Annotated in this window: 82 protein-coding genes, 2 tRNA genes, 2 rRNA genes, 1 other RNA gene and 1 pseudogene (2 of these 88 cut by a window edge); 35 read left to right on the plus strand and 53 right to left on the minus strand. The window is 61.0% G+C overall.

All coding sequences use genetic code 11. The features are described from left to right. Together LT40_RS12775 and LT40_RS12780 are read left to right on the plus strand one after the other, a co-directional pair. A protein-coding gene (locus LT40_RS12775) for a bifunctional aminoglycoside phosphotransferase/ATP-binding protein (protein ID WP_043190712.1) crosses the window boundary here: on the plus strand, positions 1 to 1,495 show its 3' portion. The gene continues 50 nt to the left of window position 1, outside the view; only the last 1,495 of its 1,545 coding nucleotides appear in the window; its start codon lies beyond the left edge, outside the window; the stop codon is at positions 1,493 to 1,495. Positions 1,496 to 1,618: 123 nt separating this feature from the next. Then, positions 1,619 to 1,891, plus strand: coding sequence for a TfoX/Sxy family protein (locus LT40_RS12780; RefSeq protein ID WP_043190714.1), 273 nt, complete (start codon positions 1,619 to 1,621; stop codon positions 1,889 to 1,891). Positions 1,892 to 2,113: 222 nt separating this feature from the next. On the opposite strand, the gene sfsA is transcribed toward LT40_RS12780, so the two are convergent. Together sfsA and LT40_RS12790 are read right to left on the minus strand one after the other, a co-directional pair. Then, a complete protein-coding gene (sfsA, locus tag LT40_RS12785) occupies positions 2,114 to 2,821 on the minus strand; it encodes a DNA/RNA nuclease SfsA (protein WP_043190716.1) in 708 nt (235 codons plus the stop codon). Beyond that, on the minus strand, positions 2,818 to 3,993 hold the full coding sequence (locus LT40_RS12790) for a pyridoxal phosphate-dependent aminotransferase (protein ID WP_043190720.1): 1,176 nt from the start codon (positions 3,991 to 3,993) through the stop codon (positions 2,818 to 2,820). The genes sfsA and LT40_RS12790 overlap by 4 nt, the downstream gene beginning before the upstream one ends. Positions 3,994 to 4,236: 243 nt before the next feature. On the opposite strand from LT40_RS12790, the gene dksA reads away from it, so the two are divergent. The 13 genes from dksA to LT40_RS12855 all read left to right on the plus strand — a co-directional run bounded on the left by dksA (position 4,237) and on the right by LT40_RS12855 (position 21,062). Continuing rightward, the gene (dksA, locus tag LT40_RS12795) at positions 4,237 to 4,680 is read left to right on the plus strand and encodes an RNA polymerase-binding protein DksA (RefSeq protein WP_043190723.1); all 444 of its coding nucleotides are present in this window, start codon (positions 4,237 to 4,239) and stop codon (positions 4,678 to 4,680) included. Positions 4,681 to 4,744: 64 nt separating this feature from the next. Next, positions 4,745 to 5,638: a tRNA glutamyl-Q(34) synthetase GluQRS gene (gene gluQRS / locus LT40_RS12800; protein WP_043190727.1), complete on the plus strand. Its 894-nt coding sequence runs from the start codon at positions 4,745 to 4,747 to the stop codon at positions 5,636 to 5,638. A 78-nt stretch (positions 5,639 to 5,716) separates the two neighbouring features. Further along, positions 5,717 to 5,893: a hypothetical protein gene (locus tag LT40_RS21600; protein ID WP_003250005.1), complete on the plus strand. Its 177-nt coding sequence runs from the start codon at positions 5,717 to 5,719 to the stop codon at positions 5,891 to 5,893. After that, positions 5,877 to 8,831: a sensor histidine kinase gene (locus tag LT40_RS12810; protein WP_162473359.1), complete on the plus strand. Its 2,955-nt coding sequence runs from the start codon at positions 5,877 to 5,879 to the stop codon at positions 8,829 to 8,831. The genes LT40_RS21600 and LT40_RS12810 overlap by 17 nt, the downstream gene beginning before the upstream one ends. A 22-nt stretch (positions 8,832 to 8,853) precedes the next feature. After that, positions 8,854 to 10,290, plus strand: coding sequence for a sigma-54-dependent transcriptional regulator (locus LT40_RS12815; RefSeq protein WP_043190730.1), 1,437 nt, complete (start codon positions 8,854 to 8,856; stop codon positions 10,288 to 10,290). 707 nt (positions 10,291 to 10,997) lie between these two features. Next, a complete protein-coding gene (locus LT40_RS12820) occupies positions 10,998 to 12,380 on the plus strand; it encodes a polynucleotide adenylyltransferase PcnB (protein ID WP_043190733.1) in 1,383 nt (460 codons plus the stop codon). Between the two features lie 2 nt (positions 12,381 to 12,382). Continuing rightward, positions 12,383 to 12,859, plus strand: a complete 477-nt coding sequence (gene folK / locus LT40_RS12825; RefSeq protein ID WP_043190735.1) for a 2-amino-4-hydroxy-6-hydroxymethyldihydropteridine diphosphokinase — start codon at positions 12,383 to 12,385, stop codon at positions 12,857 to 12,859. A gap of 214 nt (positions 12,860 to 13,073) precedes the next feature. Beyond that, a complete protein-coding gene (gene panB / locus LT40_RS12830; RefSeq protein WP_043190738.1) occupies positions 13,074 to 13,874 on the plus strand; it encodes a 3-methyl-2-oxobutanoate hydroxymethyltransferase in 801 nt (266 codons plus the stop codon). Then, positions 13,871 to 14,740: a pantoate--beta-alanine ligase gene (gene panC, locus LT40_RS12835; RefSeq protein WP_043190740.1), complete on the plus strand. Its 870-nt coding sequence runs from the start codon at positions 13,871 to 13,873 to the stop codon at positions 14,738 to 14,740. The genes panB and panC overlap by 4 nt, the downstream gene beginning before the upstream one ends. Positions 14,741 to 14,959: 219 nt before the next feature. Further along, the gene (gene pgi, locus LT40_RS12840) at positions 14,960 to 16,624 is read left to right on the plus strand and encodes a glucose-6-phosphate isomerase (RefSeq protein ID WP_043190743.1); all 1,665 of its coding nucleotides are present in this window, start codon (positions 14,960 to 14,962) and stop codon (positions 16,622 to 16,624) included. Positions 16,625 to 16,735: 111 nt separating this feature from the next. Then, a complete protein-coding gene (locus tag LT40_RS12845; RefSeq protein ID WP_043190746.1) occupies positions 16,736 to 17,752 on the plus strand; it encodes a class I SAM-dependent rRNA methyltransferase in 1,017 nt (338 codons plus the stop codon). A gap of 113 nt (positions 17,753 to 17,865) precedes the next feature. Next, positions 17,866 to 20,760: a DUF748 domain-containing protein gene (locus LT40_RS12850; protein WP_043190749.1), complete on the plus strand. Its 2,895-nt coding sequence runs from the start codon at positions 17,866 to 17,868 to the stop codon at positions 20,758 to 20,760. After that, positions 20,757 to 21,062 (plus strand): DUF2845 domain-containing protein, encoded by a 306-nt coding sequence (locus tag LT40_RS12855; protein WP_043190752.1) that lies wholly within the window; start codon positions 20,757 to 20,759, stop codon positions 21,060 to 21,062. Before LT40_RS12850 ends, LT40_RS12855 begins: the two co-directional genes overlap by 4 nt. Positions 21,063 to 21,158: 96 nt before the next feature. Here the strand turns inward: LT40_RS12855 and LT40_RS12860 are convergent, their stop codons facing one another. The 16 genes from LT40_RS12860 to rlmE all read right to left on the minus strand — a co-directional run bounded on the left by LT40_RS12860 (position 21,159) and on the right by rlmE (position 37,230). Continuing rightward, positions 21,159 to 21,509 (minus strand): BON domain-containing protein, encoded by a 351-nt coding sequence (locus LT40_RS12860; protein WP_043190755.1) that lies wholly within the window; start codon positions 21,507 to 21,509, stop codon positions 21,159 to 21,161. Between the two features lie 322 nt (positions 21,510 to 21,831). Next, a complete protein-coding gene (pnp, locus tag LT40_RS12865; protein WP_043190757.1) occupies positions 21,832 to 23,937 on the minus strand; it encodes a polyribonucleotide nucleotidyltransferase in 2,106 nt (701 codons plus the stop codon). A 251-nt stretch (positions 23,938 to 24,188) separates the two neighbouring features. After that, positions 24,189 to 24,458: a 30S ribosomal protein S15 gene (gene rpsO, locus LT40_RS12870; RefSeq protein WP_043190760.1), complete on the minus strand. Its 270-nt coding sequence runs from the start codon at positions 24,456 to 24,458 to the stop codon at positions 24,189 to 24,191. Between the two features lie 143 nt (positions 24,459 to 24,601). After that, the gene (truB, locus tag LT40_RS12875) at positions 24,602 to 25,519 is read right to left on the minus strand and encodes a tRNA pseudouridine(55) synthase TruB (protein WP_043190764.1); all 918 of its coding nucleotides are present in this window, start codon (positions 25,517 to 25,519) and stop codon (positions 24,602 to 24,604) included. Positions 25,520 to 25,524: 5 nt separating this feature from the next. Further along, entirely contained in the window at positions 25,525 to 25,926 is a 402-nt protein-coding gene (gene rbfA, locus LT40_RS12880; protein ID WP_043190766.1) for a 30S ribosome-binding factor RbfA, read from the minus strand. A gap of 111 nt (positions 25,927 to 26,037) precedes the next feature. Continuing rightward, complete coding sequence (infB, locus tag LT40_RS12885; protein ID WP_043190768.1) at positions 26,038 to 28,548, minus strand: translation initiation factor IF-2; 2,511 nt, start codon at positions 28,546 to 28,548, stop codon at positions 26,038 to 26,040. Between the two features lie 26 nt (positions 28,549 to 28,574). Beyond that, a complete protein-coding gene (nusA, locus tag LT40_RS12890; protein ID WP_043190771.1) occupies positions 28,575 to 30,056 on the minus strand; it encodes a transcription termination factor NusA in 1,482 nt (493 codons plus the stop codon). 59 nt (positions 30,057 to 30,115) lie between these two features. After that, on the minus strand, positions 30,116 to 30,574 hold the full coding sequence (rimP, locus tag LT40_RS12895; protein WP_043193662.1) for a ribosome maturation factor RimP: 459 nt from the start codon (positions 30,572 to 30,574) through the stop codon (positions 30,116 to 30,118). 129 nt (positions 30,575 to 30,703) lie between these two features. Next, positions 30,704 to 30,780: transfer RNA gene (locus LT40_RS12900), tRNA-Met, on the minus strand. Positions 30,781 to 30,880: 100 nt separating this feature from the next. Continuing rightward, positions 30,881 to 30,966: transfer RNA gene (locus tag LT40_RS12905), tRNA-Leu, on the minus strand. Positions 30,967 to 31,020: 54 nt separating this feature from the next. After that, positions 31,021 to 31,407: a preprotein translocase subunit SecG gene (gene secG, locus LT40_RS21280; protein WP_043190774.1), complete on the minus strand. Its 387-nt coding sequence runs from the start codon at positions 31,405 to 31,407 to the stop codon at positions 31,021 to 31,023. A gap of 4 nt (positions 31,408 to 31,411) precedes the next feature. Beyond that, entirely contained in the window at positions 31,412 to 32,167 is a 756-nt protein-coding gene (tpiA, locus tag LT40_RS12915; protein WP_043190776.1) for a triose-phosphate isomerase, read from the minus strand. 66 nt (positions 32,168 to 32,233) lie between these two features. Next, positions 32,234 to 33,574 (minus strand): phosphoglucosamine mutase, encoded by a 1,341-nt coding sequence (glmM, locus tag LT40_RS12920; RefSeq protein WP_043190778.1) that lies wholly within the window; start codon positions 33,572 to 33,574, stop codon positions 32,234 to 32,236. Between the two features lie 16 nt (positions 33,575 to 33,590). After that, positions 33,591 to 34,442, minus strand: a complete 852-nt coding sequence (folP, locus tag LT40_RS12925) for a dihydropteroate synthase (RefSeq protein ID WP_043190779.1) — start codon at positions 34,440 to 34,442, stop codon at positions 33,591 to 33,593. A 35-nt stretch (positions 34,443 to 34,477) separates the two neighbouring features. Next, positions 34,478 to 36,388, minus strand: a complete 1,911-nt coding sequence (gene ftsH, locus LT40_RS12930; RefSeq protein ID WP_043190781.1) for an ATP-dependent zinc metalloprotease FtsH — start codon at positions 36,386 to 36,388, stop codon at positions 34,478 to 34,480. A 197-nt stretch (positions 36,389 to 36,585) separates the two neighbouring features. Further along, entirely contained in the window at positions 36,586 to 37,230 is a 645-nt protein-coding gene (gene rlmE / locus LT40_RS12935; protein ID WP_043190784.1) for a 23S rRNA (uridine(2552)-2'-O)-methyltransferase RlmE, read from the minus strand. A 100-nt stretch (positions 37,231 to 37,330) separates the two neighbouring features. Between rlmE and LT40_RS12940 the strand changes: the two genes are divergently transcribed. After that, positions 37,331 to 37,639 (plus strand): YhbY family RNA-binding protein, encoded by a 309-nt coding sequence (locus LT40_RS12940; protein ID WP_043193663.1) that lies wholly within the window; start codon positions 37,331 to 37,333, stop codon positions 37,637 to 37,639. 15 nt (positions 37,640 to 37,654) lie between these two features. Here the strand turns inward: LT40_RS12940 and LT40_RS12945 are convergent, their stop codons facing one another. The 8 genes from LT40_RS12945 to grpE all read right to left on the minus strand — a co-directional run bounded on the left by LT40_RS12945 (position 37,655) and on the right by grpE (position 48,072). After that, the gene (locus LT40_RS12945; protein ID WP_052393425.1) at positions 37,655 to 38,005 is read right to left on the minus strand and encodes a hypothetical protein; all 351 of its coding nucleotides are present in this window, start codon (positions 38,003 to 38,005) and stop codon (positions 37,655 to 37,657) included. Positions 38,006 to 38,078: 73 nt separating this feature from the next. Continuing rightward, positions 38,079 to 38,555, minus strand: coding sequence for a transcription elongation factor GreA (gene greA, locus LT40_RS12950; protein WP_043190787.1), 477 nt, complete (start codon positions 38,553 to 38,555; stop codon positions 38,079 to 38,081). After that, positions 38,552 to 41,773, minus strand: coding sequence for a carbamoyl-phosphate synthase large subunit (carB, locus tag LT40_RS12955; RefSeq protein ID WP_043190789.1), 3,222 nt, complete (start codon positions 41,771 to 41,773; stop codon positions 38,552 to 38,554). The genes greA and carB overlap by 4 nt, the downstream gene beginning before the upstream one ends. A gap of 125 nt (positions 41,774 to 41,898) precedes the next feature. Further along, the gene (gene carA, locus LT40_RS12960) at positions 41,899 to 43,035 is read right to left on the minus strand and encodes a glutamine-hydrolyzing carbamoyl-phosphate synthase small subunit (RefSeq protein ID WP_043190791.1); all 1,137 of its coding nucleotides are present in this window, start codon (positions 43,033 to 43,035) and stop codon (positions 41,899 to 41,901) included. A gap of 296 nt (positions 43,036 to 43,331) precedes the next feature. Then, on the minus strand, positions 43,332 to 44,135 hold the full coding sequence (dapB, locus tag LT40_RS12965; RefSeq protein WP_043190793.1) for a 4-hydroxy-tetrahydrodipicolinate reductase: 804 nt from the start codon (positions 44,133 to 44,135) through the stop codon (positions 43,332 to 43,334). Between the two features lie 17 nt (positions 44,136 to 44,152). After that, positions 44,153 to 45,280 carry a molecular chaperone DnaJ gene (gene dnaJ, locus LT40_RS12970; RefSeq protein ID WP_043190795.1) on the minus strand — a complete coding sequence of 376 codons (1,128 nt, stop codon included), beginning with the start codon at positions 45,278 to 45,280 and terminating at the stop codon, positions 44,153 to 44,155. Positions 45,281 to 45,466: 186 nt separating this feature from the next. Further along, on the minus strand, positions 45,467 to 47,389 hold the full coding sequence (dnaK, locus tag LT40_RS12975; RefSeq protein ID WP_043190797.1) for a molecular chaperone DnaK: 1,923 nt from the start codon (positions 47,387 to 47,389) through the stop codon (positions 45,467 to 45,469). A gap of 116 nt (positions 47,390 to 47,505) precedes the next feature. Further along, positions 47,506 to 48,072, minus strand: coding sequence for a nucleotide exchange factor GrpE (grpE, locus tag LT40_RS12980; protein WP_043190799.1), 567 nt, complete (start codon positions 48,070 to 48,072; stop codon positions 47,506 to 47,508). 228 nt (positions 48,073 to 48,300) lie between these two features. Here grpE and recN point away from each other — a divergent pair, with 228 nt between their 5' ends. After that, positions 48,301 to 49,974 carry a DNA repair protein RecN gene (gene recN, locus LT40_RS12985; protein WP_043190800.1) on the plus strand — a complete coding sequence of 558 codons (1,674 nt, stop codon included), beginning with the start codon at positions 48,301 to 48,303 and terminating at the stop codon, positions 49,972 to 49,974. Positions 49,975 to 50,137: 163 nt separating this feature from the next. On the opposite strand, the gene fur is transcribed toward recN, so the two are convergent. Then, complete coding sequence (gene fur, locus LT40_RS12990; RefSeq protein ID WP_043190803.1) at positions 50,138 to 50,542, minus strand: ferric iron uptake transcriptional regulator; 405 nt, start codon at positions 50,540 to 50,542, stop codon at positions 50,138 to 50,140. Positions 50,543 to 50,640: 98 nt separating this feature from the next. Between fur and LT40_RS12995 the strand changes: the two genes are divergently transcribed. After that, a complete protein-coding gene (locus tag LT40_RS12995) occupies positions 50,641 to 51,162 on the plus strand; it encodes an outer membrane protein assembly factor BamE (RefSeq protein ID WP_043190805.1) in 522 nt (173 codons plus the stop codon). 59 nt (positions 51,163 to 51,221) lie between these two features. On the opposite strand, the gene LT40_RS13000 is transcribed toward LT40_RS12995, so the two are convergent. Together LT40_RS13000 and LT40_RS13005 are read right to left on the minus strand one after the other, a co-directional pair. Then, positions 51,222 to 51,533 (minus strand): RnfH family protein, encoded by a 312-nt coding sequence (locus tag LT40_RS13000; protein WP_043190807.1) that lies wholly within the window; start codon positions 51,531 to 51,533, stop codon positions 51,222 to 51,224. Next, a complete protein-coding gene (locus tag LT40_RS13005; RefSeq protein ID WP_043190809.1) occupies positions 51,526 to 51,960 on the minus strand; it encodes a type II toxin-antitoxin system RatA family toxin in 435 nt (144 codons plus the stop codon). Before LT40_RS13005 ends, LT40_RS13000 begins: the two co-directional genes overlap by 8 nt. A gap of 258 nt (positions 51,961 to 52,218) precedes the next feature. Here LT40_RS13005 and smpB point away from each other — a divergent pair, with 258 nt between their 5' ends. Next, on the plus strand, positions 52,219 to 52,701 hold the full coding sequence (smpB, locus tag LT40_RS13010; protein ID WP_043190812.1) for an SsrA-binding protein SmpB: 483 nt from the start codon (positions 52,219 to 52,221) through the stop codon (positions 52,699 to 52,701). Between the two features lie 49 nt (positions 52,702 to 52,750). On the opposite strand, the gene LT40_RS13015 is transcribed toward smpB, so the two are convergent. Beyond that, positions 52,751 to 53,518: a GntR family transcriptional regulator gene (locus tag LT40_RS13015; RefSeq protein ID WP_043190816.1), complete on the minus strand. Its 768-nt coding sequence runs from the start codon at positions 53,516 to 53,518 to the stop codon at positions 52,751 to 52,753. A 185-nt stretch (positions 53,519 to 53,703) separates the two neighbouring features. On the opposite strand from LT40_RS13015, the gene LT40_RS13020 reads away from it, so the two are divergent. From LT40_RS13020 to LT40_RS13035, 4 genes are all read left to right on the plus strand, one after another. Then, positions 53,704 to 55,404 (plus strand): lactate permease LctP family transporter, encoded by a 1,701-nt coding sequence (locus tag LT40_RS13020; RefSeq protein ID WP_043190819.1) that lies wholly within the window; start codon positions 53,704 to 53,706, stop codon positions 55,402 to 55,404. Between the two features lie 216 nt (positions 55,405 to 55,620). After that, positions 55,621 to 55,893, plus strand: coding sequence for a hypothetical protein (locus tag LT40_RS13025; RefSeq protein ID WP_043190822.1), 273 nt, complete (start codon positions 55,621 to 55,623; stop codon positions 55,891 to 55,893). A gap of 78 nt (positions 55,894 to 55,971) precedes the next feature. Continuing rightward, positions 55,972 to 56,364, plus strand: a transfer-messenger RNA (tmRNA) gene (gene ssrA / locus LT40_RS21285). A 292-nt stretch (positions 56,365 to 56,656) separates the two neighbouring features. Then, positions 56,657 to 58,528, plus strand: coding sequence for a DUF2075 domain-containing protein (locus LT40_RS13035; protein WP_043190823.1), 1,872 nt, complete (start codon positions 56,657 to 56,659; stop codon positions 58,526 to 58,528). A 370-nt stretch (positions 58,529 to 58,898) separates the two neighbouring features. Here the strand turns inward: LT40_RS13035 and LT40_RS13040 are convergent, their stop codons facing one another. Further along, positions 58,899 to 60,302, minus strand: coding sequence for a hypothetical protein (locus tag LT40_RS13040; RefSeq protein WP_148308560.1), 1,404 nt, complete (start codon positions 60,300 to 60,302; stop codon positions 58,899 to 58,901). Positions 60,303 to 60,700: 398 nt separating this feature from the next. On the opposite strand from LT40_RS13040, the gene LT40_RS13045 reads away from it, so the two are divergent. After that, the gene (locus LT40_RS13045; RefSeq protein WP_043190826.1) at positions 60,701 to 61,222 is read left to right on the plus strand and encodes a GAF domain-containing protein; all 522 of its coding nucleotides are present in this window, start codon (positions 60,701 to 60,703) and stop codon (positions 61,220 to 61,222) included. 21 nt (positions 61,223 to 61,243) lie between these two features. Here the strand turns inward: LT40_RS13045 and LT40_RS13050 are convergent, their stop codons facing one another. Further along, positions 61,244 to 63,346, minus strand: a complete 2,103-nt coding sequence (locus tag LT40_RS13050; protein ID WP_043190828.1) for an ATP-binding protein — start codon at positions 63,344 to 63,346, stop codon at positions 61,244 to 61,246. A 450-nt stretch (positions 63,347 to 63,796) separates the two neighbouring features. Here LT40_RS13050 and LT40_RS21705 point away from each other — a divergent pair, with 450 nt between their 5' ends. The 3 genes from LT40_RS21705 (at position 63,797) to LT40_RS13070 (ending at position 67,770) form a co-directional block, all read left to right on the plus strand. Beyond that, on the plus strand, positions 63,797 to 64,012 hold the full coding sequence (locus LT40_RS21705) for a hypothetical protein (protein ID WP_043190830.1): 216 nt from the start codon (positions 63,797 to 63,799) through the stop codon (positions 64,010 to 64,012). Positions 64,013 to 65,024: 1,012 nt separating this feature from the next. Continuing rightward, complete coding sequence (locus tag LT40_RS13065; RefSeq protein WP_043190832.1) at positions 65,025 to 67,220, plus strand: TonB-dependent receptor; 2,196 nt, start codon at positions 65,025 to 65,027, stop codon at positions 67,218 to 67,220. Positions 67,221 to 67,326: 106 nt separating this feature from the next. Beyond that, entirely contained in the window at positions 67,327 to 67,770 is a 444-nt protein-coding gene (locus LT40_RS13070) for a globin domain-containing protein (RefSeq protein WP_043190835.1), read from the plus strand. Here LT40_RS13070 and LT40_RS13075 read toward each other — a convergent pair. Next, on the minus strand, positions 67,765 to 69,366 hold the full coding sequence (locus tag LT40_RS13075; protein WP_043190838.1) for an ATP-binding cassette domain-containing protein: 1,602 nt from the start codon (positions 69,364 to 69,366) through the stop codon (positions 67,765 to 67,767). The two genes, LT40_RS13070 and LT40_RS13075, sit on opposite strands and share 6 nt — an antisense overlap. Positions 69,367 to 69,613: 247 nt before the next feature. Between LT40_RS13075 and LT40_RS13080 the strand changes: the two genes are divergently transcribed. Together LT40_RS13080 and LT40_RS13085 are read left to right on the plus strand one after the other, a co-directional pair. Then, positions 69,614 to 70,507, plus strand: a complete 894-nt coding sequence (locus LT40_RS13080) for a hypothetical protein (RefSeq protein WP_052393428.1) — start codon at positions 69,614 to 69,616, stop codon at positions 70,505 to 70,507. 196 nt (positions 70,508 to 70,703) lie between these two features. Further along, positions 70,704 to 71,273 carry an isochorismatase family protein gene (locus LT40_RS13085; RefSeq protein ID WP_043190841.1) on the plus strand — a complete coding sequence of 190 codons (570 nt, stop codon included), beginning with the start codon at positions 70,704 to 70,706 and terminating at the stop codon, positions 71,271 to 71,273. On the opposite strand, the gene LT40_RS13090 is transcribed toward LT40_RS13085, so the two are convergent. The 6 genes from LT40_RS13090 to LT40_RS13115 all read right to left on the minus strand — a co-directional run bounded on the left by LT40_RS13090 (position 71,186) and on the right by LT40_RS13115 (position 78,347). After that, on the minus strand, positions 71,186 to 72,283 hold the full coding sequence (locus LT40_RS13090; protein WP_084139810.1) for an ABC transporter ATP-binding protein: 1,098 nt from the start codon (positions 72,281 to 72,283) through the stop codon (positions 71,186 to 71,188). The genes LT40_RS13085 and LT40_RS13090 overlap by 88 nt on opposite strands. Beyond that, complete coding sequence (locus LT40_RS13095; protein WP_043190844.1) at positions 72,280 to 73,308, minus strand: ABC transporter ATP-binding protein; 1,029 nt, start codon at positions 73,306 to 73,308, stop codon at positions 72,280 to 72,282. Before LT40_RS13095 ends, LT40_RS13090 begins: the two co-directional genes overlap by 4 nt. Next, positions 73,305 to 74,192, minus strand: a complete 888-nt coding sequence (locus LT40_RS13100) for an ABC transporter permease (protein WP_043190847.1) — start codon at positions 74,190 to 74,192, stop codon at positions 73,305 to 73,307. The genes LT40_RS13095 and LT40_RS13100 overlap by 4 nt, the downstream gene beginning before the upstream one ends. A gap of 13 nt (positions 74,193 to 74,205) precedes the next feature. After that, positions 74,206 to 75,156: an ABC transporter permease gene (locus LT40_RS13105; protein ID WP_043190850.1), complete on the minus strand. Its 951-nt coding sequence runs from the start codon at positions 75,154 to 75,156 to the stop codon at positions 74,206 to 74,208. Between the two features lie 57 nt (positions 75,157 to 75,213). After that, the gene (locus LT40_RS13110; protein ID WP_043190853.1) at positions 75,214 to 76,890 is read right to left on the minus strand and encodes a peptide ABC transporter substrate-binding protein; all 1,677 of its coding nucleotides are present in this window, start codon (positions 76,888 to 76,890) and stop codon (positions 75,214 to 75,216) included. A 122-nt stretch (positions 76,891 to 77,012) separates the two neighbouring features. Beyond that, positions 77,013 to 78,347, minus strand: coding sequence for an NAD(P)/FAD-dependent oxidoreductase (locus tag LT40_RS13115; protein WP_043190856.1), 1,335 nt, complete (start codon positions 78,345 to 78,347; stop codon positions 77,013 to 77,015). Between the two features lie 131 nt (positions 78,348 to 78,478). Between LT40_RS13115 and LT40_RS13120 the strand changes: the two genes are divergently transcribed. After that, the gene (locus tag LT40_RS13120; protein WP_052393429.1) at positions 78,479 to 79,282 is read left to right on the plus strand and encodes an IclR family transcriptional regulator; all 804 of its coding nucleotides are present in this window, start codon (positions 78,479 to 78,481) and stop codon (positions 79,280 to 79,282) included. An 11-nt stretch (positions 79,283 to 79,293) separates the two neighbouring features. Here the strand turns inward: LT40_RS13120 and LT40_RS13125 are convergent, their stop codons facing one another. Then, positions 79,294 to 80,595 (minus strand): NAD(P)/FAD-dependent oxidoreductase, encoded by a 1,302-nt coding sequence (locus tag LT40_RS13125; RefSeq protein WP_043190858.1) that lies wholly within the window; start codon positions 80,593 to 80,595, stop codon positions 79,294 to 79,296. Between the two features lie 469 nt (positions 80,596 to 81,064). On the opposite strand from LT40_RS13125, the gene LT40_RS13130 reads away from it, so the two are divergent. Beyond that, positions 81,065 to 82,408: an MFS transporter gene (locus tag LT40_RS13130; protein ID WP_043190860.1), complete on the plus strand. Its 1,344-nt coding sequence runs from the start codon at positions 81,065 to 81,067 to the stop codon at positions 82,406 to 82,408. A gap of 9 nt (positions 82,409 to 82,417) precedes the next feature. On the opposite strand, the gene LT40_RS13135 is transcribed toward LT40_RS13130, so the two are convergent. Then, positions 82,418 to 83,377, minus strand: coding sequence for a sensor domain-containing diguanylate cyclase (locus LT40_RS13135; RefSeq protein WP_043190861.1), 960 nt, complete (start codon positions 83,375 to 83,377; stop codon positions 82,418 to 82,420). A gap of 3 nt (positions 83,378 to 83,380) precedes the next feature. Continuing rightward, entirely contained in the window at positions 83,381 to 84,379 is a 999-nt protein-coding gene (locus LT40_RS13140; RefSeq protein ID WP_043190862.1) for a response regulator, read from the minus strand. Positions 84,380 to 84,881: 502 nt separating this feature from the next. On the opposite strand from LT40_RS13140, the gene LT40_RS13145 reads away from it, so the two are divergent. The 3 genes and pseudogenes from LT40_RS13145 (at position 84,882) to LT40_RS22055 (ending at position 88,575) form a co-directional block, all read left to right on the plus strand. Beyond that, positions 84,882 to 86,468 carry an aldehyde dehydrogenase (NADP(+)) gene (locus LT40_RS13145; protein ID WP_043190864.1) on the plus strand — a complete coding sequence of 529 codons (1,587 nt, stop codon included), beginning with the start codon at positions 84,882 to 84,884 and terminating at the stop codon, positions 86,466 to 86,468. Between the two features lie 325 nt (positions 86,469 to 86,793). Next, a pseudogene (locus LT40_RS22050) lies at positions 86,794 to 87,672 on the plus strand (methyl-accepting chemotaxis protein); the annotation flags it as partial. Between the two features lie 198 nt (positions 87,673 to 87,870). Further along, positions 87,871 to 88,575: a methyl-accepting chemotaxis protein gene (locus LT40_RS22055; protein WP_420329690.1), complete on the plus strand. Its 705-nt coding sequence runs from the start codon at positions 87,871 to 87,873 to the stop codon at positions 88,573 to 88,575. Positions 88,576 to 88,751: 176 nt separating this feature from the next. Here LT40_RS22055 and LT40_RS13155 read toward each other — a convergent pair whose 3' ends face one another. The 6 genes from LT40_RS13155 to LT40_RS13180 form a co-directional block, all read right to left on the minus strand. Continuing rightward, positions 88,752 to 90,167: a hypothetical protein gene (locus LT40_RS13155; protein WP_043190866.1), complete on the minus strand. Its 1,416-nt coding sequence runs from the start codon at positions 90,165 to 90,167 to the stop codon at positions 88,752 to 88,754. Between the two features lie 76 nt (positions 90,168 to 90,243). Then, on the minus strand, positions 90,244 to 91,140 hold the full coding sequence (locus LT40_RS13160) for a LysR family transcriptional regulator (RefSeq protein ID WP_043190867.1): 897 nt from the start codon (positions 91,138 to 91,140) through the stop codon (positions 90,244 to 90,246). A gap of 69 nt (positions 91,141 to 91,209) precedes the next feature. Next, positions 91,210 to 91,791 carry an NADPH:quinone oxidoreductase MdaB gene (mdaB, locus tag LT40_RS13165; protein ID WP_043190868.1) on the minus strand — a complete coding sequence of 194 codons (582 nt, stop codon included), beginning with the start codon at positions 91,789 to 91,791 and terminating at the stop codon, positions 91,210 to 91,212. Positions 91,792 to 91,975: 184 nt separating this feature from the next. Next, positions 91,976 to 93,190, minus strand: coding sequence for an aldose 1-epimerase family protein (locus tag LT40_RS13170; protein ID WP_043190870.1), 1,215 nt, complete (start codon positions 93,188 to 93,190; stop codon positions 91,976 to 91,978). Between the two features lie 158 nt (positions 93,191 to 93,348). After that, positions 93,349 to 94,239, minus strand: a complete 891-nt coding sequence (mmsB, locus tag LT40_RS13175; RefSeq protein ID WP_043190872.1) for a 3-hydroxyisobutyrate dehydrogenase — start codon at positions 94,237 to 94,239, stop codon at positions 93,349 to 93,351. Positions 94,240 to 94,249: 10 nt separating this feature from the next. Then, the gene (locus LT40_RS13180) at positions 94,250 to 95,776 is read right to left on the minus strand and encodes a CoA-acylating methylmalonate-semialdehyde dehydrogenase (protein WP_043190876.1); all 1,527 of its coding nucleotides are present in this window, start codon (positions 95,774 to 95,776) and stop codon (positions 94,250 to 94,252) included. A gap of 100 nt (positions 95,777 to 95,876) precedes the next feature. On the opposite strand from LT40_RS13180, the gene LT40_RS13185 reads away from it, so the two are divergent. Beyond that, on the plus strand, positions 95,877 to 96,803 hold the full coding sequence (locus LT40_RS13185) for a LysR family transcriptional regulator (protein ID WP_043190879.1): 927 nt from the start codon (positions 95,877 to 95,879) through the stop codon (positions 96,801 to 96,803). A gap of 51 nt (positions 96,804 to 96,854) precedes the next feature. Here the strand turns inward: LT40_RS13185 and recD are convergent, their stop codons facing one another. The 5 genes from recD to LT40_RS13210 form a co-directional block, all read right to left on the minus strand. After that, the gene (gene recD / locus LT40_RS13190) at positions 96,855 to 98,936 is read right to left on the minus strand and encodes an exodeoxyribonuclease V subunit alpha (RefSeq protein ID WP_043190882.1); all 2,082 of its coding nucleotides are present in this window, start codon (positions 98,934 to 98,936) and stop codon (positions 96,855 to 96,857) included. Further along, the gene (gene recB, locus LT40_RS13195) at positions 98,933 to 102,628 is read right to left on the minus strand and encodes an exodeoxyribonuclease V subunit beta (protein ID WP_043190885.1); all 3,696 of its coding nucleotides are present in this window, start codon (positions 102,626 to 102,628) and stop codon (positions 98,933 to 98,935) included. The genes recD and recB overlap by 4 nt, the downstream gene beginning before the upstream one ends. After that, a complete protein-coding gene (gene recC / locus LT40_RS13200; protein WP_043190888.1) occupies positions 102,625 to 106,104 on the minus strand; it encodes an exodeoxyribonuclease V subunit gamma in 3,480 nt (1,159 codons plus the stop codon). The genes recB and recC overlap by 4 nt, the downstream gene beginning before the upstream one ends. Positions 106,105 to 106,304: 200 nt before the next feature. Beyond that, positions 106,305 to 106,420 (minus strand): 5S ribosomal RNA (gene rrf, locus LT40_RS13205). 148 nt (positions 106,421 to 106,568) lie between these two features. Beyond that, positions 106,569 to 108,089: ribosomal RNA gene (locus tag LT40_RS13210) — 23S ribosomal RNA — on the minus strand (it continues 1,373 nt past the right edge of the window).

Genomic DNA, 108,089 nt, shown 5'->3' on the forward strand with positions numbered 1-108,089 from the left:
TCCGGTGGAAGGGTTCCAGGTCATCGAGACGCATATCTCCTGGGTGATACTGACCGGGCCTTACGCCTACAAGATCAAGAAGCCGATGAACTTCGGCTTTCTGGACTTCTCGCAACTGTCCGACCGCGCGCATTTCTGCGCAGAAGAGCTGCGCCTCAACCAGCGCCTGACCCGCGACCTGTATCTGCAGGTGTTGCCGATCACCGGCAGCGCACAAGCGCCGCAGCTGGGCGGCGAAGGCGTGCCGATCGAGTACGCGCTGCAGATGCGTCAGTTCGAGGGCGGCAACCTGTTGAGCACGCTGCAGGCCAACGGCGAACTGACCCAGGCGCATGTGGATTCGCTGGCGAGGCAAATCGCCGACTTCCACCGTGCCGCACCCGTGGTACCGGATGCGCACGAAGCCGGTACGCCAAAGGCGGCGATGGCGCCGGTGGAGCAGAATTTCGAACAGATTCGTCCATTTCTCACCGACAAGGACGACCTGACTCAATTGGATGCGTTGCAGGCCTGGGCGCAGAGCAGCTATGTGCGCCTGGAACCGCTGCTGGCGCTGCGCAAGGAAGAAGGGTTCATCCGCGAGTGCCACGGCGACATTCACCTGGGCAACGCCACCGTCATCGATGGTGAAGTGGTGATCTTCGACTGCATCGAGTTCAACGAGCCGTTCCGCTTCACCGATGTCTATGCTGACGTCGGCTTCCTGGCCATGGACCTGGAAGACCGCGGACTCAAGAGCCTGGCGCGGCGCTTCATCAGCCAGTACCTGGAATTGACCGGGGACTACCAGGGCCTCGAGCTGCTGAACTTCTACAAGGCCTACCGTGCGCTGGTGCGGGCCAAGGTAGCGTTGTTCAGCATGGCGCCCGATGCCAGCGGCGTGGAGCGTGCGGCAACACTGCGCCAGTACCGCAACTACGCCAATCTGGCAGAAAGCTACAGTGCCATTCCTTCGCGTTTCCTGGCCGTGACCAGCGGCGTGTCCGCAGTAGGCAAGAGCCACGTTGCCCTGCGCCTGGTCGAGGCGCTGGGCGCCATACGCCTGCGCTCGGACGTGGAACGCAAGCGCCTGTTCGGTACCCAGACCGCTGAAACAGGCTTGTATGACGCCAGCACCAGCGAAGCGACCTACTTGCACCTGCATGCGCTGGCGGCGCATGTGCTGCGTGCTGGCCTGCCGGTGGTGATCGATGCCACCTACCTGAAAGCCGACCAACGCGCAGCTGCGGCCCAGGTTGCCGAATCGACCGGGGTGCCGTTCCTGATCCTGGATTGCAATGCGCCAGCAGCGGTGATTTCAAGCTGGCTACAGCAGCGTCAGGCGCACTCCGACGATCCTTCGGATGCCACCCAGGCGGTGATCGACGCCCAGCAAGCCAGCCGCGAACCCTTGAGCGAAACCGAGCTGCTGCAGACCCGCCGTGTGGAAACCCATGAAAGCGGCAGCCTGGACACCTTGGTGCAGCAGATTCGCCAACGCTTGCCGGGCCTGTGATGCCCCGCTGAGCCGGGCTTTGGGCAGATCGGTGATTTTGCGCCGGTCTGCCGCCGCTACACTGTTCGCTGCACGCATGTTCCATCGCCCCCTCTCATGCCTTGGCCGATGCCAGGAGGTTTGATGACCGATGAACTTCTGGCCCTGAAGAACCTGGGCAAGACCTCCGCTCAATGGCTCCATGCTATCGGCATCCACAACGCTTCCGATCTTCGCCGGGCAGGCGCCGTGCAGGCGTACTGCGCGGTGCGCAATCGCGGCTTTCGCGCGTCGAAAGTGTTGTTGTATGCCATCGAAGGCGCTCTGCGGGACGTGCACTGGAGCGAACTGTCGTGCGAACGCAAACAGACCTTGAACCGCCAGGTCGCTGCCCTGCTGCCTTCCGGCAGATTTTAAAGCCTTGTGCGCGCGGTCACAGGAAATAAATGCGCAGAGCGCTTGACTCTTAAATGAGAATCGTTATGATTATCACATCCAGTCGCGAGACTGGTGATCTCTGAAAGGCCCTTGGTTCGGACTTTCAGATGTCTCCTCATCAGGCTAATCACGGTTATTGACCCGGCACTTTGCCGGGTCTTTTTTTTGCCCAGATTTCGCCCGCGCGCCTGGTGTCCTGAATTACAGGATCACAGGCAGGCGCCGGTCAATGAAGATTTCTCGTGCATCCAGATGCACACCATAGGCCAGCACTTCGACACCGGCATCGACTGCCTGGCGCAACGCCAGCGCGTAGCCTGCGTCGATCTCGGAGGCCGGGCGCACGGCGTCCACACCGTCGATATTGACGCAATACAATTGCACGGCGCGCACTCCGCTGCGGGCCAGCACCGCCAACTCACGCAGGTGCTTGGCGCCGCGTTGAGTGACGGCATCGGGAAACGCTGCTATGCGGCTGTCGGCAAAGCCCAGGGTTACGCTCTTCACTTCGACCCATGCGGGGCCATCCGGGTAATCCAGACGGAAGTCGATACGACTGCGCTCCTGGCCATAGGGCACTTCGCGCTTGAGTGCAGTGAACCCTGCCAGCTCCGGTATCCGGCCGGCAGTCAACGCCTCCTCGACCAGTGCATTGGCGCGTGCGGTATTGATGCACGCCAGGCGGCCTTGCGGTGTCTCACCGATTTCCCAGGTGCCAGGCAGCTTGCGCCTGGGGTCGCTGGAGCGAGTGAACCAGACGCGCCCGCCGGGCATCATGCAATTGAGCATCGAGCCGGTGTTAGGGCAGTGAATGGTCAGGCGCTCGCCGTCTTCAAGCTCGATGTCGGCGAGAAACCGCTTGTAGCGCTGGATCAGGCGCCCTTGTTCCAGGATCGGCGAGAAGATCATCTTGCCTGCCAGCTTTGCAGGCCACGGGCGATCCGCGCCACGGCCTGTTCCAGACGCGGAAGGCTTTGGGTGTAGGCGAAGCGGACATGGTGGCCGGCCTTGTGACGGCCAAAATCCAGCCCGGGCGTGAAGGCCACGTGTTCGGTTTCCAGGAAGTGCTGGCAGAAGGCGAAGGCATCGTCGCTGAAGGCACTGATGTCCGCGTACAGGTAGAAGGCACCTTCGGGCTCGACCGCGATGGCGAAGCCCAAGGCACGCAGGGCGGGCAGCAGATAGTCGCGGCGATGCCCGAACGCTGCTCGGCGCTGCTCGAAGATTTCCAGCGTGGCCGGTTCGAAGCACGCCAACGCCGCATGCTGAGCCATGCTCGGGGCGCTGATGTACAGATTCTGCGCCAGTTTTTCCAGTTCCGGAATGGCTTGGGGTGGCGCCACCAGCCAGCCGAGCCGCCAGCCGGTCATTCCGAAATACTTGGAAAAACTATTTAGGACGAAGGCGTCGTTGTCCACTTCCAGCACACTGGCGGCCGTCGTGCCGTACGTTAGTCCATGGTAGATCTCGTCGACCACCAGATGCCCTTGCCGATCCTTGACGGCCCGGCTCAAGGCGCTTAGCTCATCCTTGTTCAGCAGCGTGCCGGTGGGGTTGGCCGGCGATGCCACCAGGGCCCCGACGCTGTGCTCGTCCCAGTGTTGCTCGACGAGCTGGGCATTGAGCTGGTAGCGCTGTTCGGGCCCCACCGGCACCAGATGTGCCGCGCCTTCGACCAGGCGCAGGAAGTGCCGATTGCACGGGTAGCCGGGGTCTGCCAGAAGCCAGTGCTTGCCCGGATCGACCAGCAGGCTGGCCGCCAGCAGCAGGGCTCCCGAGCCGCCGGGCGTGATCATGATCCGCTGCGGATCGATGTCCAGGCCGTAGCGCTGCCGGTAGAATCCGGCAATCGCCTCGCGTAGCGCCGGCAGCCCCCGTGCCGCGGTGTAGCGGGTGTGGCCGGCGGCCAATGCGGCCTGCCCGGCGGCGACGATGGGGGCTGCGGTGGTGAAGTCCGGCTCACCGATTTCCAGGTGAATGACGTCGTGGCCCTGGCTCTGCAGTTCGTTGGCCCTGGCCAGCAGCGCCATCACGTGAAACGGTTCGATGGCGCGACTTCGTGCGCTGTAGAGCGGAGCCATAGGTATTCCTTGCAACGAAGAAAAAGCCGATTCTACCCAACCTTTGCATCGAACGTTTCACGCATCGCGCGATCGAAACCCACCACATCGTGCCTGCGACGCAGGCGTTCCAGGCACGACAACCGGGAGTAGCGCGTGCTGGTTCGATCTGGTAAGTTCGCCGGCTTGCAGTCGCAGGGCCGGCGGGTGTCGGAGAAGGATCATCCTGCGCAATGGATTAGTAGAGCGAGAGGCGGTCGATTCATGCCCACCAATGAAAAGCAAAAAAGCAATGACAGCACTGCCGGCGTCGAACCCTACGTTCAAACCAAAGGCGAGGAGTACATGGGCGCGCCAATGCGTGCTCACTTCACCAAGGTTCTGAACAAGTGGAAACAGGACTTGATGCAGGAAGTGGATCGCACCGTCGACCACATGAAGGATGAAGCCGCTAACTTTCCGGACCCGGCCGATCGCGCCAGCCAGGAAGAGGAATTCAGCCTCGAACTGCGCGCACGCGATCGCGAACGCAAGTTGATCAAGAAGATCGACAAGACGCTGCAATTGATCGAAGACGAAGAGTACGGCTGGTGCGAATCCTGCGGCATCGAGATCGGCATTCGCCGCCTCGAAGCGCGCCCAACCGCCGATCTGTGCATCGACTGCAAGACCTTGGCGGAAATCAAGGAAAAACAGGTCGGCAAATGACCTGTCGACAAAGGGGCGCCACGGCGCCCCTTTGTATGTGTATTGCCCGTAGAATCCTGCGCCCATGACTACCTCTCCTTATATAGGTCGCTTCGCCCCGACCCCGAGCGGCTACCTGCATTTCGGCTCCCTGGTGGCCGCGTTGGCATCGTGGCTGGATGCGCGTGCTGCGGGCGGTCGCTGGCTGGTGCGCATGGAGGACCTGGATCCTCCACGGGAAGTCGCCGGCGCACAGGCAGCCATCCTCAAGACCCTGGAGAGCTATGGCTTGCAGTGGGACGGTGAGGTGGTCCACCAAAGCCTGCGCCATGACGCCTACCAGCAGGTGATCGATCGCTTGCTCGCGCAGGGGCTGGCCTATGCCTGTACCTGCTCGCGCAAACAGCTGGAACCCTATCAGGGCATCTATCCCGGTACCTGCCGCAATGCCGGGCACGCCACGCAGGATGCCGCCATCCGCCTGCGCGTCCCGGAATTGCTGTATCGATTCCAAGACCGCGTGCAGGGAGCGTATTCACAGCACCTGGGGCGTGAGTCAGGGGATTTCGTCATTCGCCGTCGCGACGGCTTGTACGCCTATCAGTTGGCAGTGGTCCTAGACGATGCGTGGCAGGGAGTGACCGACATCGTGCGCGGCGCCGATCTGCTCGATTCGACCCCACGGCATTTGTATCTGCAGGAGCTGTTGGGGCTGTCGCAACCACGGTACCTGCATGTCCCGCTGATCATCCAGCCAGACGGCCACAAATTGGGCAAAAGCTACCGCTCCCCGCCACTGGATCCGGATCAGGCGGCTGCGCTGTTGGTGCGTGCCTTGTGCGCCCTGGGCCAGCGACCCGAAGCCGATCTGGCCGATGGCAGCGTGGAAGATGTGCTGCGCTGGGGCATGGCGCATTGGGACAGTGGCGCGATTGCCCCGGTTCCTACCCTCCCGGAGGCCGGCCTGGGAGAGCGGTGATCGGCTCTTCGCAGCGACACGCCGATCCGCTACCATCGGCGCACTGTTTTTGCACAGCTCCCCTGCCCTGAGGCCAGCATGTATATCTATCGTTTGGTCCTGCTTCTGGTGGTGGGGATATACCTGTTCTCCCCTGCCATCATGGACTGGTGGATCGAGCCCACCGGCGCGTGGTACCGGCCCTACCTGCTATGGCTGATTCTGATCGTGGTGACCTTTATCCTGCAGAGCCAGCGTGATGCCGATGAGCTTTAGCCTTACCCAGATGCTGCTGGTCAGCGCCGCCTACCTGCTGGTGCTGTTCGCCGTGGCCTGGGTCAGCGAGCGAGGCATGATCGCGCGGGCAATCATTCGTCATCCGCTGACCTACACCCTGTCCCTGGGGGTCTATGCCAGTGCCTGGGCGTTCTACGGCACCGTCGGCTTGGCCTATCAGTATGGCTATGGGTTTCTGGCCTGCTACCTGGGGGTGTCCGGCGCGTTTCTGCTGGCGCCGGTGCTGTTGTATCCGATACTCAAGGTCACCCGGACCTACCAGCTGTCGTCACTGGCGGACCTCTTCGCGTTTCGCTTTCGCAGCACCTGGGCCGGCGCGCTGACCACTGTGTTCATGCTGGTCGGCGTGCTTCCACTGCTTGCGCTGCAAATTCAAGCGGTGGCCGACTCCATCGGCATCATGACCCGCGAACCGGTGCAGAATCGCGTGGCCTTGAGCTTCTGCGTACTCATCACCCTGTTTACGATCTTCTTCGGCTCGCGTCATATCGCGACCCGCGAAAAGCACGAAGGGCTGGTATTCGCCATCGCTTTCGAGTCGGTGATCAAACTGGTCGCGCTGGGCGGTATCGGCCTCTACGCCCTGTACGGCGTATTCGACGGACCGCACGATCTGGAGCAGTGGCTGTTGCAGAACCAGACTGCCCTGGCCTCGCTGCACGCCCCTCTGCAGGAGGGCCCGTGGCGGACGCTGCTGCTGGTGTTCTTCGCCTCGGCGATCGTCATGCCGCACATGTACCACATGGTTTTTACCGAAAACCTCAACCCGCGTGCGCTGGTCAGCGCCAGTTGGGGGCTGCCGCTGTTCCTGCTGTTGATGAGCCTGGCAGTACCCCTGATCCTGTGGGCCGGGCTGCGCCTGGGCGCGACCACCAGCCCGGAGTTCTTCACCCTGGGCATCGGCATCGCCGCCAACAGCAAGTCGCTGGCACTGCTGGCCTACATTGGTGGGCTCTCGGCGTCCTGCGGGCTGATCATCGTCACCACCCTGGCGCTGTCGGGCATGATGCTCAACCACCTGGTGCTGCCGCTGTACCAGCCGCCGGCCGAAGGCAATATCTACCGTTGGCTGAAGTGGACACGCCGGGCACTGATCGTCGCCATCATCATGGCCGGTTATGCCTTCTACCTGCTGCTGGGCGCCAAGCAGGACCTTGCGCACTTGGGGATCGTCGCCTTCGTCGCGACCTTGCAGTTTTTACCGGGCGTGCTGTCGGTACTGTACTGGCCGACCGCCAACCGGCGCGGGTTCATTGCCGGCCTGCTGGCCGGGGTGACGGTCTGGATGGTGACCATGCTGCTGCCGTTGATCGGCAACTTTCAGGGCTTCTACATCCCGCTGCTGAACATGATCTACGTGCTCGACGACACCAGCTGGCACATGGCAGCCATCGCTTCGCTGGCTGCCAACGTATTGCTGTTCACGCTGATCTCGCTGTTCACGGCCGCCAGCACCGAAGAAGTCAGTGCTGCCGAGGCCTGTGCGGTGGATAACGTGCGCCGTCCGCAGCGCCGCGAATTGCATGCCGCCTCGCCTCAGGAGTTCGCCACGCAACTGGCCAAACCGCTGGGTGCCAAGGCCGCCCAGCGCGAAGTGGAACAGGCACTGCGCGACCTCTACCTGCCCTTCGACGAGCGTCGGCCGTACGCCTTGCGGCGCCTGCGTGACCGGATCGAAGCGAACCTGTCCGGGCTCATGGGCCCCAGCGTGGCCCAGGACATGGTCGAGACGTTCCTGCCGTACAAGTCGGGCAGCGAGAACTATGTCACCGAGGATATCCATTTCATCGAAAGCCGCCTGGAAGACTACCACTCGCGGCTGACCGGCCTGGCCGCCGAGCTCGATGCGCTGCGTCGCTACCATCGCCAGACCCTGCAGGAGCTGCCCATGGGCGTCTGCTCGCTGGCCAAGGATCAGGAGATCCTGATGTGGAACAAGGCCATGGAGGACCTGACCGGCGTGCCTGCCCAGCATGTGGTCGGCTCGCGCCTGGTGACCATCAGCCAACCGTGGCGCAGCCTGTTGATCGACTTCATCAACGTGCCCGACGAACACTTGCACAAGCAACGCCTGGCCCTGGATGGGCAGACGCGCTGGTTGAACCTGCACAAGGCGGCCATCGACGAGCCGCTGGCACCGGGTAACAGCGGGCTGGTCGTGCTGGTCGAGGACCTTACCGAAACGCAGATGCTCGAAGACAAGCTGGTGCACTCCGAACGCCTGGCCAGCATTGGCAGGCTGGCGGCAGGGGTCGCCCACGAAATCGGCAATCCGATCACCGGCATCGCCTGCCTGGCGCAGAATCTGCGCGAGGAGCGCGAGGAAGATAGCGAGATCACCGAGCTGAGCAGCCAGATTCTCGAGCAGACCAAGCGCGTGTCGCGCATCGTCCAGTCGCTGATGAGCTTTGCCCATGCCGGCGGCCATCAGCACAGCGACGAGCCGGTGAACCTGGCCCAGGTGGCCCAGGATGCCATCGGCCTGCTGGCGCTGAACCGGCGCAACTTCGAAATCCAGTTCTACAACCTGTGTGACCCCGAGCACTGGGCCGTGGGCGATCCGCAACGCCTGGCGCAGGTGCTGATCAACCTGCTGTCCAACGCCCGCGACGCATCGGTCGCCGGTGGCGCGGTGCGCGTCAAGACCGAGGCATGCGAGCACACCGTCGACCTCATCGTCGAGGACGAGGGCAGCGGCATTCCCAAGAACATCATGGATCGGTTATTCGAACCGTTCTTCACCACCAAGGATCCGGGCGAAGGAACCGGACTGGGGCTCGCTCTGGTCTATTCCATCGTTGAAGAGCATTATGGACAGATCACCATCGACAGCCCGGCTGATGCCCAGAGCCAGCGCGGTACCCGAATTCGGGTGACATTGCCGCGTCATGTCGAAGCGACGTCCGCTGTGAACTGAGACCGTCGAGAGAATAGAATCAATGCCGCATATTTTGATCGTCGAAGACGAAACCATCATTCGATCTGCCCTGCGTCGCCTGCTCGAACGAAACCAGTACCAGGTCAGTGAGGCCGGCTCGGTGCAGGAAGCACAGGAACGGTTCAGCATTTCATCGTTCGACCTGATCATCAGCGACCTGCGCCTGCCAGGTGCCCCAGGCACCGAACTGATCAAACTGGGCGAAGGCACACCGGTGCTCATCATGACCAGCTACGCCAGCCTGCGTTCGGCTGTGGACTCGATGAAGATGGGTGCGGTCGACTACATCGCCAAGCCCTTCGATCACGATGAAATGCTGCAGGCCGCCGCGCGTATCCTGCGCGATCGCCAGAACACGCCAGCAGCAGCTGCAGCCGAGCGGCCGGCGAACAAACCAGGCGCGGACAAACCTGCGGCACAGAACGCCAATGGCGATATCGGCATCATCGGCTCCTGCCCGCCCATGCAGGATCTCTACAGCAAGATCCGCAAGGTGGCGCCGACCGATTCCAACGTGCTGATCCAGGGCGAGTCCGGCACCGGCAAGGAACTGGTCGCGCGGGCACTGCACAATCTGTCCAAGCGGGCCAAGGCACCGATGATCTCGGTGAACTGTGCGGCGATCCCGGAAACACTGATCGAGTCCGAACTGTTCGGCCACGAGAAAGGCGCCTTTACCGGCGCCAGTGCCGGACGCGCGGGGTTGGTCGAAGCCGCCGATGGCGGAACGCTGTTTCTCGACGAGATCGGCGAGCTGCCCCTGGAGGCTCAGGCACGTCTGCTCAGAGTCTTGCAGGAAGGCGAGATTCGCCGCGTGGGCTCGGTACAGTCGCAAAAAGTCGACGTGCGCCTGATTGCCGCGACTCACCGTGACCTGAAAAGCCTGGCCAAGCTGGGCCAGTTCCGTGAGGACCTCTACTACCGCCTGCACGTGATCGCGCTGAAGCTGCCGCCATTGCGCGAGCGTGGTGCCGATGTCGGCGAGATCGCCAAGGCGTTCCTGATTCGCCAGAGCGCTCGGATCGGCCGCACCGACCTGCGTTTCGCCGCCGATGCCGAGCAGGCGATTCGTCAGTATTCATGGCCGGGCAACGTGCGCGAACTGGAAAACGCCGTCGAGCGTTCGGTGATCCTCAGCGAGAGCACCGAGATATCGGCCGAGCTGCTGGGCATCGACATCGAACTGGCCGACCTGCAGGACACCGATGACTTCCTCGGCCTGCCAGCTCAACAGGGCGGGGCGAACAATACTGCCCACGATCCGACCGAAGATCTGTCCCTGGAAGACTATTTCCAGCACTTCGTGCTGGAGCATCAGGATCACATGACCGAGACCGAACTGGCGCGCAAATTGGGCGTCAGTCGCAAGTGCCTGTGGGAGCGTCGTCAGCGCCTGGGCATTCCGCGCCGCAAGTCGAGCGTGGCCAGCGAAAGCTGATACGTTTCAGCTCTAGCCCGCGGGTTTGCGCGGGTTGACGGGTAGCCGTGACAAACTGTTACCCTAGGCCTGCGACGTAACAAAACACGGTTCCATCGGTAACGCATTCGGGTTCAATTCCGACCCTCAATGACCACCCAATCGCGTGCAAGGCCCCGTTCCACAGGGGTTTGTGAAAGTTGGCATGGGACCTGCTATATCTCTGGTACAAGAACAACAACAAGCAAGCAAACCCATAACAAGAACAAGACGAATCGACTCACGCATAACAAGAACAACACGGCGGAGGCGCAGCTAACTGATTCTTTTGGAGAGGCGTTGTTTTTGGGGAAACCCGCAGCCAGGCAGAGAACTACAACAACTGCTTTGAAGCAGAAGCCAGAACTGGTTGGATCACAGCGATCATCACAGCACAGCGACCAAAGCAATCCGTTTGCTCTTGCTCCCGAATAGGGAGACATCCCCGAACCAAGGTTCGGCGGACAGGGCACTCAACAAAAACAAAAAGCCCGACAAAAAATAAAAACAGAGCATGCAACTACTTCTTGGGGAGCTTCGGCTCCCCTTGTAGTTTCCAGCTTTCGTCCTGCCCCAGTGCGCCAACCGCGCTGCCTCCTACACCATCCCTCGACTAAATGCTAGAATCCCCGACCATCATGCGGTCGTTCTTCGTATATGGCCGAAAATCCCTTCAAACAGTGCATCCCATGCTGAAGAAGCTGTTCAAGTCTTTGAATACTCCCGCGCGTCATCCGCAGCACCGGCGCACCACGCCCGAAGTGCTCAATGCTGGCCAACACTCGCTGCAGCGCAGCCAGTTCAGCCGCCACGCCGTGGGCATCGTCGAACGCCTGCAGACCGCCGGTTACCAGGCCTACCTGGTAGGCGGTTGCGTACGAGACCTCATGCTGGGCATCGTGCCCAAGGATTTCGACGTGGCCACCAGCGCCACGCCCGAGCAGGTCCGTGCTGAATTTCGCAACGCGCGAGTGATTGGCCGGCGCTTCAAGCTGGTCCACATCCATTTCGGCCGCGAAATCATCGAGGTCGCGACCTTCCGTGCCAACCATCCGGAAGAAGATGACGAACAGGATGTGCATCGCTCCTCGAGCAGCGAAAGCGGACGCATTCTGCGCGACAACGTTTATGGCACTCTGGAAGACGACGCCCAGCGCCGCGACCTGACCATCAATGCGCTGTACTACGATCCGGTCAGCGAACGTATCCTAGACTATGCCAACGGTGTGCACGATGTGCGCAACCGTCTGATCCGCTTGATTGGCGATCCGACCCAGCGCTACCAGGAAGACCCGGTGCGGATGCTGCGCGCCGTGCGCTTCGCCGCCAAGCTGGATTTCGGCATCGAAAAGCACACCGCTGCACCGATTCGCGAGCTGGCGCCAATGCTGCGCGAGATACCGTCGGCACGCTTGTTCGAAGAAGTGCTCAAGCTGTTCCTGTCCGGCCATGCGGCCGACACTTTCGAGATGCTGGTCGACCTGCACCTGTTCGACTCGTTGTTTCCGGCCACCACGCAGGCCTTGGAAGACACGCCGACCTACACCCATACGTTGATCAGCGAAGCGCTGCGCAACACCGACCTGCGCATCAAGCAGGGCAAGCCGGTCACCCCCGCCTTCCTGTTCGCAGCCCTGCTCTGGCCAGCGCTGCCAGCACGCGTATTACGCCTGCAAAGCCGTGGCATGCCACCAATCCCTGCCATGCAGGAAGCGGCCCACGAGCTGATTGCCGAGCAGTGCCAACGCGTCGCCATTCCCAAGCGTTTCACCATTCCGATCCGCGAGATCTGGGACATGCAGGAACGCCTGCCGCGCCGCAGTGGCAAGCGTGCCGACCTGTTGCTCGACAACCCGCGTTTCCGCGCTGGCTACGACTTCCTGCTGCTGCGCGAAAAGGCCGGCGAAGAGACCGACGGCCTGGGCGAATGGTGGACCGACTATCAGGACTGCAACGACAGTGAACGCCGTGAAATGATCGCGGACCTGGGCGGCAAGGATGAATCGGGCGCACCACGCAAGCGTCGTCGTACCGGTGCCAAGCGCAGCAAGCGTGGCGAGGCCGACGAATAAGCATGGTGTGCGTGCATGTTGGGCTAGGCAGCAATCTGGACAGCCCGCAACGGCAGCTGCGCGATGCGCTGCAGGCCCTGGCTGCGCTGCCGGGCACCCGTCTGGTTGAAGCCTCCTCGTTCTATACCAGCGATTCCCTGCTGCCTGGCCAGCCGCGCTATACCAATGCCGTGGCGGCCCTGGACACCGAGCTGGCCCCGCTGGCGCTGCTCGATGCGCTGCAGACGATCGAGAACGATCAGGGCCGTGAGCGTGGCGAGCGCTGGGGGCCGCGGACTCTGGATCTGGATGTCATCACCTACGCCGATCAAGTCATAGACGAGCCTCGCCTGAAGGTGCCGCACTACCATCTGCAGGCACGCGCCTTCGTGCTGTATCCGTTGGCCGAGCTGGTGGACGAGGCATTCGTACTGGCCGATGGCCGCAGCCTGCGCGCGCTTTTGGCTGCCTGCCCGTTCGTGGGGCTGGAGAAGCTGTAGCGCCGGTGAGGCCTCTTCGCGGACCTGTGGGAGTGGGCTCTGCCCACGAAGAGGCCCTCAACCCAATTGACTTCCCGGGTCGTGCTCACGACTATAGGCGGCCCGTTGCACCCCTGAGGTGCCAAACGGCGCGAAACCACCTTTATGCGTAGGTTTCCAAACATCACGACAGATGATGTTGTGTCGACACAGCGCCAGTCCGAGGATATTTTTCATGCCGCAAATCACCCTGACCACTCTGCAGAGCCTCAAGCTCAAGGGTGAAAAGATCACCATGCTGACCTGCTACGACGCGACATTCGCGCATGCCGCCTGCACGGCTGGCGTCGAAGTGCTGCTGGTAGGCGATTCGCTGGGCATGGTGTTGCAGGGGCATGACAGTACATTGCCCGTGACCGTCGCCGACATGGCTTACCATGTTGCCAGCGTGAAACGTGGCAACCAGGGCGCTTTCATCGTTGCCGATCTTCCTTTCATGGCCTATTCGACCTGTGAGCAAACCCTGGCCAACTGCGCGCTGCTAATGCAGGCGGGAGCGCACATGGTCAAGCTCGAAGGCGCCGCCTGGCTGGCCGAGTCCGTCCGCCTGCTCGCCGAGCGCGGTATTCCAGCCTGTGTTCACCTGGGGTTGACCCCACAATCGGTGAACATTCTGGGCGGCTACAAGGTACAGGGCCGCCAGGATATCCAGGCACGCCAGATGCGTGCCGATGCCATCGCCCTGGAGCAAGCTGGCGCGGCCATGCTGTTGCTTGAATGCGTGCCCGTGGAACTGGCGGCCGACATTGCCCAGGCCGTGAAGATTCCGGTTATCGGCATCGGCGCCGGCAGCGCCGTAGATGGCCAGGTGCTGGTGCTGCACGACATGCTCGGGCTTTCGTTGAGCGGCCGCATGCCGCGGTTCGTGAAGAACTTCATGACCGGGCAGCCTGATATCCAGGGCGCCCTGGGCGCCTATGTCACCGCCGTCAAGGCGGTGGAGTTTCCTGCACCTGAACATGGATTCGCCTCATGAACACCGTCAAGACCGTACGAGAACTGCGCGCCGCCGTGGCCCGTGCCCGCGGCGAAGGCAAGCGGATCGGCCTGGTGCCGACCATGGGCAACCTGCACAGCGGCCACGCCGCGCTGGTGGCCAAGGCCACCCAGCGTGTGGATTTCGTGGTGGCGAGCATCTTCGTCAACCCGTTGCAGTTCGGTCCCAGCGAAGACCTGGACAAATACCCGCGCACCCTGGCTGCCGATCAGGAGCGGCTGGTGCAAGCGGGCTGCAGCCTGCTTTTCGCGCCTTCGGCTGCAGAAATGTACCCCGATGGCATGGCTGGGCAGACCCGAGTGAGCGTGCCCCAGCTGTCCGAAGGCTTGTGTGGTACCAGTCGTCCCGGCCATTTCGAAGGCGTGGCAACGGTGGTGAGCAAACTGTTCAACATGGTCCAGCCGGACCTGGCCGTCTTCGGCCAGAAGGACTACCAGCAACTGGCCGTCATTCGCGCCCTGGTTCGCGATCTCAATATGCCGATCCAGATCATCGGCGAGCCGACGGTGCGCGCCGAAGACGGGCTGGCCCTGTCGTCGCGCAATGGTTATCTGAGCCAGGAGCAACGCGCCCTGGCACCCCTGCTGTACCAGGTACTCAGCCAGGTGGCTGCACAGGTCAGCCAGGGCCGTCGCGACTATCCGGCGCTGTTGGAGCAGGCCAAACAGGTTATCGCCCAGGCAGGCTTCGTGCCGGAGTACCTGGAGATTCGACACGCCCTGACCCTGCGTCCGGCGACCGCCGATGACCGTGACCTGGTGATTCTGGTCGCGGCGAACCTGGGCACCACGCGACTGATCGACAACCTGCACCTGGACCTCGATCACGACCCTCAACACAGCTGAATCGCGGCGGCCCAAAAGTCCCTCGCGCATCGTCAACAAGGCGCAGACAGAACGCGCGTGGCGGTTTAAGGTGGTGCAGCGTCCGAACCGTGCATTGGCAGCCGATCAGCGGCCCGAAACCACCCTGGCCACCTGCTTGATCTTTTGATGCAGCAGGCACGCAACCGGCCGAGCGTTCCAATGTCCAAAGGCAGTTCAAGAAAAAGGAAATTTGCAGCGATGGCGTACTACCGAACCCCGCACGACGTGACTACCCTGCCCGCCTGGCAGGCGCTGACCCAGCATCGCGCTGCCATGAAAGACTTCAGCATGCGCGATGCCTTCAATGCCGACCCTGAGCGTTTCGAGCATTTCTCCCTGAGCGCCTGCGGCCTGTTTCTCGACTATTCGAAGAACCTGATCGACGCTCAGACCCGCGACCTGCTGGTGCAGCTGGCCAACGAAGTGGACCTGCAAGGCGCTATCAAGGCGATGTTCGCCGGCGAGCTGCTCAACGCCTCCGAAGGCCGCCCAGCGTTGCACACGGCGCTGCGTCGGCCGGTGGGCGATAAGCTCAACGTCAATGGCGTCAACGTGATGCCAGACGTGCACAAGGTACTGAACCAGATCACCGAGTTGGTCACGCGCATCCATGATGGCCTGTGGCGCGGCTATACCGAAAAGCCGATCACCGACGTGGTGAACATCGGTATCGGCGGCTCGTTCCTGGGCCCCGAGCTTGTGTCCGAGGCCTTGCTGCCGTATGCGCAGAAAGGCGTGCGTTGCCATTACCTGGCCAACATCGATGGCAGCGAGTTCCACGAGCTGTCGGCCAAGCTGCGCGCAGAGACCACGCTGTTCATCGTTTCCTCCAAGTCGTTCAGCACTCTGGAAACCTTGAAGAACGCCCAGGCTGCGCGAGGCTGGTACCTGGCCCAGGGTGGGTCGGAAGCCGAGCTGTACCGTCACTTCATCGCCGTGTCGAGCAACAATGCTGCTGCGGTCGAGTTCGGTATCCGCGAAGAAAACATCTTCCCGATGTGGGACTGGGTGGGTGGTCGGTATTCGCTGTGGTCGGCCATCGGCTTGCCGATTGCCATGTCGATCGGCATGGCCAACTTCAAGGAGCTGCTGTCGGGCGCCTACACCATGGATCAGCATTTCCAGTCAGCGCCGTTCGAACAGAACATGCCGGTGCTGCTGGCCCTGCTGGGGGTGTGGTACGGCAACTTCTGGGACGCCAAGAGCCATGCGATCCTGCCGTATGACCACTACCTGCGCAACATCACCAAACACTTGCAGCAGTTGGACATGGAATCCAACGGCAAGAGCGTGCGCCAGGACGGCACACCGGTGAACATCGATACCGGCCCGGTCATCTGGGGCGGCGTCGGCTGCAACGGCCAGCATGCCTATCACCAGTTGCTGCACCAAGGCACTCATATGATTCCGGCTGACTTCATCGTCCCGGTGGTGAGCTTCAACCCGGTTGCCGACCATCATCAGTGGCTGTTCGCCAACTGCCTGTCGCAGAGCCAGGCACTGATGCTGGGCAAGAGCCGCAGCGAGTCGGAAGCCGAGCTGCGCGAACGCGGCATGGCCGAGGAAGACGTGCAGAAACTGGCGCCGCACAAGGTCATCCCCGGCAACCGCCCGAGCAACACCTTGGTGGTCGAGCGCATCAGCCCGCGCCGCCTGGGCGCACTGGTCGCGATGTATGAGCACAAGGTGTTCGTGCAGAGCGTACTATGGGGCATCAATGCCTTCGACCAGTGGGGCGTGGAGCTGGGCAAGGAGCTTGGCAAGGGCGTGTACCAGCGCCTGATCGGTGAAAACGAAGCCGTCGCCGAAGATGCTTCGACTCAAGGCTTGATCAACTACTTCCGCGGTCGTCACCGCGGCTGACCCCTCGCGCCGCCGCGATGCTGCACGCCAGCGTTGCGGCGGTTCGATACCTCGTGGTACCGGGCAATTGATGTAGAATTGCCTCCCTCCTTTTTTCGTCAGGCACCGTGCATGTCCGCTTTGACCCAGGCGCTGCGCGCCGCCCTCGACGCCCGCTCTTCACTGCTCGACCAACTGCATGAGCAGGGCACCGATTGCTATCGCCTGTTCCATGGCAGCCAGGAAGGTGCCGGCGGCTTGACCGTCGACCGCTACGGCCCGCAATTGCTGGTACAAAGCTTTCACCAGACATTGGCACATGAAGACCTGCTCGCTCTGCACCATGCAGTCGAGCAGCATCTACAAGCACCGTTGCTGCTGGTGTACAACGACCGCTCAAAGGGCAATTCGCGGATCGATCGGGAAGACACGGTTTATCGCGCCGAAGACGCCGCGCTGGTGGACCTGGTTGGACACGAGTGGGGGCTGAACTATCGAGTGCGTGGCCGACACCCTGGCCAGGACCCACTACTGTTTCTCGACCTGCGCAATGCGCGTGGCTGGGTCAAGCAGCACAGTGCCGGCAGAAGCGTGTTGAACCTGTTTGCCTACACTTGCGGCGTTGGCTTGAGTGCAGCGGCAGGCGGTGCCCGTGAGGTGTGCAACCTGGACTTTGCCGAAGGTAACCTGGCGGTCGGTGCCGAGAACGGGGCGCTCAACCCCGAGCTTGCGCCCATGCAGTTCATCCAGTCGGACTACTTCCCGGCCATCCGCCAACTGGCCGGCTTGCCGATCACCGCGCGCCGAGGCCAGAAGCTGCCCGCCTATCCTCGGCTTTCGCAACGTCAGTACGACCTGGTCTTCCTGGATCCGCCTGCCTGGGCGAAGAGCGCGTTCGGCACGGTCGATCTGCTGCGCGATTACCAAAGCCTGCTCAAACCGGCGATTCTCGCCACTGCCGAAGACGGCGTACTGATCTGCTGCAACAACTTGGCGAAGGTCAACTTAAACGACTGGCGCGAACAAGTGCTGCGCTGCGCCGAAAAAGCCGGGCGACCCGTGCGTGAATGCACGGTACTGCCGCCCGCGGCCGACTTCCCTTCCAGCGATGGCCAGCCACCGTTGAAAACGCTGATCCTGAATTTTTAGTTTTCCCACAGCAACTAGTGAAAATTCCATGACTTACGCGGGCTGAGTCATAGGAACCCCATTGCCGTGCCATACTCCAAGCACCTCCGATCACGTCAGATGGCCCCATTTCCATGTCCAAAGGATTGAAACGCACTGCCGCCACCCTCGTGGCGCTGGTTGCGCTGTACGCCCTGCTCGGCTTTCTGATACTGCCCGGCGTTGCACTGCGGGTGGCCAACCAGCAGTTGGCCGCCTATGCCACCGTACCTGCGCATCTGCAGCGGCTGGAATTCAATCCGTTCAGCCTCGAGCTGACCCTGTGGGGGCTGAAGATCGGAGAGCCCGGTGCCGAACAGATCGGTTTCGAACGGTTGTACGCCAACCTGCAAGTGGACAGCCTGTGGACTGGCGCCTTGCATCTGGTTGCGGTCGAGCTCGACAAGCCGCGCACTGAAGTGCTGTTCGATAAAAGCGGCAAACTCAACCTGAGCGCGTTGTTCAGACTTCCAGCCAATGACCCTGCCGCACAGGACGCCCCTGGCGAACCCTTCGCCCTGCGCATCGGCAGTATCAAGCTGGTCGATGGCTACCTGCATTTCAAGGATCTGCGTCCCAGCCAGCCCATCGAGTTTCTTTACGACTCGATGAACCTGGAGCTGCAGAACCTCAGCACCCTGCCGGACGATCAGGCCGACATGATCCTGGTTGCCAACAGCCCCCAAGGCGGCCGCATCGATTGGCGTGGGCGTATCGGCCTCAGTCCAGTGTCGTCCCAGGGCTCGCTGAAGGTGACCGATGCGCAGATGAGCGTCTGGTGGCCGTACGTGCGTGACAGCGTGCCCCTCGTTCTGGAAAAAGGCCTGTTCTCCCTGAGCGCCGATTACAACCTGAACCTGGCCAAGCAGACCGAGCTGAAACTGGACAAGGTCGCCCTCAGCGTTGCGCCTTTCGCGATCGCCGCACCGGATGGACGTCCTCTGGTTCGGCTCGAACGCCTGGACGTCAGCGATACGTCGGTCGATCTGGTCAAGCAGGTGGTCAGGGTTGGCCAGATACGCAGCCACAAGCTGGAGACCTGGGCCGCCCGCGAAGCGGATGGGCAGCTCGACTGGCAGAAGCTGTTCGCCACCCCGACAACCCGGCAGCCGGCACCCAGCGCGCCAGCAAGCGCGCCCGCCAAGCCTTGGCAGGTACTGCTCAAAGATGTCCAACTGCGGGACTACCAAGTGCACTTGGCTGACCGTGTGCCTACCGATGAGGTCGCCGTGGACGTAGGTCCGCTCAACCTGGACCTGCACGACTTCGACAGCCTCAACGGCGCGCCCTTCACGCTCAAGCTCGACACGGGCCTGGGCAAGCAGGGTCACCTGCAAGCCAGCGGCGAGGTCAGCCTGGCACCAGTTGCCGCGCGCCTGAAAGTCAGCACCAAGGACATCGACCTGCGCATTGCCCAGGCCTACATCAGCCCGCTGATTCGCTTGGAACTGCGCAGCGGCATGCTCGACAGCGATCTCGATGTGCAATTGACCAGCACCGAGCCCTTGGCCATGACCGTATCCGGTCGCGCCGAAGTCGACCAACTGCACACGCTCGACACGCTCAAGGAGCGCGATTTCGTCAAATGGCAGCACTTGACCTTGACCGGTCTGGAGTATCGCCACGGCGATCGCCTGGATATCCAACGGGTGCAGCTACAACAGCCCTACGCGCGATTCATGATCAACGAAGACCGCACCACCAATATCGACGACCTGTTGATTCCGCAACCGACACAGCCCGCCGATTCGGCCAGCAGCAAGAAACCCGCCGGCGCGGACAAACCGTTGGGCATTCGCATCGGTGCCGTGGATATCGACAACGGCTCAGCCAACTTCGCCGACTTCAGCCTGACGCCGAACTTCGCTACGGCCGTCCAGCAACTCAACGGGCGCATCGGCACCATCGACAATCGCCAGGCTACGCCTGCGCGGATCAACATTCAGGGCAAGGTGGACCGCTATGCTCCGGTGATCATTTCCGGCGCATTGAATCCGTTCGATCCTATGGCCAGCCTGGATATCACCACCAGCTTCAAACGCGTGGAACTGACCACTCTGACGCCCTATTCGGGCAAGTTCGCCGGGTACCGTATCCGCAAGGGCCGTCTGAATCTTGACCTGCACTACCTGATCACCAAAGGCCAGCTCAAGGCAGAAAACAAGCTGCTGGTGGAACAACTGCAGTTGGGTGACAAGGTCGACAGCCCCGATGCGGTCGATCTGCCGTTGCGGCTGGCCATTGCATTGCTCAAGGACTCGCAGGGCAGGATCGCCATCGAACTGCCTGTCAGCGGCGACCTCAACAGCCCTCAGTTCAGCGTCATGCCAATAGTCTGGCAGACCCTGCGCAACCTGATGGTTCGCGCCGCGCAGGCGCCGTTCAAATTCATCGGTGGATTGGTGAGCGGCGGTGGGTCTGAAGACCTGAGCACCGTGTCGTTCCGCCCAGGTTCGGATGAGCTGGGCACCGAGGCTCAGGCAGCGCTGATGAAACTGGCCGCGGCCCTGAAAGAACGTCCAACCCTGCGCCTGGAAATCGAAGGGACGAGCGTGCAGGCCAGCGATGGCCCGCTGATTGCCCAGCAGCGCCTGGAGCGCGAGTATCAGAACACCTACTACAAGATGGCCCAGCGTCGCGGCGACAAAGTCCCGGCCACGGCGGCCGAGATGCAGGTGCCCGAAGACGACAAGCCTGCGATGCTCGAAGCCATCTACCGCACCCGACTCAAGGGTCAGCCGCCGGTAGAATGGCAACAATTGGAGACCAAGGCACGTGTCGACAAGTTGCGCGAAGCGGTGCTCAAATCATGGGCGTCGAACAACGCATTGCTGCGCCAGTTGGGTCAGGCCCGCGCGGGCAGCATCAAGGACTTTCTGGTCGACAAGGGTCAGTTGGCCGACGAGCGCGTGTACTTCATCGATGCCGCCCTGGGCCATGCCGAAAAGGATGGGCGCATCATCACTCCCCTGCACCTGGATGCCGAATGAACAAGCTGAACTGGATGATCTGCGCGCCGATGCTCCTGGCGCTGTGCACTGCGGCCAACGCCGCTTCGACCATGCGCTGCGGCAATACCCTGGTATCGCTGAACGACCGCACGGTCCAGGTCGAGCAGAAGTGTGGCGCACCTGCCAGCAAGGCACAGACCGGGTATGAGCGCTCTGGCCCGATCAATCGGCGGGTCGAGTTGCCGATAGAGGAGTGGGTATACGGTCCATCGAACGGCATGAGCCAGTACCTCAAGTTCGTCGGTAGCCGACTGGTGCAGATCGAGAGCAGCCGCAACTGAACCTTCTCTAAAAGATCGCTGGAAAAAACCATAAAAAAAACCCCGGCAAATGCCGGGGTTTTTAATGGCCACGTCCTTGTGGCCTTCGCATGAAACTTACTCAGCTTTCAGGCCATCGGCGGAAACAGCTTTCACGCCTTTGATTGCCTTGGTGATACGTACGGCGGTAGCTTTCTGTGCTTCGGTCACAGCAACGGTCGACGACAGGGAAACCACGCCTTTGTTGGTTTCTACCTTAATGTCGGTGCCTGGAATGCCTTTTTCGGTAACCAGATCGGATTTGACCTTGGTGGTGATCCAAGTGTCGGAAGTTGCTTCTTTGGCGTGAGTAACTTCACCGGCAGCAACCACCATAGGAGCCTGGGTGGACTGTTGAGCGAAAGCAGCGTTGGCCATGGTCAGGGTCAGCGCGGTAGCAGTAGCGGCAGCAATAGCGAACTTCTTCATACGATTCACTCCTGTTTTTTGAAAAGGTCTGCACCATTTAATGTCTTGGTTGCAGGTAACAGGAATATTGCAGGCGTCATGCCAACCTGAACCCATCTATAAAGTTCTTATTTATCAATGACTTGTGATTTATAGGCGACTGGGTCGTCGTGCAACTTGCACGCTCGTGCGAATTATTGCGTGCAAGTTGCAAGTCCGCAAAAGTTCCCTGCCCACGTTAAGCCGATTGACGGCGCGTTTCAGAGTGCTGGAGGTGCCGTCTACCGAACTCTAGTCGAAAAAAAAGAGTCCCGAAGGACTCTTTTTTTACACGCTAGCGGGTTTAGACGCCCGAAGCCTTGGCAGCAGCAACGTCCTTGATGGACAGCTTGATGCGGCCGCGGTTGTCGACGTCCAGTACCAGCACTTCGACTTCCTGACCTTCCTTGAGGATGTCGGTCACTTTCTCTACGCGTGCATCGCTGAGCATGGAGATGTGAACCAGGCCATCCTTGCCAGGCAGGATGTTGACGAATGCACCGAAGTCGACGATGCGCTCGACCTTGCCGACGTAGATCTTGCCGATTTCGGCTTCTGCGGTGATGCCCAGAACGCGCTGACGAGCAGCTTCAGCGGCTTCCTTGGACTCGCCGAAGATCTTGATCGAGCCGTCGTCTTCGATGTCGATCGAAGCCTTGGTTTCCTCGCAGATGGCACGGATGGTTGCGCCGCCCTTGCCGATCACGTCGCGGATCTTGTCGGTGTCGATCTTCATGGCGATCATGGTCGGAGCGTTTTCCGACAGTTCGGTACGCGAGGTACCGATGACCTGGTTCATCTGGCCGAGGATGTTCAGGCGCGCTTCCAGGGCCTGGCCCAGGGCGATCTCCATGATCTCTTCAGTGATGCCGTTGATCTTGATGTCCATCTGCAGCGCGGTGACGCCCTTGGCAGTACCGGCGACCTTGAAGTCCATGTCGCCCAGGTGATCTTCGTCACCCAGGATGTCGGTCAGGATGGCGAACTTCTCGCCTTCCTTGACCAGACCCATGGCGATACCGGCCACCGGCGCCTTCATCGGCACACCGGCGTCCATCAGGGCCAGGGAAGCACCGCAGACCGAGGCCATGGAGCTGGAACCGTTGGACTCGGTGATTTCCGATACCACGCGGATGGTGTACGGGAACACGTCGGCGGCTGGCAGCATGGCCTGTACCGAACGACGAGCCAGACGGCCGTGACCGATCTCACGACGGCCTGCGCCGCCCATGCGGCCACACTCGCCCACCGAGAATGGAGGGAAGTTGTAGTGCAACATGAAGGGGTCTTTCTTCTCGCCTTCCAGGGTGTCCAGCAGCTGTGCGTCGCGGGCAGTGCCAAGGGTCGCGACGACCAGCGCCTGGGTTTCACCACGGGTGAACAGGGCCGAACCGTGGGTTTTCGGCAGCACGCCGACTTCGATGTTCAGCGGACGCACGGTTTTGGTGTCGCGACCGTCGATACGCGGCTTGCCGTTGACGATGTTTTCGCGAACGGTGCGGTACTCGATCTCGCCGAAGATTTCCTTCACTTCGGCTGCGGTCGGCTGACCTTCTTCGCCGGAGAACTTGGCGATCACCTGGTCACGCAGCTCGCCCAGCTTGGCGTAGCGCTCGGCCTTGACGGTGATGGTGTAGGCCTGGGAAACGGCGTCGCCGAATTCGCCACGGATCGCGCCGATCAGCTCGGTGTTCCAGGCTTTCGGCGTCCAGCTCCAGGTTGGCTTGGCGGCTTCTGCAGCCAGCTCGCCAACGGCCTTGATCACCGACTGGAATTCGTCGTGGGCGAACAGTACGGCGCCCAGCATCTGGTCTTCGGTCAGCTCCTTGGCTTCCGATTCAACCATCAGCACGGCGTCTTTGGTACCGGCCACGACCATGTCCAGGCTGGAAGCCTGCTGCTGCTCGTAGGTCGGGTTCAGCAGGTAGCCAGTGCTCTCGTGGAAGGCCACGCGCGCGGCGCCAATCGGGCCGTCGAACGGGATGCCGGAGATGGCCAGGGCTGCCGAGGTACCGATCATGGCAGCGATGTCCGGATCGGTCTTCTTGCTGGTGGAGACAACGGTGCAGACAACCTGCACTTCGTTCATGAAGCCTTCGGGGAACAGCGGGCGGATCGGGCGATCGATCAAACGCGAGGTCAGGGTTTCTTTCTCGGAAGGACGGCCTTCACGCTTGAAGAAACCACCGGGAATCTTGCCGGCAGCGTAGGTCTTTTCCTGGTAGTGCACGGACAGCGGGAAAAAGCCCTTGCCTGGATCGGCTTGCTTGGCACCTACCACGGTGACCAGCACGGTCACGTCGTTGTCGACGGTGACCAGCACGGCGCCGGAGGCTTGACGGGCAATGCGGCCCGTTTCGAGGGTTACGGTCGATTGACCGAATTGAAACGTCTTGATTACCGGGTTCACGGTTTCCTACCTTCTGTTGGCTCTTGGGGGAACTGGTTTCTTGCGAAATTCTTGGGCAGAGCGGGGAATCGGCCCCGTTGACCGTCCAGATACAACTTGAGGCTGGAAGCCTGCCCGCCCCCGCGGAAAACCCGCTGGGGTACGACAGACAACCAACCTCAGGATTGCGCGTGGCGCCCTCGCAGGCCCGGGCATAGGCCCAGGCCGGCGAACATCGCAGACCACGCTTGTCACCGCGTGTCGAGCCGCTATTAGCGACGCAGACCCAGACGACCGATCAGGGCGCTGTAACGGGTGACGTCCTTGCCCTTCAGGTAGTCCAGCAGCTTGCGGCGCTGGTTGACCATGCGGATCAGGCCACGACGCGAGTGGTGGTCTTTGCCGTTGGCCTTGAAGTGACCCTGCAGCTTGTTGATGTTGTGCGTCAGCAGTGCAACCTGCACTTCTGGCGAACCGGTATCACCAACGGCTTGCTGGTAGTCGGCAACGATTTGAGCTTTGTCTTCAACGCTAAGAGCCATGAGGCATCTCCAATATCAAGGGCACTGCACGCAGTGTCCAACAGGCCAGGGCAGAACCCTGTATTCATGAGAAGAGGTGCGACCGTGCCTGTTGACAGCCGTCCTCGACCAGCCGCCACGAATACCGTGACGACCGGGATCGGTCATTCCGACCGAATCAAGCGACGCGGCGCAATGCGCCCGTCTTCGCTCACTTCACCGATACCGATGAAGCGACCATTGTGATCCTGTACCCGCACCATGCCGAACTTGGGCGCTTCAGGCGCCCTCACCGGCTGGCCGTGGAGCCAGTAGAACGCACTGTGCTCCGAGAACTGCAACAGCGGCCAATCCTGCAAGCCGCTGTCCGAAGGCAGCAGGAACCTGTCCACTGCCTCGTGTCCGCCTTCGGCGTGCACTGCCTCGAGCTCTTCGAGCGTAACCGTCTGCGCCAGCGCGAACGGACCCGCCTGGGTCCGACGCAGCTCTGCAACGTAGGCTCCGCATCCCAACGCCTCGCCGATGTCCTCGACCAGGGTCCGAATGTAGGTGCCTTTGCTGCAGTCCACGGCGAACCGCGCAGTGGTCTGCTCGCAGCCGAGCAATTCGAGACGCGCAATAGTAACAGAACGCGGCTCGCGCTCCACTACTTCACCCGCACGTGCCAGCTTGTACAGTGGCTGCCCGTCACGCTTGAGTGCGGAGTACATCGGCGGTATCTGGCTGATCGGCCCGCGGAACCGAGGCAATACGGCCTCGATGTCGGAGTGACCGACGGTCACCTCGCGGGTCTGCAGAACCTCGCCCTCGGCGTCGGCCGTGGTCGTGGTCTTGCCCAGCTGCGCCAGTGTCTCGTAACCCTTGTCGGAATCGAGCAGGTACTGGGAAAACTTGGTTGCCTCGCCAAAGCACAACGGCAGCACACCGGTCGCCAATGGATCGAGACTGCCGGTGTGACCGGCCTTTTCGGCATTGAGTAACCAGCGCACTTTCTGCAGCGCAGCGTTGGAGGTAAACCCCAGCGGCTTGTCCAGCAGGATGATGCCGCTGACATTGCGACGTATACGCTTGACCTGAGCCACCGGGATTACTCCTTGGACTCTTTGGCCGACTCGTCCGCCGGATGCTGGCTGTCTTCGGCGACGGCACGTTCGATCAACGCCGACAGATGAGCACCACGGCTCACGCTCTCGTCATAATGGAAGTGCAGCTGCGGCACGCTGCGCAGCTTCATTTCCTTGGCCAACTGCATGCGCAGGAAGCCGGCGGCGGAGTTCAATACCTTGATGCTCTGGGCGATATCGGCGGCGCTGTCCTGGCCCATGACGGTGATGAACACCTTGGCATGGCCGACATCGCGGCTGACTTCCACCGCCGTGATGGTGACCAGGCCAACGCGTGGATCCTTGACTTCGCGACGGATCAGTTGCGCCAGTTCGCGCTGCATCTGATCACCGATGCGCTGGGTACGGCTGTATTCTTTTGCCATGTTTCATTACCTGTTACTAGAGCGGCAAACGCCCGATCGGGCTGAGCCGGATCGGGCGTTGCGTTTAGAACCGAGCCGGCGATAACCGGATGGGTTCCTGGAGGTCGCGGCTTAGAGGGTACGGGCCACTTGGACTTTCTCGAAGACTTCGATCTTGTCACCGACCTTGACGTCGTTGTAGCTCTTGACGCCGATACCGCATTCCATGCCGGCACGCACTTCGGACGCATCGTCCTTGAAGCGACGCAGCGATTCCAGCTCGCCTTCGAAGATCACGATGTCTTCGCGCAGTACACGGATCGGACGGTTGCGGAAGACCACACCCTCGATGACCATGCAACCAGCGATCGCACCGAACTTCGGCGAACGGAACACGTCACGCACTTCGGCGATACCCAGGATGTTCTCGCGAACATCGCTGCCGAGCATACCGGTCAGGGCTTTCTTGACGTCTTCGATGATGTCGTAGATCACGTTGTAGTAACGCATATCCAGACCTTCCTGCTCGACGATCTTGCGCGCGCCGGCATCGGCCCGCACGTTGAAGCCGAACAGTACCGCTGTCGAAGCCAGGGCCAGGTTGGCATCGGATTCAGTGATACCACCGACGCCGCCACCGACCACACGCACTTGCACTTCGTCGTTGCCCAGGCCGTTCAAGGCACCTTGCAACGCTTCCAGCGATCCACGGACGTCGGATTTGAGGACGATGTTAAGCGTCTTCTTCTCTTCCTGACCCATGTTCTCGAAGATGTTTTCCAGCTTGCCGGCGTGAGCACGGGCCAGCTTGACTTCGCGGAACTTGCCTTGACGGAACAGAGCCACTTCACGGGCTTTCTTCTCGTCGGCCACCACGCTCATCTCGTCGCCAGCATCCGGGGTACCGTCAAGGCCCAGGATCTCGACCGGAATGGCCGGACCGGCTTCCTTGATCGGCTTGCCGTTCTCGTCGAGCATGGCACGTACGCGGCCGTAGTTCGAACCGACCAGTACCATGTCACCCTGACGCAGCGTACCGTCCTGAACCAGCACGGTGGCCACTGGACCGCGGCCCTTGTCCAGGCGTGATTCGACGACCACACCCCGGCCAGGAGCCGATGGCGTTGCGGTCAGTTCCAGCACTTCAGCTTGCAGCAACACGGCTTCGAGCAATTCGTCGACGCCGGTACCCTGCTTGGCCGAAACCGGTACGAACGGGGTGTCACCGCCCCACTCTTCGGAAGTCACACCGTGTACCGACAGCTCGCTGCGGATACGGTCCAGGTCGGCACCTGGCTTGTCGATCTTGTTCACCGCGACCACCAGCGGCACGCCAGCGGCTTTCGCATGCTGAACGGCTTCGATGGTTTGCGGCATCACGCCGTCGTCCGCCGCGACCACCAGGATCACGATGTCCGTCGCCTTGGCACCACGGGCACGCATCGCGGTAAACGCAGCGTGGCCCGGGGTGTCGAGGAAGGTGACCATGCCGCGTTCGGTTTCGACGTGGTAGGCACCAATGTGCTGAGTGATGCCGCCGGCTTCGCCTGCAGCGACCTTGGCACGACGGATGTAGTCGAGCAGCGAGGTCTTGCCGTGGTCGACGTGGCCCATGACGGTCACGACCGGTGCACGAGCGAAGGCTTCACCTTCGAACTTCAGCGATTCGGCCAGGGAATCTTCCAGGGCGGTGTCGCTGACCAGGGTCACTTTGTGGCCCAGTTCCTCGGCAACCAGCTGGGCAGTTTCCTGATCCAGCACCTGGTTGATGGTGGCTGGCGTGCCCAGCTTGAACATGAACTTGATGATCTCGGCAGCCTTCACCGACATCTGTGCGGCCAGATCGCCGACAGAGATGGTCTCGCCGATTTTCACGTCACGTACCAGTGGGCCGGTAGGGCTCTGGAAACCGTGGGCGTTGCGCTTCTTCAGCTTGCCCTTGCCACGACCGCCACGACGGAAGCCATCGCTCTCTTCGTCGGTGGTACGAGGCGCGGCGCGCGGCGTCGGAGCCTTTTCCTTGACGGTGGCACGATGCGGCTGGTTCTTGCGCTCGCCATCGGCACCACCGCCACCGCTGCGACGATCGTCACTGCGTGGTTTGTCGGGGCGACGCGGTGGCTCGTCCTTCTTGCGTTCCGGGGCAGGTGCAGGAGCGACGGCGGCCACATCGACACTGGGTGCCGAAGGTGCTGGCGCAGGCGATACCGGCGCCGCAGGCGCGGTTGCACCTGCCGCTGGCTTGGCTGCGTCGTCACGTGCGCGGGCTTCAGCTTCGGCTTTTTGGCGGGCAGCGTTCTCCGCGGCACGACGCTCTTCGAGCTCACGCTTCTGCTCGGCCTGGATTTCTTCCGGGCTGCGCTGAACGAATACTTTCTTCTTGCGTACTTCTACGCTGATGCTCTTGCTACCGGCCACACGCAGGGTGCTTTGGGTCTTGCGCTGCAAGGTAATCTTGCGCGGTTCTTCCGCTTTCGCCTTGTGGCTGCTTTTCAAATGAGCCAGCAGAGCCTGCTTCTCATTGTCGGTCACAACTTGTCCGGCGTCGGTGTGCGGCAGACCTGCCTCACGCATCTGCTGAAGCAGGCGCTCTACCGGTGCGGCGACCTCTTGGGCCAATTCTTTCACCGTGACTTGCGTCATGCACTTCTCTCCTCAGGCCGCGCCAATTACTCGAACCAATGGGCTCGGGCGGCCATGATCAACTTGCCGGCACGATCTTGGTCAATGCCGTCGATGTCGAGCAGGTCGTCAATCGACTGCTCGGCCAGGTCTTCGCGGGTAACTACGCCGCGCACCGCCAGTTCCATCGCCAAATCCTTGTCCATACCCTCAAGCGAGAGCAGGTCTTCGGCCGGATGGGCGTCTGCCAGCTTTTCCTCTGTAGCGATGGCTTTGGTCAACAAACGATCCTTGGCCCGAGCGCGAAGCTCGTTGACGATGTCTTCGTCAAAGCCGTCGATGTTGAGCATTTCTTCCAACGGTACGTAGGCAATCTCTTCCAGGCTTGTGAAGCCTTCGTCAACCAGTACCTGGGCCAGTTCTTCATCGACTTCCAGCTCGTCGATGAAGTTGCGCAGGATGTCACCGGTTTCCGCTTGCTGCTTGGCCTGGATGTCCGATTCGGTCATCACGTTAAGGGTCCAGCCGGTCAACTGGCTGGCCAGACGTACGTTCTGCCCACCACGACCAATGGCCTGAGCCAGGTTGTCGGCGCCCACGGCGATGTCCATGGCATGGGCGTCTTCGTCGACGATGATGGCCGCGACTTCCGCCGGGGACATGGCATTGATGACGAACTGTGCCGGGTTATCGTCCCAGAGGACGATGTCGACGCGCTCGCCGCCCAACTCGCCGGACACAGCCTGCACACGCGATCCGCGCATGCCGATACAGGCACCTTGCGGGTCGATGCGCTTGTCCTTGGAGCGAACGGCGATCTTGGCGCGCGAACCCGGATCACGGGATGCGGCCATGACTTCAATGAGGCCTTCAGCGATTTCCGGCACCTCGATGCGGAACAGCTCGATGAGCATTTCCGGCGCGGTACGCGAAAGAATCAGTTGAGGGCCACGGTTTTCGGTACGAATTTCCTTGAGCAGTGCGCGCAGACGCACACCGACGCGGAAGGTTTCGCGCGAAATGATATCTTCCCGAGCCAACAGGGCCTCGGCGTTGTTGCCCAGGTCGACGATGACGTTGTCGCGGGTCACTTTCTTGACCGTACCCGAGATGATCTCGCCCAGACGTTCGCGGTAAGCGTCCACCACCTGGGCGCGCTCGGCTTCGCGAACTTTCTGCACGATGACCTGCTTGGCGGTCTGTGCAGCGATGCGACCGAACTCGATGGAGTCGATCTTCTCTTCGATGACGTCACCCACCTTGGCTTCGGGATGGGTCAATACAACCTTGCTCGGCCAGGTTTCGATGGCCGGATCGTCCAGGTCGGCTTCCTCGACGACCGTCCAGCGACGGAAGGTTTCATAGGAGCCGGTGTGGCGATTGATTTCCACGCGAAGATCCACTTCGTCTTCGAAGCGTTTCTTGGTCGCGGTCGCCAGAGCAATCTCCAGCGCTTCGAATATTACGCCTGCCGGTACACCCTTTTCATTGGATACCGACTCAACAACCAGCAGTACTTCTTTGCTCATCGTACGCCTCGCCTTTCGCAAGCCATTGGATCCGCGGGACCCGCAGTATCTGGCACGTCTCAGTCAAAACTGGGAATGATATTGGCCTTGTCGATCGAATCGATCGGCAGCAGGAATTCGTGTTCGTCTACTCGAATCACGACATCCTGGTCCTCCACACCGTGGAGAAGGCCCTGAAAGTTGCGCCGTCCTTCGAAAGGCGTCCGCAGCTTTATCTTTACTTGTGCTCCGGCGTACGCTGCAAACTGTTCGATGGTGAACAGCGGGCGTTCCATGCCTGGAGAAGAAACTTCAAGTGTGTATTCAACGGTGATGGGATCTTCAACGTCCAATACACCACTGAGCTGGCGGCTGACAATGGCGCAATCGTCCACCAGCACTCCGCCCTCTTTATCGATATAGACACGCAAAAGTGAATGGCGGCCTTGAGCCGAAAACTCAATACCCCAGCATTCATAGCCAAGGGCCACGACCACCGGGGCCAACAAGGCCTGCAACTGTTCTAGCTTGCTCGACACCTGAACCCCCTCGTGCATGCTGTGCAAATAAAAAATGGGCGAAGCGCCCATCCTGGATACGCCGTTGAATACCGGCGCTAAGAACTGTCCAGCTAACAAAAAGCCCCTTGAAAGGGGCTTTGCCAAAACTGGTTGCGGGAGCTGGATTTGAACCAACGACCTTCGGGTTATGAGCCCGACGAGCTACCAGACTGCTCCATCCCGCGACAAAGCTGGGGCGAAAGTATAGGACCAAACCCGTTTTGGGTCAATCCAAGCTTCCACCGACAAGAAAGCCCGCAACAGCGGGCTCTCCTGATTACTAATTGGTACCGAGAAGGGGACTCGAACCCCTACACCCTATGGGCACAACCACCTCAAGGTTGCGTGTCTACCAATTCCACCACCTCGGCAATACAACGTTTGAAACCCTTACCGCTTTTGTAACCCTGAAACCCTTTCGAGAATCATTTTTGCTCTTGAGCCTGAGGAACGTCAGCAGCAGGAGCTGCATTGGTCTTTTGCTCTTGAAGCACCGGAACATCATCTGCTGCCGGCTTTTGCCTAGGTGCTTCGATAACCGCTGGATCTGGCAAACCTACTTGAGTCAGCTGTTGAGCTTTCTCTTTAGCAAAGTAACCTAAGCCCAGGCTGGTTATGAAGAAACAGGCGGCAAGTATAGCAGTAAACTTACTCAGAAAGGTAGAGGAACCTTGGCTTCCGAAGACAGTATTTGATGCACCTGCTCCGAATGACGCGCCAGCGTCCGCACCTTTGCCCTGCTGCAGCAAAACCAGAGCGACGACGCTCAGTGCACCCAACAGATGAAGAACGACTACGACTGTTTCCAGCATTTTCTCAGTTTCCCGCGGCGCGACAGATCGCACCGAAATCATCTGCATTCAGGGAAGCACCACCAATGAGGCCCCCATCGATATCCGGCATGCCGAACAGTTCGGCCGCATTGGCCGCTTTGACGCTACCGCCGTACAACAGCCGCACAGCTTGTGCGACCTTGGCATCTGCTGCCGTCAACTGGGCCCGAATGGCAGCGTGCACATCCTGAGCCTGTTGCGGCGTGGCAGTCAGCCCGGTGCCAATGGCCCAGACCGGCTCGTAGGCAATCACCGCATGGGTGAAAGCTTCGATACCCAGGGCTGCAATGACACTGCCCAACTGACTGCCGACAATATTCAATGTCTGACCGGCTTCGCGCTCTTCCAGGGTTTCCCCTATGCAAAGCACTGGCGTCAGGCCGGCCGCTTGCGCGGCGCGGAATTTCTCGATCAGTTGCTGCTCGCCTTCGCCAATGACCTGGCGACGCTCGGAGTGACCGACCAACACCAGCGAACAACCGGCATCGACCAACTGGCTCGAAGCCGTTTCACCAGTCAGCGCACCTTGCTCGGCCTGGACCGCACAGTTTTGCGCACCAACGGCGATCTTGCCGTTCTGCAGCCCCTCGACAACGCGGTCGATGAACAGCAAAGGTGGAAATACCGCAACCTCGACAGAGTCGGGCAGGGACTGATCAGACAGGCCCTCGAGCAGCTCAGCGACGCTGGCGCGGGTACCATGCATTTTCCAGTTACCAGCTACCATGGGGCGACGCATGCTGTACCTCGTCCATCAAAGTGGGCGCAGATGTTACCCAACGCAACGTTCACTGGCAAGCCGTATTCAGGCGCAAACTTCACTCACCAATCTGGCGAGCTCATCGGCATAGCCGCGCACGACCTTTTCGTCGTCGCCTTCGACCATGACCCGCACCAGCGGCTCGGTGCCGGACTTGCGCAACAGTACGCGCCCACGACCGCCCATGGCCTGGGTGACGCGCTCGCACGCCTCCTTGACCGAAGGATGCTCGACCGGATTGACGTCGCCACCGGCAAAACGCACGTTGACCAGGACCTGCGGGCACTTGCGCAGCCCTTGGCGGGCATGGGCGAGGGTCTCGTCGCGGCGCTTGAGGGCCAACAGCACCTGCAACGCGGCAATGATCGCGTCGCCGGTGGTGGTGTGATGGCAGCACACGATGTGTCCGGAGTTCTCGCCGCCCAGCTGCCAGTCGCGCTCCTTGAGCTCGGCCATCACGTAGCGGTCGCCGACACTGGCGCGCACGAACGGAATGGAGAGGTCCTGGAAGGCCAGTTCCAGGCCCAGGTTGCTCATCAGGGTACCAACTACGCCACCGTGGAGCTTGCCGCGCTCCTGGAGGTCGCGGGCGATGATGAACAGCAGGTCGTCGCCGTCGACGATGGCACCGGTGTGGTCGACCATCAGTACGCGGTCGCCGTCACCATCGAAGGCGATGCCCAGGTCGGCGTGCCCGATTAGCACGGCGGCTTGCAGCGCCTCCATGTGGGTGGAGCCGCAATTGTCGTTGATGTTCAGGCCATCGGGCGCCGCAGACAGCACGGTGACCTGCGCGCCCAACTCGCGAAACACGTTGGGTGCGACCTTGTAGGTAGCACCGTGGGCGCAGTCGATCACCAGCTTGAGACCGGCGAAGTCGGTGGTGGTGGGCACGCTGCTCTTGCAGAATTCGATGTAACGGCCAGCGGCATCGTTGATCCGCGATACCTTGCCCAACTTGCTGGATTCGGCCACGGTCATGGGTGCATCCATGAGTTCTTCGATCATCGACTCGACTTCGTCCGGCAGCTTGGTGCCCTGGCCCGAGAAGAACTTGATGCCATTGTCATCGTGCGGGTTGTGCGACGCGCTGATGACGATGCCGGCCTCGGCATGGAAGGTGCGGGTCAGGTAGGCAATGGCAGGCGTCGGCATCGGACCTAGCAGCAGGACGTCGGCACCGGCTGCGGACAGGCCAGCCTCCAATGCGGACTCGAACATGTAGCCGGAAATACGCGTGTCCTTGCCAACCAGCACACGGCAGGCGCCCATCTTGCGGAACGCCATGCCAGCGGCCCAGCCCAGCTTGAGCATGAAGTCAGGGGTAATCGGGTACTCGCCGACACGGCCACGAATGCCGTCGGTGCCAAAATATTTCCTGCTCATAAGTACTCCGTAATTCTTATTCGGCCGCTTCGACGGCGGCGATCATCCGAACGACATCGATCGTTTCGGCCACATCGTGGACACGCAAGATCTTCGCACCCTTGGTCATTGCCAAGGCCGCCAGCGCCAGGCTGCCATTGAGGCGCTCGGCCACTGGCTTGTTCAGGGTCAGCCCCACCATGCTTTTGCGCGAAACACCTACCAGCAAAGGCCGGCCTAGCGCATGCAGCGCCTGCATGTGTTTGAACAGGCTGAGGTTGTGCGCATGCGACTTGGCGAAGCCGAAGCCAGGGTCGAGCAGTATACGCTCTGCCGGGATGCCTACCGAAGCACAGGCGTGCATGCGCCCGGATAGAAAGCTCGAGACCTCGCCCAGCAAGTCGTCATAGTGAGGATGATCCTGCATGGTGCCAGGCTCGCCCAGCATGTGCATCAGACAGACTGGCAGGCCCGTGGCCGCCGCCGCATCCAGCGCGCCGTCACGGCGCAGCGAGCGCACGTCGTTGATCAGACCAGCGCCCAGCCGTGCACTCTCGCGCATGACGGCCGGCGTGGACGTGTCCACCGAAATGATCACATCGAGTTCGCGATTGATCGACTCGACCAGTGGCGCGACTCGCTCCAGCTCCTCGACGGCAGACACCGCGCGAGCACCTGGCCGCGTCGATTCGCCGCCAATGTCGATCAGGGTCGCACCCGCCTCGACCATGGCTTGCGCATGGCGCAAGGCAAGATCGCGCTGGTTGAAGCGGCCACCGTCGGAAAAGGAGTCGGGAGTGATATTGAGAATACCCATGACGTGCGTCTGGGTCAGATCGAGAACCCGGTTGCCGCAAGGCAACCGGGTGGGGTATTGCGAAGGGGTCATGTCAAACCTTAGGTATCGAGCGTAGAGGTCCTGGTTCAGACTTCAGCCGCTGGCCCACCGATGGGTGTTTCAGGACGTGGATCCGGTGCGATGGTCGTGCCCGAAGGACCCGAACCACCGCCGGGCCAGTCGCGTGGCTCACGCGGCGTACGGCCGGCCATGATGTCGTCGATCTGATCGGCGTCGATCGTTTCGTATTTCATCAAAGCATCCGCCATCGCGTCCAGCTTGTCACGGTTGTCGGTCAGGATCTGCCTCGCCGTGCCGTAGCACTGGTCAATGATGCTGCGCACTTCGGAGTCGATCACCTTGGCGGTCTCGCCCGACACAGCTGCCGCGCCACCACCGCCACCACGACCCAGGTAACCCTGGTCTTCGTCTTCGGCGTAGAGCAGCGGCCCGAGTTTCTCGGACAGGCCCCACTTGGTGACCATGTTTCGAGCGATCTGGCTGGCACGCATGATGTCGTTGGAAGCACCTGTGGTGACGCCATCGAAGCCCAGTGTCATTTCTTCGGCGATACGACCACCGTACAGCGAACAGATCTGGCTGATCAGTGCACGCTTGGAGAGGCTGTAGCGGTCTTCTTCGGGCAGGAACATGGTCACACCCAAGGCACGACCGCGCGGGATGATCGAGACCTTGTAGACCGGGTCGTGCTCGGGCACGACGCGGCCCACGATGGCATGGCCCGCTTCATGGTAGGCAGTGTTCTGCTTCTCTTTCTCGGACATGACCATGTTTTTGCGCTCGGCGCCCATCATGATCTTGTCCTTGGCGAGCTCGAACTCCTTCATCTCGACGAGGCGCTTGCCGTTACGGGCAGCGAACAGCGACGCCTCGTTGACCAGGTTGGCCAGGTCGGCACCGGAGAAGCCAGGTGTACCGCGGGCGATGACCGCAGGGTTGACGTCGTCGCCCAAGGGCGCCTTCTTCATGTGAACCTTGAGGATCTGCTCACGACCGCGGATGTCCGGCAGACCCACCACGACCTGACGGTCGAAACGGCCCGGACGCAGCAGCGCAGCGTCGAGCACGTCCGGACGGTTGGTCGCGGCGATGACGATGATGCCGTCGTTCATTTCGAAGCCGTCCATCTCGACCAGCAACTGGTTGAGTGTCTGCTCGCGCTCGTCGTGACCGCCGCCCATGCCGCCGCCACGATGACGACCGACAGCGTCGATTTCATCGATGAAGATGATGCAAGGCGCGTGCTTCTTGGCTTGTTCGAACATGTCGCGGACACGGCTGGCGCCGACGCCGACGAACATCTCGACGAAGTCCGAACCGGAAATGGTGAAGAACGGCACCTTGGCTTCACCGGCAATCGCCTTGGCCAGCAAGGTCTTACCGGTACCGGGTGGGCCGACCATCAGCACGCCGCGAGGAATACGACCCCCCAGGCGCTGGAACTTGCCCGGATCGCGCAGGAATTCGACCAACTCGCCGACTTCTTCCTTGGCTTCGTCGCAACCGGCTACGTCGGCCAGGGTGGTCTTGACCTGATCTTCAGAGAGCAGGCGCGCCTTGCTCTTGCCGAAGCTCATCGGACCGCCCTTGCCGCCCGCCCCGCCCTGCATCTGGCGCATGAAGAACATGAACACCGCGATGATCACCAGGATCGGGAAGCTGGCCACCAGGAGCTGGGTCCAGATGCTTTGCTGTTCAGGCTGCTTGCCTTCGACCACGACCTTGTTGTCCACCAGGTCGCCGATCAGGCCGTTGTCTTGGATGGCGGGACGGATGGTTTTGAAGGCGTCGCCGTCAGTGCGCTTGCCGGTGATGACATAGCCATCGACCGCAACGCGCTCGACCTTGCCGTCCTTCACCTGTTGAATGAAGTCGGAATAATTGAGGGTCTGCGGCTCGTTGGGGCTGGAGAAGTTGTTCATGACCGTCACCAGGACGGCGGCGATGATCAACCACAGGATCAGATTCTTTGCCATATCGTTCAATTCGCTACCCTCTGAAGCCTGCTACCCGCAACCCGCGCAGGCGTGCTTCGCATGATGTTCACCGGCCAAACTTACTACATTGCCTGCGGCTCCGCAGGCGACGTCTGTAACCTTTTGTGAAACTTTGACTGCGTAATCTTCGTTTATGCTCAGCATGCCGCGCCATTTAATAAAAGCTATCGACAGCTTCAGCCTTCATGGTCCGGCATTTCCACACCCTTGAAGCCGCGGGCCAGCAGGTACTGCTCGCGCGAACGGTCGCGGGACGAGGAAGGCTTGCGCATCTGTACCTTCTCGAACATCTGCCGAACGGTCTTGTGATACACGTCGAAGCCTTCACCCTGGAAGACCTTGATCAGGAAATCACCGCCCGGGCGCAGAACCCGGCTGGCCAGGTCGAGCGCCAGCTCGCAGAGGAACATTGCCCGAGGCATGTCGACCGCGGCCAGTCCACTCATATTGGGGGCCATATCGGAAATCACAAGGTCGACCTGCGAATTACCGACGGCCTCGAGGATTTGCGCCAATACCGCATCTTCGGTGAAATCGCCCTGAATGAAGGTGACGTCGGGGATGCTGTCCATTTCCAGGATATCGGACGCTATGAGACGACCCTGGCCACCAATCAGACGACTGGTCACCTGGGACCAGCCACCAGGCGCAGCACCCAGGTCGATGACGCTCATGCCGGGACGAATCAGGCGGTCGCGTTCCTGTATTTCCAGCAGTTTGTAGCTTGCACGCGAACGATACCCGTCTTTCTGCGCCATCTTGACGTAGGGATCGTTGAAGTGTTCTTTCAGCCAATTGAGGCTTGTCTTGGAACGGGCCACGGGGCACCTCGAATAACGGGTCGTGATTAACTGGGCGGAGCCGAGGGCGCTCGGGTAAACTGGCCGCCGCTTTTTACAAGATCAGATGAAGGGTCAGATTATGCCGCTCACTCAGGAGCAGAAGAAACAGTACAAATCGATTGGTCACCATCTCAAGCCGGTTTTGATGGTTGCTGACAACGGTTTAACTGAAGGTGTTTTAGCAGAATTCGAACGCGCCTTGAGCGATCACGAGCTGATCAAGATCAAACTCAACATCCTCGACCGCGAACAACGCCTGCAGGCCGTTGCCGAACTGTGCAAGGTCGGCCGCGCCGATCTGGTTCAGGTCATCGGCAAGATGGCTCTGGTTTACCGCAAGAACCCGCAAGTGAACAAGCAACTGTCGAACGTGCATCGGTTCCACTGATGTGCCTGCCGATCCTCAAGGTCGCGCCCTGCGCGCCCTCGAGGGCACCGGCTGGACCACCAGCACCAGGCCGATAACGCCCACCACCAGATAGCACAACAGCTGCCAGCGCAATGCATCGGTCAGCATCCAGCCTACGGCGAAGTACGTCGCACACCCCACCAATACCGCCCACAACAATTGCCCGCGCACATCGCGCACCAGGCCGGCGAAGCCTTGCAACCGCGCCAGCAACAACAACTGTAGCACCGCGCAGGCACCGGCGAAGCCCACCAGCAATGTGCCGGTCTGGCTGCCAATGTCCTCCACCAGCAGCGGTGCGATACCCACCTTGACCAGCGCCGGCAACACACCGAAGTGCAGCATCCACAGGCCACCGACCCAGAGCGTCTGAGTCAGTTGCCAGAGGACGGCGCTTACCTGGCGGGACTGCGGCCGATCAAATGTGGGCGACTTCGACAATCTCGTACTCGATCACGCCACCCGGCGTCTTCACGGTGACCACATCGCCTTCTTCCTTGGCGATCAGCGCGCGGGCGATGGGCGAGCCGTGGGACAGCTTGCCGCCCTTGATGTCGGCTTCGTCCTCGCCGACGATCTTGTACTTCACACGCTCGTCGGTTTCGACGTTGGCGATCTCAACGGTCGTGCCGAAGATCACCTTGCCGGTTTTCGGAATCGTGGTGACGTCGATCACCACGGCGTTCTGCAACCGGCCTTCGATGTCACGGATACGCGCTTCGACCATGCCCTGCTCCTCGCGGGCGGCATGGTACTCGGCGTTTTCCTTGAGGTCGCCCAACTCGCGGGCCTCACCGATGGCCTGACTCAGGCGCGGACGCTCGGTCTTGCTGAGAAACTCATGTTCTTGCTCCAGGGCGCGATGGCCCTGGACGGTCATGGGGTACTTGATCATGCGTTAAGTCCTGCATGGAGATCCTGCAAACGGCGCACGGTCTTTTCAGGACCGAACTTCAGCGCTTCACAGATCGCTTCGCCAGCGGCAATGGTCGTGGTGCAGTAGATCTTGTGCTGCAAAGCGTTGCGACGGATCGAGTAAGAATCGGCGATCGACTGACGGCCTTCGGTGGTGTTGATGATCAAAGTGACTTCGTCGTTCTTGATCATGTCGACCACGTGCGGACGACCCTCGGTCACCTTGTTCACGCGACGTACTTTCAAACCAGCTTCTTCGATGACGCGCGCGGTGCCGGCGGTGGCAACGACTTCGAAGCCCAGGGCGATCAGGTCGCGGGCCACACCTGCGACCAGTGGCTTGTCGTCGTCGCGTACGCTGATGAAGGCGGTACCACCGGTCGGCAGCACTTCGCTGGCGCCCATCTGAGCCTTGGCGAAGGCTTCACCGAAGGTGTCGCCGACGCCCATCACTTCGCCGGTGGATTTCATTTCCGGACCCAGGATCGGGTCGACGCCAGGGAACTTGGCGAACGGGAACACGGCTTCCTTGACGCTGTAGAAGTTGGGAATGATTTCCTTGGTGAAGCCGATTTCCTTCAAGGTCTTACCCGCCATCACACGCGCCGCGATCATCGCCAGCGAGGTGCCGATGCACTTGGACACGAACGGCACGGTACGCGAGGCGCGCGGGTTGACTTCGATCACGTAGATCTTGTCGCCCTGCAGGGCCAACTGCACGTTCATCAAGCCGATCACGCCCAGTTCCAGGGCCATCTTCTTGACCTGTTCGCGCACTTCGTCCTGCACGTGGGCCGGCAGCGAGTACGGTGGCAACGAGCACGCCGAGTCACCGGAGTGAACGCCGGCCTGCTCGATGTGCTGCATGATCGCGCCGATGACCACGTCGGTCCCGTCGCACACCGCGTCCACGTCCATCTCGATGGCGCAGTTGAGGAAGTGGTCGAGCAGCACCGGGCTGTCGTTGGAGACCTGTACGGCTTCACGCAGGTAGCGCTTGAGCTCGTCCAGTTCGTAGACGATTTCCATGGCACGGCCGCCCAGCACGTAGGAAGGACGCACGACCAGTGGGTAGCCGATGGTACCCGCCGCGCGAATCGCTTCTTCTTCGCTGCGCACGGTGGCGTTCGGCGGCTGCAGCAGGTTCAGGCGCTGGACCATCTGCTGGAAGCGCTCACGGTCTTCGGCGCGGTCGATGGAATCGGGGCTGGTGCCGATGATCGGCACGCCGGCTTCTTCCAGGGCGCGGGCCAGTTTCAGCGGGGTCTGGCCGCCGTACTGGACGATGACGCCCTTGGGCTTCTCGACGCGCACCACTTCCAGCACGTCTTCGAGCGTCAACGGCTCGAAGTACAGGCGGTCGGAGGTGTCGTAGTCGGTGGAGACGGTTTCCGGGTTGCAGTTGACCATGATGGTCTCGTAGCCGTCGGCGCGCAGGGCCAGGGCCGCGTGAACGCAGCAGTAGTCGAACTCGATGCCTTGGCCGATGCGGTTCGGGCCACCGCCCAGGATCATGATCTTGTCACGGTTCGACGGGTTGGCCTCGCACTCTTCCTCGTACGTGGAGTACAGGTAGGCGGTGTCGGTGGCGAACTCGGCGGCGCAGGTGTCGACGCGCTTGTAGACCGGGAACACGTCCAGCTTGTGGCGATGACGACGCAGGTTCTTGTCGGTGATGCCCAGCAGCTTGGCCAGGCGCTGATCGGAGAAACCCTTGCGCTTGAGGCGGAACATCAAGGCTTTGTCGATATCGGCCAGACCCAGGGTCTTGACCTTCTCTTCTTCCTTGATCAGGTCTTCCATCTGCACCAGGAACCAGCGATCGATCATGGTCAGGTCGAAGATGGCGTCCACGCTCATGCCAGCGCGCATGGCGTCGGCGACGTACCAGATGCGCTCGGCGCCCGGCACGGTCAGTTCACGCTTGAGAATGCCGCTGGCTTCAGGGCTGCTCAGGTCGACTTTCGGGTCCAGGCCGCTGACGCCCACTTCCAGGCCGCGCAGGGCTTTCTGCAGGGATTCCTGGAAGGTCCGGCCGATGGCCATGACTTCACCCACGGATTTCATCTGGGTGGTCAGGCGTGCGTCGGCCTTGGGGAATTTCTCGAAGGCGAAGCGTGGCAACTTGGTGACGACGTAGTCGATCGACGGCTCGAAGGACGCCGGAGTCTTGCCGCCGGTGATGTCGTTCTGCAGTTCGTCGAGGGTGTAGCCGACGGCCAGCTTGGCCGCGACCTTGGCGATCGGGAAACCGGTGGCCTTGGAGGCCAGCGCGGAGGAACGCGACACGCGCGGGTTCATCTCGATCACGACCATGCGGCCGGTGTTCGGGCAGATACCGAACTGCACGTTGGAACCGCCGGTTTCCACGCCGATTTCGCGCAGGACTGCCAGCGAGGCGTTGCGCAGGATCTGGTATTCCTTGTCGGTGAGCGTCTGCGCCGGTGCAACGGTGATCGAGTCGCCGGTGTGCACGCCCATCGGGTCGAAGTTCTCGATCGAGCAGACGATGATGCAGTTGTCCTTTTTGTCGCGGACCACTTCCATCTCGTACTCTTTCCAGCCGATCAGCGATTCGTCGATCAGCAGTTCCTTGGTCGGCGACAGGTCCAGACCGCGAGCGCAGATTTCTTCGAATTCTTCACGGTTGTAGGCGATGCCGCCGCCAGTGCCGCCCATGGTGAACGAAGGACGGATGATGCACGGGAAGCCGAGCTTCTCGAGTACCGCGTTGGCCTCTTCCATGCTGTGGGCGATGCCCGAGCGCGGGCAGGCCAGGCCGATGGATTTCATTGCCTTGTCGAAGCGCGAGCGGTCTTCGGCCTTGTCGATGGTGTCGGCGTTGGCACCGATCATTTCCACGCCGAACTTGGCCAGCACGCCTTCGCGCTCCAGGTCCAGGGCGCAGTTCAGGGCAGTCTGGCCACCCATGGTCGGCAGCACGGCGTCCGGACGTTCCTTCTCGATGATCTTGGCCACGGTCTGCCATTTGATCGGTTCGATGTAGGTGGCGTCGGCCATGTCCGGGTCGGTCATGATGGTGGCCGGGTTGGAGTTGACCAGGATGACGCGGTAGCCCTCTTCGCGCAGGGCCTTGCAGGCCTGGGCGCCGGAGTAGTCGAATTCGCAGGCCTGGCCGATGACGATCGGGCCGGCACCAAGAATCAGGATGCTTTTCAAGTCTGTACGTTTTGGCATGGTTCTCACTCAATTGCGCAGTTCAGCCGGCTGCCCGCCTGGACTTTATTGGGCGGCGCCCTGGCGGCCTGTCCGTCTTCGACGGGGCCAGCCGGGGCGCGCGTTACACACGGGTCCGACAGTGATCAGCGGCGCTTGGCCATCGATTCGATGAAGCGGTCGAACAGCGGCGAGACGTCGTTGGGGCCAGGGCTGGCTTCAGGGTGACCCTGGAAGCTGAACGCGGCCTTGTCGGTCAACTCGATGCCCTGCAGGGTGCCATCGAACAGCGATTTGTGGATCGCGCGCACATTGCTCGGCAAGGTGGCTTCGTCGACCGCAAAACCGTGGTTCTGGCTGGTGATCATCACCACACCGCTGTCAACGTCCTGCACCGGGTGGTTGGCACCGTGGTGGCCGTGACCCATCTTGACGGTCTTGGCACCGGCGGCCAGGGCCAGCAGCTGGTGACCCAGGCAGATGCCGAACACCGGAATCTCGGTCTGCAGCACTTCCTTGATCGCCTGGATAGCGTAGTCGCAGGGCTCTGGATCGCCAGGGCCGTTGGACAGGAACACGCCATCGGGATTGAGTGCGAGCACGTCGGCGGCCGGGGTTTGCGCCGGCACCACGGTCAGGTGGCAGCCGCGCTCGACGAGCATGCGCAGGATGTTGACCTTGACGCCGTAGTCGTAGGCGACCACGTGGTACGGCAACTCGCTGTTGGGCACGTCGGGGTGGCTGTCGGATGCAAGGTTCCAGACGCTGGAGCGCCACTGGTAGGTGTCCTTGGTGCTGACCTCCTTGGCCAGGTCCATGCCCTTCAGGCCTGGGAAAGCGCGGGCGGCGGCGATGGCGGCTTCTTCGCTGATGTCGTCACCGGCCATGATGCAGCCGTTCTGCGCGCCTTTCTCACGCAGGATGCGGGTCAGGCGGCGGGTATCGATGCCGGCAATGGCGACGACGTTGTTGGCTTTCAGGTACTCGTCCAGCGACAGCGTGTTGCGCCAGTTGCTGGCCACCAGGGGCAGATCGCGGATCACCAGGCCTGCGGACCAGACGCGATCGGACTCGGCGTCCTCAGGCGTGGTGCCGGTGTTGCCGATGTGGGGGTAGGTCAGGGTAACGATTTGCTGGGCATAGGAAGGATCGGTAAGGATTTCCTGATAGCCGGTCATGGCGGTGTTGAACACCACCTCACCAACGGTTTGCCCGTCGGCTCCAATGGCTTCGCCGCGAAAGATGCTGCCATCGGCAAGGGCGAGTATGGCTGGCTTAGTCAAGAAGACCTCCCGTAAATAAAGCCTGAAAGGGCGATCGCAGGTTGTAAAAAAGCGGAATGCCGTATGGATACGTCACCCCGCTTCTTTTCATCGAATAATCTGCGCGCTTTTAGTGGACACACTAAAGCTGTAGCTTACAGAAAAGAGGGGTTTTGGTCTACCGCGAATGCGGTGGGAAGTTCGCGTGATGCGACAGGGGGCAGGGATTTGTAGAGATGGGGCTGACGTCTTCGCGGGCAGAGCCCGCTCCCACAGGGGTAGCGTTTACCTTTGGGAGCGTGACTAGGGCGATGAAGTCAATGCAGGTCGAGCACATCCTGCATGTCGTAGAAGCCTGGGGCGCGGCCGTCGAGCCAGAGGGCGGCGCGTACCGCTCCCTTGGCGAAGGTCATGCGGCTGGAGGCCTTGTGGGTGATCTCGACGCGCTCGCCATCGGCGGCGAACAGCACGGTGTGGTCACCCACAACGTCACCGGCACGCACGGTGGCGAAACCGATGGTCTGACGCTCCCGGGCGCCGGTCTGGCCTTCACGGCCATAGACCGCCACTTTCTTCAGGTCGCGACCCAAGGCATTGGCGACCACCTCACCCATGCGCACGGCCGTGCCCGACGGGGCATCGACCTTGTGCCGGTGATGGGCTTCCATGATCTCGATATCGACATCGTCGCCCAGCACCCGCGCAGCGGTGTCGAGCAGCTTCAAGCACAGGTTGACGCCGACGCTGAAGTTGGCCGCGAAGACGATCGGAATGTCCTTACCCGCCTCGGCCAGCAAGGCTTTTTCCTCGGGACTGAAACCGGTCGTGCCGATGACCATGGCCTTGCCTGCCTTGCGGCAGAACGCCAGGTTCTTCAGCGTCACGGTCGGGTGAGTGAAGTCGATCAATACATCGAATTCTTCCGCCACCTTCGCCACATCACCCGACAACGGCACACCAATACGGCCCAGCGCCGCTAGCTCGCCCGCGTCGGCGCCCACCAAAGTGCTGTCCGGCCGGTCGACCGCTGCGGTCAAGCCGGCGCCGGGCGCCAGCTGGACCGCTTCGATCAAGGTCTTGCCCATGCGCCCGGCGGCGCCCATCACAGCTATACGTCGCATGCTCGAATCCTTATGCCTTACAGGTCGCCGAAGAAACGCTTCACACCTTCGAACCAACCATTGGCCTTCGGCGAATGGGATTCGTCGCCTTCCAGCGAAGTGCGGAATTCTTCCAGCAACTCACGCTGACGGCGGTTGAGGTTGACCGGCGTTTCCACCGCCACCCGGCACATCAGGTCGCCGGCACCACCGCCGCGCACGGGCGCAACGCCCTTGCCGCGCAGGCGGAACTGCTTGCCGGTCTGGGTACCTTCCGGAATCTTCAGCTTGACCCGACCATCCAGGGTCGGCACTTCAAGCTCGCCACCCAATGCCGCATCGGTGTAGCTGATCGGTACTTCGCAGTACAGGTGCTTGCCGTCACGTTGGAAGATCGCGTGCTCGCGCACGTTGATGACTACATACAGGTCGCCGGTCGGGCCGCCCTGCATGCCCGCCTCGCCTTCGCCGGAGAGACGAATGCGATCGCCGGTGTCGACACCCGAAGGCACCTTGACCGAGAGGGTCTTGTACTCTTCGACACGGCCTTCGCCGTGGCACGAGTCGCACGGGTCGGAGATGATCTTGCCCTGGCCATGGCAGCGCGGGCAGGTTTGCTGCACCGAGAAGAAGCCCTGCTGCATGCGCACCTGGCCGATACCGCCGCAGGTTGGGCAGGTGATCGGCGCCGAGCCTTTCTTCGCGCCACTGCCGTCGCAGGGCTTGCAGTTGACCAGCGTCGGCACACGGATGCTGACCGTGGTGCCGCGCACGGCTTCTTCCAGGTTCAGCTCGAGGGTGTAGCGCAGGTCGCTGCCACGCTGGGCGCCGCCGCGGCCATTGCCGCCACGACCACCGCCGAAGAAATCGCTGAACACATCGCCGAAGATATCGGAGAAGTTCTGGCCGCCGAAACCTTGGCCACCGCCACCCATGCTCGGGTCGACACCGGCATGACCGTACTGGTCGTACGCGGCGCGCTTGCTCGCATCGGAGAGCACTTCATAGGCTTCGTTGGCCTCTTTGAAGGCTTCTTCCGATTCCTTGTTGTCGGGGTTGCGATCCGGGTGATGCTTCATCGCGAGGCGGCGATAGGCCTTCTTCAGATCTGCTTCGCTGGAGCCACGCTCCACCCCCAGAACCTCGTAATAATCACGCTTTGCCATAAGTCTTTTTACTCTTTTGGGAGCCAGCACGCAGGGGCGCCGCTGACCGCGCCGCCAACATCCGATCGCTGTCGCATGTTGTTAAAATTCGTGTATTCCAGACACGCCAACGCGGGAGCAAGCCCCCGCGCGGCGACATCCTACCAGTCACCGTGCAAGCACAGTCAACCGGCCGACCAACAAGAATTACTTGTTGTCTTTGACTTCTTCGAACTCGGCATCGACGACGTCGTCGTGCTTGCCGGCTTCTTCTGCTGGCTGAGCAGCAGCGCCTTCAGGCTTCTCGGCCTGGTCGGCGTACATCTTCTGCGCCACTGGAGCGGAGACCTTGGACAGCTCTTCGACCTTGGCATCGATCGCTGCCTTGTCGTCGCCCTTGACCGCAGCTTCCAGCGCCACGACGGCCGCTTCGATGGCAGTTTTCTCGTCGGCAGTGACCTTGTCACCTGCGTCGGCGACCATCTTGCGAGTCGAGTGCACCAGTGCATCACCCTGGTTGCGGGCAGCGGCCAGCTCTTCGAACTTGCGGTCTTCCTCGGCGTTGACTTCAGCGTCACGAACCATCTGCTGAATTTCGTCCTCGGACAGACCAGAGTTGGCCTTGATCACGATCGACTGGGTCTTGCCAGTGGCCTTGTCTTTCGCGCCGACGTGCAGGATGCCGTTGGCATCGATGTCGAAGGTCACTTCGATCTGCGGCACGCCACGTGGAGCTGGTGGAATCTCGGCCAGGTCGAACTTGCCCAGCGACTTGTTCTGCGCGGCTTGCTTGCGCTCGCCCTGCAGGACGTGGATGGTCACGGCGCCCTGGTTGTCGTCGGCAGTCGAGAATACCTGCGATTTCTTGGTAGGAATCGTGGTGTTCTTCTCGATCAGCGCGGTCATCACGCCACCCATGGTTTCGATACCCAGGGTCAGCGGGCTGACGTCGAGCAGCAGCACGTCCTTCACGTCACCGGCCAGTACGGCACCCTGGATGGCAGCACCCATGGCAACGGCTTCGTCAGGGTTGACGTCTTTACGTGCTTCTTTACCGAAGAAGTCGGTAACCAGCTTCTGTACCAGCGGCATGCGGGTCTGACCGCCGACCAGGATCACGTCGTTGATCGCGCCAACGTCGATACCGGCGTCTTTCATGGCGATGCGGCAAGGCTCGATGGTGCGTTGAACCAGGTCTTCGACCAGCGATTCCAGCTTGGCGCGGGAGATCTTCACGTTCAAGTGCTTGGGACCGGTGGCGTCTGCAGTGATGTACGGCAGGTTGACGTCGGTCGACTGGCTCGAGGACAGTTCGATCTTGGCCTTTTCCGCAGCTTCTTTCAGGCGCTGCATGGCCAGCGGGTCACCCTTGAGGTTCATGCCGCTTTCTTTCTTGAACTCGTCGACGAGGTAGTCGATCAAGCGGATGTCGAAGTCTTCACCGCCCAGGAACGTGTCGCCGTTGGTGGCCAACACTTCGAACTGGTGCTCGCCATCGACTTCGGCGATTTCGATCACGGACACGTCGAAGGTACCGCCACCCAGGTCATAAACGATGACGGTGTGGTCGCCCTTGGCCTTGTCCATGCCGTATGCCAGTGCAGCGGCAGTCGGCTCGTTGATGATGCGCTTGACGTCCAGACCGGCGATACGGCCGGCGTCTTTGGTGGCTTGACGCTGGCTGTCGTTGAAGTAGGCCGGTACGGTGATGACCGCTTCAGTGACGGCTTCGCCGAGGTAGTCTTCGGCGGTTTTCTTCATCTTTTTCAAGATTTCAGCCGAGATGCCTGGCGGGGCGATTTTCTTGCCGTTGACTTCAACCCAGGCGTCGCCGTTGTTGTCGCCCTTGACGATCTTGTAAGGGACCATCTGGATGTCTTTCTGTACGACTTCTTCGTCGAAACGACGACCGATCAGACGCTTGACCGCATACAGAGTGTTGTAGGGGTTGGTGACCGCCTGACGCTTGGCGGACTGGCCGACCAGCACTTCGCCGTCGTTGGCATAAGCAACGATCGATGGAGTGGTACGAGCGCCTTCGGCGTTCTCGATGACCTTGGCCTTGCCGTTTTCAAGAATGGAGACGCAGGAGTTGGTGGTCCCCAGGTCGATACCGATAATCTTGCCCATGTTTCTTCTCCTGGCACTAACGCCCGAAAATTTTGGATTTGGTTGCCGCAGCAGTGGTGGCTGTCTGCGGTAGCACTTAAACGCTTGACACTAAGATGGGGGCCACTTGGCCGATTTCAAGCCTGCTCGTCGATCGAAGGCGAAACCGGTGCAGCGGCCTTGCTGACCACGACCATGGCCGGGCGCAGCAGGCGTCCATTTAGCTGATAGCCCTTCTGGAAAACTTTCAACACACTGTTGGGCTCGACGTCCGCGCTTTCCTGCATCGCCATTGCCTGGTGATGCTCGGCATTGAACGGCTGGCCATGCGGATCGATGGCTTCCAGGTTGTAACGCTTGAGCGTGTCCTGAAACATCTTCAAGGTCAGCTGCATGCCTTCGCGCATCGGACGAATGCTTTCGTCTTCGGGGCTGGACAGCTCGATACCGCGCTCAAGGCTGTCGAGCACGGGCAGCAGGTCGCCGGAGAACTTCTCGAGAGCAAACTTGTGCGCCTTTTCCACGTCCTGGTCGGCGCGGCGGCGAACGTTCTGCAGGTCGGCGGCAACGCGCAGGGACTGATCCTGGGCGGCGGCGAGCTGCTCTTCAAGCACCTGCACGCGCGCGGCAAGGTCGTCGGCACCGGCGTCGGCGGCCTGATTAGCGTCTAGATTCTGATCGTCCAGGTTCTGTTCGTCAGCCATTGGTTCTCTCCTCTCGATTACGTCCGCGAGGTCGACTCGCGCTTCTGACCGGTATATGGGGTCGCAAATCTGCGCTTCAAGGGCTGGCGATCAGCGGCTGCACAGGAGTTTCCCAAGGAGGCAATAAAAAATGCAGGTTTCAGGCGAAAACGACCTAAAGGCGAATATTGTCAGGCCTGCATAAAACACTGTATAAATAACCAGACATTCATGCCTGGGGGCGGTCTTATGCTGGTGCACCTGTCCGTACACAACTATGCCATCGTCGAACATCTCGACCTCGAACTCGAGCGCGGGATGAGCGTGATCACGGGTGAAACCGGCGCCGGCAAATCGATCATGCTCGATGCGCTAGGCCTGGCCCTGGGCGATCGTGCCGACAGTGGTGTGGTCCGGCCGGGCGCCGACAAGGCCGACATCCTTGCCACCTTCGACCTGGTCGATATCCCTGAGGCCAGCACCTGGCTCGCCGAACGCGATTTGGAAACCGACGGCCCCTGCATTCTGCGTCGCGTGATCACGGCCAAGGGCGGTTCGCGCGGCTACATCAACGGCACGCCCTGCCCGCTCGGCGACCTCAAGTCCCTGGGCGAGCTGTTGATCGACATCCACAGCCAGCATGAGCACCAGTCGCTGCTGAAGACCGACACCCATCGCCGCCTGCTCGACGAATACGCCGGCGCCAGCGACCTGGCCCGACAGGTGCAATTGGCCGCGCAGAAATGGCGGCAGACACGCCAGGAGCTCGAACGTCTGTCGGACTCCGGCGACGAGCAACGCGCGCGGCATCAGTTGCTCAGCTATCAGCTGGAAGAATTGGAAAACCTCGGCCTGGGCGAAAACGAGCTGGAGCAGCTGGAGCAGGAACACAAGAACCTGACCAACGCCGAAGCATTGTTCGGCATCTGCCGTCAGGTCATCGACCACTGCAGCGAAAACGATTCGGGCAATGTGCTCAGCGCACTGACCGCCAGCCTGAATCGCCTGGGCGGCGTCAGCAATGCACCCAGCGCGCTGGGCGAGGCCGCCTCGATGCTGGCCACGGCGCAGATCCAGGTCGAAGAAGCGGTCGGCGAACTCAATCGCTTTCTCGACCACTTCGAGGCCGACCCGGCGCGCTTGCAGCACATCGAGGAACGGCTCGATACCATCTATACGCTGGCACGCAAACACCGCGTTCACCCGACCGAAGTGGTGGCGCTGCAACACCGGCTGCTCGAAGAACTGGAAGGCTTGAACGCCAGCGATGAATCCATCGAGCAGTTGGGTGAAGAGCTGGCCGCCTATGCCCGTCACTACCAGGAAAAAGCCCGCGAGCTGACCGGCCTGCGTACGCATGCGGCGGCACAACTGGCCGCGGCGGTCGAAGTGGAAATCCAGCGCCTGGGCATGCCAGGCGGGCGTTTCACCATCGAACTGCGCGCCAATGCCCATGAGGACTTGCATCCCAATGGCCTGGAGCAGGTCGAACTGCTGGTCAGTGCCAACCCAGGGCAGCCAATGAAACCCCTCGCCAAAGTGGCTTCGGGTGGCGAGCTGTCGCGGATCAGCCTGGCGATCCAGGTGATCACCGCGCAGACCTCACGGGTTCCGACGCTGGTGTTCGACGAAGTCGACGTGGGCATCGGCGGGCCGACAGCCGAGATCGTCGGGCAGTTGCTGCGACGTCTGGGCGAGCGCGGGCAGGTGTTGACCGTGACGCACCTGCCGCAGGTGGCGGCTCAAGGTCATCATCATCTGTTCGTGCATAAAGTACGCGGCAGCGACGAGACGCGCACTGCGGTGTCGAACCTGGGCAAGGGCGAGCGCGTAGAAGAAGTAGCGCGGATGCTGGGCGGGATCGATTTGACCAAGGAATCGTTGGCGCATGCCAAGAAGATGGTGGTGACGGCGAAGGGTTGATTGCTGCAGGTCTGGCCTCTTCGCGGGCAGAGACCCGCTCCCACAACACGGCAGCGCAACCCTGCTCCATGTGGGAGCGGGTCTCTGCCCGCGAAGAGGCCCTCACTGACTTCACACATAAAAAAGGCGACCCTAGGGTCGCCTTTCTGCATCCAGCCTGGTCTTACTTCGGCTTGCGCACGTACAACACCAGGTTGTGATCCACCAGTTCGTAACCGTGCTCGGTGACGATTTCTTTCTGGCGGCGTTCGATCTCGTGATCGGTAAACTCGATCACTTCACCGGAGTCGACGTCGACCATGTGGTCGTGGTGCTCGCCATCCGCCAATTCGAACACGGCATGGCCGCCGTCGAAATTGTGACGGGCTACCAGACCGGCCGCTTCGAATTGGGTCAGGACACGGTAAACCGTGGCCAGGCCCACATCCTCACCAGCTTCCATCAGCGCCTTGTAGACCTCTTCGGCGCTCATGTGACGTTGCTGTGCCGATTCCAGCATTTGCAAGATCTTGACCCGTGGAAGGGTCACCTTGAGGCCGGCTTTACGCAGTTCGCTATTATCAACCATGGTCAGCTTTCTCAACGATGCGGCTTCGCAGCATCTATTAATGCGGGTATGATCGGGGTTTACGTTGTCCCAGCCAAGATAGTGGAAGTCGCCCACCGATGCAAAACACCAAGCACTTGCTAACCAGCCTCACCTTCGTGGGACTGCTCGCACTCGCCGGTTGTTCATTCCCCGGGGTTTACAAAATCGACATCCAGCAGGGCAATGTCGTCACGCAGGACATGATAGACCAGTTAAGGCCCGGAATGACCCGTCGGCAAGTAAGGTTTATCATGGGCAACCCACTGCTGGTCGACACGTTTCACGCCAATCGCTGGGATTACCTGTACAGCTTGCAGCCAGGTGGCGGCGAACGTCAGCAGGAACGCATGAGTGTCCTGTTCAACGGCAACGACCAACTGGTTGGCCTGTCCGGTGATTTCATGCCCGGCGTCAGCAAGGACCAGGCTATCCTGGGCAGCGACACCGATACCAACGTGGCACCCCAGCAGGGCGAGCCGCAAAAGGCCGAAGAGCCGCCCAAGCCGGGCTCGATGCTCGAAGACATCCAGCGCGATGTCGACGGCGTGAAGACTGTTCCCGTCCCGGCGCCGCAGCCGCTGGACGTCTCGCCGCAATAAGCGAGCGATACGAAAAAAGCCCGGTCATGCCGGGCTTTTTCATGAGCGCAAAAAAGTGTTTAGCGAACCTTGCGTGCCTGCGCCGCTTTGGCCGCGCGCAATCGTCGCACTTCTTTTGGATCCGCCAGCAACGGTCGGTAAAGCTCGATGCGCTCACCCGCTCGCAGTACATGCTCGGCGGGAGACGCCAACAGGCTTGAGAAGATACCCACAGGGCATTGGGAAAAATCCACTTCCGGGAAGCGCTCGGCGATGCCGGACAGTTCGATGGCCTGCGCAACGCAGGTCCCGACGGGCACTTGAAGAGCGATCAATGCCTGGTCATCGACCGCGGCATAGGCCACTTCGATATCAATCAACGGATCAGCCATGCAACTGCTTGGCGCGCTGGCAGAAAGCATCGACCAGAGTATTGGCAGCCTGATTGAACAGCGGACCCAAGGTCGCGCGAACGATCGGGCCAGCGTAGTCGAAGGACAGATCGAGGCTGATCTTGCAGGCCTTCTCACCCAGGGGCTTGAACACCCACATGCCGTGCAACTGATTGAACGGCCCTTCTTCCAGATTCATCTCGATGGAGCGGCCGGGCTCCAGGGTATTGCGGGTCACGAAGTGCTGACTCAACCCACCCTTGGCGATGTCCAGGTTGGCACGCATCAAGGTATCGGTTTCTTCGAGGATGGTGGTGGCCGAACACCAGGGCAGGAACTCAGGATAGCGGGACACATCGTTGACCAGGTCATACAGGGCCTGAGCGGGATAGGGCAGCAGAGCCGAGCGTTGAATATGGGTAGTCATGCGAGCGTCACTTCCAAAACTGGGCGGCGGACGCGAGCTTCACGCGCCGGCCGGACGACGCCAACGGCGCCTTGAAAATAAGGTAGGCATGCCAGCAGACAAGGGGCACGCCAACGAAATCACGGGGCTTCTTTGTCGACAGCGGCGAAGCGCAGGCTATCCAAAAAGATCAGGTATTGTCCGGTATTCATTGCAACCGCTCAAGCGCACCGCAATACCGTAGCCGAGAGCGCAACGACTGCCTATAATGCGCGCCCTATGGCCAAATTAAAGAAACACCCTACAGGGACCATCGCGCAGAACAAGAAAGCGCGACACGATTACTTCATCGAACACCGTTTCGAGGCTGGCTTGGTCCTGGCCGGTTGGGAAGTAAAAAGCCTGCGTGCCGGCAAGGCGCAACTGGTGGACAGCTACGTGCTGCTCAAGGATGGCGAAGCTTGGCTGATGGGTAGCCACTTCACTCCCCTGACCACGGCCAGCACCCACGTGATCGCCGACCCGACGCGTACCCGCAAACTGTTGCTCAACCGCCGCGAGCTGGAAAAGCTGTTCGCTCAGGTTCAGCAAAAGGGCTATGCCTGCGTGGCCTTGTCGATCTACTGGAGCAAGCACTTGATCAAGTGCGAAATCGCTCTGGGCAAGGGCAAGAAGGAATACGACAAGCGCGACACCGAGCGCGAACGCGATTCCAATCGCGAGCTGCAGCGTGCCGTGCGCAACAAGGGCAAGGAAGACTGACTTCCCGCCCCTTGCAGCGCCGGCTTCGCCGCGATTTCCGGCTTGACCTTTACAAGCCGTTGCGTCGCTGCGCGCGAGCGGTTCGCTGCACGGTCTGCCGCGCCTCGTCGAGCACGCCCTGCACGTAGGTGATGTGCAGACTGGCCAACTCCCGCGCCTGCTCTGCCTGCCCCTTCACGATGGCCTGAAACAGCTGCCGATGCTGCGCGATCAGCTTGTCGCGAGTTTCGACGCTGTGCCGGTGCATGCCGCCGATGTTCACCACCATGTTGCGCTTGAGCATGTCGAACAGCCCGCGCACGGTGTGCAGCAACACCGCGTTGTGGCTGGCTTCGGCGATGGCCAGGTGAAAGTTGGCATCGGCCACGCCCTCCTCCTCCCGCGTCACGCTGTCGACCCGCCGGTAACAGTCTTCCAGAACATCCATGGCCAGCTTCAGTTGTTCACGATCGATCTCAGTGGCGCGCTGCGCCGCATAGAACGCACATGACGCTTCCAGCGTGTGACGAAATTCCAGCAGATCGCGCTGACTCTCCGGATTGCTTTCCAGCAATGCCAGCAGCGGATCGCTGAACGTCGAGCCCAGCTTGTGGCAAACATAATTACCGCCACCTTGACGACTGACCAGCATGCCCTTGGCCACCAATTTCTGGATGGCCTCACGCAGCGAGGGCCGCGACACGCCGAATTGCTCGGCGAGCGCACGCTCGGCCGGCAAGCGTTCGCCAGCCTTCAGCGTACCCTCGAGAATCATGGCTTCCAGACGCTCGATGATGCCATCGGACAAACGCCGCTGACGGACTTGATCAATACCCATGGGTGGCTCCATCACACGATTGCTTCGGCCGCACTCGACCAAAGTCATAGACAAGGAAATTGACAGCCCCACGGCTGCGCCCTAACCTGACTTGGATTTATTGTAAATTGGTATTACCAATTTCTGCAATCAAACAGCCGCACGACAGCGCCAAGCCTTCCAAAAAAAACAAGGGGCCTCAGCTTATGCAAACCTGGCAGCAGATCTACAACCCGCTCGGCAGCCTCGGGCTGTCCGCCCTGGTTGCCGTCATTCCCATCGTGTTCTTCTTCCTGGCGCTGGCCGTATTTCGCATGAAGGGGTACATCGCCGGCAGCATCACGCTGGCGCTGTCCATCATCCTGGCCATCTTCGCCTACGGCATGCCCGCCGACATGGCGCTGGCCGCCGCGGGTTACGGATTCATGTACGGCCTGTGGCCGATCGCCTGGATCATCGTGGCCGCCGTGTTCCTCTACAAGCTGACGGTGAAGAGCGGCCAGTTCGAAATCATCCGCAGCTCGGTGCTGTCCATCACCGACGACCAACGCCTGCAGGTGTTGCTGATCGGCTTCTGCTTCGGCGCGTTTCTGGAAGGGGCGGCAGGCTTCGGCGCGCCGGTGGCGATTACCGCAGCCCTGTTGGTGGGTCTGGGCTTCAACCCGCTCTACGCCGCAGGCCTGTGCCTGATCGCCAACACCGCGCCGGTGGCCTTCGGCGCCCTGGGCATCCCGATCATCGTCGCGGGTCAGGTGACCGGCATCGACCCGTTCAAGATCGGCGCCATGACCGGCCGCCAACTGCCGTTGCTGTCGCTAATCGTACCGTTCTGGCTGGTGTTCATCATGGACGGCCTGCGCGGCGTTCGGGAAACCTGGCCAGCGGCGCTGGTCGCAGGCCTGAGCTTTGCCATCGTGCAGTACCTGACCTCCAACTTCATCGGTCCGGAACTGCCCGACATCACCTCGGCCCTGGCCAGCATCGTCTGCCTGACCCTGTTCCTCAAAGTCTGGCAACCCAAGCGCGCCGCCAGCAGCGAAACGGTCGCCGTCAGCGGTGGCGCAGCCGTAATGGGCGGCGGGCCCACAGGCAAAGCCAGCACCGTCGGTGGCTCGACGCCAACGCCCTACAGCCTGGGGCAGATTCTCAAGGCTTGGTCGCCGTTCCTGATCCTGACCGTACTCGTCACCATCTGGACCCTGAAGCCGTTCAAGGCGATGTTCGCCCCGGGCGGCGCCATGTACAACTTCGTCTTCAACTTCGCCATCCCGCACCTGGACCAACTGGTGCTGAAGACCGCGCCCATCGTCGCCACCGCCACACCGATGCCCGCCGTGTTCAAGTTCGACCCGATCTCGGCTACCGGCACGGCGATTCTGTTTGCCGCGATCATCTCGATGATGGTGCTGCGCATCGACATCAAGACTGCGTTCAAGACGTTCGGTGAAACCTTGTTCGAACTGCGCTGGCCGATCCTGTCCATCGGCATGGTGCTGGCCTTCGCCTTCGTCACCAACTTCTCGGGCATGTCCTCCACCATGGCGCTGGTCCTGGCCGGTACCGGCTCCGCGTTCCCGTTCTTCTCGCCGTTCCTGGGCTGGCTCGGTGTGTTCCTCACCGGCTCGGACACCTCGTCCAACGCCCTGTTCGGCTCGCTGCAAGCCACCACCGCACACCAGCTGGGCGTGAGTGACGTGCTGATGGTGGCCGCCAACTCCAGCGGCGGCGTGACCGGCAAGATGATCTCGCCGCAGTCCATCGCCGTCGCCTGTGCTGCCACCGGGCTGGTGGGCCGCGAGTCCGACCTGCTGCGCTTCACGCTCAAGCACAGCCTGTTGTTCGCCACCATCATCGGCTTGATCACCTTGGCCCAAGCGTACTGGTTCACCGGCATGCTGGTGCACTGATCGGCAGCCGATCTACGTCTATCACACCAAACCTGGGGGCTAACATGCCCCCTTTTGGTGCCTCATGAATTTTTTTACATCCGCACACGTTTTGCGTAGAACCCCTGCATTGGCGCGAAGTCCATTTAACAGGCCCGCAAGCAATCGGGCTATTTCTGACTGCGGACGCCGATCCTACCGAGGAGCGCCGAGTCCACCTTGAGTAAGGAGATTCTTATGAAGCGTACCTATCTGTCCGGCCTGATCGTAGCCTCCGCCCTGGTAGCATCCCCTGTGTTCGCAGCTGAAGACCTGTGCGCCGTCAACATGCAGAAGCTGAACGACGCCAAGACCACTTCCATGCAACTGGGCGACCCTGCCAAGAGCCAATACGACGACGCGTACAAAGCAGCCATGGCCGCCCACGCTGCCAAAGACGAAAAAGCCTGCATCTCGCACTCCACCGATGCCATGAACATCCTGATGGATGCTCAGAAAAGCAAAGGCTGACCGCCAAGCCAACCATAGGGTTGGCCTGACGCCGCAAAATGACGTAGACTACGTCTCCCCTGCCTAACCGCAGGGGCTGGGGCCGATTAGGATTCGACGCCGGTTGCGAAACTTTAGGTGCATGCCGACTTGGTAACAGAAGTCGTAAATCCACTGTTGCAACTTTCTATAGTTGCCAATGACGAAACCTACGAGGGCCAAGCTCTCGCTGCCTAACGGTAGCTGAGCCGCTCTTCTGGCTACTTCGGTGCCAGCGATCATCAGGGGATGCCTGTAAACCCAAAGTGATCGTCACGCAGAACAGGATCGTCGTGTAGCACGCTGTGGGCAAAGCGACTAAAACTTACACAGCTCGTCCAATGCACCCTGCCAGTCGGGCGGCTGCGGATTAACTCAGTAGACACGGCTAAGCATGTAGTACCGACAGCGGAGTACTGGCGGACGGGGGTTCAAATCCCCCCGGCTCCACCAAATCTGCAGAAGAAGGCGCCCTCGGGCGCCTTTTTTTATGGGTGCGATTTGGTGAGGCGCTGAAGCTCCGTCGGCTTATGGCCATGGCTGTCTATGACCGATGTTGGCATGTGGTGCTGAGCCTGCCTCACAGAAAAAAGGCCGAGAGGAGGCGAAAAAAAACCGCTCCGAAAAGCGAAAACTCTTACAATCAGAGCCTACGCTTTCCGATCGTATGTAGTCTGCTGCCGTCAAATCTGACGGCAGCAGCAAAGCTACGATCATTCTGAGCTTGGAGCTCTAAGGACCACGAGTGATCGTTTACGCTGCAACCAAACAGCAGTTTCTCAAAGACAGCGATAACGACGATATCGAAGAAGTGATTCTCAGGCATTTCAAAGAAGCCACCGGAAAGAAGGTTGGCGCTTCGGAGATCAAGTCCTGGCAAGGATCGCTGACTTACATGGCCAAGGTGCTTCGAGACGACGGTCTACCCTGCGACGCAGGCTTGGCCATCGAGCTGCATATCCCCCAGTCATCGAAACGCATCGACTTTTTGCTGACGGGCCGTGATGAGTTTCAAGCCAAAAACGCGGTTTTGATTGAGCTAAAGCAGTGGAGCAAAGCCACTGCCACCACAAAGGATGCCGTCGTAAAAACGGCACTGGGCGGCAGCCAAGTCGAGACTGTTCATCCCTCTTATCAGGTTTGGTCGTACGCCGCCCTACTGCAGGGCTTCAACGAGGCTGTCTACGACAAAAGCATCAAGGTACGGCCCTGTGCGTATCTGCATAACTACGTAAGTGATGGTGTCATCAATTCTTCTCACTACGAACCCTATACCAACAAAGCACCTTTGTTCCTGAAAGGCCCGGCTGAGCTCGAAAAGCTCCGAAGCTTTCTGAAGAAACACATCGTTCACGGTGACAACAAAGAGGTGCTTTACGAGCTTTCGAACGGGAAAATTCGCCCATCCAAAGCGTTGTCTGAAGCCCTGAATGGGCTAATGAAAGGCAAGCCTGAGTTCATATTGATCGATGATCAAAAAGCAATTTTCGAGTCCGCTCTCGCGGCAGCGAGCCAAGCCACTATTGAAGGTCCAAAGGTATTGATAATTGAGGGTGGTCCCGGTACCGGAAAAACGGTCCTGGCGATTAACCTGCTGGTAAGGCTCACTGCCTTGAGCCTGTTGAGCAAATATGTGTCCAAAAATGCTGCCCCACGCAAGGTGTACGAAAGCAAGTTGATCGGCACTGTAAAGCGAACACACTTCTCTAATTTTTTTTCCGGTTCGGGCGCATTTATCGATACCGAACCTAACACCTATGATGCGCTCATCATCGATGAGGCTCATAGGCTCAACGAAAAAAGCGGCCTGTACGGAAACCTTGGCGAAAACCAAATCAAGGAGCTGATCGATTCATCGAAATGCTCAATCTTTTTTATCGACGAAGATCAGCGCGTGACCCTGAGCGACATCGGTAGCAAGCAGGCGATTCGCTCCTTTGCCAAAGCCAAAGGCGCGACCGTTGAGGAGTACGTTCTGTCCTCTCAGTTCCGTTGCAGTGGCTCTGATGGCTACATTGCATGGTTGGACGACGTATTAGAGATTCGCCCCACAGCCCACCCCGCGCTCGACACCAGCGACTATGAGTTCAAGGTATTCGATTCCCCCCAAGCCATGCACGCCGCTATCGAACAGAAAAATCACGGTAACAAGGCTCGCGTGGTCGCAGGTTACTGCTGGCCTTGGCTCAGCAAAAAAGACTCCAAGGCTTCGGATATTGTTATCGGCGACAACTACGCACGCCAATGGAATCTGGATCAGGATGGTAGCTTATGGATTATCGCCGAAAACTCTATCGAACAGGTGGGGTGTATCCATACCTGTCAGGGTCTCGAGGTAGATTACATAGGAGTGATCATCGGGCCGGATCTGGTAGTGCGGAAAGGCCAGGTGGTGACATCGCCACATGACCGAGATAAGCATGACAAGTCGATTCGAGGTTGGAAAAAGTTGATGAAGGAGCAACCTGCCCTAGCACAACAAGAAACAGACTTGATAATTAAAAACACTTATCGGACGCTGATGACCCGTGGGATGAAGGGCTGTTTTCTGTACTGCACAGATCCGGAGACTGCACGGTATTTTGCCAGCAGGGTTGTCGGATACGGTCACAGGTAACGACCCATTCGGCTAAGTTAAACAGATCTGATACGCTTGCTCATGTGAAGAGCGTCCTCACTCGTCGTCCGACGCGACAGCCAGGAGTCTTCTTAAACACCGCAGCGAGGATATGGGGATGAATGACGCTGCTAGCTCCAAATTTGCCCCGGGGTTTGCTTCTATAGCTCTATGATTTGGAAGCTACGTATCGCCGATCATAAGGGCTTAGATCCAATAGCGGCGAATAGCCGTGCCACCATTGAGCATCAAACCTTGGACAGCGCCGCAATTTTCTTCCCTGTGACGGCAGGCCACGAAATCGGCTAGCTGCTACCAATAAGCAGCTGCCATCCTAATTTATCTGATATTAATTTAGAGAGCGCACACATTACAGCTTACTAGCGCTAGGCTTTAGCTGCCCATCTATGTATACAATTGATATATTAGAACCACCAATTGCCTCGTGTATTGCATTCATATTATCCACATGCCTTTGATTCATCCCGAGATCTAAAATTAAATAAATAGCTTTTCGAGACTTCTCAGACTTCATGTACTCAGGAAGCTGCTTAAGGATACCACTTTTAAGACGCGAGTTATCCGACTTCTTTATTTCAACCAATACACTATTTTCGTTATTTGAGCCAAACTTGAAATCAACCGGCCCTCGACCTGAGTTTGATTCCCTAGCAATCATAATTTTATTTGCATCGCAGTAGGCTTCCGCGACCCCATAAAATGCAAGTTGAATTGCCGACTCGTTCTTAACTTTGCCCTTGCCATCATAAAACAATGTATTTAAACCATTATCCTCAACCAACTGCTTGAATTTTTCACATATCTTGACTATCAGATTAAACACCTCGTCCAATGAGGGATGCGAACTCAATGCTAATTCAATAGGATTCTCAGACACTGCCTCAACAGTACGTTGATACCATGCATATTCTCCCTTTTTATCTTCAGAAAAATCATATGGCTTTACATCTTTAGATGCGTATTGATCAATCAGATCATCGATCAGGTCAGGATATTTCAATACTAGCTTTTTCAGCTCTGCCTTTTTCATATTAGCTAAAGCTCGCCAGCTAGAGCCAACCAAAGCATTAAGTGACTCTCTGATCTCAGCGCTGCTAATCCCAATCTCATCAGAACCGCTCCACTCAAAAGCCGACGGCAAACCTCTCATTAACTCTTTGGGAACGAGGAGAATTGGCTCCCTTGTGAAGGGATTCAGAGGCAGCTGAGTTTTATGCTCTAAAGCGCCGCCCCAACCTTTTGGCAAAATTTTACTATATATATTCAACGAATAAGTCAGGATATCATCCTGAATAATATTAGCTGTCATATCGCTAATGCGATCTGGACCAAAATCCTCTTCAAACAAACCAACCAACTCGAACAATTCAGGGTCAGTTTTTCCTGCATCGATAATTAGCTTCGCTGTAGTTAAAATTCTATCCCGCAGACCAGCACCAATCCCACTTCCAGACGTACCACCACTAGAGTAACCGATACAAAGCCCACGAACCTCGTGCCAATTCATTTTCCTGGCAGCGGAATTCCAAAAAGGATCTCCTCGACGCTGGCTGTGCTGTAACAACTTTCCGATTGCCAAGAATCTGCTTTGTAACACAACATAACTTGAAGAAAATTCTGGTGTTTTACAATGCTTCAGCAAAAGTGGGTCGATGAATAACCGGGTGTCGTGGTCGAGAATAGGATTGAAAACACCAAGGGCGTCCAGTGTATCGTTTTGGATACCAAGAAATTTAGATAAGGACGTTGGCATGACATTCCCTGTGCATAGGCTCTATCTGGCAAAGTGCCACGTTCGCTGCAACATTTCAATCACTTTGTTTCCTTAAATTGCGAGCCTACTACGTCTTGCCACCTAAGCTATCGAAATCCCGACTGCTGATTTTTAGAGAACGCCGCTGAATGAGCTGCAATGGGTGTCAGTTCAACGAGGGCCTCGTACCAGCAGTTGCCGGAGAAAAACTTAACTCTGTGTCCAGGATTAGTTGATCACTGCCAATACCCCTTTATCTAGGCTAGTGCAGCTTCATAGTTTGCACCCTTAGCGGACGGTATTGGCTCGATAGCGCGGTTTCACAGCAGCGCTTTAGACGGCAACCCTTGCAGAACCTCCCTCACAAGCCGAAACTGCACCAAACGACGAGGTACACCATGGCACCCGACTACCCGCCCACCCTCCTGTCCCAAGAAGAACGCGCAGCCATTGCTGAAATCGAAGCCACCACCAACATCCTGCGGTTGGTAACCCGGCTAACCAACATGCGCTTCGCCGCGATCACCAAGTTCGGCGACGCCGAACTAGTGATCTGCTCCGTGCATGATTCTGCAGACTTAGGAATTGGCGCAGGAGAGGCCTTCCCACTGGAAGACACGATCTGCAGCGAGTTTCAGCGGGACCCCGCGCCGTTGCTGATCCCGAAAGTCAGCCATGACCACAGCTTCGCCTCACGACTCATCGTCAAGACCTACGATCTGGACAGTTACGTAGGCGTGCCCATTTTCCTGCCTGATGGCCGTTTGTACGGGGCGCTTTGCGCGATCGATTCGCGGCCTGTGCTGTTTGAAGATCCGGATGTGTGCGAAACGCTGGAGATCTTTGCCCGGTTGATCGGGTGCATATTTTTTGCGAGCTTGGCGGTGAAGGTGGCAGGTGTCGGGATTGAGTTGGAGTGATTGTGGGAAAGGGATGCAAGCTCAGGTCACCCTCGAAAAATGTGTACACATCGCCCCACACAACAAGCGCGACAACTGCTCCACCGAGTACGGCTTATGCAACAACTCGAATCCATCCGTGCCCTTCTCCGCCAGCACATGGCTGTATCCCGACGTCAGCACTACAGGTAACCCTGCGTATCGCCGACGAATCTCATGGGCCAGCTCGATGCCTGTCATCCCCGGCAGCACCACATCGGAAAACACCACTTTGAATCGGCTTGCGTCGCGGGCCAGCTCGGCCAGTGCTTCTTGTCCATTGATGGCAAGGACCGGCCGGTAGCCCAAATCCGTGAGTGAGTGCATCGCAAAGGCGCCCACTTGAGGGTTGTCTTCGACGATCAATACACCGGTGCCATGTCCGTGCACCAATTCATGGGGCGCCTCGACACTCCGTGGCTCGCGCGGCTCGGATGCCTGGGGCAGGTAGAGTGTGAACGTGGTGCCTTGATCGACTTCACTGTCCACGGTGATCTCGCCACCCGATTGCTTGGCGAACCCGAACACTTGCGACAGGCCGAGGCCCGTGCCCTGCCCCACGCCTTTGGTGGTGAAGAAGGGCTCGAATATCTTTCCCAGGTGCAACGGCGCGATGCCGCTGCCGGTATCGGTCATCGAAATCACCACTTGATCGCCTGGCATCATCGGCTGCTCGTTGGCCTCGGATCCACGGCGGGCTGGGCCCACTCGGATGATGAGGCGCCCCTGGCCGACCATGGCATCACGAGCGTTGACGGCCATGTTGACGATTGCCATGTCGAACTGAGAGGGGTCGGCGATCACGAAATGGCTATGTTCGGGGATATCCATCGCCAGTTCCACTTCGGCACCTACCAGTGTCTTGATCATGCTGGCCAGGGCCCGCAGGTTCTCTGCAGGTGCGAACACCGTTGGTTGCAGTGTTTGACGCCGGGCGAAGGCAAGCAGTTGCGAGGTGACTTTGGCGGCTCGTTCGACGGTGTCGGCAATGGCTGAGACATAGCGTGCGCGTCGCTCGCTGGAGAGATCCGGCCGTTTGAGCAGGTCAGTCGACGACTTGATTACGGTCAGCAGGTTGTTGAAGTCGTGGGCGACGCCACCGGTGAGTTGGCCGATGGCTTCCAGCTTCTGCGATTGACGCAGGGCTTCCTCGGCGGCGGCCAGGGCGCTGGCGCTCTCCCGCTCGGCGGTGAAGTCGCGGCCCACGGCGTTGATCTGCTGCTCGTCTGGCTGGGTCGACCAGGATATCCAGCGGTAGCTGCCGTCCTTGTGGCGGTAGCGGTTGTCGAACCGGGCGTAGGCATGGCCGTCAGCGGACAGACTGGCGCCCTGCTGGGTGTGCGCCAGGTCGTCGGGGTGGATCAGTTCGAAAAGCGACAGGCCGATCAACTCGGATTCCTGCCATCCCAGCAGGTCGGTCCAGGCAGGGTTGACCGCAGTAATGACGCCGTCGAAAGTGCAGCGCAGCATGATGTCTGCCGACAACAGCCAAAGTCGATTACGGTCGGCGGTACGGCGGGAGATTTCTTCTTCGAGCCCGGCGTTGAGCTCGCTCAAGCGCAGGAGAGCCTGGGCCCGTTCATGCTCGGCGCGGTCCCGTTTGCGATCGGCGAGCACTTGCTGAGTCATTTCCGAGGCCAGCAACAGTACACCTTCATAGCCGCCGCTCTCGCCCTGCACAGGCGAAAAGCTGTAGGTCCATACGGTCTCTTCCTCTTTGCCGTGACGCCGCATCATCATCGACAGGTTCTCGATGGAGAAACCATCGCCTGTGGCAAGCACCTGTGCCACTTGGGGGCTGAGCACCGGGGCGATGTCGGTGAGCACCTCCGGCATCGGGCGACCGAACGCTGCAGGGTGCCGATCGCCCAGTGCCAGGCCGTAGGCATCGTTGTAGAGCAGCCACTGCTGCGGCCCCCAGTAAAGGGCCGCGATGCCTTTGGTGTTCAACACCAGCGACAAAGCAGTGCGTAGGGATGCGGGCCATGAGCTGTAATCGCCCAAGGCGGTGCTGGACCAATCCGTGTCGCGCACCAAGTCTCCCATTTCTCCGCCGCCGATCATGGGCGGGACGGGAGCCAGGGGAATGGGGGAGGCAACTGGCATGGGGGACGTCCAAGGGGATAGGGCTGGAAGTGTGAGTGATTGTGGATAGGGCTGGCAATGCTTGGGAGAAGTCAGGCACGTATCCTCCACGACCCACGAGCCTTTTTGAATTTATGCTTGAGACACTGCTTGCAAACAATCAACCGGGGTTGGTGCCCTGGCTAGACAGGCATCGCAGTTGACCTCCCTACCCAGCCTGCCTATCCTCCCCCTCGTCACGCCTCATGCGTGACCAGGTTTGACGGCCTGTCTTACATACGAACGCGCAGTCTCAAGACTCGGCTCGGGCGCCTCCGCACCCGGTTCGAACGCTATGGCGGCTGTGCGTGGGGCACCTTCGGGTGCGCCGGGTTCGTATGTGACCGGTCCGTCAACCCATGCACAGCTGCCACCCACTCGTTTGACGGCGAGTGCTGGCAAATCTCACTTCACATACGGAAGTCGCCAATCATGAAAGATCAAACGAATCTTGCTGCATATCAATCCCTTCAACGTGCTAGTCAGTTGCTAGATACCGCATCCGTGCTTGCTGCGGAAACGAGCGATGCCAATCAGCAGCTCTGTCGCGCGCTTAATCAAGCCGTTGCTTTGCTGACGGAGACAAGCAGGACGTTGGTGGAGGATTCTCTGTTGGAGATGAAGTTGCGGTTTCAAGTTAACGCCTGATCGCTCCAGCGCGAGGATGTGCCGCCCATCCATGGTGATAGGTGTCGCTTGAAACATAAGCGGCACCTCATTTGCGGACCCCACTACCCCATCGGACTAAACCCCGAACCCGCCGAACAATACCGCTCCCGCAGTGCCGGATCTGGTTCTTCACGGCACTGCTCCTTGAACCACTGCTTCGCCCCCTTCCTGCACTCCCGATACTCAATCGAGCCACCTCGGTAACTAGTGCAAACAGTGCCGTAATCAACCCGGTTATTACCGACACTCCACGAAGCCGTGTACCACTGCTTCCTGTCCCAACCGAGTATCTGGTGCGACTCAGAGCCATTGCTGCCGCTAACCCGCCGAACCGGCCGCGCACTCTGCCCCGCCTTGTACTCCGCCAAATACTGCGCCGACACCATCCCCTGGACAGCCCGCTCTTCCCGCATCGGCTGAGGACGGTCGCCATACCGACACCGCAACACCTGGTCGTTGACCACATTGTCAGCGCCCATGCACTCCTGCAGGGTTTTAGGCACAACCGGCGCCACTGCTCGCACAACGGGTGCAGATACCGGCGCAGATTCAACAACCGGCGATTCATATCGCTCAACCACCTCAGTAGGCGGTTCTACACGCGCAGGCTCAAAGTACGCGGCAATCCGCGCCCAGTTCATCCCCACCGCCACTGCGGGCACCAGTAGCCACAACAGCCACCCCGGGTGCATCCGTTGTTGAACACGCGAACGCGGTGCAATGGGTCCATCGTGCAGGTCGTCTTGCAGACTCATTTGAATTCCATTTCCAATGCAGAGGCAAAAACGCCATCAGTGAATTACCTATCGGTAGCCCTTTGCCATTCTTTAGGTGTAACGCCTGTCCAGCCAGCCCATCGGACTCCGTGAAAATCCCCTCAAAAAAGCGTTAACGCTTCGTGAAACTCTTGTTAGGATACGCGCCACTGAGACACATTCTCAGTTGCCAGGGAGGCGCTTCATTGACCTCTTCTATTCCCGGAACTGCTCCCATGGCCCTTCGTTTTCCTTCTCGCCCTACCCTTCTGGCGGTGTGCTGCTCACTGAGCCTCGGCGCCCACGGGGCAGACGCTCTCGTGTTGGACGCTACCTCGATCGATGCGCAAACCACCAAGGCTGCCAAAGGCGCTTCGCCTGATGTGTTTGCCGGTGGGCAGGTGGCGCGCGGTGGGCAGATGGGTGTGCTGGGCAACCAGGACAACATGGATGTGCCGTTTACCCTGACCAGCTACACCTCGAAGCTGATCGAGGATCAGCAGGCGGAGGACGTCGGCGATGTGCTGCTGAATGATCCGTCGGTGCGGCAGTCGTTCGGGTTCGGTAACCAGGCGCAGGTGCTCGTGATTCGTGGTTTGCCGCTGTCCAGTGATGACATTTCCTACAACGGTTTGTATGGGGTGTTGCCGCGGCAGATCATTTCCACCGATGCGGTGGAGCGGGTCGAGGTGTTCAAGGGGCCGAACGCGTTTATCAATGGCGTGAGCCCGACGGGGACCGGGTTGGGCGGCAGTGTGAACCTGGTGCCCAAGCGGGCGGGCGATGAGCCCATTCGTCGCTACACGCAGGACATCAGTACGGATGGCCGTGTGGGTGAGCATCTGGATATCGGTCAGCGCTTTGGTGAGGACAATCGTTTTGGTGCGCGGGTCAATCTGGCCCAGCGTGAGGGTGATACAGCGGTCGATGACGAGTCGCAGCGCACCAAGCTGTTCACGCTGGGGCTGGATTATCGGGGTGACAATTTCCGTCTGTCCGGCGACTTTGGTTATCAGAAGCAGCGCATCAACGGGCTGCGCAACTCGGTGCGCTTCGGCACGATCACACGCATTCCGCGGGCGCCGGATGCCAGCCACAACTACGGTCAGGATTGGACGTACAGCCAGACCGAAGACACGTTCGGCATGTTGCGTGGCGAATGGGATCTCAACGAGGACTGGACGGCGTACGTGGCGGGTGGTGCGAAGCACACACGGGAGAACGGTGTGTACGGCACGCCGGTGCTGACGGATTCGAATACGGGCGCGGCGACTATCAGCGGGTCGAAGATTCCCCATGACGAGGACAATGCCACGTTCATGACCGGCATCAACGGCAACCTGCAGACGGGGCCGGTGAGTCATCAGATCAGCGTGGGTGCGTCGAGCATCTGGACCGAGCAGCGCAACGCCTATGAGTTCTACCTGCCCACGGGCACTACCAACATTTACAACACCGGGCCTCTGGCCAAGCCTACCGCGGTGAACTTCGCAGCCGGTGACATGAGCGACCCAGGCATCACCGGCAAGACGCGCAACCGCAGCCTGGCGGTGTCGGACACCTTGGGTTTCTTCGACGACACGCTGCTGGTGACGGCCGGGTTGCGCCGCCAGCAGTTGCTGGTGCAGAACTATGCCTATGAGTCGACCACCGGTGTCGGCGGCTCGCGCACTTCCATGTACGACGAGGCGATCACCACGCCGGTGTATGGCATCGTTTACAAGCCGGTGGAGTCGGTGTCGCTGTTTGCCAACCGTATCGAGGGGCTGGCGGCGGGGCCGACGGCGTCGGGCCAGGTCGTCAACGTGGGTGAGGCGTTCCCGCCGGGGCGCACCAAGCAGGTGGAAGCCGGGATCAAGCTGGACAAGCAATCGTGGGGCGCCACGCTGGCAGCATTCCGGATCGAGCGGCCTACCGATGGTTACACCCAGAGCTTCGCGACGGCCGGCGGCGGCAGCGTTGATGTGTACGTGCGCGACGGCAAGCAGGTCAATCGCGGTGTCGAGTTGAGCGTGTTCGGCGAGCCGGTGGAAGGCTTGCGTTTGATGGCCGGCGGTACGCGTCTGCAGTCCGAGCTCGAAGACACGCGCGGCGGTTTGAACGATGGCAATCACGCCGTTGGGGTGCCGACCTTTCAGCTCAATGCGACGGTGGATTGGGACGTGCCGGGGCTGAACGGTCTGGCGCTCAACGCTCGTGCGCTGCGCACCGGCGGCCAATATGCCGACCCGGCCAACACACTGAGCCTGCCCACCTGGAACCGCTTCGACGCGGGTGCGCGCTACACCTTCAAGGTCGAGCGCAAGGCCGTCACGCTGCGCATGAATGTGGAGAACATCACCGACAAGAACTACTGGGCTTCCGCCAACGGCGGCTATCTGACCCAGGGTGAGCCACGGCTGGTGAAGTTTTCCGGGACGGTGGATTTCTGATCCATCAGCAGGAGGGCAGTGCCTGTTCGGCATGAGCAGCGCTGGGGTGGTTGACGTGGACTAGACTGAACGTACCGTAAGCAAACATGCCGAGTGCGGAGTCGCCATGAGCCAGCCCCTGTCCCCCGAAACGATTGCCATCATCAAGGCCACAGCGCCCGCGCTGCAGCAACATGGTGTGGCAATCACCACGCGTATGTACGAGCGCCTGTTCGTCGATCCGCAGATCAAGGCGCTGTTCGACCAGGCGGCGCAGACGTCCGGCGAGCAACCCAAGCGGTTGGCGGCGGCGATCCTGGCGTTTGCCAACAATGTCGATCGGCTTGAGGTGATCGACGCCGCGGTGAACAAGATCTGCAGCCGTCATGTGGCGACCCATATCAAGGCCGAGCACTACCCCGCCGTTGCCAATGCGCTGCTGCCGGCCATCAAGGACGTGCTGGGCGACGCGGCGACGGATGAGATTCTGGATGCGTGGGGACAAGCGTATTGGTTTCTGGCGGATTTGATGATCAGCCGGGAAAAGGCGCTGTACCAGCAAGCGTCATAAACGGGGTCGCGCTGGAGCTTGCAGAGGCAGTTCCAGGTCGATGCCGATGCTGTCCACGAAGGCATCGTCGTGGGACACCATCAGCAAGGCGCCCTGGTACTGGCCGAGCATCTGCTCCAGTGCCAGTCTGCTCGGCAGATCCAGATGGTTGTCCGGCTCATCCAGCAGCAGGAGCTGGGGTGGGCGTTGCGCGTGGAGCAGTGCCGCGAGTGCAATTTTCAGGCGCTCTCCCCCGCTGAGCTGCGCGGTTTGTAGCTGGACGCGATCGGCGTCGATGCCCAACTGGGCCAGCCGAGTTCTGGCTTCGGCTTCGGGCAGTTCCGGGTTGCTTTCGTGCAGCCATTGCACGGCCGTGCGTTGCGGGTGTTCGAGCCCGGCGTGTTGATCGAGCCACCCTACTTGCACGGTGCAAATGACTTCGCCAGCCCGTGGCATCAGGCGACCGGCGATAGTCTGAAGCAAGGTCGATTTACCGCTGCCGTTGGCGCCCCTGACGGCCATGCGCTGGGGCCCGGTGAGGGTCAATCCGATCGGTTCGGCATGCCCGAAAGGCAATATCAGATCATTGAGCTGAAGCACCAGTTTGCCGTTGGGTACGACGGTTTCCGGGGGCAGCATTATGCGTTGGATATCGGCGGCGCAGCGCGCGCGGGCATCGGCTATGCGCTGTTGTTGCTGGTCGCGGGCGAGCTGTTGATTCAGGCGCAGTTTGCCCTGGCTGTTTTCGCTGCGTTCTTTCTGGGCGTTGGTGATCAGCTTGGTCTGGCTGCCATCACGAGCGCTACGATCGCCGCGGGCATTGCGGCGTTGCTGGCGCTCCATCTGCACGGCCATTTCCCGTTGCTCGCGCTTGGCTTGGGTGCGTTCGCCTTGCAAGGTCGCCTGGAAGGCTTGTTGCTCTTGTTCGCGGGCGGCGACGTAATGGCTGTAGTTGCCGCCGTAAACGGCGAGGCCGGTGGGCGAGAGTTGGACGATTTCATCCATGAGCTCGAGCAGGGCGCGGTCGTGGCTGATCATCACCAAGCCGTTCGGCCAGCGCTGGATCTGCTGTGTCAGTTTCTGCTGTTGTTCGCGATCGAGGTGGTTGCTGGGTTCGTCGAGAATCAGCCAGTCGGCGCCGGACAGCCAGGCACCAAGCAGGGCGATGCGTTGCCGCTCGCCACCGCTGAGGGCGTGCGTCGGTGTATCGGCGGCCAAGTGGCCCAAGCCGTTCAGGTCCAGTTCGGCGCGAAGACGTGCCGCGCAATCCCACTGGTCCATCGCAAGCGTGTGGTCATGATCATTGAGGCTGCCTTCGGCGATCCGCTGCAGGGCTTGCAGGATGTGCTCGACCCCCGCCAGTGCTGCAACAGTGGAAAAACGCTCGGGCTCAAGCTGTTGTGAGACGACATGGACATGCCCTTCGCGGCGGACATGGCCACTGCTGGGCGCACGGGCGCCAGCCAGCAACTGGCCGAGCAGGGATTTACCGCTGCCATTGGCGCCGACGATGCCAGTGGCTTTGGTGTGGAAGCTGTGGTTGAGGTTGTCCAGCAGCAGGCGCCCATCAGGGAGTGTGAGGCAAAGGTGGTCGAGACGGAGTTGTCGTTGGGTCATGAGTCTCCCTGTGTGATGCCCTTGGAATGGAACCAGCATGAACGTGATCAGTTATTGCGTCATTTCATTTCGGTTTCGAGTTATTACCTCGGTCTTTTCTTGAAAAATAGTCCTGTTAGGATTGCATCCGCTTTTGCTGGCCTGGCAAAAAACAACTTCTGGCCACACTGGGAAAGGTGGCCAATAGCTGGCCATTTGTAGCCACTCATTTTTTATCATTCTTCCAAGTAAGGTTTCAAATACACCTATGCAATGGTTAAAAGACAAGTACGCTGCTACGCCAGTGGCACATCGATTTTATATGGTTTCCGTCATTCTAGTCTTCTCTGGAGTGTGGCTGTCCAGGAGCTGGGGCACTGCGGCCCTCGACGTGACCAGCATGATTGCTGCTGGCTTCATGATTGCAGGTTTCATCATGTGGTGCCTGCCAATGGCACGGTGGATGCGTCTGAAGTGGCACAAATCGTTGTACAAGACACCTATAGTCCTATTGCATGTGCTGGCACTCTTGGTCGCTACCGGATTGTCGCGCTTTGCAGTTTCCGAAGCATTGGGCTTGCCGCCGCAGTCTTTCGATCTGACGGTTGGCCTGCTGGCGTTGCTGTTTTATGTACCGGCATGGATGGCAGTACTGGCACTTTTGCTGTCGTTCGGTGGCCTTTTGCTGCTTGTTCTCTTCGGTGTTGCCGTAGTTATCTTCGCGGCCATTCAAATGCTCGCTTCATTCCTGAAGATTTTCGGCGTTAATTACACTCCCCAGCTTAACCTGGGTATGACGTTGTTCCACCCCGGAGGCGCTATTGCAGCTGCCATGGTGCTGGTTGCCTGCTATTCGTTCTTAACCGACAGCTATCAGCCTTGGGTACTGTCGGCGATCAGAACAACTGCGGTAATTGCCGACTTTCATCCTGCACCCAATTACCCCGGTGTACTGCCTGGCGAAAGGATTCACCCGCTGGATAACGGTTACACGGCCTATGCACAGGAGCAGCCTGACCACAGCATCGTGATCGGCGTCAGGACGCAGGAAACTCAAGCACATGACCAGCCTTTGGCTAATCCCATCCCCTCTCCGGCGCAGGTGATGAAACCGTTGTTCGAGAGCCTGTCTGTTCCAGTTGAGTCGAGAAAAGCGTCGTGAACGACGCAGCAGGATGGCGTGCTTCTTGATAGATAGCCAGACGCGCTAACTGTCGAGCGAGAATTCAGTGGTTCAGACTCAAGCATGGCCCTTTTGAGTCTGTCCGCCGCGCTCCCACTCTGCGGCTACCCCCCATTGAAGCCACCTCCCCCTTACCGCACACTGACGCGATTCCTTTCCGATAAAACGGCCGTCCATGAGTAACCCACCCAGCCCCATCCCCTTGATCATCCTCAATGTGCAAGACGCCATCGACCAGCCGAATTGGAAGGGCAAGAGCAACCCTGGCTACCTGGAAACCATCCAGCGGCTTCTGCAGCTGTGGCGTTCCAATGGCTGGCCGGTGCTGCATGTGAAGCACGATGAACCGACGCCTACGTCGACGTACCACACCCATGGGCCGTGGAATGGGATCAAGCATGAAGTCGCGCCGGTGGAGGGCGAACGGGTGATCACCAAGCAGCAGAACTGTGCGTTCATCGGCACGGAGCTGGATGCGGTGCTCAAGGCCATGCAGGTGACACGCTTCGTGCTGACGGGCGTGGTCATTCATAACAGCATGGATGCCACTGTTCGCGCCGGAAAGGCGCTGGGCTACAGCATCACCCTGCCCTCGGATGCGACGACAGCGGTCCCTGTGACCGGCGCCGATGGAACGGTTTGGGATGCGGGCACCGTTCATGATCTGACGTTGGCGATACTCGGTAGCGAATACGCTGAGGTGGTGCTGGCCAGCGATGTGGTCGAGGCGCTCGGGCTGGGGTGAGCGGTGAGCGGCGACACCAACTCCAGATCATCCCGTATGCACGCCACGCCATGACCCGCGCTGACTTCACGCAACAGCGGTCGATCCTGTGCGCAGGCGGGCAGCACGTAAGGGCAGCGGGTGCGAAAGGCGCAGCCTGAGGGGGGCGAGATCGGGCTGGGGATATCGCCTTGCAGCACGATTCGCTGGCGCCGCTGCCCGGGTTCGGGCATGGGGATGGCCGACATCAGCGCTTCGGTGTAGGGATGGCGGGGATGGCTGAACAGCTCGCGGGTGGGCGCTATCTCGACGATGCGGCCCAGGTACATCACTGCGACGCGGTCGGCGATGTGGCCGACCACGGCCAGGTCGTGGGTGACGAAGAGCATGGTCAGGTTCATCTGCCGACGGATGCGCGCGAACAGGTTGAGCACCTGCGCCTGCACCGAGACGTCCAGGGCCGACACTGGTTCGTCGGCCATGATGAATTCAGGTTCCAGGGTCAGGGCGCGGGCGATACCGATGCGCTGGCGTTGGCCGCCGGAGAACTCGTGGGGGTAACGGTCCAGGTACTGGGCGGCGAGGCCAACGGTTTCCAGGGCCTGCCCGGCCTTTTCGCGGCGCCCGGCGGCGTCGAGTTCGGGGTTGTGGAAGCGCAGCGGCATGGCGAGGATGTCGCCCACGCTCATGCGCGGGTTCAGCGAGCCGTAGGGGTCCTGGAAGATCATCTGCATGCGCTTGCGATAGGGCTTGAGCAGGCGGTCGTTGAAAGGTGTGATCTCGGTGTTGTCGAAGACGATGTGCCCTTCGGTGGGTGGGTCGAGCATCATCAGGCTGCGGCCCAGGGTGCTCTTGCCCGAGCCGCTTTCGCCCACCAGGCCGAGCACTTCGCCACGGGCGATGCTCAGGTCGACGCCATCCACGGCGCGGACCAGGTTGTCGTCGCGGTCGCGACGGTGAGCGAGGAAGGTCTTGCGCACGGGGAAGTATTTCTTCAAGCCGACGACGTCGATCAACGGACGCTCTTTCATCGTGCACCTTCCTGTTCGATCGCCAGTTCCCGCCAGCGCACGCAGCGCAGTTGGTGGCCCATTTCGATTTCTTCCAGCACGGGTGCCTGCTGATCGCAGCGGCCCGCGATGCTGTGGCCGCAGCGCGGGTGGAAGGCGCAGCCGCTGGGCGGTGTGCTGGGGTCGGGAACGAAGCCGGCGATGGTGCCCAGTTCACCTTGCACCAGACCGGCGTGTTCGAAGCGCGGCACGGCGGCCAGCAGGCCGCGGGTGTAGGGCATGCGCGGCGAGGACAGCACCTGGCTGACGCTGCCCTGTTCGACGATGCGCCCGGCGTACATCACCATGACCCGGTCGGCGATTTCCGCGACCACGCCGAAGTTGTGGGTGATGAACAGGATCGCCATGCCGTTCTTCTTCTGCAGGTTGCGCAGCAGGTCGAGAATCTGCGCCTGCACGGTGACGTCCAGCGCGGTGGTGGGTTCGTCGGCAATCAGCACGTCCGGCTCCATGGCCAGGGCGATGGCGATCATCACCCGCTGGCGCATGCCGCCGGACAGCTCATGGGGATAACAGTCCAGGCGCTTCACCGGTTCCGGAATGCCGACCTGCTCCAGCAGGGCCAGTGCGCGGGCGCGGGCGTCGGCCTTGCTCAGGGATTGATGGAAACGGATCGCTTCGGCGATCTGATCACCCACGCGGTGCACCGGGTTCAGCGAGGTGAGCGGTTCCTGGAAAATCATCGCCACGCGGTTGCCGCGCACGTGGCGCATCTGCTGCTCGCCCATGGCTACCAGGTCGATGGGCGCGCCGTGGCGGTCGGCGACGATGGCGCTGCCGTCGATGCGGGTTTTCGGCGCTTCGGCGAGCAGCTTCATGATGGCCAGGCTGGTGACGCTCTTGCCCGAACCGCTCTCGCCCACCAGGGCCAGGGTTTCACCGGCACCGATGGTGAAGTTGATGTCGTGGACCACGGGTACGTAGCCGGCGCCCTTGCGGAAGGCGACGTTGAGGTGCGCCACGGCGATCTTCTTATCTGCGTTCATTTCAGGTCGCTCCTGCCGTCCAGCGCGTCGCGCAGGCCGTCGCCGATGAAGTTGAAGCTGGTCACCGCGAGGGTGATCGCCAGCCCGGGAATGATCGCCAGCCAGGGCGCCTTGCCCAGGTACTGCTGGGCGGCGTTGAGCATGTTGCCCCAGCTGGGCAAGGGCGGCTGGATGCCGTAGCCGAGGAAGCTGATGTAGGCCTCCAGCAGGATGGCGTTGGCGATGGTCAGGGTGGCCGCGACGATGATCGGGCCGATGGCGTTGGGCATCAGTTCGCGGAACATGACCCAGCGGTTGCTGGCGCCGATCATGCGCGCGGCCAGGGTGAAGTCGCGTTCGCGCAGGGAGCGGATCTCGGCTTCGACGATGCGCGAGATTTCCATCCAGCTGGTCACGGCGATGATCAGGGTGATCATCATCGGGCTGGGTTTGGTGAACGCCGCCAGCACCAGCACCAGGAACACGCTGGGAAAAGACAGGAAGGCGTCGACGAAGCGCATCAGCCCGGCGCCGATCCAGCCGCGGTAGTAACCGGCGATGACGCCGATCAGGGTGCCGATGACGATGCTGATGAGCATGGCGCAGAAGCCCACCATCAGGGAGATGCGCCCGGCGTTGAGCAAGCGGGCGGCGGTGTCGCGACCCAGCGCATCGGTGCCCAGGTAGTGATTGCCGGTGAACGGCGGCGCGAAGCGGTTGCGGATGTCGATGCTCAGGTCGTTGTAGTGCAGCAGGTAGGGGCCGAACACGCAGGCCAGGATCAATACGGTGATCATCACCACGCCGAGCACAGCCAGCTTGTGGCGCATGAAACGGCGCAGGGTGGGGTTGGCCAGCCAGGCCCAGCGGCGGCTGGCGGGCAGGTAGTGCGTGGCGGTGGTCATGGGCGGTACTCCTTCAGGCCAGCCGGACACGGGGGTCGGCGACACCTATCAACAGATCGGCGAGCAGGTTGCCCAGCAGCACCAGTACGGCCGAGAACATCAGAATGCCCATGATCACCGGGTAGTCGCTGTAGCCCAGGCTGTCGAGGAACAGCCGGCCCATGCCGGGCCAGGTGAATACCGTTTCGGTGACCAGCGCGCCGCCGAGAATGGTGGGTATCTGCAGCCCGGCCAGGGTGATCATCGGCAGCAGGGCGTTGCGAATCACGTGGTGAGTCAGCACGCGGCGATAGGGCACGCCCTTGGCGCGAGCGGTGCGGACGAAGTCCTGATCGATCACGTCCAGGGTGGCGGAGCGCATGTAGCGGCTCCAGATCGCCACGTTGACCAAGGCCAGCACCAGCACCGGCAGCACCAGGTGAATGGCGTAGTCGCCCAGGGACTGGTCACCGATGGTGTACATGTTGCCCGCCGGCAGCCAGCCCAGGTGCAGGGAGAAAAAGAAGATCGCCACCAGCCCGAACCAGAAGGTGGGAATCGACAGCGCCACCATCGCGCCGACCGTGGCCAAGGTGTCGAACACCGAATAGCGGCGCACTGCGCCCAGCACGCCAACCCAGGTGCCAATGACGATGGACAGCAGTGTCGAGGTGCCCATCAGCAGCAACGTCGCCGGCAGGTGCCCGGCGATCACGCTGAGCACCGGGCGGCCGTCGCGAAACGAGTGGCCCCAGTCGCCGACGAACAGATGGCTGAACCAGTCGATGTACTGCACCAGCAGTGGCCGCTTCAAGCCCAGCTGCTCGGCGATGCGGTCCAGCTCGGCCTGGCTCATGCCGGGGTTCAGGGCGAACTGCGACATCGGTCCGCCGGGGGCCAGGTTGAGCACCATGAAGCCGATCAGCGAGACCAGCACCAGTACCACGGCGCTCTGCCCCAGGCGGTTGAGAATGTAGTTCGGCATGCTTGAATCCTCTGCGGTGCGAACGACACCCGACCCTGCGGCCAGGCATGGGCGTGCTCAGGTCCAGGACCAGGCGTTGACGTTCCAGGGTTCGATGCGCAGGTTGATGTTGCCGGTGAAGCCCTTGAGGCCCGATTTGTAGCCGCGCACGTAGGTGTACTGAAACAGCGGCAGGATGGGCAGGTCCTGGCGGATCAGGCCCTGCACCTGCACGTACACCGCCTTGCGCTGGGCGACGTCCTGGATCGCTGCGCCCTGGGCCAGCAGGTCGTCGACCTTGGCGTTGACGTACTGCGAGTTGTTCTGCCCGGCCCCGCCTTTGGCGTTGGTCGATTGCGAACCGAAGTAGTCGCGGGTGTCGGGGTCGGCACCGGTGAGGAAGTTGTTGCCGACGATCACCGAGTCGAATTTGGACTGCACCCAGTACTCGCCCCACATCACCGCAGGCGGCAGGTTGGAGATTTTCATTTCCACACCGATGGCCAGCCAGGTCTGCTGGATGAACTGCTGCGCCTGTTCGCGGATCTGGTTGCCGGCGGTGGTGGAGTTGGTGAACGAGAGGCGCACCCCGCCCTTCTCGCGAATGCCGCCAGCGCCCGGTTTCCAGCCGGCGTCATCGAGCAGCTTGCTGGCCGCCTCGATGTTGAAGCTTTGCTTGGGCAGGTTCGGGTTGTAGTAGGCCGACTGTTGCGGCATGTAGGTTTCGGTGGGCAGCACCAGGCCGAAATACAACTCGTCGATGATGGTCTTCTTGTCGATGGCCATGTACAGCGCCTGGCGCACGACGGGGTCCTTGAACTGCGGGCGCTCCATGTTCAGGGTCACCGACTCGATGGTGGCCACCGGCAGGATCACCACGGTGCGCCCGGCCAGGTCCTTGGCTTCCTCGTAATGGTCGGGGGTGATGCCCTGCATGGCAGTGACGTCGATGTCGCCGGTCTTGAACTGGGTGTAGAGCACGGTCAGGTCGGGGATGTATTTGAAGATCACGCTTTCGATCTGCGGCTGGGTACCGTGATAGTCCGGGTTGGCCTTGAGCTGGATGTGATCGCCAGCCACCCGCGTGCCCCACTTGAACGGACCGGTGCCGATCGGTGCGTTGTTGAACGGTGCCGTGTTGACGTCGGCGGCGACCGAGAGAATGTGCTTGGGCACCATGAAGGTGGACGACAGGATCGAGGCGTAGGGTGCGTAGGATTTCTCCATGCGCCAGTGGATTTCGGTGGGCGAAACCACGGTGATGTCGCGCAGCAGGTCATGGCCGGCGCGGCGACCGCTGCGAAAATTCGGCGAGACGATCAGTTCCAGGGTGTACTTCACGTCTTCGGCGGTGAAGGGCCGGCCGTCGTGCCATTTGGCATCGCTGCGCAGTTTCACTTTCCACTGCAGGCCGTCGGCGGAGATGCCGCCATTGGCCACGGTGGGCACTTCGGTGGCCAGGGCCGGAACGAATTCACCGCTGGGCGAGATGCCGAACAGTGGGTCGAACACGTTCCAGTGGATGCCGTCGTCCACTTCGATGTGCGGCATGTGCGGATTGAAGACGGTAGGTTCCTGGGACAGGCCGATGATCACCTGTCCGGACGGCGGGGCGGCCATGGCCGCGAACGATTGGCTGGCCCGGCCCAGGGGCAGCAGGGTGCCTGCGGCGCCGATGATGGCCATGGCCAGCGCCTGGCGGCGGGTCGGGTTCAACAGGCTGTTGCCTTTATCCGAGTCATCGCGTTGCGACATGCTGAAGCTCCCACAGTAAGGAAGAAAGGGCAGGTGGCAGGCGTTGGAAAGCGTTCTGGACGCTGGACCCGGGCTCGTTCGAACGAGCTTCTGCAGGGCTGTTGCCGAGTGATCGGGTGGCTCTAGAATCCGGAAATGGGCCGTGGGCTGGAACCATCGCTGAAGCGCGAGAGGCGAAACGCTTGGGGATCGACGATCGGGGTTTCACCGGTGACCAGATTGGCCATCAGCCTTCCTGCCGCCGGACCGATGCCGAAGCCATGACCCGAGAATCCGGTGGCGATGAAAAATCCGGGCACACCGTCCACCGCCGAGATCACCGGCACGGCATCGGGCGTGACATCGATCATGCCGCCCCAGCGCTGGGCGATCCGCACGTTGGCGAACACCGGGAAGGCGTTGGTCAGGCTGGCCAGGGCGCGGTTGGTTTGCCGGATCGATGGCACCGGATCGAGCACGCGGCGGTATTCGAACGGGCTGGCTTCGTCCAGTGCCCAGCGCTTGGGCAGCACGGCTTCCTGGAAAAAACGCTGGCCCAGGCGAAACGACAGTGATTTGTGCTCCTGCTGCAGCGCAGCCCAGAACTGCCGCGCGTAGCGAAAGGAGTCGGGGACGATGTCGGCGATGTTCTCGTGGCCGGAAGCGACGGTGTAGCCGCCGTCCTGGCGTCTGCGCACGGCGAAGTCCATTGCCCAGATGGCGGATTCCGGGCCGCCCTGCAGGGGCGAGGTACGGATCACCGAATTGAGCACCTTGAGCTGCGGCAAATGCACCTTCAACGGTGAGCAGAACAGGCTCGACCACGCGCCACCGGCCAGCACCACGGACGTGCAGGCGATCGCGCCGCGCTCGGTGATGACGCCGCTGACCCGGCCTGCCGCACGCTCGATGCCACGCACCGCGCACTCGGTGAAGATCATCGCGCCCTTGGCCCGCGCCGCTTCGGCAATCGCCGGTGCCGCCTGCTGCGGTTCGGCGCGACCGTCATCGGGGGTGTACAGCGCACCCTTGATGCGCAAACGCTCGGCGCCGGGCAGCACCGCGGCCAAGTCGCTGCCCGAAAGCATCCGCGCACGCACCGGGTAATCGTCCAGATTGGCCTTCCAGCGCTCGTGCTCCGCGTAGCTTTGATCGTCCGCGCAGGTGAACAGAATGCCGGCGCGGGTGTAGCCGACGTCCTTGCCGATGCGCGCGGCCAGGTCGCCCCAGATGTTCAGGGCATGGGCCATCAGCGGCAGTTCACGGGGGTCGCGGCGCGAGATGCGCACCCAGCCCCAGTTGCGACTGGACTGCTCGTGACCGATGCCACCTTTCTCGCACAGCGCCACTGTCAAGCCGCGTTCGGCAAGCTCCAGCGCCGTGGAGGCACCGACGATGCCACCACCGATCACTACCACATCGACACGCTCCGGAAGATGTTCATCACCCTGTACGGGTACTACGCGAGGTCCTGGCATCGCTGGCTGTTCTCCTGATGGGTCATCAATGAATGGGCGCTGCGAGGGCCCGGATATTGCAGCGCATTTGCAGTGCCAGTCGGCCTGCCGGGCCATGGCTCGGCAACCGTCGTTTCACGGGAGAGGTCAGCATGCCCCACACCGACTCATCGACACGCCGCCTGCCACGCTGCAACACTCAAGGCACGCAGACGCTGGATCGCTCCTTCGACATTCTCCAGGCGATCGCGGCGCGCGGTGCGCAGGGCGCGACCATCGAAGCGCTCAGCGCCGACACCCAGCTCAGCCGCGCCACCCTGTACCGCCTGCTCAAGGCCATGAAATCCTACGGCTTCGTGCGCCTGCCGCGGCTGCGGGGTCCCTACTTTCTGGGTTACCAATTGCTCAGCCTCGGTGCCCAGGCCGGCAACACCGGCGGCGTGCGCGAATTGGCTCGTCCGGCCTTGCTGCGCCTGTGCGAGACCTTTCAGGACAGCTTCTTTCTGTTCGTTCAGGACGGCTACTACGCCCTGTGCCTGGAGCTGCACGAAGGCGCCAATCCCACCCAGAGCTTTGCCCACTGCGTAGGTGCGCGCGTGCTGAGCGGCGTTGGCCAGGGCTCGCTGGCGCTGCTCAGCCACCTGCCCACTGCGGCCCGTGCGCAGATTCTGGAACACAACGCGCCACGGTTGCTGCGTGAATATGCCATCAGTGACAGCGCCCTGCGCTCCACCTTCAAGCAGGTGCGCCAGCAAGGTTACGCCTGCGGCCTGGCCGATCGCGTGCTGCCGCTGCACACCGGCGTGGCGGTGCCTATCCTCGATGCCAGCGCCGCCCCGGTTGGGGCGCTGAGCTGCGCCTTGCCCAGCGTGCGCATGACCCCGCTTTACCAGCACCGATTGGTGCAGGCCATGCGCAAGGAAGCCGCTAGCATCGCGCAACGGCTGGGCGCCTGAATGAGCGAGCCTCATCGGGCGAACCGGGCGAAACGAAACGGCGCAGGATCGACCAGGGGTTGGTCGCCGGTGATCAGGTCGGCCATCAGGTGGCCGGCGCCTGGCCCGATGCCGAAACCATGCCCGGAGAAGCCGGTGGCCAGATAGAAGCCTGGCAGGCTCTGCACCTGATCCATCACCGGGACGATGTCGGGTGTGACATCGATCAACCCCGCCCAGCGCTGCTCGATCCGCGCCTGGGCAAAGATCGGGAATTGCTCGGCGAGCATGCTCAGGGCCTTGTCGAGGTAGGCATCCACCGGCTTGGGATCGTACAAACGCTGTGTCTCGAACGGTGAAGCCTGGGCATTGCTCCAGCGTTTGGGGGTGTTGAGTTCCTGCCAGCTCTGGCGGGTCACGCGCAGGCGGTATTCGTGGTGATGCGCCCTGACCATGGGCAGAAAATCAGGCAGGTAGCGAAAGCTGTCCGGCACCAGTGCCGCCACGTTGGCGTTGCGCAGGGCCACGGTGTAGCCGCCGTCGGCGCGCTTTCTGAACGAGACCTTCTCGGTGGCCACGGCGCACTCCGGCCCGCCCGGCAGCGGTCCGGTGCGCATCACCGAACCGAGCACGCGCAGCTGCGGCAGGCGGATGCCCAGGTTGCCGCAGAACAGGCTCGACCAGGCGCCCGCCGCCAGCACGACGCTGGTGCATTTGATTTCGCCCAGTTCGGTGACCACCGAGCTGACCTTTCCCCCAGTAGTTTCGACGCTGCGCGCGGCACAGCGCACGAACAGCTTGGCACCGCGTACGCGCGCCCCTTCGGCGATGGCCGCCGTGGCGATGTCCGGTTCGGCGCGACCGTCGCTTTCAGTGAACAGCGCACCGGTCCAGGAGGCCGGAACCTTGGCTTGCAGGCGCGCCTGAATCTGGACGGTGTCGAGCAGCCGCGCCTCGATGCCCAGCGGTTTCGCCTGATCCAGCCAACTGACCTTGGCCGCCAATTCGGCTGCGGATTCGCAGGCATAGAGAATGCCGGAGCGCGTGAAGCCAGTCTCGTGGTGCAGCTTGCTGGCCCAGCCGTCCCACAGTTTCAGGCTGGCAATGGCCAATGGCACTTCGGCGACGTCACGGCCCATGGTCCGTACCCAGCCCCAATTGCGCGACGACTGCTCGTGGGCGATGCCGCTCTTTTCCACCAGCACCACCGACACGCCCCGCTCGGCCAGGAAGAAGGCCGTGCACACGCCAATGATGCCGCCGCCGATGATCACCACATCGGCGCTGTCGGGCAGTGAAGTGTCGCTGTCGACGTGGGAAATGAGCGGGTACATGGGAACGCCTGCCGATGTCGGTGTCCCTACATCTACGCCTTCAAACCGCGAGCGGCAAGTCTCGGGGACGCGGTGCGCTCATGCTCTCACATGCTGAGACAAAGGCCGGGGCAATGGAAAATAATCAGGATTTTTTTCAGTCATGTTTTGCAACACCTTAGCCACCATGAGACGTGGCCTGCGGCCATTACCACCGGGCACGTTGTCGCAGGCAACGCCCGCTCGGGCGGTTGCGCTGAATCGTTTCAGATGCGATAACAAATAAGCAAACGGCGCGAAAATCTCAAACAAAGCAGATTACAGGGCCCATGCACGCCGTACGCCGGCGATCCTGCTGTGCCCCTCCTGACCCGCCGATTTGTGCCACCGCTGCGTGGCGATTTGCTTTTCACCGAGCCTGCCTTCCAACCTCATCGAGGCCATTCATTCGGCGCGCCCAAGCGCCGTGCTGCAAAAAAGGAACGGACCATTGAGCAATCAATCCACTCCGAACACCCCCCTCTCTCGCCTGTGCGACAAGATCGGCATCCCCTACCCCATGTTCTGGGGCTTCGTCGGCCTGCTGATCTTCATGATCGGCGATGGCGTCGAACTCGGTTACCTCTCTCCGTTTCTCAGTGACCGCGGCATGCCCGAAGGCGAAATCGCCATGGTGTTCACGCTGTATGGCGTCACCGTCGGCATCTCCTCCTGGCTGGCCGGTGCACTGTCGAATATCTGGGGGCCAAAACGGGTGATGATGCTGGGCTTGTTGATCTGGAGCGTGTTCGAAGTTCTGTTCCTGATCTATGGCCTGGAAACCCTGAGCTACAAGATGATTCTGCTGACCTACGGTCTGCGCGGCTTCGGCTATCCGTTGTTCGCCTACGGGTTTCTGGTGTGGATCGCCGCCGCGACACCGTCGCGCAAGATGGGTCTGGCGGTGGGCTGGTTCTGGGTGGCTTATGCGGCGGGGCTGCCGACCCTGGGTTCGTTGGTGGCGAGCGTGAGCATTCCGCTGATCGGCGCGTTGCAGACTTTCTGGCTGTCGTTCGCGCTGGTGATCATCGGCGGCCTGATCGGCTTGATCGGCATGCGCGAAGCCCACGGCATGCGGCGCCTGGCACCCGAGGGCGAGAAGCCGTTGGTGTCGATGGCCAAGAACATCACCATCATGTGGTCGCACCCCAAGGTGACCCTGGCCGGTGTGGTGCGCATCATCAATACGTCGTCGATGTTCGGCTTTCTGGTGGTGCTCCCCGGGTTCTTCATGGACACGGTGGGGTTCACGCTGGAGCAATGGCTGCAACTGCTGACCATCGTCTTCGTGTTCAACATCATCGGCAACATGGGTTCCAGCGTCATCAGCACGCGAATCGGTTACCGCAATACCATCCTCTGGCTGGGCGCAGTGGGCAGCACGATCACGACCCCGCTGTTCTTCTTCATGCCGCAGGCCTTTCCCGACAACTTCCTGCTGGCCTCGGTGTTCGGCGCGCTGTATGGCCTGACGCTGGCGTGCTTCGTGCCGTTGTCGGCATTGGCGCCGGCCCTGGCGCCGCACAACAAGGCCGCCGCGCTGTCGGTGCTGAGCCTGGGCGCGGGCGCGTCCACCTGGGTGGGACCTGCGGTGGTGGCGATCTTCAATGAAAGCTTCGGCCTGGAAGGCGTGGTCTGGGCCTTCACCGGCCTGTATGCACTGAGTGCGGTCTTGACGGTGTTCCTGAAGGATCCCGAGCCGGTGCACGAGCCGTTGTTCAGCAAGACCAAACGCCGGATCAAAGTCCGTGCGCCGCGTCTGGACTATCGCTGGGCGCATGCCACCAGGGACTGATCGACCTGTTCAGGGCCGCTCGTAGACGGTGACGCGATTGCGGCCTGCTCGCTTGGACGCATACAGCGCCTGGTCGGCCCACTCGATCAGTTGCTGGTACTCGTTGCTGGGGTAGCCGAGGTCGGCTACGCCCAGGCTGATGGTGAACCGTATGGGACCGCTTTCGTGCTCGACCACTTCGGCCTCGACGGCCAGGCGCAGGCGTTCGGCCAATATGCCGCCGCCGGCCTTGTCGGTGTCGGGCAGCAGCACGGCGAACTCCTCGCCGCCGTAGCGCCCGGCGATGTCGGCGTCGCGGACCAGCCCGCGCAGCACCTGCGCCACGCGCTGGATGACCTGGTCGCCCACCTGGTGCCCATAGGTGTCGTTGACGCGCTTGAAGTGGTCGATGTCGAACATGATCAACGAGGTCGCGTGACCATAGCGGCCATGCCGAACGTACTCGAGTTTAAGTGCCTCTTCCCAGTAGCCGCGGTTGTACAGCCCGGTCAGGCGATCGGTGCTCGACAGCTTCTGCAGTTGCAGGTTGGACGCCTGCAACTGTCGACGGTTGGTGGCCACGTCGGTGACGTCGTAGATGACCACGCAGATGTGGGTCACCTCGCTGTTGGTGGAGCGCAGCGGCAGGATGGTGGTGTTCTGGTACATGAACGCTTCCTGCCCGGTGATCGGCTGGTAGTTCTTGAAGCGCACCAGGTACGGGCGCTGTTCCCAGATGGTGAAGGCCGGCGTGCCGAGGGTGACCACGCTGCTGACCTTCTTGCGAAACCACTCGCGGTCGATCTCCGGGAACAGGTTGAAGAAAGCCTGCCCCATGGCGTCCTTGGGTTGCACGCCGGAGCGGTTTTCCATGAAGGTGTTCCAGACCTGCACCTGGTAATCGCTGTCCAGCACCACCACGCCCACGTCTATGCTCTGGGTGATCGCCAGCAGCCAGTGGAGTTCGTCCAGTTCGATGGGTCTGCTCATGGTTCAGTTCATCAGGTAGTCGAGCTTGTCGCGCAGCAGTTGCACCGAATCCTCGGTGAACAGCAGCAACAGGTCGAAGTGAATGCAGTGGCCTTCCAGGGCGTAGCTGATTTCCACGGTGAGGGTCTTTTTCCAGCGGTGCTTGCCAACGGCGATCAGGTCGTCGATGGCTGCATGGTTACCGAGAATGTGCGGGTGGCTTTGCGAGAACATCACGTCCAGCTGCTGGGCGAGGCCGCTGAGGCAGGCGCCGATGATGACTGAGGACAGGTCCAGGAGCATCTCCAGGTCCGAGTAGTCCAGGGCGCTGCGGTTCATCAATCGCGCCAGGTCGGCGATGTCGCAGTCGTGGAAGATCAGCATGGCTTCGCCGGCAATGCCGCCGCCGATGAAACCCTGGCAGATGGCCGTGCTCGGTTGTCCGCTCTGCACGTCGGTCAGCACCATGTGCAGTTCGCTGACTTCGAGCAGGTTGACGTTGGGCACGGGCAGCTGGATGAACACGCCGAGCACCTTGGCCAGCATGGCGGCGGCCTGGCCCATGGCAACGTTGACGGCTTCGCGCAGGGCGTCGATGAAGCCGATGTGAAAGTTGCTTTCGGTGGCGGGCCGCAGTGCCGCGCTTGTGGTTTTTTCCAGCAAGCCGGCCTTGAGCAGTACGCGGCGCAGCTCTTCAGGCTCAGCCGGCTTCTTGATGAAGGCCAGCGCGCCCAGTTCACGTACCCGACGCAGGGCTTGATCCTGGACGTCGCCCGAGACGACGATGACCTTGCACGGCAGACCCTGCTCGCGCAACGCTGCCAGGACCTGGTAGCCGTCCATGTCGGGCATGGTCAGGTCCAGCAGCATGACGTTGCCCTTGCCTTCACGCACGGCCGCAAGGGCCTGCCGGCCATTCGCCGCCTGGGTGATGGTGGTGTCCCAATCCGTCGGCAGGGCACGCAGCAGCTGCTTGCGGGCCAGGTTGGAGTCGTCGCAGATCAACAGGGGGATGGGCGGCATGTCCTCTCGTTCTCTTCAGGGGGCGACGGGCGTGATCGCCACCGATGCACCATTGGGCACCATACCTCTAAGGACGTGTCCACCGCTACCTTCCGTGATGGCTATCTGCTTTCATTCAGCACGACCGCCGACGCGGCTTGCGCCGCTGCTACAGGGGTCGCAACCGCTCGCGGCGGGCGTTATGCCTGATTGACCGCGTCAACCGCCGACGCGGCTCGCGCCGCTGCTACAGGGGCCACAAGCGCTCACGGCGGGCGGTATGCCTGATTGACCGCGTCAACTGCCGATGCGGCTTGCGCCGCTGCTACAGGGGCCACAACCGCTCGCGACGGGCTTTTGTAGCAGCGGCGCAAGCCGCGTCCGGGTTCACTGCAGTCTGCCTGATTCGCCACATCTGCGACCGACGCAGCTACAGTGGGTGGTTCGGGGGGCAACTTGCCCGGTATATGCTCAAGTTGTATGATGTCTGTTAACAACCCGCCCACAGGACACGGAGACAACAATGCCTAACATCCTCGGTCACAACTTCATCGGCGGCAACCGCAGCGCCAGTGGCGAGCCCAAACTCAAGAGTGTCGACGCCACCACCGGCGAGGCGCTTCCTTATGCCTTCTACCAAGCCACCGATGCCGAAGTCGACGCCGCCTGCCAGGCCGCCGACAACGCCTTCTTGGAATATCGCCAGCTGAGCCCCGCTCGCCGCGCTGAATTCCTCGACGCCATCGCTGACGAACTCGATGCCCTGGGCGATGACTTCGTTGCCGTCGTCTGCCAGGAAACCGCCCTGCCCGCCGGCCGCATTCAAGGCGAACGCGGTCGCACCAGCGGCCAGATGCGCCTGTTCGCAAAGGTCCTGCGCCGCGGCGACTTCCTCGGTGCCCGCATCGACCTCGCCCTGCCAGACCGCAAGCCGCTGCCGCGCGTCGATCTGCGCCAGTACCGCATCGGCGTCGGCCCGGTAGCCGTGTTCGGCGCCAGCAACTTCCCCCTGGCCTTCTCCACGGCCGGTGGCGACACTGCCGCAGCCCTGGCTTCGGGCTGCCCGGTGGTGTTCAAGGCCCACAGCGGCCACATGGCGACAGCCGACCTGGTGGGCACCGCCATCATCCGCGCAGCGGAAAAGACTGGCATGCCCAAGGGCGTGTTCAACATGATCTTCGGTGCCGGCGTCGGTGAGCCGCTGGTCAAGCACCCAGCGATTCAAGCGGTCGGCTTCACCGGCTCGCTGAACGGCGGCAACGCCCTGTGCAAAATGGCCGCCGAACGCGCTCAGCCGATCCCGGTGTTCGCTGAAATGTCCAGCATCAACCCGGTCGTGCTGCTGCCGGACGCCCTGGCCACCCGCGGCGAAACCGTGGCCAAGGAACTGGCGGCTTCGGTGGTGATGGGTGGCGGGCAGTTCTGCACCAACCCGGGCCTGGTGATCGGCGTTCGCTCGCCGGCCTTCAGCGGCTTCCTCGAGCACCTGCAAACGCAGATGGCAGCCCAGGCGCCGCAGACCATGCTCAACGCTGGCGGCCTGCGCAGCTACAGCAAAGGTGTCGAACACCTGCTGGCGCACGAAGGCATCACTCATCTGGCCGGCAATGCACAGGAAGGCCAACAGGCCCAGGCACAGCTGTTCAAGGCCGACGTAAGCCTGCTGCTCAATGGCGACGAACTGCTGCAGGAAGAAGTCTTCGGCCCGGCCACCGTGGTGATCGAAGTCGCCGACGATGCCGAGCTCAAGACCGCCCTGCAATCGCTGCGTGGACAGCTGACCGCCACTCTGATCGGCGAAACTGGTACGGACTTGGTCAAGTACCAGTGGCTGGTGCCGGTGCTGGAGCAGAAAGTTGGTCGCATCCTGGTCAACGGTTACCCGACCGGCGTAGAAGTCTCCGACGCCATGGTCCACGGTGGCCCTTACCCTGCCACCTCCGATGCCCGCGGCACGTCGGTCGGCACCCTGGCCATCGACCGCTTCCTGCGCCCGGTCTGCTACCAGAACTACCCGGACGCGCTGCTGCCCGAAGCACTGCGCAACGCCAACCCGCTAGGCCTGCAGCGCCTGGTGAACGGCGAGTGGAGCTCGCAGCCGATCGCATGATGCAACGGCGGTAACAACGAACGGCGCGATTTCGATCGCGCCGTTTTTTTTGCGTCACTGCCCCGACTTTTTGTTTCAGCTCTGCGACACGTTGCCGATATGGGGGAATCACCAAGACCTTTTCATGGCGGCCGCCATAACCATAACCATGGTCGTCCAGGTCTGACCCTTTACTGTCAGGAGCACATTTATGAACGGCTGGTTCGGCAATATCAGCGTTACCCGAAAACTTGCACTGGGCTTTGGCCTGGTGCTGATATTGACCGCGCTGTTGGCGCTGACCGGCTGGACCAGCTTGAGCAGTCTGATCCAGCGCAGCAACTGGATGAGCGACATTTCCGAGCTCAACAACAGCCTGACCAAGCTGCGCATCGTGCGCCTGCAGTACATGCTGGCCAACGGTGACGACGCCTCGGCGCAGACCGTGCAGAACCAGCTGGCCGCCTTCGAGGCACAGCAAAAGAAACTCATCGACGGTTTCAAGAGCCCGGAAAACCTGGAGCGCCTGAAGGCTCAGGCCGAACAGATCAGCGCCTACCAGAAATCGTTGAACCAGATGCGCGACGGCTACAAGGCCAGTAACACCGCGCGGCAGAACATGGCAGCCACGGCGACAGTGGCCTACGACCTGGTCGACCAGATCGACGCGGCCGTGCTTGCCCTGCCCGACAGCGAGCTGCGCTTCGACGAATACCAGGCCATCAACCGCGCTCGGCAGTTCATCCAGCAGGTGCGCTACGACGTGCTGACCTATACCAGCAACGCCACCGACAAATCCGAGCAGGCCGCTTTTGTCCAGATGGACCGCGCCGTGACCGAGCTGCAACAGCTGGCTCCGCGCCTGCCTACCGAACAGGCTCGCCTGCAGCAACTCAACACGGCCCTGGCCAACTACCGCAACGCGGTTGCCAGCTTCAAGGCGTCGATCGCCCAGATCAATGGCGCGCGCGCCGAGATGACCGTGCAGGGTACGGAAATCGTGCGCCTGAGCGATGAGCTGTACAAGATCCAGATCGAACGCCGCGATGCGGAAAGCGCCGAGGCGCGCAGCTACCAGATCGGCGCGGCGTTGTTGGCATTGATCTTCGGCATCCTGGCCGCCTGGATCATCACCCGGCAGATCACCCGTCCCCTGCAGCAGACCCTGGACGTGGTCGAGCGCATTGCCAGTGGCGACCTCAGCCACGACTTGCAGGTGACCCGCAAGGATGAGCTGGGCGTGCTGCAACAAGGTATCCAGCGCATGGGCACGACCCTGCGTGAGCTGATCGGTGGCATCCGCGACAGCGTCACCCAGATCGCCAGCGCCGCCGAGGAGCTGTCTGCCGTCACCGAGCAGACCAGTGCCGGGGTCAACAATCAAAAGGTCGAGACTGACCAGGTCGCGACCGCCATGCACGAGATGACCGCGACCGTTCAGGAAGTGGCGCGCAACGCCGAGCAGGCCTCGGTCGCCGCCACCACGGCCGACGAGGAAGCGCGCGAAGGCGACAAGGTCGTGGGCGAAGCGATTGCGCAGATCGAGAAGCTGGCTGAAGAAGTTCGCCGCTCCACCGAAGCGATGAACGCGCTGCAGAAGGAAAGCGACAAGATCGGCAGCGTCATGGACGTGATCAAGGCCGTGGCCGAACAGACCAACCTGCTGGCGCTCAACGCGGCCATCGAGGCGGCCCGCGCAGGCGAAGCCGGACGTGGCTTTGCCGTGGTGGCCGATGAAGTTCGCGGACTGGCGCAGCGCACGCAGAAATCCACCGAGGAAATCGAAGGGCTGGTGGCCGGTTTGCAGATGGGCACGCAACAGGTCGCCAGCGTGATGCTCAGCAGCCGCGGCTTGACCGACAGCAGCGTCGAGCTGACGCGCCGCGCGGGCACGTCGCTGGAAAACATCACCCGTACGGTGTCCAGCATCCAGGCCATGAACCAGCAGATCGCCGCAGCCGCCGAACAGCAGAGCTCGGTTGCCGAAGAAATCAGCCGCAGCATCATCAACGTGCGCGACGTGTCGGAACAGACCGCCTCGGCCAGCGAAGAAACCGCTGCCTCAAGCGTCGAACTAGCCCGCCTGGGCAATCAGTTGCAGATGATGGTCAGCCATTTCCGCGTTTGAGGCCCGAATCAGTTTGCGTGTGGTCTGATAGGCCGCAGGGGGCGTTCGCGGCCGATGACCGCTCCCACAGTGACATTCTCTATGGAGGGGTTCACTGCAATCCATGTGGGAGCGGTCATCGGCCGCGAAAAGCGCGCCGCGGTCTATCTGCGCCGCTACCCACGTCGGGTACTCGCTTACTCCACTTCCTTCAACACCCGCTCTTCATGGAAGAACTCATTGGGGTCCACCCCGGCGCGAAAGAAATACCCGTAATCCTCCAGGTAATACAGCGTCTCGACTCGCTTGAGGCTGTCCTCCACGTGCGCGCACCGCAACTTCTTCGCCTGACCGCTCAGGCGGGCGTTGACCTGCGTGGCGGGCACTTGCTGTTCGACCCTGCAGTCGAACGCCTGGCGCGGCTTGCCGTACTCGCCCACCACGCTGTTGCTCATCTTGCCGTCGGTCACAAAGCCCAGCTGCGCGCCGACCGGCATGCTCTTCCAGTCGCCGCTGAAGGCAATGGCATTCAAGCCGATGTTATCCACCATCGGCGCCTCGCCGCTGTACACGGTTTGCTGGGCCAACGCGACCAGCCCACGAAAGCTCACCGCCTGCCCTTCGAAATTGCTGCCCTTTGTGCGCACCGCCAGCAGGCCCGACGCCTTGTCCTGGCTGAACGACTTTTCCTCGATGAACGGCGCACTCTGCCCCTTGAGATGAGCGGTGCCGGTTTCCACCGTTCGTTTCAGCACCTTTGCCGGTGCCGGCAGGTTCAACTGCTTGACCGCCGACAACGCCGGCGCCTGCACCCGGGGAAGGGCCAGCACCAACGGCGCCTTGGTCCGCGGTTTGAACGCCGGCAAGGCGGCCAGGCCCTCGGGCTTGCCGCAAGCCGCGTCGAACAACAGCCGGTAATCCGGATCGCTGCCCTTCACCGAATAAGTCTTGGGCTCGAAGAACACCCCGCCATCGGTCACGGTGTTGTGTTCGTCTAGGTCATACCCGGCCAGCAGGCTGAACGTCTGTTTGCCACAGTCCAGGGCGTAGCGCTCACGCTTCTGTGCATAGGGCGCGTTGTGCGGCTGGTCGTGGCCGATGGTCGGCGAATCGTAGCCGGCCCAGAACTGCAACTGGCCGTCGATGGTGGACAGGCTGTTGCGGTCGATCATCACCCACTGTTCGTCGCCCTTGCCCTTGAGCACCCGCCAATCGGGCTGGGGTGTCGTGGCGCAGGCGCGCTGGAAGGCGGGGCTGGCATTGAGCACCTCCACCTGCGCGGCCGGAATCGGACGAGCCGGCGCGTACTTGCCATCGGGGCTGGCGAAATAGATGCGCTTCACCCCGTCCAGGTAGATCAGGCTGGCATTGGGGCTGGAACACGCCGCATCGACCTGCAGCAGAAAACCGAATGGCGACGTCTCGCTCTTGGGCTGCAACAGCATGAAGCTCAGGCGATCGCCGTTGCGCATCACGCTCTGCGGTACGAGCGGCTGCGACATCGCTTCCTTGAACATGTCTTTCGCCTGTTCGTTGCCCAGGCTGCCATCGGGCCCCTTGCTGGAACAACTGGCCAGCGTGACGGCGGCGGCAAGCAATGCGATGCGCTTCATGATGAGTTCCGAGAGTGGCGATCAGACGTCATGGTAAGCGGCGCATCGAAAGCGGTGCAATCCATCCGCGCTTGTCTCAGCAGGCGTAGGCCGCCAGCTTGTCCTGAATGAAGTCCAGAAAGCACTGAATCCGCAACGCCAACTGAGAGTTGCGGTAGTACACCGCATGGATCGGCTGTCGATAACCGCTGTTGGCCTCGGCCAGCACCACCTGCAAGCGGCCCTGGCGAATGTCTTCGTGGGTCATGAAATGCGACAGGCAGACGATCCCCTGTCCCTCCAGCGCCAGTTGCCGCAAGGTTTCGCCACTGGACGCCGCCATGCGTGGCCGAATCTGCAATCGATCGCCCTCGGCATGGCGCAACGGCCAGTGGTTGAGGGTGTCGGTCTGGGTGAAGCCCAGCAGCACATGCTCGCTCAAGGCCTCGACGGTTTCGGGAACGCCGTAGCGTTCGAGATAGGCAGGGCTGGCCAGAATATTCAACGGGCTGCAACCCAGGGAGCGTGCGTGCAGGGTAGAGTCGGCCAATACACCGATGCGGATGGCGACATCGGTGCTGTGCTCGATCAGGTCGATGATCAGGTCGTCGCTGTTGAGCTCCAGCAGAATGTCCGGGTAGCGCTCGCGGAACTCCGCCACGTACGGCACGATCGCGTGCAGCATGAACGGTGACGCGGCATTGATGCGCAAACGCCCGGCCGGCGTCTGGTGACGCAGCGACAAGCGCTCTTCCAGCTCGTCCATCCGCGCCAGGATGTCCTTGGCCTGCTCGAAGAAAAACCGCCCTTCCTCGGTCAGGTCCATGCGCCGCGTGGTGCGGTTGATCAGGGTGGTGTCCAGCTTGGCTTCAAGCTTGGACAGCGTGCGGCTGACCGCCGATGGCGTCTGGCCGAACTGCTCGGCGGCCGCGGAAATGGAGCCGCTCTGAATGACGGCGACGAAGACTTGCAGCTCATCGGATCGGGATTTCAACGCAGGCCTCATCGGATGTACCCGGACGTGCGCAACATACACCAATCCCTGAGCCGAGCGAGCGTGCCGTCAGCCCAGCACCTTGGCCAGGTGCGCCTCATACCGCGCCACATCGTTGTCGATGTTGGGCATCTTCATCACATCGACGCTGAGAAAGGTCGGCAAGGCCGTCATGTCGAGGAACTCGTTGGCCTTGTGGAACGGGAAATACACCGCATCCACACCCTTGCCTTCGAAGAAGTCGGACGGGTCTTCGAAGGCCTGCTGCGGCGCATTCCAAGTGGCCGAGATCATGTACTGCTTGCCCTTGAGCAAGCCGCCGCTGCCGTACTTCTGCGACGCATCGGAACGGGTCCGGCCGTCATTGGCATACAGGCTGCCATGGCCTTCGGTGAACACTTCGTCGATGTATTTTTTCACGGTCCACGGCGCGCCCATCCACCAGCCTGGCATCTGGTAGATGACCACGTCGGCCCACAGGTATTTCTGCACTTCTTCGGCGATGTCGTAGCCGCCGTCGATGAAGGTCTGCTTCACATCGAAGCCGGCGCGGTCCAGGTAGGCGACGGCTGCGTCGTGCAACGTCTGGTTGTAGCGACCGTCGGAATGGGCGAACTGCTTGCCGCCGTTGAGCAGGAGAATCTTTTTCATGAAAGTGGCCTCGTTGACTGTGCGAGTAATATCGATGGGCGCAGTCTAGAGGCCATGCTGGAACGGAGTAAGGTGGTAAGGCGCAAATGTCTCTTGCGCCAGAGTCACGAATCGCTGGTTATTGTTGCACTCGAGCTGGCACGGTTGAGACCGTGCGCTACAGGAAGCGCACGGTGGCAAAGCCTTACTCCTTGGTCAGGTCCACCAGGGGCGTCTGCCGCACCTCGGTCTGACGACCATCGCGAATCGTGTCGATGGTCTTCAGCGCCTTGTCCACGGCAGGTTTGTCCGCCAGCAAGCTGTAGCTGATGCTGAACTGCTTCTGCTGTTTGGGCTCGATGGTCGGCACCAGATTCAAGGGCCGCTGGTAACGGCGGTTATAGGAAAAACTGGTGCCCGGCTCCAGCCCCGTCACATACCCCTGACCTTGCGTATCGGTGTTCTTCCACAACGAAAACACCGGCAGCTGCTGGACATTGAACCCCACCGCCACGCCCAAGCTACCGGCCTTGTTGTGCAGCACGGTCAGGGTGTCGCCCTTGGCGTCGCCATAGGGCACCACGTTGTAGACGGTCTCGTCGTAGTCCTTGGTCGGCGCGCGATAGGCCTGCCAATCGCCCAGATCGCCCTTGGCCTTGTCGTTGAACGGTGAGACCTGTTTGACCGCTGCGGCGAACTGCGCGCCTTCCTCCAGGAACGGCGTGCTGAAGTTGCTGTGATACAGCGCCTGGTATTCCTTGGGGTAGTCGCCGTTGTTGGTCAGGGTGTCGTTGAGCACGAAGCGCGCCGCGCCGGGTTCGGTCACCAGCTCGGTCTGTACGCTGAAGTCGACCTTCTTGAAGGCCTGCTCCTTCAGCTCGCCACGCACGTGAATCGCATAGGGCGGCGCCTCGTCGATGTGCACCGTGACCTTGCTGGCCGGAATGTTCGCAGCACGACCATGCAAGGTCAGCAACTCGCCGTTGTCCATGCCGGGGTGACCGACCCATTCGTAGCCGCAGCGGGTGACCAGCTCGTTGAACCCCTCAAGCCAGCCGAGACCACCGCGGCCGTTGAGCTCGATGAAGGCCGGATTGACCACCTCTTTCACTGGCGAATCCCAGCCCATGCGCGCATCGCCGACCTGGGCGTGCAGCACGTTCATGCCACGCGTAGGCACCAGCGTCAGCTTCATGGTGCCGTTATCAATATCGATCAGGCTCACACCTTCCTGACGGCCGCCATGCAGGGTTCGCATGGTGATGGAGAACGGCTTGTCGACCTTGACGCCCAACTGCTCGCTGGTAATGCGCTGGTTCTGCGCGGGCTTGTCGGTGTCCAGCAGCACGAAGTCCCACGCCAGGGCGTGGCTGCTGAGGGTGAAGGCGGAAACGGCACAGGCGAGGGGAAGCAGTTTCATGGGAGTGGCCCTTTCTTGGAGTTATGAGGCAGATCAGTGAAACGTTTCAGCTGTTGAGTCTAGTCTGCCTGCGTCCATTTGGAAATCCACCTGTAGCAGCGGCGCGAGCCGCGTCCGCTGCTTGAAACATCTTTCCCCTACTACCTCCAGGCAACTGGTTACTCCATGGGACGCTGGTACGCCTTGACGATCGCCGAGAAATCCAGCCCGCCCTCCCCGCGCAGACTCATCGCCTGATACAACTGCTGCGCCACCGCCCCCAGGATCACCGGCTGGCGGGCCTGCTTCGCCGCCTCGGTCGCCAGCCCCAGATCCTTGAGCATCAAGTCAGCGCCGAACCCGCCGCTGTAGCCCCGTGAAGCCGGTGCGGTTTCCACCACCCCCGGCCAGGGGTTGTAGGTGTCCGAACTCCAGCAGCGCCCGGTAGAACTGTTGATGATTCCGGCCAGCACTTGCGTATCGATGCCCAGCGCATTGCCCAGGGCCATCGCCTCCGACACCCCGACCATGGAAATCCCCAGCAGCAGGTTGTTGCAGATCTTGGCGATCTGCCCGGTGCCGACCTCGCCACAGTGAACGATGTTGCGCCCCATCTGCGCCAGCACTGGCTGCAACTGGCCGAACAGTTCGGCCGATGCGCCGACCATGAACGTCAGGGTGCCCGCCTGGGCGCCGCCAGTGCCACCGGATACCGGCGCATCGGCCAGGTCGACACCCTGCTTGGCCGCTGCCGCGGCGATGTCGCGCGCAGTTTGCGGATCGATGGTGCTGCAATCCACGGCCGGCGTACCTGAGCGAATCCCCGCCAGCACGCCTTCCTCGCCTAGATAGACGCTGCGCACATGCGCCGCTGCCGGCAGCATGGTAATCACCAACTCGCCCTGCGCAGCGGCATCCTTGGGCGATGCGCTGATATGCCCGCCCAGCTGCGCCAGTTCGGCAAGCACAGCCTGGTTGAGATCGAACAGGTGCAACGTATGGCCGGCCTTGAGCAGGTTGCGCGCCATGGGTGCGCCCATGTTGCCCAGGCCAATGAAAGCAATGTTCATGGCGGTGCTCCTACTTCAGGTTGATGGTGGTGTTGACGCCATCGTTCACGCTGTCGTCATCGAACCAGCGCGCCGTGACCGTCTTGGTCTGGGTATAGAACTGCACCACCTGCTTGCCGTAGGGCCCCAGGTCGCCGAGTTTGGAACCGCGCGATCCGGTGAAGCTGAACGAAGGCACCGGCACGGGAATCGGGATATTGATACCCACCTGGCCCACGTCGATCTCGCTCTGGAACTTGCGCGCCGCCGCACCGCTCTGGGTGAAAAGCCCCACACCGTTACCGAACGGATTGGCGTTGACCAGGGCGATGGCGTCATCGAGGGTGTCGACTTCCAGCGTGATCAGCACCGGCCCGAAAATCTCCTGGGTGTAGATCTGCATGTCCGTGGTGACACCGCTGAACAAGGTCGGACCCACGAAGTTGCCTTGCTCGTAACCGGGCACCTGCACGCCGCGGCCATCGAGTTCCAGCTTGGCGCCCTCTTGCACACCGCTGTCGATCAAGCCGGTGACACGCTCCAGCGCACGACGGGAAATCACCGGCCCCACGTCAGTGCCCGGCTCACTGCCCGCGTTGACCTTGAGCTTCTGCGCCAACGCCTTCAAATCCGGAATCCACTCACGCGACTTGCCCACCAGTACGGCCACCGAAGTCGCCATGCAGCGCTGCCCGGCTGCACCGAACGCAGCACCGACCAAAGCGTTGAGGGTTTGCTCGCGATTGGCGTCCGGCAGTACCACCGCGTGGTTCTTGGCGCCCATCATCGACTGCACGCGTTTGCCGTGCTTGCCCGCCAGGTCATACACATGGGTACCGACCGCGGTCGAACCGACGAACGACACCGCCTTGATATCGGTGTGGGTGCACAATGCATCCACCACTTCCTTGCCGCCGTGCACCACGTTCAGCACCCCCGGCGGCACGCCGGCCTCCAGTGCCAGCTCTACCAGCTGGACCGTGGACAGCGGGTCCTGCTCGGACGGCTTGAGCACGAAGGTATTGCCGCAAACGATGGCCATGGGGAACATCCACAGCGGAATCATCGCCGGGAAGTTGAACGGGGTAATCCCGGCACAGACGCCGATGGGCTGACGCAAGGTGTAGGTGTCGACGCCGCCAGCGACGTTCTCGGCGAACTCGCCCATCTGCAGGCTGCCGATCGAGCAGGCGTGCTCGACCACTTCCAGACCGCGGAAGATATCGCCTTCGGCGTCGGCAATGGTCTTGCCTTGCTCGGCGCTCAAGGTCTGCGCGATACGCTTGGAATGTTCCCGAATCAATGCCTGCAACTTGAGCATGATGCGCATGCGTGCGCCCAGCGGCGTCAGTCGCCAGGTCTTGAATGCCCGCTGCGCGGCGGCTACCGCAGCATCGACTTCATCGGTCGTGGCGAAGGGCACACGCGCCAGCACTTGCTGGGTGGCCGGGTTTACGATATCGCGCCATTCCTGAGTGGTCGATGCGACCCATTGGCCATCGATCAGCAGTTTCACATCGTCGAGCTTGCTGGCATTCGGTTGAACGGACACGTTCATGGATGACCTCCGCGTATTTATTGTTGTGGCGAGATGGTTCTGCGGTGGAGTATAGAGGCTGCAAACATCTAACAAGAACCCACAATAAAGCCGGTCCAACATGCAAAAAGACCTTAGCAGCCTGAACTGGGACGACCTCAAGTTCTTCCTCGAAGTGGCCCGCACCCGCAAGGCCAGCATTGCAGCCAAGCGCCTGGGCGTGGACTACACCACCGTCTCGCGACGCATCGGCTCGCTGGAAAACGCGCTGGGTACCCTGCTGTTCGAAAAATCACGGACCACCGGCTTCGTCCTCACCGCCGAAGGGCAGCGCCTGCTCGCGTCGGCCGAATCCATGGAAAGCACCCTGCACATGGCCTGCGAGCAGGTGTCCGGCTCCGGCGTGGCACTGTCCGGGCATATCCGCATGGGCTGCACCGAAGGCTTCGGCAGCTTCTTCATCACCCCGCAACTGAGCCACTTCGTCGACACCTACCCGGCGATCTCGGTCGACATCCTGCCGCTGCCACACTTCATCAGCCTCTCCAAGCGCGAAGCCGATATCGTCATCGCGCTCGAACGCCCCGAACACGGCCCCTACGTCTGCTGCAAGCTCTGCGATTACCGACTGAAACTGTATGCCACACGCACCTACTTGGATCGCCACCCGCCCATCGACAGCAGCGCCCAACTCAGCGGCCACCGCTTCATCAGCTACGTCGACGACCTGGCATTCAGCTCCGAGCTGCTCTACCTGAGCAAACTGCTGCCCAACGTCAACGCCGGCCTGCGCAGCACCAGCGTGATCGCCCAGTACACCGCGGCGCTCCAGGGGCATGGCCTGGTCATCCTGCCCTGCTTCCTGGCCGCCCAGGACGAACGCCTGGTCGAAGTTCTGCCCCAGGAGGTCGACATCACCCGGCAGTTCTGGATGTACTGCCGCGAGGACCTGCGCAAGCTAAAACGGATTACGCTGTTGTGGGATTACATCCGCAACGTCACCGACCGCAACGCACCGCTATTGATGGGCACCCCCGCCCCCCTGTAGCAGCGGCGCCAGCCGCGTCCCGCTTCACCGCTTCACCGCTTCAGGTAGGTGTTAAGACCTCCACCCAAGCATCAACCCACTGAGCCTTTTCACCTTGCGCCGCACCGCTTCCTCGAACACACCCTTGCGGCTTTCGACCAGGGTGAACCAGTGTTTGGCACGCGTGATTCCGGTGTAGATCAACTCCTTGGTCAACACCGGATTCAACGCGTCTGGCAAGATCAGCGCCGTGTGCGCGAATTCGGAACCCTGGGATTTGTGCACCGTCATCGCGTACACCGTCTCCACGTCATTCAACCGACTGGGCAGCACGAAGCGAATGCCGCCCTGCCCGTCATTGCGCGGGAAGGCCACGCGCAAGACCATCCGCTCGCGCTCGCCACCTTCGGGCAGCATAAGGGCGATGCCGATATCACCGTTCATCAAACCCAGGCCATAGTCGTTGCGGGTCATCAATACCGGACGGCCCTCGTACCAGGGTTGGCTTCCGTCGATCAACCGCGCCTGAGTCAAGGCCTGGGTGGCGCGGGCGTTCAGGCTTTCGACCCCCCAAGGCCCTTTGCGCACGGCGCACAGCAGCTGAAACTCGTCGAAAGCATTCAGCAATCCACGGGCCCAAGTCGCCCAGGCTTCATCTTCCAAAGGCGTATCGGCCGGTGGTCGGCCCGCATCGATCTGTTCCAGATAACGTCGGTAACCCTGCGGTCCGTCGCTGTTGCGACCGTGTCCGTCCAGTAGCAGACGCAACAGCGCCGCATCGTGTTCACCCTTGAGTGGCAGCCAATGCACATCAGCGTGCCGACCTTCCTGCAGCAAGGCACGCGCACCTTCGGCGTCCTGCAAGTTGACCCGGGTAGCCAGCTGGCCGATGCCACTGTCCTCGCCGAATCGACGCGAGTGGCGCAACATCACCACCTGTTGTGCCAAGGCGTGATCACGCTCGTTGCCTTCGAGCAGACCGCTGTGTGCAAGATCCTCACCGCTCACCTGCTCCAGCCAGGCTCGTGTCGTCGGGCTGTAGTAGCCAGCCTCGGCCTGACTGCACAGGTCACCCAGCACCGCACCCGCCTCGACCGACGCCAACTGATCCTTGTCCCCCAGCAGCACCAGCCGCGCATGGGGCGGCAGCGCATCGAGCAGGTTGGCCATCATTTCGAGGTCGATCATCGAGGCCTCGTCGACCACCAACACGTCCAAGGGCAGAGGGTTGGCCGCATCATGGCGAAAATGCCGCGTGCCCGGACGGCTGCCGAGCAGACGGTGCACCGTGGTCACCTCGGTCGGAATGCGAACCTTGATCGCCGCGTCCACTTCCAGGCTCTGGACCTGCAGGCTGATCGATTCCGTCAGCCGAGCCGCCGCCTTGCCGGTGGGTGCCGCTAGACGAATACGCAATGGTTTGTCCTGCGCAACGGCAGGCCCCTGCAACAGCGCCAGCAAGCGCACCACCGTGGTGGTCTTGCCCGTTCCAGGGCCGCCCGTGACGATACTGAAGGCACCGCGAGCCGCCAGGGCGCAGGCCAATTTCTGCCAATCGATCCGCGTGCCATCGGCGGTGCCGAACAATTGCGTCAAACGCTGGGCAAGATCGTCCGGTATCGGCTCATGCGCCTCCAGACGCTGGCGCAACGCATCACCGATACGCCGCTCGTACGCCCAGTAACGACGCAGGTATAGGCGTTGGCTCGAAAGCACCAAGGGCGAGCTGCCTGAAGTGTCGTCCCCGTCGCCCACCAATGGGCTGTTCGCCAGGCTGCTCAACCAGGCGTCAACACCCAAGCCCTCCAGCAACTGCGACGGCAGCAATGCAACACCGCCCTGAAGATCGCCTTCAGGCGGCAGCGACAAGGCAAAATCCGGCGCTTGCAAGGTCGCCGCCAGGTCCAGGCAGACGTGTCCGTGCCCCAACTGGTGACTGGCCAGAGCGGCAGCCAGCAGCACCAGGGGATCGCCCTGCGGGTCGAGGTCGGCCAAAAACACCACGAAGGCCTTGTCCAGCGCACGCAGCCAACCGCGCTCCACCCAGCGTTCGAGCAACGCCAGCAGGTCTGCGGTGTGAGTCCGGGGCTGCAACCGAGCAAGGCTCTGCGCATCCAGGGGAGTCGGCAACAGGTCGGCAAAAGAGCGGGTCATGATGCATCTTCCTCGAACAGGTCAGCCTGTACATCGCGGCGTGTGCCTTTGAACAACGCATCGAGTTCCTCGATGAGATCACGTGGCGGACGGGTGAAGTACACGCCCTGGCTCGGCGCCCCCAGGCCGCGCAGAAATACGAATACTGCACCTCCGACATGTTCGTCGTAGTCGTACCCCGGCAGCCGTGCCTTCAGCTGGCGGTGCAGGGCCAGCAGATACAACACGTATTGCAGGTCGTAGCGGTTGGCCAGAATGGACTGGGTCATCGCCTCCTGGGTATAGGCGGCATCATCCGGGCCGAGCCAGTTGGATTTGTAGTCGGCAACGTAATATTGCCCCTGATGCTCGAAGCACAGGTCGATGAAGCCCTTGAACATCCCGTTGAGCATGGCCCCCTCGGCCGGCAGCCGAAGGACGCCGGGATGGGTGTACTGGCGCACCAGGGCATCGAGACGGGTCACGTCGACCTTGTGGCTGGCGAACCAGAACTCCATTTCGATCTGGTATTGATCGAGCTCGGCCACGCGTACTGGCGCTCGTTCAGATCCAAGCCGCAAAGGCTCGTCGATGAAACGTCGCAGCCATTCGTCGAGGGTGGGGATCCAGCCGGTCCAGCCGCGCCGACTGCAACGGCGCGCGACGTTGTCAGTCAATCGTTCGGGAGCCGCCGCAACGCTGGCGAACCCTTCGCGCCCCGCCCACTCCAGCAAACCATGCAGAAAGGTCCCCGGACCCGCCCCGCGTGGGAAACGGTGGATGTCACCGCTGGTGGCCGGCACCTCGCGGGGCATTTGGACGTCCAAGGGCTCATCGTCCATGAGTTTCTGCTCGAGGGCACTGTCGGGCGCCTGATCGTCATCGGTGCTCAAGGTGTCGCTGATGCGCAACGCACTGTAGGACGCAATCCACCAGTTCTCGCGCGCACTGCGCTTGGGCAAGCGCACCTTGAGCAGGGCGGCATCGCTGCGCAGCGGAATGTAGCGCGCGTCGTCTGCTTCCGGCACGGGTATCTGCACGATGTCCTGGCATCCCGCACTCGCAGCCTGCAACCAGCCCGCGAGCTGACTTGCATCGACCAGTGGCTGCCCACCGCCCAGCAGGTAACCGATGGCCGAGCGATGGAACACCGATTCCTTGGTCGTGCCACGCTTGAGGTCCGCGATGCCGAGCCAACAGCTATGCTGGGCTCGGGTCAAGGCCACGTAGAGCAGACGCAAATCCTCGGCCAGACGCTCGTCGTCGGCCAGCGCCACCTGTTCGGCCGTAGGATTCAGTGTCACTTGCGCACGGTGGGCTGCATCGTGGTAGATCAATGGCAGCCGCTTGCCATCGACCGGTTTGCAACTGCAGATGAAAGGCAGGAAGACCAACGCATACTCGAGCCCCTTGGACTTGTGGATGGTCACCACCTTGACCAGCTGCTCATCGCTTTCCAGGCGCAGGATGTGCTCCTCGGCGGCGCTGCCGGACAGCGCCAGCTGTTCGCTCAGATGACGGATGAGCGCCTGCTCGCCGTCCAGTTCGCTGGAGGCCTGCTGCAACAGCTCGCACAGGTGCAGCAGGTTGGTCAGGATACGCTCGCCATCGTCGCGACCGATCAACGCCAACGGCAGGTCGAAATCGTGGAGCAACCTGCGCAGCATCGGCAACACCCCCTGGCTGCGCCAGATGGTTCGATAGCTGCGGAACTGCATGACCCGCGCTTCCCATTCCAGCTCGCTCAGGTTCAGTTGCTCCAGCTCGTGCAGCGAGCGGTTCAGCGTCACGCTCGCCAAGGCGGCGCGCAATTGCCGCTCCGAGTCAGGCTCCGCGCACGCCTTCAACCAGGCCAGCAGATCGTGGGCTTCCTGTGCGGCAAATACCGAATCCTTGTCCGACAGGTACACGCTGCGCACGCCTCGCTCGGTCAACTCGGCGCGCACCGCTTGGGCCTCCTTGCCATCACGCACCAGAATGGCTACATCGGCTGGCATAATGCTCCTTGCGCCTGCCCCTTCTGTCTGGAAGCCACCGTGCCCGGCCTGACCGGCGTTCAACAGGCGCACTACCTCAGCCGCGCAGGCGCCTGCCAGTGCCTTGCGATAGGCAACGCCGGAAACCGGCTGATCGCTGGGCAGATGCCAAAGTGTCAGTGCCGATACAGCCTGCCCCTCGACGACCAACGACTCCTTGCGGCCCTGGGCCTGTACATCGATGAACGGCACCGGGTTGTCATTGCCCTCTCGGAACAGGAACGCGCCTCGGCCCTGCGCGCGCTGCTCGGCCTGCATGAACAGGTGATTGACCGCGCCGACCATTGCCCGGGTCGAACGAAAATTGGTACCCAGCGTATGCAGCCGCCCCTCCGTCGCGCGACGGGCCTGCAGGTAGGTGTGTATATCGGCACCACGGAAGGCGTAGATCGCCTGCTTCGGGTCGCCGATCAGGAATAGACCGCTCTCCTGTTGGTTCTCTTCGATGTGATAGATGCGCTCGAAAATGCGGTACTGAACCGGATCGGTGTCCTGAAACTCATCGATCAGGGCTACCGGAAACTGCTCACGAATCAACTGGGCCAACTGCTCGCCACCGGCGCCCTGCAGCGCCCGGTCGAGCCGGACCAGCATGTCGTCGAAGCCCATTTCCGCGCGTCGGCGCTTCTCTTCCTCGAAGCGTTCGCCGATCCACTGGGCAGCGTGCCTGAGCACCGCGCTTTCAGGTGTCGGCAGCGCTGCCAGCGCCGCGGGCAGGATGACCATCGCCTGCAATCCAGGGTGATCCGGCGCCTCTCCTTTCCAGGCCTCGGCCATGCCTTCGGGTGTCAGGCGGGTGAAGCCGGTGCCGATATCTAGCTCGTGCTGTTCCGGATCGGTCGCCCAGGCCGTGATTTTCTCGAACCAGGGTTCGAAATAGCGTGCCTGCATCTTGCGACCGTCCACCGCCTTCGCCGCAACGGCCTGCAGGCAGATTTCACGCAACTGCATTGCCCACTGCGGCCAGGGTTTCTTGAGTTCGATCAAGGCCTGCTCGCGCTCGGCCAGAGCACGCTCGATAAGCTCGCCGGGTTCACCGCTCGAAGCGCCCTCATGTGCATGGGCAAACAGCCCACGCACCCTGCCGAGCAATGCTGCCGGCCCGCCCAGATGCGTCCGCACCCAATCCAGGGAAGCGCCTTGCATGGGGTAATAGAAGCGCCGCCAATAGTCGCGCACGACTTCACCCAGCAGATCGCTGTGATCAGTCTCAAGGCTCTGGGTGAACAAACTGCCGCTGTCGAACGCATGCTCACGCAGCATGCGCTGGCACCAGCTGTGAATGGTGGAAACAGCTGCCTCGTCCATCCATTGCGCAGCAATATCCAGTCGGCCGGCGCAAGCAGCCCACTGGGTGGTGTCGAATTCATCGCGCAACTGGGCAATCAGCGCATCCGGTGCGGCGATCTCATCCCGGAAAAACCGTGCCGCTTCGGCCAGGCGTGTGCGAATCCGCTCGCGCAGCTCCTTGGTCGCCGCATCGGTGAACGTCACGACCAAGATCTGCGGCGGCAGCAGCTCGCGACCGAATCCATTGATGTCCGCACCATGGCCCAGTATCAAGCGCAGATAGAGTGCGGAAATGGTGAATGTCTTGCCGGTGCCTGCGCTGGCTTCGATCAGTTGGCTGCCACGCAAGGGGAAGGCCAACGCCAGCGGACGTGCTGACGATGTCATGAGCGAGCCTCCCGTTCGTCAAGCGAGCGCCAAGGCGCCTCCAGCATGGGTTGGTACAGGGTCTGGGCCCAGCCTTCGAATTCTTCACTGTCCATCAGGGCATCGAAATCAGCGAACTGACGCATCAATGCCACCGCCTCCCGGCGCTCGCCATTGCTGGTCACGCCATCGCCCTCATAGGCTTTTCGTGCTGCCGCCAAGGCCTTTTCCTCATCAGTTTGCGAAAGCCAGGCCACGGCCGTTTTCACCGCCACCGGCAGAGGACGCGTCATACCTGCTTGCCAGGCCAGCAACAGATCGCTCAGCGCAGTTCGAGCCTGGTCCAACGGCAGTGGATCGAGCAACAGGGTATCGTCGCTGGCGACCACCGCCGTCGTCAGGGGCAGTCCCACTGCGCACGATGCGAGGTGCAAGACCCACGGACGTACCAGTCGATGCCACTTGCGCGAGCGCACCCCGCCGATGGCGTTGGCGATCGTCGAAACGCTGAGATAGCTGCCATCATCACGCTGGTAGACACCCGCAAGCCATCCCTCCAGCACGATGCCCCGCGCCTCGAAGGTGATCGGCAACGCACTGTCCAGCCGTGAAGGCCATAGAACGAGCAATTGACGGTAGCGCTCTAGCAGATCAGGCAATGGCTCGATCAATTCGTCACGCAGTCGTGCGCCGAATTCCGCCATGGGCAATAGGCCGCTGCCTTGCAACTTGCGCGCATGCTTTTCGAGCGTATCCGAGATTTCACCGGCATTGGCCATTCCGGCACTGAGTAGGCTGTCACTGAGCGTGTAACGCTCCAGCGCATCGAGCACGAAGGGCTCGACATCGGACACCGGCTTTTCTGCTGACTCGAAAAAAACCTTCAGCCGCTGGCTGAAGAAATGCCTGACAGGGTTACGCAGAAAATCCTGCAATTGAGCCACGCTTAGCGGCTCCTCCTGACGATGAGCAGGCAGCGGTACCTGCGTATCCGCTGCCGCTACCCCTGCGTGCAAGTGCTGCCACTCGCTGGCGAAACTGAAGAGAGCAGGGTTTCCCTGGTGAAAATACCGCGCACTGAAAGGCTGAAGGGGATGTTCCAACGTCAGTGCATGCAATAGCTTCTGTCCGCTTGCCGCGCTGCCCAGAGCCTCATCGCCGGACAGCCTCCAGCCACTGGCCAAATGGTCGCGCAACTGGCCGATCAGTACCGAGGGTGGCCGTTCGCTGTTATCCCTGATGCTGCGCCCAACCCAACTTATATACAGTTGCTCTCGCGCCGAAAGCAGCGCCTCCAGCAACAGGTAGCGGTCATCCTCCCGACGGGAACGGTCTCCCGGGCGGTAATCGCTGCCCATCAAGTCGAAGTCCAGCGGCGGCTGCGCCCGTGGGTAGTCGCCATCGTTCATGCCCAAAAGGCACACGATCTTGAATGGAATAGCGCGCATCGGCATCAAGGTACAGAAGTTCACGGAGCCAGCTAGAAAGCGTTGACTCAACCGTCCCTGATCCAACCCCGCGAGCCAGGCTTCACGCACCACGGTCAACGGCAGTTCCTCGACCAGTCCCACCGATTCACAGGTTTGCAGCCAGCTCTCGCGCAGCTCTTCCAGTTGATTGAGCAGGTATTCGTCATGTTCCGTATCAGCAGTGAAAAACAGCTGCAGCAGCTGATGCAGTCGAATACCCCAGTCCGCAGGGGTGGCAGAACGATCAAGCTGCTGGCACGCCACTTCCAATGCATCCAGCAGCGCCGCAAGGGGGCCAATGAGCGCAGCGTCCAAGCCACCGATCTCGTCGTAGGGCTCGATGTCACTGCACCCTATTCCGGTTCCGACGGCATAGCCGAGCAACATTCGGCGCAGACCAAAGCGCCAAGTGTTCTGTTCCAGCTCGATCGGCAGTCCCATCTGAGTACGTTGGCGTGCATCGAGGCCCCAGCGAATACCCGCGCCCTCGATCCAGCGACGCAGCGTCGGCAGATCCCGTTCCTGAATCGCGAATCGACGCCGCAAGGCAGGCACATCGAGCAGGTCGAGGATTTCGCTCACGGGGAAGCGACTGTCCGGCAGCTTGAGCAAATGCTCGACTGCGATAAGCAGAGGATCACGCCCGCGCTGCCCCTGATCGGTCAAGGTGAAAGGAATGAATCTGCGGTCCTCTCGATCCAGCTGGCCAAACACCGCGCGAATATGGGGTGCATAGCTATCGACGTCGGGCACCATGACGATCACGTCACGTGGACGCAACCCGGCATCGGCACTGAAGCGTGCCAACAGCTGATCGTGGAGAATCTCCACCTCGCGCTGCGCACTGTGGGCAACGTGGAAGCGAATGCTCTTGTCAGTCTTGATATCGACGGTGGGCCAGATCGACTGTGTTTCGGCCAAGGGGCGCAGCTTGAGGATATCGTCCTGCAACTGACCCAACAGATGTCTCGGCTCACCTTCGCTGAACAGATCGATACGACCGTCGCCAAACGCAGCTTGATAGCTGGCAGGGTCGTCATAGCTGTCGAGCAGATTGATGTAGTCACGACCTTGCTTGCCCCAGGCGGCGAGCAAAGGATGGGCGTGTTGATGAAGGTTGTCTGAATCCAATACGACCGGCATGTCCTGCTTGCGAGCCTGGCGTTTGTATTGATGACGCAGCAGGTCCTTGTCCGCCACGATATCGGCCCAGTGGTGCCGGCAGGGGTTATGCACGCACAACAACACCTGACTGAAGCGACCCAGCGCCGCCAAGGCTTCCAGGCCTTGGGCTGGTAACGAAGAGATACCGAACACGATCACACGCGATGGCAATGTCGAAGGCGCTTCATCCAGCGCCGCGGCAGCCTCCATGAAGCGTTGATGCACCCCCGCTCGGCTTTGTGCCATGCCTTCGGACCCTACATCCTTCAGCAACGCCCTCCACAATTCAGCCTGCCAGCAATTTCCTGTCGGCAGCGGTTTGCTCAAACCCCTGCCATTGCGTAGCTGATGCTTACCTATCGCCCAGTCCTGCAGCCAGTCCGCACGATAAACCTGGTACTGATCGAACAGGTCTGCCAGACGCTCGGAGAGCTGGTAGCGCTTGCGCAGGTCGTTGTCGTCGAGCAGGAAGCGCTGAAGCGGTTCGAAATGTGGCTGGTCGATCAACTGTGGCAGCAGGCGCATCAAACGCCATGTGAGCGGTGCTTTATCGAGCAGCGAGGAGGAAGGAATCTGGTCCTGCCCCAATACGCTTCGATACAGCTGCCACATGAAACTGCCAGGCAATTGCACGTCCACCGCCGCCGAAATCCCTACACCCCCTTCGTCATCTGCGCTCTCGTCCGCAGCGAGTGCGAGCTTGAGCCACTGAGCGATGCCATTGCTCTGCACCAGGATGATTTCATTTTCCAGAGGACGCAGTGGATACATACGCATCCAGCCCACGACAAGGCTGCGCAGTTCGTCCAGGCGGTTGCCATGTACAACCATGAAACCGGGGGTAAGAGGCGACACAGCCGACATGTGCGAAGTCCTTGAAATAGGCGTGAATCAAGGTTCAACCATATCAGATGTGGCTCTGCCAGTTGAGCCAGCCGGCTCTGCCCAAGCTGTAAGAGACAGCTGAATATTGAATTGATAAGTAGGAGGGGTCTTACAGGGAAAAAGTCGCGTAAAAGACAAAACCCCTACCTGCTCGCGCAGATAGGGGTTTCGGAATTGAATCTTGACGATGACCTACTCTCACATGGGGAAACCCCACACTACCATCGGCGATGCATCGTTTCACTGCTGAGTTCGGGATGGGATCAGGTGGTTCCAATGCTCTATGGTCGTCAAGAAATTCTGTAGCCGGGATGCCCTTGGGAGGCACTCCAGCGAATCGGGTATGTGATGTTTTGTGGGTTGTCTTGCTGCGAACTTTCGGTTCGTGTCATCTCCACAGTCACCGCAATCTGGTCATTCGACGCAAATTGCTTGGGTGTTATATGGTCAAGCCTCACGGGCAATTAGTATGGGTTAGCTCAACGCCTCACAGCGCTTACACACCCCACCTATCAACGTCGTAGTCTTCGACGGCCCTTCAGGGAACTCAAGGTTCCAGTGAGATCTCATCTTGAGGCAAGTTTCCCGCTTAGATGCTTTCAGCGGTTATCTTTTCCGAACATAGCTACCCGGCAATGCCACTGGCGTGACAACCGGAACACCAGAGGTTCGTCCACTCCGGTCCTCTCGTACTAGGAGCAGCCCCTCTCAAATCTCAAACGTCCACGGCAGATAGGGACCGAACTGTCTCACGACGTTCTAAACCCAGCTCGCGTACCACTTTAAATGGCGAACAGCCATACCCTTGGGACCGGCTTCAGCCCCAGGATGTGATGAGCCGACATCGAGGTGCCAAACACCGCCGTCGATATGAACTCTTGGGCGGTATCAGCCTGTTATCCCCGGAGTACCTTTTATCCGTTGAGCGATGGCCCTTCCATACAGAACCACCGGATCACTAAGACCTACTTTCGTACCTGCTCGACGTGTCTGTCTCGCAGTCAAGCGCGCTTTTGCCTTTATACTCTACGACCGATTTCCGACCGGTCTGAGCGCACCTTCGTACTCCTCCGTTACTCTTTAGGAGGAGACCGCCCCAGTCAAACTACCCACCATACACTGTCCTCGATCCGGATGACGGACCTGAGTTAGAACCTCAAAGTTGCCAGGGTGGTATTTCAAGGTTGGCTCCACGCAGACTGGCGTCCACGCTTCAAAGCCTCCCACCTATCCTACACAAGCAAATTCAAAGTCCAGTGCAAAGCTATAGTAAAGGTTCACGGGGTCTTTCCGTCTAGCCGCGGATACACTGCATCTTCACAGCGATTTCAATTTCACTGAGTCTCGGGTGGAGACAGCGCCGCCATCGTTACGCCATTCGTGCAGGTCGGAACTTACCCGACAAGGAATTTCGCTACCTTAGGACCGTTATAGTTACGGCCGCCGTTTACCGGGGCTTCGATCAAGAGCTTCGCTTGCGCTAACCCCATCAATTAACCTTCCGGCACCGGGCAGGCGTCACACCCTATACGTCCACTTTCGTGTTTGCAGAGTGCTGTGTTTTTAATAAACAGTCGCAGCGGCCTGGTATCTTCGACCGGCATGAGCTTACGGAGCAAGTCCTTCACCCTCACCGGCGCACCTTCTCCCGAAGTTACGGTGCCATTTTGCCTAGTTCCTTCACCCGAGTTCTCTCAAGCGCCTTGGTATTCTCTACCCAACCACCTGTGTCGGTTTGGGGTACGGTTCCTGGTTACCTGAAGCTTAGAAGCTTTTCTTGGAAGCATGGCATCAACCACTTCGTCGTCTAAAAGACAACTCGTCATCAGCTCTCGGCCTTGAGATCCCGGATTTACCTAAGATCTCAGCCTACCACCTTAAACTTGGACAACCAACGCCAAGCTGGCCTAGCCTTCTCCGTCCCTCCATCGCAATAACCAGAAGTACAGGAATATTAACCTGTT

The organism is Pseudomonas rhizosphaerae (genome assembly GCF_000761155.1).
Classification (GTDB): Bacteria; Pseudomonadota; Gammaproteobacteria; order Pseudomonadales; family Pseudomonadaceae; genus Aquipseudomonas; species Aquipseudomonas rhizosphaerae.

What these genes read in the sequence shown, in the direction of transcription:
- LT40_RS12780 (WP_043190714.1), top strand. Translation starts at nt 1,619, where the DNA reads ATGACCGATGAACTTCTGGCCCTGAAGAACCTGGGCAAGACCTCCGCT.
- sfsA (WP_043190716.1), bottom strand. Translation starts at nt 2,821, where the DNA reads ATGATCTTCTCGCCGATCCTGGAACAAGGGCGCCTGATCCAGCGCTAC.
- LT40_RS12790 (WP_043190720.1), bottom strand. Translation starts at nt 3,993, where the DNA reads ATGGCTCCGCTCTACAGCGCACGAAGTCGCGCCATCGAACCGTTTCAC.
- dksA (WP_043190723.1), top strand. Translation starts at nt 4,237, where the DNA reads ATGCCCACCAATGAAAAGCAAAAAAGCAATGACAGCACTGCCGGCGTC.
- gluQRS (WP_043190727.1), top strand. Translation starts at nt 4,745, where the DNA reads ATGACTACCTCTCCTTATATAGGTCGCTTCGCCCCGACCCCGAGCGGC.
- LT40_RS21600 (WP_003250005.1), top strand. Translation starts at nt 5,717, where the DNA reads ATGTATATCTATCGTTTGGTCCTGCTTCTGGTGGTGGGGATATACCTG.
- LT40_RS12810 (WP_162473359.1), top strand. Translation starts at nt 5,877, where the DNA reads ATGCCGATGAGCTTTAGCCTTACCCAGATGCTGCTGGTCAGCGCCGCC.
- LT40_RS12815 (WP_043190730.1), top strand. Translation starts at nt 8,854, where the DNA reads ATGCCGCATATTTTGATCGTCGAAGACGAAACCATCATTCGATCTGCC.
- LT40_RS12820 (WP_043190733.1), top strand. Translation starts at nt 10,998, where the DNA reads ATGCTGAAGAAGCTGTTCAAGTCTTTGAATACTCCCGCGCGTCATCCG.
- folK (WP_043190735.1), top strand. Translation starts at nt 12,383, where the DNA reads ATGGTGTGCGTGCATGTTGGGCTAGGCAGCAATCTGGACAGCCCGCAA.
- panB (WP_043190738.1), top strand. Translation starts at nt 13,074, where the DNA reads ATGCCGCAAATCACCCTGACCACTCTGCAGAGCCTCAAGCTCAAGGGT.
- panC (WP_043190740.1), top strand. Translation starts at nt 13,871, where the DNA reads ATGAACACCGTCAAGACCGTACGAGAACTGCGCGCCGCCGTGGCCCGT.
- pgi (WP_043190743.1), top strand. Translation starts at nt 14,960, where the DNA reads ATGGCGTACTACCGAACCCCGCACGACGTGACTACCCTGCCCGCCTGG.
- LT40_RS12845 (WP_043190746.1), top strand. Translation starts at nt 16,736, where the DNA reads ATGTCCGCTTTGACCCAGGCGCTGCGCGCCGCCCTCGACGCCCGCTCT.
- LT40_RS12850 (WP_043190749.1), top strand. Translation starts at nt 17,866, where the DNA reads ATGTCCAAAGGATTGAAACGCACTGCCGCCACCCTCGTGGCGCTGGTT.
- LT40_RS12855 (WP_043190752.1), top strand. Translation starts at nt 20,757, where the DNA reads ATGAACAAGCTGAACTGGATGATCTGCGCGCCGATGCTCCTGGCGCTG.
- LT40_RS12860 (WP_043190755.1), bottom strand. Translation starts at nt 21,509, where the DNA reads ATGAAGAAGTTCGCTATTGCTGCCGCTACTGCTACCGCGCTGACCCTG.
- rpsO (WP_043190760.1), bottom strand. Translation starts at nt 24,458, where the DNA reads ATGGCTCTTAGCGTTGAAGACAAAGCTCAAATCGTTGCCGACTACCAG.
- rbfA (WP_043190766.1), bottom strand. Translation starts at nt 25,926, where the DNA reads ATGGCAAAAGAATACAGCCGTACCCAGCGCATCGGTGATCAGATGCAG.
- infB (WP_043190768.1), bottom strand. Translation starts at nt 28,548, where the DNA reads ATGACGCAAGTCACGGTGAAAGAATTGGCCCAAGAGGTCGCCGCACCG.
- nusA (WP_043190771.1), bottom strand. Translation starts at nt 30,056, where the DNA reads ATGAGCAAAGAAGTACTGCTGGTTGTTGAGTCGGTATCCAATGAAAAG.
- secG (WP_043190774.1), bottom strand. Translation starts at nt 31,407, where the DNA reads ATGCTGGAAACAGTCGTAGTCGTTCTTCATCTGTTGGGTGCACTGAGC.
- tpiA (WP_043190776.1), bottom strand. Translation starts at nt 32,167, where the DNA reads ATGCGTCGCCCCATGGTAGCTGGTAACTGGAAAATGCATGGTACCCGC.
- glmM (WP_043190778.1), bottom strand. Translation starts at nt 33,574, where the DNA reads ATGAGCAGGAAATATTTTGGCACCGACGGCATTCGTGGCCGTGTCGGC.
- folP (WP_043190779.1), bottom strand. Translation starts at nt 34,442, where the DNA reads ATGACCCCTTCGCAATACCCCACCCGGTTGCCTTGCGGCAACCGGGTT.
- ftsH (WP_043190781.1), bottom strand. Translation starts at nt 36,388, where the DNA reads ATGGCAAAGAATCTGATCCTGTGGTTGATCATCGCCGCCGTCCTGGTG.
- LT40_RS12940 (WP_043193663.1), top strand. Translation starts at nt 37,331, where the DNA reads ATGCCGCTCACTCAGGAGCAGAAGAAACAGTACAAATCGATTGGTCAC.
- LT40_RS12945 (WP_052393425.1), bottom strand. Translation starts at nt 38,005, where the DNA reads ATGCTGCACTTCGGTGTGTTGCCGGCGCTGGTCAAGGTGGGTATCGCA.
- greA (WP_043190787.1), bottom strand. Translation starts at nt 38,555, where the DNA reads ATGATCAAGTACCCCATGACCGTCCAGGGCCATCGCGCCCTGGAGCAA.
- carB (WP_043190789.1), bottom strand. Translation starts at nt 41,773, where the DNA reads ATGCCAAAACGTACAGACTTGAAAAGCATCCTGATTCTTGGTGCCGGC.
- dapB (WP_043190793.1), bottom strand. Translation starts at nt 44,135, where the DNA reads ATGCGACGTATAGCTGTGATGGGCGCCGCCGGGCGCATGGGCAAGACC.
- dnaJ (WP_043190795.1), bottom strand. Translation starts at nt 45,280, where the DNA reads ATGGCAAAGCGTGATTATTACGAGGTTCTGGGGGTGGAGCGTGGCTCC.
- dnaK (WP_043190797.1), bottom strand. Translation starts at nt 47,389, where the DNA reads ATGGGCAAGATTATCGGTATCGACCTGGGGACCACCAACTCCTGCGTC.
- grpE (WP_043190799.1), bottom strand. Translation starts at nt 48,072, where the DNA reads ATGGCTGACGAACAGAACCTGGACGATCAGAATCTAGACGCTAATCAG.
- recN (WP_043190800.1), top strand. Translation starts at nt 48,301, where the DNA reads ATGCTGGTGCACCTGTCCGTACACAACTATGCCATCGTCGAACATCTC.
- fur (WP_043190803.1), bottom strand. Translation starts at nt 50,542, where the DNA reads ATGGTTGATAATAGCGAACTGCGTAAAGCCGGCCTCAAGGTGACCCTT.
- LT40_RS12995 (WP_043190805.1), top strand. Translation starts at nt 50,641, where the DNA reads ATGCAAAACACCAAGCACTTGCTAACCAGCCTCACCTTCGTGGGACTG.
- LT40_RS13000 (WP_043190807.1), bottom strand. Translation starts at nt 51,533, where the DNA reads ATGGCTGATCCGTTGATTGATATCGAAGTGGCCTATGCCGCGGTCGAT.
- LT40_RS13005 (WP_043190809.1), bottom strand. Translation starts at nt 51,960, where the DNA reads ATGACTACCCATATTCAACGCTCGGCTCTGCTGCCCTATCCCGCTCAG.
- smpB (WP_043190812.1), top strand. Translation starts at nt 52,219, where the DNA reads ATGGCCAAATTAAAGAAACACCCTACAGGGACCATCGCGCAGAACAAG.
- LT40_RS13015 (WP_043190816.1), bottom strand. Translation starts at nt 53,518, where the DNA reads ATGGGTATTGATCAAGTCCGTCAGCGGCGTTTGTCCGATGGCATCATC.
- LT40_RS13020 (WP_043190819.1), top strand. Translation starts at nt 53,704, where the DNA reads ATGCAAACCTGGCAGCAGATCTACAACCCGCTCGGCAGCCTCGGGCTG.
- LT40_RS13025 (WP_043190822.1), top strand. Translation starts at nt 55,621, where the DNA reads ATGAAGCGTACCTATCTGTCCGGCCTGATCGTAGCCTCCGCCCTGGTA.
- LT40_RS13040 (WP_148308560.1), bottom strand. Translation starts at nt 60,302, where the DNA reads ATGCCAACGTCCTTATCTAAATTTCTTGGTATCCAAAACGATACACTG.
- LT40_RS13045 (WP_043190826.1), top strand. Translation starts at nt 60,701, where the DNA reads ATGGCACCCGACTACCCGCCCACCCTCCTGTCCCAAGAAGAACGCGCA.
- LT40_RS13050 (WP_043190828.1), bottom strand. Translation starts at nt 63,346, where the DNA reads ATGCCAGTTGCCTCCCCCATTCCCCTGGCTCCCGTCCCGCCCATGATC.
- LT40_RS21705 (WP_043190830.1), top strand. Translation starts at nt 63,797, where the DNA reads ATGAAAGATCAAACGAATCTTGCTGCATATCAATCCCTTCAACGTGCT.
- LT40_RS13065 (WP_043190832.1), top strand. Translation starts at nt 65,025, where the DNA reads ATGGCCCTTCGTTTTCCTTCTCGCCCTACCCTTCTGGCGGTGTGCTGC.
- LT40_RS13070 (WP_043190835.1), top strand. Translation starts at nt 67,327, where the DNA reads ATGAGCCAGCCCCTGTCCCCCGAAACGATTGCCATCATCAAGGCCACA.
- LT40_RS13075 (WP_043190838.1), bottom strand. Translation starts at nt 69,366, where the DNA reads ATGACCCAACGACAACTCCGTCTCGACCACCTTTGCCTCACACTCCCT.
- LT40_RS13080 (WP_052393428.1), top strand. Translation starts at nt 69,614, where the DNA reads ATGCAATGGTTAAAAGACAAGTACGCTGCTACGCCAGTGGCACATCGA.
- LT40_RS13085 (WP_043190841.1), top strand. Translation starts at nt 70,704, where the DNA reads ATGAGTAACCCACCCAGCCCCATCCCCTTGATCATCCTCAATGTGCAA.
- LT40_RS13090 (WP_084139810.1), bottom strand. Translation starts at nt 72,283, where the DNA reads ATGAAAGAGCGTCCGTTGATCGACGTCGTCGGCTTGAAGAAATACTTC.
- LT40_RS13095 (WP_043190844.1), bottom strand. Translation starts at nt 73,308, where the DNA reads ATGAACGCAGATAAGAAGATCGCCGTGGCGCACCTCAACGTCGCCTTC.
- LT40_RS13100 (WP_043190847.1), bottom strand. Translation starts at nt 74,192, where the DNA reads ATGACCACCGCCACGCACTACCTGCCCGCCAGCCGCCGCTGGGCCTGG.
- LT40_RS13105 (WP_043190850.1), bottom strand. Translation starts at nt 75,156, where the DNA reads ATGCCGAACTACATTCTCAACCGCCTGGGGCAGAGCGCCGTGGTACTG.
- LT40_RS13110 (WP_043190853.1), bottom strand. Translation starts at nt 76,890, where the DNA reads ATGTCGCAACGCGATGACTCGGATAAAGGCAACAGCCTGTTGAACCCG.
- LT40_RS13115 (WP_043190856.1), bottom strand. Translation starts at nt 78,347, where the DNA reads ATGCCAGGACCTCGCGTAGTACCCGTACAGGGTGATGAACATCTTCCG.
- LT40_RS13120 (WP_052393429.1), top strand. Translation starts at nt 78,479, where the DNA reads ATGCCCCACACCGACTCATCGACACGCCGCCTGCCACGCTGCAACACT.
- LT40_RS13125 (WP_043190858.1), bottom strand. Translation starts at nt 80,595, where the DNA reads ATGTACCCGCTCATTTCCCACGTCGACAGCGACACTTCACTGCCCGAC.
- LT40_RS13135 (WP_043190861.1), bottom strand. Translation starts at nt 83,377, where the DNA reads ATGAGCAGACCCATCGAACTGGACGAACTCCACTGGCTGCTGGCGATC.
- LT40_RS13140 (WP_043190862.1), bottom strand. Translation starts at nt 84,379, where the DNA reads ATGCCGCCCATCCCCCTGTTGATCTGCGACGACTCCAACCTGGCCCGC.
- LT40_RS13145 (WP_043190864.1), top strand. Translation starts at nt 84,882, where the DNA reads ATGCCTAACATCCTCGGTCACAACTTCATCGGCGGCAACCGCAGCGCC.
- LT40_RS22055 (WP_420329690.1), top strand. Translation starts at nt 87,871, where the DNA reads ATGACCGCGACCGTTCAGGAAGTGGCGCGCAACGCCGAGCAGGCCTCG.
- LT40_RS13155 (WP_043190866.1), bottom strand. Translation starts at nt 90,167, where the DNA reads ATGAAGCGCATCGCATTGCTTGCCGCCGCCGTCACGCTGGCCAGTTGT.
- mdaB (WP_043190868.1), bottom strand. Translation starts at nt 91,791, where the DNA reads ATGAAAAAGATTCTCCTGCTCAACGGCGGCAAGCAGTTCGCCCATTCC.
- LT40_RS13170 (WP_043190870.1), bottom strand. Translation starts at nt 93,190, where the DNA reads ATGAAACTGCTTCCCCTCGCCTGTGCCGTTTCCGCCTTCACCCTCAGC.
- mmsB (WP_043190872.1), bottom strand. Translation starts at nt 94,239, where the DNA reads ATGAACATTGCTTTCATTGGCCTGGGCAACATGGGCGCACCCATGGCG.
- LT40_RS13180 (WP_043190876.1), bottom strand. Translation starts at nt 95,776, where the DNA reads ATGAACGTGTCCGTTCAACCGAATGCCAGCAAGCTCGACGATGTGAAA.
- LT40_RS13185 (WP_043190879.1), top strand. Translation starts at nt 95,877, where the DNA reads ATGCAAAAAGACCTTAGCAGCCTGAACTGGGACGACCTCAAGTTCTTC.
- recD (WP_043190882.1), bottom strand. Translation starts at nt 98,936, where the DNA reads ATGACCCGCTCTTTTGCCGACCTGTTGCCGACTCCCCTGGATGCGCAG.
- recB (WP_043190885.1), bottom strand. Translation starts at nt 102,628, where the DNA reads ATGACATCGTCAGCACGTCCGCTGGCGTTGGCCTTCCCCTTGCGTGGC.
- recC (WP_043190888.1), bottom strand. Translation starts at nt 106,104, where the DNA reads ATGTCGGCTGTGTCGCCTCTTACCCCCGGTTTCATGGTTGTACATGGC.